The organism is Paenibacillus sp. FSL R5-0810 (genome assembly GCF_038002285.1).
Classification (GTDB): Bacteria; Bacillota; Bacilli; order Paenibacillales; family Paenibacillaceae; genus Paenibacillus_AQ; species Paenibacillus_AQ lactis.
The window spans coordinates 3,116,616-3,231,958 of record NZ_JBBOCF010000001.1 but is presented as its reverse complement, the minus strand read 5'-3'; the positions used below and the strand labels follow the sequence as shown (position 1 = coordinate 3,231,958).

Here is a 115,343-nt window from a genome sequence, read left to right as displayed (position 1 = left end):
AGCGCGATGATGTCGCCAGCCTGGATATGAGCCAGGGCCTTGTCCGCAATCTCGGATTTCTCATCGGCATGCTTGGCAAGGGGCTCCCTCGACGGCAAAATGCCGAATTGATCGCTCTGTGCCAGCACGGCTCCACCGTGCACGCGCACGATCAGACCCTGCTCCTCCAGCTTGGTCAGATCCTCGCGGATCGTTTTTCCGCTGACCTCAAGCTGGCGGCTCAAATCGGCCACGGTAACTTCCTTGTAGGTCAGAAGGTATTCCATGATTTTTTCATATCGCCGCAGCGGGTTCATAAAGCCTCAACTCTTCCGTCATAAAAATGGATATAAATATATCCTCTCTATTTTAAATCCTTCATGGACACAGGGTCCATATCATCGTATCTCTTATTGTCTCCCGCCATTCCCCAAATAAAGGTATAGTTGCTTGTGCCGACACCGCTGTGAATCGACCAGCTTGGCGAGATTACCGCTTGCTCGTTGCGCATGACGATATGTCTTGTTTCGGAAGGCTCTCCCATGAGATGAATGACGACCGCATCCTCCGGCAAATCGAAATACAAGTAAGCCTCCATGCGGCGCGGATGCGTATGGGCAGGCATCGTGTTCCACATATTGCCTTCCTTCAGCAAAGTCATGCCCATGACGAGCTGGGCGCTTTGAATGCCTTTCTGATGAATAAAACGGTAGATGACGCGGTCGTTGGAATTTTTAATATCGCCAAGCGCGCTGGAATCGGCTTCCTCAAGCGTCGCTTTGGCAGTAGGGAATGTCTGGTGAGCCGGAGCCGAATTCAAGTAGAACTTAGCAGGGTTCCCCGGATCGGCGCTGGTAAAAATGACCTCCTCGGCCCCCATGCCGACATACAGGCATTCCTTGTTATTCAAGGAATACTCCGTCCCGTCAACGGCAACGCTTCCGGCTCCTCCGATATTGATAATGCCGAGCTCGCGGCGCTCGAGGAAGAAGGAAACGCCCAGCTCCTTCATGTCTGTATCAAGCTTTACCGGCTTGTGAACCGGGGCGGCGCCGCCGATAATCAAGCGATCCTCATGCGTAAGAACTAGCTCCAATTCATCCTGCTTGAATAATACCGGAATGTGAAACTCCTTCCGCAGCCGTTCGGTATCGAACTGTTTTACTTCATTCGGATGTGAGGCATATCGTCTTTCCATTACTTCATCTCTCCTCGTGATCATAGTTTTTTTAAAAAAAGTATGACGTTCATATATGTTCAACTTACTCCATTTACGTTCATTTTACAAGACATAAAATAGAAAATGCACATGATCTGCGATTCAGCTAGCGGAAAAGCGGCTTGCGAAAATACGATAGGGAAGAGGAGAAGAAGTCTATTTGGAAAATAACCGTGTCGGTCCGATTGAAACGTGAAACGGCAGGGAACTACTAATATCGAGGATATGGCAAGCATCCAAAGAGCAACTCTCAATCCGCAAATTCAAAGAGCCAAAAGGTTTAGTTCGTCCATAGCACCCGGAAGCGGCGGGAATGGAATGTGCAAAATCCTGATTATCAGGAAGACATTCTTAATTAAACATATAAGTACAAGGCCTTCGGACCGATCGGGGCAGAGGTGATTCAATCGATATGAAAAAGAGCATGGTAATTCTGGCCGTTATGCAGACGGTTATGCTGACCGTTAGCAGCTTGCGTCCGGCTGCGGCATCGCTGCAGGAGCCGCCGCCAACTCTGGCATCGGCGGATGTTCGGAGCGAATGGAGAGAAGAGCGAAGCGGCGACTGGGTCAACATTGCGCATCGTGGGGCTTCGGGATATGCTCCGGAGAACACGATGGCATCCTTTCAGAAGGCATTCGATATGGGGGCGGATATGCTGGAGCTGGACGTGCAGCTTAGTCGGGACGGACATGTAGTCGTCATCCATGACAGCGACGTGGAGCGGACCAGCAACAGCCAAGGCGAAGTGGGAGCATTAACCCTGCAGGAGCTGAAGTCGCTGGATGTCGGAGCCTGGTATCATTCGGATTTTTCGGGAGAGACGATTCCGACGCTGGAGGAAGTCATGGAGCGTTTCGGCGGGGAAATCGGATTGTTAATCGAGCTCAAGCTTCCTTCCCGGTATCCAGGAATTGAAGAGAAGGTTGCCGGTGTGTTGAAACGGAAGGCACCGGCAGGAAACCGTGTGCGGGATGCCTCGCGGATGATTATGGTCCAATCGGCAGACACGGATTCCCTCCGCCGCTTTCACGAGCTGATGCCGGATATACCGCTTGGCATCGTCGCCACGAGTTCGAAGGAGTTGTCGAAGGAGCGGCTGCAGGAATTCAGCAGCTATGCCGACTACATTAATGTTTCTGTAAAGCTTGTGTCCGGGTCATTAATTAGGAAAATTCATGAAGCCGGAATGAAGACCTTCGTCTGGACGATTCGGGATGTGCTGCAAATCCCCTTCCTGATGGAGAGCGGGGTGGATGGGATTATAACGGATTACCCGGACAGGGTGCCGGTATCCTATCTGAATCATCGGGCAAGAAGCTAAGGTTTATACTTCGAAAACTAGCAAGAACGCCGCATAATTATTAGGAATAATCGTAGTGCCTTGACTGCTAAAATAGATTAGAGCGAATATCATGAAGGCTGAATCAGGCAATTCGGAGTGAAATCTATGCCTGTTTCAGCCTATTTTTGTATAAATTCTGCTTGCTATTTATGATTAGCACGAGTAGAATGTGAGTAAATCAACTTGTACGTACAATTTTGTGTTAATGAATCATTTGTGATCATAGGTATGTACAAGTTAGCTAGACAGCACTCATAACAGGAGGCGTTAATCATGAAGTTGAAACCGCATACTTTTTGGTTCGTTACCGGCAGCCAGCATTTATACGGACCGGAAACGCTAGAACAGGTTGCAGAGCATTCCCGCATCGTGGCCGCCGATTTTGACAAGGATCCGGTATTCCCGTTCCCTATCGTGTTCAAGCCGATCGTAACGACACCGGATGAGATATACCAATTGATTCTCGAAGCTAACAATGATGAGACCTGTGCAGGGATCATGACCTGGATGCACACGTTCTCCCCTGCGAAAATGTGGATCGCAGGCTTGTCCCAATTGCAGAAGCCGCTGCTTCATTTCCACACCCAATTCAACCGCGATATTCCTTGGGAAACCATCGACATGGATTTCATGAATCTGAACCAGTCCGCGCACGGGGACCGTGAATACGGCCATATCGGAGCACGTCTCGGCATCGCCCGCAAGGTCGTTGTCGGCCACTGGGAGGACGGCGAGGTTCGCGGCGCGATCGCGGGCTGGATGCGAACGGCTGCCGCTTATGCCGAGAGCCGCAGACTGAAGGTTGCTCGCTTTGGCGATAACATGCGCCAAGTTGCCGTGACCGAGGGGGATAAGGTCGAAGCGCAAATTAAGCTTGGATGGTCCGTCAACGGCTATGGCATCGGCGATCTGGTTCATGCGATGAATCAAGTCGGCGACGATGAAGTGAAGTCGCTGCTGAACGAATATGCGGAGCAGTACTCCATCACGAAGGAAGGACTATCTGACGGTCCGGTCCGCGATTCCATCGCTTATCAAGCCCGCATCGAGATCGGTTTGCGGCGCTTCCTCGAGGAGGGCGGATTTGGCGCATTCACGACGACATTCGAGGATCTGCACGGCATGGAGCAGCTTCCCGGCTTAGCCGTACAGAGACTGATGGAAGCAGGCTACGGATTCGGCGGCGAAGGCGACTGGAAGACGGCGGCGTTGACCCGAGTTCTGAAGGTCCTTGCCGGCAACAAGAGCACTTCCTTTATGGAGGACTACACCTATCATTTCGAGCCGGGTAACCATATGATTCTCGGATCGCACATGCTGGAGGTATGTCCAACGATCGCGCTCGATAAGCCATCGGTGGAGGTTCATCCGCTCGGCATCGGCGGAAAAGCCGACCCGGCACGTCTCGTATTCAACGGCCAGGACGGTCCTGCCGTGAATGCATCGCTCGTTGACCTCGGCCATCGCTTCCGTCTTCTGGTCAATGTGGTGGATGGCGTCAAAGTAGAGAAGCCGATGCCGAAGCTGCCTGTAGCCCGCGTATTGTGGAAGCCGCAGCCGTCGCTTCGGGAATCGGCAGAGGCTTGGATTTTGGCCGGCGGTGCGCATCATACGGTCCTTTCTTACGCGATTACGTCCGAGCAGCTGAGCGACTGGGCGGAGATGGCCGGTATTGAAGCGGTTATCATTGACAAAGACACAAGCCTTGCCCGGTTCAAAAATGAGCTGCGCTGGAGCGAAGCTGCCTATCGTTTTCGCTGATCGGGGGTTCGGGTATCTGTCAGTAATGCCCTGGCCTGTGTTACAATAACGAGATAGCTCCGGGATGATCGATGGATAATGGATCGATCCCGGTATCATGAGTGCGTAAGGCTAGAGGTGAACGATGAATAACAGACGGATACCCAAATATATGGTATTGAAGAACGAGCTGCTGTCCTGGTTCGAATCGGGCAGGCTGGAGCCGGGGAAGCAGGTGCCCTCGGAGCATGAAATCGCCGATCAGTTCGGCGTCAGCCGGCAGACGGTCCGCCAAACCTTCGGCGAGCTGGAGAAGGAAGGCTGGCTTGAGCGAATTCAAGGCAAGGGGACGTTCGCGAAAAATCCCAAGCGGCACGGAAGCGAGCAGGTGAAGACGATCGGCATCGTCACAACCTACATCTCCGATTATATCTTCCCGCATATTGTCCGCGGGGCGGAAGCCGAGCTTCGCAGCAAAGGCTACCGGCTCCTGCTGGCAAGCACGGACAACAACAAGGAGAAGGAGATGGAGAGCCTGCAGCTGATGACGAGCCAGCCGCTCAGCGGGCTGATCATTGAGCCGACCAAGAGTGCGGAGGGCAACCCGAACCTCAGTTATTTTTTGTCACTGCAGGAGAAGGGAATTCCGTTTCTGATGATCAACGAGAAGTATCAGGAGCTCGAATGCCCGTGCCTGAAAGTGGATGATGAGGCCGGGGGCTATAAGGCTGCCCGCCACCTGATCGAGAAGGGCCATACCCGGATTGCAGGCTTTTTTAAAAGGGATGACCTCCAGGGCGTAAACCGGCTGAAGGGCTTTCTGCGTGCCCACCGGGAATTCGGCATTCCGGTATCGCCCGATCGGGTGATCACCTATACGACCGAACAGCGGAATGTGTTCCCATATGAACAGGCGGTGCAGCTACTGAGTCTGCCGCATGACCAGCGCCCGACAGGGCTGGTATGCTACAACGACGAGTTAGCCGTTGCCCTGATCGAAGCTGCGGGACGATGCGGCCTGCATATCCCAAGCGATGTATCGGTAATCGGCTTTGACGATTCGGCGCTCGCCTTGGCAGCGGGAGCGAAATTGACGACATTGACGCATCCGAAGACCGAGATGGGCGTGATGGCAGCCAGTCAGCTGATCAGCATGATTGAGGATGCCGCCGTCATTGAGGATACGATCTTTCAGCCTCAGTTGGTGGAGAGAGAGTCCGTAATGAAACCGGCAGGACAGATACTGAATAGTTGAGCATAAAATGAACAAAGGTCCGAGAAATCGGACCGTTGCTCGCCAACTTGTACGTACAACTATATTTTTCAAATATAGAGAGGAGCGGTTTGTTCATGTTAGAGGATTTAAAACAGCAGGTGCTGGAAGCGAATCTGGCGCTGCCCAAGCACGGGCTCGTCACATTTACGTGGGGTAACGTAAGCGGTATTGACCGTGAGCAAGGGCTGGTTGTCATCAAGCCGAGCGGTGTTCCTTATGAGGAGTTAAAGGCGGAGGATATGGTCGTGTTGGACCTGCAAGGCCAAATTGTCGAAGGCCATTTGCGGCCATCCTCCGATACACCGACCCATTTGGTGCTCTATCGGCATTTTACGGAGATCGGAGGGATCGTGCATACCCATTCCCCGTGGGGAACGAGCTGGGCTCAGGCTGGACGCGCATTGCCTGCTTATGGAACGACCCATGCCGATTACTTCTACGGAGAGATTCCCATAACCCGCCCGATGACCCGCAGCGAGATTGAGGGTGATTACGAGCTTGAGACCGGCAACGTGATCGTCGAGCGCTTCGCGGATTTGGACCCGAACCGCATACCGGGTGTGCTGGTTCATTCCCATGCGCCGTTCGTCTGGGGGAAGGATGCGGATAACGCGGTTCACAATGCGGTCGTGCTCGAAGAGTGTGCCAAAATTGCCGCCAGAATGCAGCAGATCAATCCGGATACGCCTCCGATGGATCAGGCTCTGCTGGATCGCCATTATTTGCGAAAGCATGGCGTCAATGCCTATTACGGACAAAAATAGCGTGAAACCGGCCCTTATCTTAACATCTTGAACTTGGGTTAAAGGAAATGTCCAGGGAAGCAAAAGCAGCACATCAATATCATCTTGCTTTGAGGAGGAAATCAAGTGGGGAAAAAGTATACCATCGGTGTCGATTACGGTACCCAATCGGGCCGTGCGGTTCTGGTCGATCTGGCGAACGGGCATGAAATCGCCGATCATGTTACGCCTTACCGGCATCACGTCATAGACGAGGTATTGCCTGGCTCGGGGAAGAAGCTGGAGCATGACTGGGCGCTTCAGCATCCCGGAGATTATCTCGAGGTTCTGCGCGAATCGGTGCCGGCCGTCATTCGTCAGTCGGGAATCGATCCGGCGGACGTGATCGGGATCGGGATTGATTTTACGGCGTGCACGATGCTGCCGGTGGATGAACGGGGCGAGCCGCTTTGCTTCGATCCCGGACTTGCCGACGAGCCGCACAGCTGGGTGAAGCTTTGGAAGCATCATGCGGCTCAGCCGGAAGCCGACAAGATTAATCGGATCGCGGCAGAGCGAGGTGAAGCCTTTCTTCCTCGCTATGGGGGCAAAATCTCATCCGAATGGATGATTGCTAAAATATGGCAAATCCTTGATGAAGCACCAGCCATCTATGAACGCGCGGATATGTTCCTTGAAGCGACGGACTGGGTCATCTCCCAAATGACGGGCAACATCGTCCGCAACAGCTGTACAGCAGGCTATAAAGCGATTTGGCACAAGCAGGACGGGTATCCGAGCAAGGAATATTTTAAAGCGCTTGATCCAAGGCTCGAGCATTTAACGGATACGAAGCTGCGCGGCGACGTTATTCCGCTCGGAAGCAATGCAGGCGGACTGACGGAAGCGATGGCTCAAATGATGGGGCTTAAGCCGGGTATTGCCGTTGCGGTAGGCAACGTGGATGCCCATGCGGCCGTACCGGCTGTCGGCGTGGTCACGCCCGGAAAGCTGGTAATGGCGATGGGAACCTCGATCTGCCATATGCTGCTCGGAACGGAAGAGAAGCAGGTCGAAGGCATGTGCGGAGTTGTGGAGGATGGCATTATTCCGGGACTGTTCGGCTATGAGGCGGGACAATCAGCGGTCGGCGATATTTTCGAATGGTACGTGGAAGAAGCACTGCCTGCTTACGTAAAAGAGGCTGCTGCGCAGGAGGGCATCGGTGTCCACCAATGGCTGGAGCGGGAAGCCGCGGCCTACAAGCCGGGCCAGACCGGGCTCCTGGCACTCGATTGGTGGAACGGCAACCGCTCGGTGCTCGTGGATACGGATCTGACAGGGATGATTCTCGGAATGACCCTGCTGACGAAGCCGCAGGAAATCTACCGGGCTCTGCTTGAAGCAACGGCGTTTGGTACCCGTAAAATCGTAGATGCGTTCCATGATAACGGCGTAAATGTCGATGTACTGTATGCATGCGGAGGTTTGCCGCAGAAAAATCGTCTGCTGATGCAGATTTATGCGGATGTTACCAACCGCGAAATCATCGTGGCAGACTCCAAGCAAACACCGGCCCTCGGAGCCGCGATGTTTGCGGCCGTCGCGGCAGGCAAGGAGCAGGGCGGCTATGACACGATCATCGATGCCGCTAAATATATGGCGCGCGTGAAGGAAGAGACTTTCAAGCCGATCCCCGAGCATGTAGAAGTGTACGACTCTCTGTATCAGGAATACAGCAAGCTGCATGACTATTTCGGACGCGGCGAGAATGACGTGATGAAGAGATTGAAGCGGATCAAGCAATCCGCCGAATATCCAGTCGTAGTGTCTTAATCCATCATAACTTTACAATCCTTATAACATAACGGATGTAGATAAGTTGAATTTGCGAATATGATGCAGGCAAGGGAGTAAAAGATTTTCGAAAAAGTCGAAAGCTTTCTGAAGGCTACATCGGAAGCATACACTTGAGGTCGCACTTGGTTTCAGATTTCTACTGTGATAGGTTCTATACACTCAAGAAATCTGGAACCAACAGTGACTGAAACATCTTACGTACTCGCTCTGACATCCATTCATTTGTTCAACTGATTATAGACAAAAAGAGATATTGCAGATATACCGGAATGGAGAGGGGAGAAGCTGCAATGACGGATCATTTAAGCTATGCCAAGAGCCTGGTCAGCGAGATGAAGAAACGGAATCCCGGCTTTGACGGACTTTCGCATATGGTGCTTGAGGCGGGTGCCGTACTGCAAGTGTCCCGTTACGTTAAGGAAAACGGCCTCGGACCCTCCATCATTGTCGTTGATGCGAATACGTATGAGGCTTGCGGCAAAATTTTGGAGGAGCAGTTTGCGGCAGAGGGACTGGAGGCCAGGCTATGCCTCCTGAAGCCGGATAAACAGGGGGATGTGGTCGCGGACGAGCAGTCGATCATGCAGCTGTTCATTGAAGCGGAGCCGGCGCGCACGGGCAGCCTGATCGCAGCCGGTTCAGGCACGATTCATGACATTACCCGATTCGTGAGCCACCGGACCGGCAAGCCGTTCGTTTCCGTACCTACGGCCCCTTCCGTGGACGGATTCACTTCGCTCGGAGCCCCTGTCATTGTGCGCGGCGTAAAACAAACCTTCCCGGCTGCGGCTCCGATCGCCATCTTCGCGGATCTGGACATCCTTTCGAGCGCGCCGCAGCCGCTCGTTGCGGCGGGCTTTGGCGATATGCTCGGCAAATATACGTCGCTGTTCGATTGGAAATTTTCGGCGCTGGCCGGAGACGAGCCGTATAATGATCAAGTGGCCATGATTACAGAGCGCGCGCTTGAAGCCTGTGTCAGACATGTGGGGGCGATCGGCGAGCGGTCTGAAGAAGGGATCCGGATCTTAATGACGGCGCTGATCGAGTCCGGCATCGCCATGCTGCTGTTCGGACAGTCCCATCCGGCCTCAGGCGCAGAGCATCACTTGTCGCATTACTGGGAAATGGAATACTTGCGCCTCGGCCGTCGTGCGCTGCTGCATGGAGCCAAGGTGGGAGTCGCCTGCGGCGAGATATCCCAGCTGTATCATGATGCGGTCGACAAGGGAATCTTTCCAGGCGCAGAGCCGAAGGAATGGAGCGCGCTGCGGGATCGGGCACGGGAGTGGCTGGATCAGGTGCCGGCCAAAGAGGAAATTGCCCGTCTGTTGAAGCAGGCCGGAGGCCCATCCAGCATCAGCGAGCTCTGCGTTGACCAAGCTCTGCTGGAATCAAGTCTTCGGGAAGCCCACACACTGCGAAATCGCTGCACACTGTTAAGGATATTGAATGAAGCAAGGGCCCAGTAAAGATTCCGCATGAACAAAAATTTCACGCGGTTTCGCCTGAAAGCCGAAAATTTGAAATGTCCATAAAACCAAAAGAACTGTCCCCTATGTAGAAGGTCTACCGGGGACAGTTCTTTTGTTCATTCAATGAGATCCATCAATCGAAAAGTCTTCTCAGCATGGCCGTTCTGATTACATGTAGCATTGACCAGGCTTAGTAAACCCAGTAAATCAGATGCCGGAGAAGAGAAGATGTCACGCTCTTTAGCCCCATACCTGTTAGATCGTGCCGTAACCGATCCTCGAAATTGATCCACGCTTTATTCTTCCTTCACATCGTAGAGCACGCGCGCCAGCAGATCCTGGCTGTAATTGCCGAAGTGCTTGCCGTAAATCGTAAGTCCCCGCTTGTTGACGGAGCGCTCGTTTACCGCAATCCGGAACGTAATGTCGCTTTTGTAATTGAGCTGGATCTGGTCCAGGCTGACGTCCGAAATGCGGCAGCCATCAATGAAGCTGCCATCCTGATTGATCCGGATTAGCTTTAGCATGCCGTATTGATTCAGATGAGGAGGCCACCATTCCGGATTGAAGGTACCGCGGGTGTCTCCGAAATCGCCGGGGCTGGTCCAGCTGCCAAGCTCCACTCCGTTGATGTAGAAAAAAATGTCCGACGGATAATTGTCGCAATATCCCGGCGCTTCGGAGCCAAGCTCCAACGAGAACTGGATTTCGCGAAATGCCTGGTTCGGCTTTAAATAGTTCGGAATGCGGTACTCCAGAAATCCTTCTGTCAGCCAGATGATTTCAGCATCGATCCGCTGCGGATCGGCGAAGTAACGCGGGTCGTCGAAATCCCCGATGATGCTGTCCTTGGTAGCCAGACCGCAGGTAGGAATGGCCTGATAATCGCTGTAATGCCCGACCCGAATCTCGACCTCATACAAATTCTCGACATCCTTGCTGCGCAAATCCACCATCAGCTTATCCTTGTTCAGGTAGCAGATCTTCTGAATGCCGTGCTTGCCTCCGGTGGTGTGGATTTCAATCAGCCCGCTTTCCTCCAGCTTCTTGATGTGCATGGTGATGGCACCGTTGCTTAAGTTCAGCCGGTTCGCCAAATCGTTCAAATTGAGGCTTTGATTCTTGGCGAGCAGCTCAAGAATCTGGATGCGAATATCGGAGCTGAGCGCTTTGAAAATATCCAGCCCGCTCATTAAATCCTTAATATAGATCATGGTATTCAAAACCTTTCCAGTTAGGTGATAGGACCAATACATAGACTTCCCTTCTGTTTATTTCAAATAATTATAAATCAATATGTCGAGGAAATAAAGATGCCAGTTTTTCATGTCAAAACGGCTGCGGTCATTCAATAAAAAAGTCGAAAACAACCCATTTCTTAATATTTATCTAAATCAAAATCGCAGAAATTTCGAAGAAAATCCATGGAAATATGCGAAATAGCCATGAATCCGAATTTAATTCAAATAAATATAAATTATTTTATATTTTATTATTTACATCCAAATTGTCATATGCTATTTTATAACTGAAAACGGATTCATTCAAGATCATTTGAATTGTTTTATAATTTAATTAAATGGAAGGTGAACGATTTGACAGCTGAGAAGATGAAAGCACGCATGATCGTGGATAAATCATTTCGCATCGCCCAAGTCGATAACCGGATTTACGGATCCTTTATCGAGCATCTTGGCCGGGCCGTGTATGGGGGCATTTACGAACCCGGGCATGAGACAGCAGATGCAGGCGGGTTTCGGAACGATGTGAAAGCCTTGATCCAGGAGCTGAATGTTCCGATCATTCGTTATCCGGGCGGAAATTTTGTATCCGGCTATAACTGGGAGGATGGCGTTGGTCCGGTAGCCGAGCGTCCCAAACGGCTTGAGCTTGCCTGGAGAACTCTGGAGCCTAATGAGGTCGGCACGAACGAGTTTATTTCCTGGGCCAAGGAGGCTGGCTCCGATGTGATGATGGCCGTTAACCTGGGCACACGGGGGATCGATGCCGCCAGAAATCTGCTGGAGTACACGAACCACCCGGGAGGCACCTACTGGAGCGATCTGCGCCGCAGTCACGGCTACGAACAGCCGCACAAAATCAAGACCTGGTGTCTCGGCAACGAAATGGATGGTCCGTGGCAGATTGGTCATAAAACTTCCGCTGAATACGGCAGGCTGGCTGTCGAAACCGCGAGGGCCATGCGTCTTGTGGATCCGGATATCGAGCTGGTTGCTTGCGGAAGCTCCAGTTCCTCGATGCCGACGTTCCCTGAGTGGGAAGCCGTTACGCTCGACCATACGTATGAGGCCGTCGACTACATATCGCTGCATCAGTACTATGGCAACCGTGATAACGACACCGCCAACTATCTCGCGCTAACCCTTGATATGGATCATTTTATCCATACCGTGAAGTCCACCTGCGACTATATCAAAGCTAAGAAGCGCAGCAAGAAAACGATGTATCTCAGCTTTGACGAATGGAACGTCTGGTATCATTCCAATGATGCGGATCGAAAAATCGAGCCTTGGACTGTAGCTCCGCCCCAGCTGGAGGACGTCTACAACTTCGAGGACGCCCTGCTGGTCGGAAGCATGCTGATCACATTCCTGCGCCATGCGGACCGGCTCAAGATGGCATGTTTGGCACAGCTCGTGAACGTAATTGCGCCAATCATGACGGAAAACGGAGGACGCGCCTGGAAGCAGACGATCTTCTATCCGTATCTTCATGCTTCGAAATACGGCCGCGGCGTATCGCTGCTTCCGATCGTGGATTCGCCGGTATACGACTCCAAGGATTTCACGGACGTACCGTATTTGGACAGCGCCGTCGTGCATAACGAAGAGGATGAGGAAATCACGATCTTTGCCGTCAACCGCCATCTTGAAGAAGCGCTGGAGCTGTCCTGCGACGTCCGCAGCTTCGAGGGCTACCGTCTTGTTGAGCATATCGTGCTGGAGCACGATGATCTGAAAGCGGTGAATACCGCCGCAGAAGAGAAGGTGAAGCCTCATAGCCGCGGTGAAGCCAAGCTTGATAGCGGAATTGTGACGGCAAGGCTTGCCAAGGCATCCTGGAATGTCATCCGTTTGAAAAAGGCCTAACAACATAAATACCAATAGAGCAGCTGCGCATCCACTGCGCGCTGCTCTCACTCCCAACTTTTATTCCACTGCACAAAGTGTAAGCGCTTCACTTCCGAGGCGAGAGTCTGAAGGATCAGATGTAATTCTGTTTAGAAGTGACGGTTGGTATCGAAGTGAATGAATATTTCGGGGAGGGTCTTGATGATGACAAAGAAATGGGCAATTGTAAGTCTCGTCATATCGATGGCGCTGTTTCTGTGGGGCTGCGGTAAGTCCGGCGGTACCGGCGGCGAAACCTCGGTTCTGGACGGAGGAGCCGGCGAGAACGCGACGGAGCTGTCCTATTGGACGTTCGTGGAGCTCCATGGACAGCATTTCGAGAAGATGCTTGGTAAATGGAATGCGGAGAATCCGGACAGGCAGATCAAGCTGAACGTTACCGTCATGCCGTATGACGATATGCATAACAAATTATCGATTGCCGTTCAGTCCGGCACCGGCGCGCCGGATATTGCCGATATCGAGCTTGGCAAGTTTCCGGACTTTCTGGCAGGCACGCCGCAGCTTGAACCGCTGAACGATGTTATTGATCCATACCGAGACACCCTCGTCCAGTCCCGAATCGACCTTTACAGCAAGGATGGCGTCAACTATGGCGCACCGACGCATGTCGGCGCTTCCGTAGCGTTTTACAACACCGAAATATTGAAGGAAGCCGGCGTGAATTACGAGGATATCGTCACCTGGGAAGATTTCAAGCAGGCGGGAATCCAAGTGTATGAAAAAACCGGAAAATATATGGGAACCGCCGATACGAGCGCTGCTTGGCAGGCTTCGATGTTACTTGCGCAGCAGGGTGCCGACCTGACCGATGAATCGGGCAATCCGATCGTAAATTCGGAGGAAATGGTGAAGGCGATGACGCTGCTGAAGGATTTGCAGGACAACAACGTCATCGCTACGATTGCCGGCGGGCAGCCGGATACGGAGGAGGCCTACGGCGAATTCAATGCCGGCAACTATGCGACAGCCTTTATGCCGCTGTGGCAGATGTCCAGATACACCAACTACATGCCTGACCTGTCGGGAAAAATTGCGATCGCTCCCATCCCTGTTATGGAGGAGGGCATGCCGAGGTCCGTCGGAGGCGGAGGAACCGGTACCGTCGTCACGAAGACCGCCAAGGACGTCAAGCTGGCGAAGGATTTCCTTGCTTTTGCCAAACTGTCGCTGGATGCCAACAAGGAAATTTGGAACACGCTCGGGTTCGATCCGGTCAATATGGATGTCTGGGAGATGAAGGATGTGACCCATAATCCCGAGAACCAGTTCGTGAAGTATTTCGTCAACAATCCGTTTGACGTGCTCAATGAACTCAAGGATGAAATCCGTCTGATTAAGTCAACCTCCGCATCGCCCACGATCAACAACGTCCTTTGCACAACGACCTTCAATGAAATATTCGAGGACGGGAAGGATATCGCCGAAGCTTTGAACGACGCGCAGAAGCAAATCGAGCAGGAATTGAAATAGCCTTGCCTTGATGGATATGCATTCAATCGAAAAAGGGCTGCCCCTATGACAGGGGCGGCTCTCTTCAAAAGGAGTAGGGTCCGATGATTAAAAAATTTCTATACTCCCAGAAGGTGGCTCCTTATGTTTTCGTCCTGCCGTTCATCCTCGTCTTTCTCGTGTTCTGGGTATACCCCCTCGGGAGCTCGCTCGGCATGAGCTTCCAGAAGATTCAGCTGGGCCAAGAGGCGTCATGGATCGGCCTTGACAACTACGAGAAGCTGGCGGGAGACGGCGTGTTTCTGAAGGCGGTGACGAACAGTGCGATCTATATGGTGCTTACGCTGCTTATCCTCATTCCGTTTCCGATGCTTTTTGCGGTGCTGATCAACAGCAAGCTGATGTGGGGAAGGGAGTTTTTCAAGTCGTCCTTCTTTTTCCCTGCGCTGACCTCCGTTGTCGTAGCCGGCACGATCTTCCGGTTGATGTTCGGCGAGATGGAAGGCTCGCTGATCAACAGCATATTAGGCTGGTTCGGCATCGACCCCGTCAAATTTTTGAAAGGTCAGGTGACCGGCTTTATCGCATTGCTGGCCTTGGCTACCTGGCGGTGGACCGGAGTCAATATGCTGTATTTTTTGTCGGGCTTGAAGAACATTCCGGATGAATATTACGAGGCGGCCTCGATCGACGGCGCGTCATCCTTTCAGAAATTCACGAAAATCACCATGCCATTGCTGAAGCCGACAACGATTTACGTGCTGACGATCAGCATTTATGCGGGCCTGGCCATGTTCATCGAGAGCATGATGCTGTGGAACGGCAACAATTCCCCTAAAAATATCGGCCTCACCATCGTCGGCTACTTGTACCGCCAAGGAATCGAGAAGAACAATCTGGGATATGCCGCCGCCGTCGGGATCGTGCTTCTTGCCATTACGATGATCATTAATCTGACGCAGCTCAAGCTGTCGGGCATGTTCAAGAAGGAGGATTGACCATGAGACGGGAAACGGTCATCAAGGTACTGCTCTTTCTTCTCTTCGCGGTTCTTTGCTTCCTGATTCTGGTGCCCTTTTATGCGGTGACGATTGCATCCTTCAAGCCTGGCGAGGATTTGATCCGTTATGGGCTGAATCTGAAATTCGATCTGTCTGTAATGAACTTCGATAATTTTGCCTATCTCTTTACCGGCGGCCATTCCTATTTTATGTGGTTTTTCAACTCGCTGCTGTTGACGGTGGTTCAGGTAGCGTTAACTTTGATTGTCAGCGCGACGGTTGCCTATGGATTTGCCGCATATGATTTCGTTGGGAAAAACCTGCTGTTCGTTTGCGTGCTTCTGATCATGATGGTGCCGTTTGAAATTTTGCTGCTCCCGCTGTACACGCTGACGTATAACATCGGCCTCATGAATTCTTATTCGGCGATCGTGCTGCCCGGCATCGCCAGTGCTGCCACCATTTTCTTCTTCAGGCAGTACTTGCGCGGCGTCCCGAAAGAGATCATTGCCGCAGGCCGAGTCGACGGCGCTTCGGAGTACGGCATCTATATGCGGCTTATTCTCCCCGTCATGAAGCCTTCCTTCGCAGCAATGGCGATCCTGAACGGGATGAACAGCTGGAATAACTTCCTGTGGCCGTTCATGGTGCTCAGCGATGCGAATAAATATACGCTGCCAATCGGCTTGAAGACGCTGCTGACCCCATATGGCAACAATTATGACCTGCTGATTGTAGGCTCCTTTTTTTCCATCATCCCGATTTTTATTCTGTTTATTGCTTTCCAAAAATACTTCATCGACGGCATGACGGCGGGGGCGGTGAAGGGCTAAAGGGAGAGAAAAGACGGGGTTAAGTGCACATGGCCGTTGTCCAATTCGGCATACGTAGAGGGCACCCTTGCATCTGATCCGTCAAATCCTTTATGATACAAGGAAACCGAGGCTTGCGCTTGCAGGTATGATGAATGAGGTGATGGAAGATGCATCCGGTGACCCGGACACTGCTTTGGATTGGCGGCGCCTTGATCGTCATCGGGCTGCTGTGGCCGGTAATCGGCCGCTTTATCGGGCGGCTGCCTGGCGATATCGTCGTGGATAAGCCGAATGTCAAAATTTATTTTCCGATCGTTACATGCCTGGTGATCAGCGTCGTTGGATCCTTGATCTTGTTTCTGATCCAGCAATTTCGCAAATAGGCGGACTTTCGGCACACACATTGAAAATATCCAAGAATAAGGATGGAAATGGATAAAAGATGATCCCTGTATCGTACAGGAATCATCTTTTTTAGTGCCTATTTGTATCGGTGAAGGTTGTAAATAGGTCTGTTCGCGTTCAGCAGCATACCAAAGAGGCTGCCCCGGGGTCTATGGACCTTTCGGACAGCCTCTTTGACTGGAAAGATGGAATCTCATCCATGCCGAATCGTAATTTCCGCACGGGGATCGAGGCCCCATACGATCGATTTAAATCGGGGCATCTCCAGTACGTGAACCCAATAAACAAGCTCTTCGGCTTGACGGGGAACAGGTAAGCGGTTCTCCTCCACATCTTCGCCTAAGACCGAGGTTCTCGGGTCATATCCCATCATGGCTTTGATGCCCTGCGCAATCTCCGCCGAGCTGGTGCATCGGATACGAATTTCCCGCTTCAAGGGAAGAGGGGACGTTGTTAGCCGCCCGGTTTCCAGCGCCAAGAGGCAGGCGACTGCGGAATACATCGCCCGCTCCCAGCCTAGAAGCATCCCCGCCAGCGTTAACACCAGGAGGTTAGCCAGGATCTGAATATAGGGCAGCTTCAGATGGGCAAGCAGATACGACAGCTGCTGGGGCAGTTTGGGCATCTGCAGCGTATCCAGCACGACACCGTATCGAAGGCCGATGCCGATGCCGAGTCCGAGGAAAATGCCGCCGATGCCGGCGCTGCCGATCTTGCTGTCGACCAGCGACGGAATGGGAAAGAACAGTATCGAACAGATGGAAAACGTCAGCAGGCCGGCCGTAGCGATCAGTGCCCGCTCCCGGTCAGGCTGACGGTAAACAAGCAGCAGCAGGGGCAAGTTCAGCGCAAACAGGAACATGCCGGTATGAAGCCCCGTCAGATGCGCCGCAAGCGCAGATATTCCCGATACGCCGCCTGCAATGATGCCGCTTGGCACAAGAAACAGATCCAGGCCGAAGGCGGCGATCAGCCCGCCGATGATTGCCATGGCCAGCCGCCTTCCCGTGCCCTCCTTTTTGATTGCGCCCTGCACTTTGTTCATGGCCCTGTTCGGGACTTGAACCATAGGAAGTAACCCCTCCTTTATCCGCTGGCACTTTCATCCTTTAGCTTCGGTTTAACCGGTTTCTTCTCCTTGTAGTCTTTAAATTTAAAAATCTTATTCAGGAAGTTATACACATGCTTGGATTCTTTCGTCAGCAATGGCCCGAGAATCGCCAGGATCAGCACGTATAATGCGGCGAATGGCTGTATAAAGGCCGCAAGACCGCCGGCTTTTCCCATATTGGCGAGAATAATCGAGAATTCTCCGCGGGATACGATGGTCAGGCCGATATTCGAGGATGCTTTGGTTGATAATCCTGCGCTGCGGCCTGCAAGCATGCCCGCGATGAAGTTGCCGAGCAGGGTGATGACAACGGCGATCAATGACAGCCATACGGCTCCGCCAAGCTCGGAAGGTACAATCGTTAAACCGAAACTAAAGAAGAATAACGCACCGAAGAAATCCCGGAACGGCAGAATTAAATGCTCAATCCGTTCGCGATGCTCAGTTTCCGCCAGGACAAGCCCGACGAGCAGCGCACCGATGGCTTCCGCCACGTGAATGGTCTCGGCAAAGCCTGCAAGCAGAAATAATGCTGCAAATATAACCAGGGCAAACAATTCATTCGACCTGATATTAAGGACCTTATTCAGCAGAGGAACGGCTTTTCTGCCGACAATGATGACGAGCAGCATAAAGCCAAGTGCAATGACGGCTGACAGCAGCACGCCTCCGAGCGAGGAAGAGCCGCTTAGAACAAGACCGGACAGAATCGAAATATAGACGGCGAGGAACACGTCCTCGAACATAATGATGCCAAGAATCATTTCCGTCTCGGGATTTGCGGTTCTTCTCAGGTCCACCAGTACCTTGGCGACGATTGCGCTGGAGGATATCGTGGTAATCCCTGCAACGATGAGCGTCTCGGCGACTGGAAAGCCGGAGAATATCCCGATCATGAGCCCGAGCGTGAAGTTGATGGCAATATAAATGCTGCCGCCGATTACGATCGATTTGCCGGATTTAATGAGACGGCCGACGGAAAATTCCAGGCCGAGGTAGAACAATAGAAACAGCACGCCGATTCGGCCCATGAATTCAATGAGCTCGGCGCTCTCGATAAAGCGAAAATCCAAGTTGCCCCAGTGAAACGCATGCGGTCCTACCGCCATCCCCACCAAAATATAGAAGGGGACGACGGAAAACCGGAGTTTAGCGGATAACAGCCCCGCAAGGGCAATCAGGGCGATCGCCAGTCCGACTTCTAAAACCATATGATCCATTCATCAACCACGTCCGTTCATCAAGATTTGCTTAAATAACCGCTGCTGCTGACGCTCACCCACGACAACAAGGGTTGAATCGGGGGTAATGATCACGTCAGGGCCGGGATTGATTTGTTTGCTGTTTTTATCGACTGCTGCAATGACCGTAGCACCGGAGTGTTGACGGACGCCGAGATCGCCGATCGATTTGCCTGCCCCGTAATAATGGGGCTCGATGCGGTACCACTCGATAATCAGCTCATCGAGCGCCATGTCAATCGTCTCCAGCGCCTTCGGTTTATAGGTAAGACCGCCTACGATGGCAGCAATTTGGCGGGCCTCGTCATCATCCAATGAAATCATGGAGATGCTTTCCTCCGGATCGTCATATTCGTAATGGTACATTTCGCGGCGGCCGTCATCGTGAATAATGATGACCAGCTTATCTCCTCCACGCGTATCAATGACGAATTTTTTACCGATTCCGGGTAAATCTGTTTCACGAACATGCATAGGCTAACATCCTCCTGAAAAAAACATTCCGATAATTTTTATACATTCATTTTGCTGTAGGAAATAAAAAACGACTAGATATGAACAATAGCAAGCTTTTATGCGCAGCATGAAATAAACCTAGGGATTGTTGAATTTTAAACAATAGGCTGATTTTGCTTTATAATTATGGGATTATGGCATGTTTAAAAGGAACGCGGTCCGTGTTAGACAGCGAATCGGGAAGGTTGGCTAACGTAAATCGATGTATACTTAATGGGGAATAGAACCATAAGTCTGAGCCGACGAGGTATAATCGGCCGATAAGGCAGACGGATTTTGGGAATACGCTGCATCAGGGCGGCCGATATCATTAAGAACACCGGCATGGAACTGCCAGCGGCCTTAAGCTTGGAGAGAATTTGCGAATGTTTCAGAGCAGCGGCTTTAGGATGCATGCTGTGCTTGTAGACATACTTCTCATCCACAGTTTCATCGGTGTTATACTCTTGAACGGGAATGTAGAGAGCAAATGCCGTAATCAGCACAAGAATAAGCATCCAAATCATTTTTGCCGACTTCAAGAAACGTTCCACGGGGATTCCCTCCTTTCGACCCAAACTTTCTATAAGTAATCATAACATAAAAATAATCGTTCTCAAAACGAGAACGATTATTTTTATTGCGGCTTTAGCCAGTTGAGCTCGCGAAGCGTGCGAAACAAAAAACCACCCGCTATGCGGGTGGAGGGATCGAGGTTTGACCAACAAGACCATTCCGATAAAATTGAGATGTTCAGGCTCAATAATGAAAGGAATGGTCTTAGATGGCAAACAAGAGCTATAGTTTAGCTCACACGAAGTGGATGTGCAAGTACCACATTGTGTTCACCCCGAAGTATAGACGGAAAGAGATTTATAATCAAGTGAGGAAAGACTTAATCGAAATATTCAAACGATTATGTAAATACAAGGGAGTGGAGATAATCGAAGGTCACATGATGCCCGATCATGTACATATGTTGGTAGCAATTCCCCCAAAAATCTCAGTATCATCATTTATGGGATACCTGAAGGGGAAAAGCTCACTCATGATATTCGAGAAGCATGCTAGCTTGAAGTATAAATATGGTAATCGAAAATTCTGGGCGGAGGGATACTACGTCAGCACAGTGGGCTTGAATGAAGCCACCGTGGCAAAATATATCCGTGAGCAAGAAGCACATGACCAAGCAATTGATAAACTGAGTGTGAAAGAGTATGAAGACCCATTCAGCAAAAACAGTAACAAGAAGAAGCAAACCAGTTTAACTGGTAAGTGAAAGTGACAAATTACACTGAGCCTGAACAATTTTATTGTCAGGCTAGCGTCTTTAGGCGCAGTTTGGCAACAAGGGGTTATACCCCAAGAGCAAACCACCCGTTTGACGGGTGGTTCTGATTTCAACACTTTTACAGATCAATTGAAGTTTTGCCTGTATCTTTAATAATTGGAGGATATAGGCTTGGGACTGGCGGAAAGTAAGGACGCGGCCTTATTTCTCACGGAGTTTATCGTAATGATTCGTTTCAGGCTCCAAGTCCAAATCTTCCTCGTTTTCGTTTTCGAGCACGCCCAGGACGAGATCGTCCAGTTTGTCTGTAGCTGCTTGATCCGGACGGTCCGGTTCCGGAATCGGGTCCACGCCGGGAAATTTTCCGTCGTATTCAGGTTTCTCTTTGCTCATATCGGCCTCATTCCTTTCCGGCAATATTTTGGCACAAAGGGATCGGTTATATGTAACGATAAACCGCAAACCGGAAGGTGAAACGAAACTCATGATTATAATTCTTTTATATGAATCTTCTATATAGAATTATGCTAGAATGTTGAGGAATATTATCCCAGGAGGTCATTAAATTGAAGAAAAAAATTGGGTATGCCACGATAGCATTGATTCTGTTGTCCAGCACGGTTGCTTCCGCACATCCTGGAAGAACGGACGCCAGCGGCGGTCATCATTGCTGGACGAATTGCGAGCGCTGGGGGTTGTCGTATGGCGAATACCACTATCATAACGGAGGAAGCAGCTCCGGCAGCAAGTCTTCTTCCTCGAAGTCGACAACGCGCGCTTCGTCCAAACCGCAACCGCAACCGCAACCGAAACCAAAGGCTCCAACCTATGCAAAGTCGGATATTAAGGTATACGTTAACGGGAGTCTCGTGAAATTCGGAAGCCATCCGCTGATTTATAATAATACCAATTTGGTGCCGCTTCGTGAAATTGCCGAGGGAATGGGAGCCAAGGTTAACTGGAACAAGGAAGCCGGAGCGATTGGCGTCCAACGGGGAACCCATAAAGTGACTTTGACCATCGGAAGCCGGACCGTATTCTATAACGGCAAGTCGGAATCCATAGCGGTCGCTCCCAAAGTTATCGATGGAGTGACTTATGTTCCGCTTCAGGTATTTGCCAGAGGTCTTGGTTCCAATGTATCTTACAGTGCCCGCGACGGGATTGTAAAAATCACATATTAACCGCATCTCCACTTGAGTTCCTGTAATTTGATGCTCATGAAACGGCATAGCGGAGATAAGCTATAATACAATGGATGGAATATTGGTGAAAGGAGGGGATCGTTCGCTTGAGTTTTTTCGATAAATTCAAGGCCGGCGTGTCCGATGCCGGAAACAAAGCGAAGATTTTAGTCGAAGTGAATAAATTAAAGCTGCAAAACAGCGGCAAGAAGAGCGATATCAATGAGCAGCTTCTTGAAATCGGCAAGGTCGTATACGGGGTTGCCGAAGCGGGACAGTGGCCCCCCGACCGGGAGAGCATCCAAAGCTATGTGGCCAAAATCCAAGAGCTGAAATTCGAAATCGAGCAAAATCAGCTGCAGATTGCGAATCTTACGGATGAAAAAGTATGCCGAAGCTGCGGGAACAACTCGCCTATTAACGCCAAGTTCTGCTCTCACTGCGGCAAGACTTTCGAGGTGATTCAAGTCGGCGAGGATCAGTCCGCTGATCATCTCCCGCTGCTGGAGCAGCCCGGGAGCGAGGACGAAAGAAAATAAGGAAGCCCGCTCACTTTCGATGTTCTGTCGGAGAAGGGCCGGTCAGCTTCTAGAACGGCTTGTAAAAATAGCCAGGGTCCAAATATCAAGGCGGTCCTGGCTATTTGGCTTGTTTTCAGGTTCTTTCAGGTTGGACGTTTTTATTTGATACCCTCGATTGCCGTTCCTGACGATACGACTTGCGTATCGAAAGGGACGGCTTTTTCATAGATCAGGCTAACCAATAAGCTTGGGGTTGCCTGTTTTTTGTCCGACGATCATCCTTCTAAAGAAAAAACGAAAAAGACCACTGCAGAAAAAATAACGATCTTACTCACAAAAAAATCGTTATATAGTAGTATTAGTTTACGAGATGAAGGGAGTGACAAGAACCTATGCCGATTAACAAGGCTTGTAAGAATGGGATTCAACGCGGCAAGGATAACGATCCAAGGCTGTTTGCTGGTAATGTTCTGTGGCTTCCTGTACTAGTCGTTCTGATCCTTCTCGTCACCGGCTGCATGGATACGGGCGGAGCTAAAGAGGAGCAGCCTTCGGGAAACCCGAAGGCGAAGACGATCAACATTGTCATTTCCAATCTTGGCATGACGTTTCCGGCCGGGATGGACGAGAACGACAACCGCTATTTGAATTACATCGAGCAGAACACCGGGCTGGATATCCAAGTCAATACCCCGCCAACGGAAGTGTACAACGAAAAGCTCGATGTCATTATGTCCTCCGGCAATCTGCCGGATATGCTCCACACCTATGAGCCGGTATGGTTTGACAACTATGTCAAGCAGGGGGCGTTCATGCCGCTGGATGAGCTGATCGACAAGTACGGTCCCCATCTCAAGGAGAAAATTCCGGCCGAGGTATGGGAACGGGTAAAATACGGCGGCAAAATCTATGCGATTCCGAGCCTGAACGAAGTGACAGGGGTAGAGCTGATGTACGCCAGAAAGGATTGGCTCGACCGTCTCGGCCTGGAGCCGCCCGAGACGCTGGACGAATATTACGAGGTGATCCGTGCCTTCGCCCAGGACGATCCGGACGGCAATGGCATTCAGGATACGATCGGACTCATCTTTACTTCTGATCTCGGCAGGTCCTCTCCCTTCTTCGGCGCGTTCGGGACGCAGCTGAATGATACCTGGTTCGAGCGAGACGGACAGTTGGTGTACGGCAGCACGCTGCCAGAAACAAAGGAAGCGCTTGCATTTTTCGCCAAGCTGTACAGGGAGAACCTTCTGGACCGGGAATTCCCCCTCAATCTGCAAAACAATTTGTTCGAAAAAATCGAAGACGGCCAGGTCGGTCTGTTCTCGGCGACATGGTACGATACCCGGGGACCGATCGCAGCCAATATGAAAAAGGATCCGAACGCGGAATGGATTCCGCTAGAATATCCGATCGGGCCGGGAGGTCAGAAAGGGGTATACGGCAAGGATATTATTCGCGGATATAACGTCATCCCGGCGGAATCAAAGCATGCGGCTGAAGTTATTCAGCTTCTGGATTTCATTGCTGAAAACTACAAAACGCTGAAGCTTGGCTTCGAGAACGAAATCTGGTGGTGGCAGGACGGCAAGATTGTGACCGATTTTGCCCTGCATGACGAGCATTTGTACAGGGGGATTTATCAATCGCTTGTAGATGTGCCTGACGAGCTGCTGTTCAAGGAACGGCTGGATTCGCTCGGCGATTTCAATCTCTATGACAATTTGCAGCGGATCACCCCGAATATTATGCCAAGTGCCTTCTACGGGGTACCTACGCCGGCCATGGGCAAATACAGCAAGAAGCTGGGCACGATGGAAGACGTGTTCACGAAGATCATCATGGGCTTGGAGCCGCTCGACGCATTCGACGAGTACGTGAAGCAGTGGAAAGAGCAAGGAGGAGATGAAATTACGAAGGAAGTGAACGAGTGGTATGCGAAACAAAAGTAACAGGCCCGGTCAAAGGAGGCGAATCGGATGATCGCGATGATTCGCTGGATCCGGGACCGGTTCTCGCAAAATATTCAAGCCCGGCTGACCGGTTATTTTTTGCTGATATTGCTTCCGCTTGTCATCATCAGCCTCTTTGCGATCGAACGGTCAAGGGACATTCTGTATGAGCAGGCGGTGGAACGGACCGAAATGGCGCTGTCCTCCGCGATGAATCATTTCGATTTGGCGCTGCAGAACGTGGAGGAAATTTCGACACTGATTGCCGCCGATCCGACAATGAATGAAATGCTGAACAAGAACAGCATGGACTTTTCGCCCCAGTCCATCGTCGATTTCTCCGACATTCTGAAGCAGCTGTCTTATTTGGTATCCGTGAACCGGTATGTATCCCATATCGCGGTATATCACCAAGCCTCCAACATGTTTATCAGCACGCATTACGGAGGGAAAAAGCTGGCGGGCGAGCGGCAGCAGGAATGGCTCGTGGAGGCGGCGAGACGCAATGGGACCGGGATTTCCTACGTCATGTCCGAGTTCCCGGTGACGGAGGGGGTCACCTTCGGCCAAATGACCAACTCCGACAGCGTCTCCCTCATCCGGGCGATGGATCTGTACAACAGCGAGCGCAAGTCGAATCTACTCGTCGTATCCTTCAATAAAAGCAAGCTGCTCAACATTATCAAAACGCTGCTGCCTTCCGAGAACAGCAGGATTTCTCTGCTGAATGAGCGAGGCGAAGTCGTGGTGGAGACCGGGAGAGCCCGAAGCCGGGATATCGCCGAGAAGGACATGACCGTTACGATCGATTCCGAATATTCCAACTGGCGCCTCGCCTTGGTGCAGCCGAAGAGCGAGCTGTACAAGGAGACGGACCAGCTGCGGTTGTTCACCGTGGCGATCATCGGGCTGAGCATCCTGCTTGCGATCATCATTTCCTGGGTTGTTTACAGCGGCATCGCTTCCCCGGTGCTGAAGCTTTCGCGGGGGATGAAGCGCCTTAGCAGCGGAGAGCTCAATATTCATGTGGATACGAAACGGAAGGATGAGTTCGGATTTCTGATCCAGTCCTTCAACAAAATGGCGCTGGTTCAGAAGCATCTGATCGAGGATCACTACGAGCAGCAGCTGCGGTTAACGACAACCGAGCTCAAGTTTTTGCAGTCCCAGATCAACCCGCACTTTTTGTACAATACGCTCGACTCGATCTATTGGATGGCCAAAAACTATGACGCGGACGAAATCAGCGAGATGGTGATGAATCTGTCGAAGTTCTTCCGCCTAAGCCTCAACAAGGGCCGCGAGGTGTTCACCATGGAGGAAAGCATCGAGCATCTGCATTACTATTTGCGGATTCAGCAGCTTCGCTTCATGGATAATTTTACGGTCGAATACCGGATCTCCGAGGACAGCAAGCAGGTGCCGATCCTGAAGCTGCTGCTGCAGCCCCTGGTGGAGAATGCGATTATTCACGGCATGGAAGGCAAAACATCGGGGGGAAGCGTCGTCGTCTCCAGCTGGATTGAGAAGGGCCAGACCGTGATGATCCGGGTGGATGATAATGGTCCGGGGATCGAACCGGATCGTCTGCGTTACATCCAGCATGAGTTGGAGAAGATGGGCATGCGCAGCGTGCCCGCCTCCTCGCAGGATGAGGAGCATGTGAAGGATTTATTCGGTTTGCGCAACGTGCTGAGCCGGATGAAGCTGTATTACGGGAAGGAGGCGGAATTATCGGTTGCGAGCGTACGAGGCGAGGGTACGAGCGCGACGATCGCCATTCCATTGGACCGCTGCAGGGATGACATGTTGGGGAGAGCAATGCCCGAAAAGGAGAGGACATAAGCAATGAATCTGATCATCGTAGAGGATGAGCCAAGGCTGCGCAACGCGCTGGCGCATAATATCCCTTGGGAGAAGCATGACATTGAAGTCGTTGGATTGGCCGCGAACGGGCTGGAGGCGCTAGAGCTGACCGGCAGGAAGAAGCCGGATATCATGCTGATCGATGTGCAAATGCCCGAGATGGATGGGCTGACGCTGCTCCGGGAGCTGAAGGAGCGGCGGGAGATTGGCAGCTTGACCAAGCTGATTATTTTGAGCGGACACGATAACTTCGAATTTGCTCAGCTTGCGCTGGAGTACGGGGTGTCCAAATATTTGCTGAAGCCTGCCGGCGAGGAGGAGATCTTGGAGGCGGTGCTGGAGGCAAGACGCTCCCTTCGCAGCGACCTGGAGCAGTGGCAGCGCAAGGCGGCCCTCGAACAAAAGTGGAAGGATAACCTCCCGCATCTGCAAAACCTGTTCTTCATTCAATGGGTCGGCGGGAAATACACGAAGGAGGATGTCCTGAAACGGAGCCGGGAGCTCTACATTCCGCTGCGGGAGCAGGACCGGATCGCCGTTGCCGTCGTCGATCTCGATCCCCTTTCCGAAGAAGAGACCCGCTTTAAGCCGGGCGATATGGAGCTGCTGCAGTTCACGATGCTGTGCCTGGCCAAGGAGCTGCTTACGGATCCTTCCTGCTGGATCACCACCGACTCGAGCAATATGCTGCTGCTCGTGTTCGTCGTGGACGCGCAGCAGGACGTGAAGGACGCCATGCTGCGCATCAACGCGGAGGTATCGCGGCTTCTGTCCTCGACGAAGGAGGTGCTTAAGCTGACCGCAAGCGCCGGCATTAGCGCCGCCACCGGCGAGCTTGATGATATGGGGCTGCTATATGCGCAGGCCTGCCGGGCGCTGCAGGAGCGGGTGGTGTACGGCCATGACCTGGCCATCCCGTACCGGGAGCCGCGGCCGGACGACGGTCAGGGGCAGGGGGTCATCGTACAGCCGAACCTGGAGAAGTCGCTTGAAATCGCGCTGGACACGGCGGATGTGGAGAAGGCGATGGAGGCCCTGAAGGAATTGTGGGACGACCTATTTACAAAGCCGGAATCCTCCGACGACTTCCATGAAGCAGTCCTCTATATGAACAGCTTCTTTACCCGGCTCATCCAAAAGCAGGGCTGGACGGTCAAAAAGGTGGTGGGCGACGATATCGTCTTCTTCCAAAACGTCAAGCTGCTCAGTACCAAAATGCAAACCTGGTCGCTCCTGGAGCGAACCGTCAAGCATATCACCGCGTTCATGAGCGAGCAGCGAAAATCGACCAGCCACCAGGTCGTAAAGGACATCTTAAACCTGGTGGAGGCCGAGATGGATCAGGATATCACCCTGCATATGGTGGCTGACCGGCTGTATGTCAACTCTTCGTATTTGAGCCGCCTGTTCAAGCAGGAGATGGGCGTGGCCTTCTCGACCTATGTCCTCGAGCGCAAAATGGAGCGGGCCAAATCCCTGCTGCAGGAAGGGGCGAAGGTGTACGACTGCGCGCGCCTGGTCGGGTACCGGGATGTCAGTTATTTTACCAAGGTGTTTCGTAAGTATTGGGGGGTTAATCCGGGGGAATTCAAGGGGTAGGGCAATGTGGGGAGGATTGCTTTAATGCTTAAAGCGTCTGCTCCGCGTGCGTATCGCAGCTTAAAGTCCGCTCCGCGTACGTATGGCTGCTTAATCGCTGGATGTTGCATAGATGAAAAAGGTCCGCTCCGCGTACGTATCGTTCCTCCAATCGCTGTTGTGGCTGAATTTCTTGGAATTATTAGTGAGTGCGGGAGAAATTCAGCCCCAAAGGCGCCCGCTGCCGCTTTTCCGGAATCGATTCGTCCGCTCCGCTGGGTTAATGCAATGAAGGCAGCGTCCCTCCCCACCTTGGTGGTGGGGGAAGGGGGGAAGGCGTAGCGCAGCAGGGCCTGCTGCTGAACTTGTTAGTTGCTCCGCGTACGTATCGTTCCTCCAATCGCTGTTGTGGCTGAATTTCCTGGAACTATAGTGAGCGCGGGAGAAATTCAGCCCCAAAGGCGCCCGCTGCCGCTTTTCCGGAATCGATTCGTCCGCTCCGCTGGGCTGGTGCAATCGAGGTGGCCCTCCTCCCCACCTTGGTGGTGGGGGAGGGGAGAAGGCGTAGCGCAGCAGGGCCTGCTGCTGAACTTGTTAGTTGCTCCGCGTACGTATCGTTCCTCCAATCGCTGTTGTGGCTGAATTTCCTGGAACTATTAGTGAGCGCGGGAGAAATTCAGCCCCAAAGGCGCCCGCTGCCGCTTTTCCGGAATCGATTCGTTCGCTCCGATGGGCTGTTGCAATCGAGGAGGCCTTCCTCCCCACCTTGGTGGTGGGGGAAGGGGGGAAGGCGTAGCGCAGCAGGGCCTGCTGCTGAACTTGTTAGTTGCTCCGCGTACGTATCGTTCCTCCAATCGCTGTTGTGGCTGAATTTCCTGGAACTATAGTGAGCGCGGGAGAAATTCAGCCCCAAAGGCGCCCGCTGCCGCTTTTCCGGAATCGATTCGTCCGCTCCGATGGGCTGTTGCAATCGAGGAGGCCTTCCTCCCCACCTTGGTGGTGGGGGAAGGGGGGGAGGCGTAGCGCAGCAGGGCCTGCTGCTGAACAATTAAACCGCTCGGGGCGTGATTTACCTGAGCGGTTTTTACGTGTGCATTGTGTTGGCAGGTAAAATAAAAAACCGGCAGGAGAAGTCCTTCACCGGTTCATTACACAATATGTTACGTCCAAGCCCATAAAAAGCCGTCCCGATCCCAAGCGATCCGACCGCCGTGCAGCTTGCGGAACGCTTTTTTCACGTCTTTCGATAAGGACGGGTTTCCGTTTTCATTAACAAAAACGAACTGTTCCCCGAAATGCTCCTTTACGTACGCGATTGCGTCCTCCTGACGCAACGTTCCGGTGAATCGAATTTCTTTTACCATCCACTCGGCGACTTCCTGTGCTGTTGTTTCCAAGTGAAATCACCTCCGTTCAGTTACATTATCATACCAAATAAATCACACCCAATGATAGTTTTTCTCTTTCATTCGCAGTAGTTCGAATAGGTAAGATTAGGGAGCATCCTTTTGTGAAAAACACTGAAGAAAATGTTGTACAAATTGTTAACCGTAATGGTTAAGCGCTCCCCTCCGATTGCTATGAGGGCTTAACCACTCCAACCAAGAGCCGCTCAAGGCGTAAAACCTGAGCGGCTCCCCCCTCCCCCCAACCAGCAGGGGGGAGGGGATTCCACCAGCGAATCAACGACAGACATCCGTACAAGAAGAAAGCTTCAACGGAGCAGGCGGAATGGTGCTGTAGAAACGAAGTGTTCGCCTTTGTGCCCGGATTTCTACATTGGAAATATGAGTTCAAGAAATCCAGGCACAACAGCGATCGGAAGGGCCATCCGCAAGCGTAGTGCTGATTTACTCTCACTATCCGAAGGACCATCCACATGCGTAGTGATGAAGCACTACCCGAATATTCCCCACCTAAGAAGCCGCTCAGGACGTGAAACCTGAGTCGCTTTTCCCCTCCCCCAACCAGCAGGGGGAGGAGGGAATACCAGCGAATCAACCACAGGCATCCCCACAAGGAGAGAGCTTCAACGGAGCAGGCGGAATGGTGCTGTAGAAACGAAGTGTTCGCCTTTGTGCCTGGTTTTCTCCCATTAGAAATATGAGTTCAAGAAATCCAGGCACAACAGCGATCGGAAGGAGCATCCGCAAGCGAAGTGCTGATTTACTCTCACTATCCGAAGGGCCATCCGCAAGCGAAGTGCTGATTTACTCTCACTATCCGAAGGGCCATCCGCAAGCGAAGTGCTGATTTACTCTCACTATCCGAAGGACCATCCACATGCGTAGTGATGAAGCACCACCCGAATATTCCCCACCTAAGAAGCCGCTCAGGACGTGAAACCTGAGTCGCTTTTCCCCTCCCCCCAACCAGCAGGGGGGAGGGGATTCCACCAGCGAATCAACGACAGGCATCCGCGCTAGGAGAAAGCTTCAACGGAGCAGGCGGAATGGTGCTGTAGAAACGAAGTGTTCGCCTTTGTGCCTGGATTTCTACATTGGAAATATGAGTTCAAGAAATCCAGGCACAACAGCGATCGGAAGCAGCATCCGCATGCGAAGTGTTGATTCCCCTCAGTAAGCAGCATCCGCATGCGAAGTGTTGATTCCCCTCAGTAAGCATCATCCGCATGAAAGTGATGCCTTTCCCTCGTCACATCCAATGACCTCACACGATCATTACACTCCCCCCTGCTGAACACAACATCAGATTACCATAAATAGTAATGATCCTCGCCTACTCAGTCCCTCCGCCCGGAATTACAATGTGAAATAACCAAGGAGATTGAAAGACACAGAAAGGGGGAGACGATGACATGAAACCCGCAATCGAACCAACGAAGACGCCGGACGGTTCCGCAGCGCCGCGTATCCAGTCCAAACAGAGAAGAGGGTACTGGGGCAAGCTGGGGACCGATATTTGGAAAGAGTGGGATCTTTATTTGCTGCTTGTGCCGGGCATTTTGTTTCTGCTGCTGTTCAAGTACACGCCGATGTACGGCATTACGATCGCATTTAAAGATTTCAACATATTCACAGGATTTGCCGACAGCCCGTGGGTGGGATGGAAGCACTTCGAGAAGCTGTTTACGTCGCCGGATTTTGCTCAGGTATTCAAAAATACGGTCATTATCAGCTTCCTGAAAATCGTCATCCTGTTCCCCCTCCCCATCATCATCGCCCTGATGCTGAATGAGCTGAGGAATATGATGTTTAAGCGCACGGTGCAGACCGTGATCTACCTTCCGCACTTTTTGTCCTGGGTTATCGTTGGCGGATTGTTCATCGATTTGCTCTCGACGAATGGCGGGATCGTAAATAAATTGCTGGTCAGCATGGGCATGGAGCCGATCGCCTTTTTCTTGGACAACAGTGTATTTCGGAGCGTGCTCATTACGTCGGCGGGCTGGAAGGAAACGGGCTGGAGCACGATCGTCTATCTGGCTGCCTTCACCATGATTGATCCGATGCTGTACGAAGCGGCCAAAATCGATGGAGCCGGAAGATGGAAGCAGCTGTGGCATATCACGCTGCCCGGCATCGCGCCGATCATTATCCTGATGTTCATCCTCCGCCTTGGCAACGTGCTGGAGGCCGGAACCGAGCAGATTCTCGTCATGTACAACCCGGTCGTGTATCAGGTATCCGATGTCATCGGAACCTACGTTTACCGGATGGGCCTAGGCAACCAGGATTACAGCTTCTCCACAGCGGTCGGGCTGTTTGAAGCGGTGATCTCCTTCACGCTCGTGATCGTCGGGAACGCGATGAGCCGAAAATACTTGCAGCGCGGGATTTGGTAAAGAAAGGGTGGCATGAAATGGATCATAAACAAGCACTGGAAGGAACCAACACCACCCGGGGCGTCATTAAGATGTCTCTGTCGGAAAAATGCTTCAACGTCTTCAACTACGTCTTTTTCATCGTGATGGGATTGACGACACTGCTGCCGTTCGTGAACCTGATCGCCAAATCGCTGAGCAGCGAAGGGGCCGTCATTTCAGGCAAGGTGGGCTTGCTGCCGGTCGGCGTTCAGTTTGAAACGTATAAATATGTGCTGCAGGATTCGATGTTCCTGAACTCGCTGAAAAATTCGATCCTGCTGACCATCGTCGGAACGGCCTGCAGCCTGCTGCTGACGACGATTACGGCTTACCCGCTATCCAAATACCGGCTGCGCGGACGGAAATGGCTGCTCTTGATGTTCGTGTTCACGATGCTGTTCAGCGGCGGTCTCATTCCGACGTATCTCTTGATGCAGAACTTGAACCTGGTCAATACGTTCCCGGTCTTGTTCCTGCCAGCGATGGTGAATGTGTACAACATGTTGATTATCAAAAACTATTTCGAAGGGCTGCCGGACTCGCTGGAGGAATCGGCCAAACTGGACGGCGCGGGCAATATCCGGATATTGGTCTCCGTCATCCTGCCGCTGTCCCTGCCGGTTATGGCAACGATTGGATTGTTCTTTGCGGTCGCCTTCTGGAACGATTACTTTGCGGCGATGATTTATATCACCGATCCGGGACTGAAGCCGATGCAGCTGTATTTGAAGGAACTGCTGGTATCCTCCAGCGGGGATTTTCTGAAGGATAACGTGGATGCGGCGATAAATACGACCCCGCAGTCCATTCAAGCCTCTTCGATTCTGCTCGCGACGATTCCGATTTTGCTCGTATATCCTTTCCTGCAAAAGTACTTCGTGAAGGGTGTGCTGGTCGGTTCGGTAAAAGGGTGATTTCAGGGTAAAAGGGTGATTTCAGAAAAGAATGTCATCAAAAAAGAGTTACTCCGGGGAATGGATGATTGCTGCACGATGATCAGCGTCGACGCTCGGACGAAAAGCCATGTCAGGAAAAGAACGCCTTCAGGAAGAGGCCGATTCCTAGGACCGTAAAGGTGGTGATGCTTCAACTTGCTCTGGTGCTGGACCTGTTGAGTACTCAATTACAAGGAGGGTTATCCATGATTAAGAAGAAAAAATCCGCTGTGCTTACCGCGATTCTCGGCTTTACGCTAGCATTGTCCGCCTGCGGTGGGGGAGGCGGTACGGGGACGAACACGCCATCGGCGACACCGTCCGATCCGCCGGCCACGACTCCTGCGGAGAACGGCGGCGATAAAGGAACTCAAGGGGGCGATAAGCCGGGACTGCGCATGATCATGCAGTACGGACTGTTTGACCCGAAGACCGAGTATGTAGCGAAATATATCGAGGAGCGAACCGGCTACAAGGTGGAGTATGAGCTGCTTCCGGCCGAGAACGCGGATGAGAAGCTGAACCTGCTCGTATCGAGCAAAGACAATTACGATCTGGTGAAGCTGAACGCTGCCCAGTTCTATAACCTGGCATCTGCCGGAGCATTGGAGCCGATTGACGAGCTGCTGGAGTCCCACGGCAATTACATTAAGCAATCGATCAAACCAGAGTCTTTTGGAAGCGCAACCATCGATGGGAAGATCTTTGGTATTCCTGAAACAGGCTCAGGGGTAAGCATTGGAGAGGAGCTCGTCGTGCGTCAGGATTGGCTGGATGAGCTGGGACTGTCCGTTCCGACCAACACCGATGAGCTCTATACGGTACTAAAGACGATTAAAGAGAAGAAAAATGTTATTCCGCTCACGATGAGCAAAGACTCGATCTACGGCGATATCGCCACGACCTTCGGGATATTGACCGATTGGAAGGAAGTGGACGGCAAGCTGATGCACCGTGCCGAGCTTCCTGAAATGAAGGAATACATTACCTACATGAACAAATTGTATAAAGAAGGTCTGCTGGATACTGAAACGCCGATTAATACAGCTCAGAAATCGATCGAGAAGTTTTCCGGCGGCAATGCGGCGATGTATAAGCTTGCCTGGTGGAATGCCGGAACGACGATTGCCGCGCTGGAGAAAAACTTCCCAGAGGCGAAAACGACCATCATCCCTTACTTGAAAGGGAAGGACGGTAAAGCGGTTGTCGGCGCGAAAGCCAATACAACCTGGTATATCGCGATTCTGAAATCGTCGAAGAATAAAGAAGCTGCGATGGATTTCCTGAATGCCAAGCTGGAGCCGGAGACGTTCAAGGGCATCGCGATCGGCGAGGAAGGCGTGCACCATGAAGTGAAGGACGACAAATATTTCCCGATCCTGCCTAAATTCAATGACGAGCTGAACAATGCCAGCGCCTTCCTGACCGGGGTGGACGAAGAGAAATACCCAATCTATTGGCAGGCGCGCGTCCGCAAAGATCCGATCCTTCAAGCGCATTTCGAAACCTTCCAGAAAAACGCCGAGGGCTTGATCGTTGTGGATCCGATGTCGACGGCGCCGCCGATCGAGGCGGTATCGAAAAACCTGCTGAAGCTGACGACGCTGCTGGATGACAATGTGCTGCAATTCATTTCGGGAGCGAAGCCGATTGATGCCTACGATCAATTCCTCGCACAGTGGAGAGCGGAAGGCGGAGCCGATATGGTGGCCGCAGCCAATGAATGGTTTCAATCGACGAAGTAAATGATGGAGTGAAAAAGCAGTTGCATGCGCGGCTGCTTTTTCACAACTTTTAGAAAGGAGGTGTTGCTAAAAAAGTGGTGCTTGAACTAGCTGGAAATCCTAATATGCGATGAAAGGTGGTAACTGTTAATGAATCGTATGTTTCGGAGGAGGCTGTCTTTGCTGCTCGGCCTTTCGCTGATCTTCTCCTTGCTGGCTCCTGCGGCGATGCCGTTATACGCCGACACCGTACCGACCGATCAGGGAGGGAGCGGGGCGAATCCTGAGCCCGTCACGTTTGTGGCCGGAGATGGATCCGGAACCGAATTGGAGTTGACCGATATTAATGTCACCGGTGCTTCATTGGAAGGTAAAAGCGATTATTTGGCGCTGTATACCAGCGGCTCCGGGGTCACCAACGCGGTATATGACAAGGAAATCTGGGTGCCGTCGCTGCATGTCGCCGTCGCTGTGGATGCAAACGGAACGGTACAGCAGGTCGTAGGTCCGGATAACGATCCTCCCACTGGATGGGACCCGGATATGCGTCTGCCGGTACCCGAAGGCGGATATGTGGTCTTGACGGGGAAGACGGCAGACTGGGATACGTCCACGTACCAAAAAACGCTGTTCCAGCATTTCCGGAAAGGCGAGCAGGTGAAGCTCATGCGCGGGGAAACTGAGGTCAATGCCGGAGATTTCCTTCCGGATCAGCCAGGACCGGATCCAGATCCTTTGCCTCCGGAGCTGCATCTGATTACGGAGGACGGTAAGCTCGTCGATATCCCTGTCGTGGAGGTTGCGGGCTTTGTGGCTAACCTGGCGGCAGATCAGGATGCCGTCGTAACCGTGGACGGCGAGGAAGCCGAGCTGTCGGCGGAAGGGATGTTCCGGATGAACGTGTATCTGGAGCCTGGGGCCAACCCGATCACCGTAAAGCTGATCATCAATGGGAATGAAATGGCTTCCACGACGATAAACGTGGTTTACGAGCCAGTCGAAAATCAAGATTATATCGAGGTCGAAGCGGCCCCGAAAGATATCACGATCGACATTGAGGGTCCGCGCAAGAAACTGGACTATATCGATAAAGATGTTACCGGCATCCCGAACATCGTAGCTTTGTTTACGAGAGATTTCGGCACGTCCATCACGGTTCCGCAGACGAATGTCGCGGTTCAGGTGGATGCCAACAACCGGGTGCTGCAGGTCATCAACCCTTCCATAAACGGCAAGCCGCCGGTGTGGACGGGGCCGACGGAGCTTGAAATTCCCGAAGGCGGCTACGTGCTGATGGCACAGGACAACAGCTACACCGGCAACAACATCAAGCGTTATTTGGCCGAAAATTTCAAAGCCGGAGACGTTATCAAGCTGCGCAAGAACGGCGAGGTCGTTCAGGTGCGGGATCTGATGAGCGGCAACGGCGCCATTGCCCGGCTTAAGCTCGATAACGCACAGATGTATACCGTGACGGAGGGCAGTACGGTCATATCGGGCAAGATCGAAAACATAGACGACATCAACGCGATCAAGCTGCTCGTGAACGGGACCGAGGTTCCTTTTGGTGCGGACGGCACGTTTACTTACAACTATTCGCTCACCGCCGGCATCAATTATATCGAGGTTATGGTGCAGAAGAACGGGATCGAGCAGGATAAGCAGGAGGTTGCGGTGTTCGCAAGACCGGGCTTTTCGTCTGAGAAAGAAGTCATTCTCTGGGTTGACCAGGCATCGAATGTGCGGAAATTCCAAAGCAGCGAGCAAGTCCGTGAATTCCTGGAGAGAGCCAAGGATACGGGCGTTACTTCCATCGCTTTGGACGTGAAGGGCGTGGAGGGCTTTGTATCGTACAAAAAGAACGACCTGACGGGAAGGCCTTACGTCAGCGAGATCAAGGCGCCGGAGAAGGCCGGAGCAAGCCCGGATCTCGATCTGCTGCAGGAATTCATCGATCACGGCCATGCGCTGGGCTTGAAGATCCATGCGGCGATTAACGTATTTGCTGAGGGCTCGATCGCCCATAACGAATATGCCGTGCTCAACGATCATCTGGACTGGGAGGAGCGCGTCTACTTCGCGGAGAACAACGGGGAGATCAAGCGTCTTCGGGAAAGCAACAAGCAGGGGCTCGTCGCTTTTGTCAATCCGGCCAATGACGAGGTTCGCGATTATCAGCTGAAGACGTTTGAGGAAATCATCAAAAACTATGACGTGGACGGCATCGTTCATGACCGCAGCCGTTACGATAACGAGGGGGCGGATTTCAGCGAGGAAACTCGCGTGAAATTCGAGCAGTTCCTCCAGGCTCAAGACAAGCAGTTGACCAATTGGCCGAACGATATTTTTTACTATGAGAACAATGTGCGGGTATACGGTCCGCTGATTCAAGAATGGTGGGAATTCCGCTCCGGAACGATCCAAAGCTTTTTCCGGGAGGTAAAAGAGCTGGCGGATTCCTATGAGGCTACCAAGGGCAAGACGATCCAGGTGTCCTCTTACGTCGGCTCCTGGTATGAAACCTATTACTTAAACGGCGTGAACTGGGGCAGCAAAAACTTCAGGTACCATCCAGCGCTCGGCATGCCGGACGAATCGGTGTATACGCCGGATTATTATGAGACGGGATACATTGAGTATTTGGATTTCCTCATGATCGGGGCTTATCAAACGACTAGTCAGGAGATTCAGAAGTACATTACGCTCGGTAACATCGTGACGAACGGGGAGATTCCGCTGTATGCAGGGATCGCAATGAACAACGTGCAGGCCCCGGCGGTGCAGCGGGAAGTGTTCCAAGCCGGATTGAAAAATACGAACGGCCTGATGCTGTTCGACGCCTCCCAGGTCAACTGGCCGATCGCCAAGGCAGCGCTTCAGGACCGGGAATGGGTGAAGGACTACCAGCTCGGGATGAGCTTGCCGAATAGCCCGGATACGTTCCTGGAAGGCAACTACTATAATGTCAACCGCATCGAAGGGAACATCAACGTCATGACAGAGGCCTTCGGCTACTCCACGGGCACCAACCGCTTTGGCGTCGAGGTCGTTGTCGATAACACCGGTCAGGTTACAAAAGTCGTGAACCGCAATCAGGCCATCAAATGGAGCTGGGGATCACCGGAGGAGAATAACAGCGTCATCCCTCAGGGCGGCTTCGTCATTTCCACGCTGGACCCGTCCGGCACGAGAACGCTGCGTCAGCTCGTGGCGAACGCCTACAATACGGGCGATCAGGTTCGTTCCGCGGTATTACGCGGACTGATGGATGATGAGGGGAAAGAGACGCGGGACAGCCAGCTTCAGCTCGAGGGGCAGGTTGAAGTTCTTGGACCCGGCAAGGCTACCGTAAACGTAAACGGCGGCGAAGCGTCGGTGGCCACGAACGGAAAATTTACGGCTGCAGTTCCGCTGGCAACCGGCGTCAACTCGGTTACGGTCGACGTGTACGTTGACAACTATAAAACCAATAGCAAAACATTCGAGGTGATTCGGACGTCAACAGGAGACGGGGGCTCGAACCCTGGCAACCCTGGAAATCCGGGAGGCGGATCCGGTGGTGAGCCTCCGATCCCGCCTAAGCCGGAAGAGCCTCGCCTAAACATTAAGAAAGAGACGGGCGCGGATGGACGGACCGTGGTGACAGCCGATGCGAATGAGAAGCGGATGCTGGCGGATATCGAACAGCTGCGCAAGCAGCCAGCACCGTCTCGTGTGCTTGCATATGCATTCGACGAAGCGGCGGATTCCATCGTGCTGAACTTGCCGGCCAAAGGCATAAGCACAGCTGCAGCAGAGCTGCAAGGCGGCTCTATCACAGTGGAATCGGCCTTCGGCAAACTGGAGCTTCCAATTCAGGTGCTGCGAGAGATGCTGCAGCAGCAGGGGAATGCCGATACTCTTCAGATTCGCATCGGCAATGCTGCAAAAGCGGAAGAAGACGCGATCAGCAAAGCCTTGCGGGAGGGCGCTTCCAAGCTTGGTGCATCCCTTGAACTATCCTTTGCCTGGAAACAGGGGGATACGCTGAAGCCGATCACCGCTTGGAAGGGAGCGCCGGCCAAATTCATCAAGCCGCTGCCGGGAAGTGCCAGCGCATCCTCTACATCGATTCTGAGATGGGATGCGGCTGCCGGTAAACTGTATTTCGTACCGGCGATAATCAGAGCGGCCCATGCGGATTTCAGATTCCGGGAAGGCGGCATTTATGCGGCGGCCGCATATGAAAAGACGTTTGCGGATGTGAAGGATCATTGGTCCAATGAGGACGTATCACTGCTTGCCTCCAAGCACGTCATTGAAGGGCTAAGCGAGAACCGGTTCGGTCCGAATGAGCAGGTAACGCGGGCCCAGTTTACGGCAATGCTCGTGCGGGCGCTCGGGCTGAAGGAGCAGGCGGGCGACGCCAGCTTCCGGGACGTCGGGGCGGACGCTTGGTATGCTTCAGCTGTAGCGACGGCCGTAGAGCATGGATTGATTGAAGGCTTCAGCAGCGGCGAGTTCAGACCGAATGACCGAATTACGAGGGAGCAGATGAGCGTGCTGCTCGTCCGCGCAATGAAGCTTGCCGGAACCGAACTGGAGGCCGTTGATCCGGGCTCGGTGCTGGAGGGCTTCAAGGACCGGGACAGCATTGCGGGCTGGTCCGAGGAGGCGGTGTCGGCCATCGTGCATTCGGGCATTATGAAGGGACGCGGGTCCGAACGCTTTGCACCGGATGCCGAGTCTACCCGTGCCGAGGGCGCTGCCGTCTTGGCCAGAATGCTGGAAATGGCAGGTTATATGAACCGCTAATTTTCTTCAGGAGTCTGCGAAGGTGACCTGATAGCAGGTTGCCTTCGCTAGCTTCTCTATAGTACAGGGGACGAGAGGCAAGCTGGAGCAGTACAACAGACCAAGTGGCGCATTTGGCAACCCCACTGCAGATCTAACACGGAGGCGCTGGCTTGGATGTGGGAAATTCTTGAGCATCTCCGCAACTGCATAGAATTAAAGGAAATTCTCCCCCAGGTTAAGACCTGGGGGAGAATTTTTTGTGCCAAGGCAACGAGTCAATGCGAACGAATCAACGCGTAACCAGTCAAGTACATCATATAACCGCTATGTGTTGCCCTGCAGCCTTACATTCACAGCATGACTACAGGTCGTAACGAGCTCGCTGGTACGCACCGTCGCATCATGATTCTCCGCTCCGTATTGGATCGCGTTATGAAACGGATCATCCCAAATGTGCAGCCTGCAGCTCAGCGCTCTAACCCTGTGGACGCTCCTCCTTCGACGGCGTGGGTAATTTCGCCGAGCATGTACTCGGCGAAGCGGACAAGCCCGGCACTTTCGATCACAGAAGCGTCATTTGCACCAGCGTATTCGCGGAGCGCATGCTCCAGGATGGGGCGGTACTCCGGGGGAAGCGTGTGCAAGCCCCATTTACCGCCTTCCTGCTTGGACGAGACGACGCCCTCTTGCAGGTAGTACAGCACCCGGCACAGATTGAGCGTATAGTACATCGGAGATTTGTTAATTTCCTGTACCGCTTCGCTAACATCATGAAGGAGCGCTTGTACAACGTATGTCCGGTCGATCGGCCTGAACATCTCGCGAACCGGCGTGCCGTACAAGGTGCGTCCCCGATGGTATATCACCGTGTAATGAGCGGCCAGATCGGGGTCGCCGAATCCGCCGCAGAAGTAATTCTCGTCGGCGATATATTTCTCGCGGTGAAAGTCCGAGTAATGAAATTCAAATGGCGGCGGATAGACGAAGTTCCGGATGCCCGATGCAAGCACGGCGCTCAGCTCAAGCCCCCGCCCGCTCAGAAGATTGTCTTGAAAAGCGATGATTTGTTTGGCTAGCCGCTTCCATTGCTCCTTTGAACATGTTTGATGCACCACGAGCAGCAGGTCCACATCGCTTTTTGCCGGGTTGAAGCAGCCCATAGCCAAGGATCCATGCAAATAAACCCCGGCCAGATTGTCGCCCAGCTCATGGACAAATAATTCGACGGCTTGCTCTAATACGACTGTCATATCCATACGTGATCCCACCTTCGGGTATATAGTTGTATATTATTTTGTGGGATATCCCCCCGTCAATGGAATGAAAGCTTATAAGAATTCTGTGCGCCTTGAATAACTCGGGGCCCGGCAAGCAAGCTCCTCCGGCCGCCTCCGATCCGGCAAACGCTATTCGGAAATTTTACAAACCATTATGGTGGTCATTAAGCTAACGGGTGGAAAAGTTCAACCAATCCTGAATATGTCGGGAACAATTACCCTTGAGATTTCGTTATAAAGGGTAAGAAGTCGAAGGGGGGAAGATGATGAGAGTCGTCATTGTCCTTTTTGTATTTGTACTAATATTTACAGGGTGTAGTTCAGATAAAACAAGTAAAATCATCACGGATTCCATAACCAAGCCAACGATTAATACAGTAACCAATCATGAGTTGGATTCCGGGCAGATCATCTATAATCATAACTATGACAACATGGATCGTGGGAATCATGATTTAGAAGGACAGGTTGTGATTGATTTGAAGTATTACAATGATCACTCGATTAGCCGTGGTGATATCGTATACTTCAGGAATCCTGAGACTAAAAAGAATCTTGGTGAGTACAGCATTTCCAGAGTTATCGGGCTGCCCGGCGAAAAAGTAAAGATTGAAAAAGGACAGATCTATATTAACGACAAATTGCTGGATGCTTTTTACGGAAGGGCACATCGACTGGGGGATGATCTCGAAAGTTTGAAAAAAGCTTTAGAGCGCGATAACATGGGAACTCATATACGAAAAAACATTGAAAACAATGTGGAATATTTTCAACAAATGAGCATGGAGGAAATCGAGATCCCCGAAGACCATGTTTATCTTGTAGGAGATGATTGGTCCCGCAGTAATGATAGCAGATTGTTCGGGCCATTACCCACAGACAAAATTGAGGGGAAAGTGGCGGGGGTAGTCGGTAGCCCGTAAGCTAAAGAGAAACGTTAATCCAATGAAAAAAGCGGCAGACTAAGACTCTACGTCGTATCTTAGTTTGCCGTTTTTTGTTTACGCTGAAAACTCCACATCAACTCAATTCGCATTCAATGGACTAAACAACCAGTCGCCGGTTCATAACCGGCAACTGGCTATTCAGATCTGTGCAGCTTGGATTCCTGTATTTTCACTACGGAATACCTTATACCGGGCGCAGCGCCGGCCATTTCAGCTCGATTCCTTCACTCGTGAGCCTTTGCTGGAAGTCGGCCAGCGTTTCCTCGTTGTTGCGTACGTTCGTAGGGAGGATGCCGTGATCCAGGCAATAGCTGACGCAGTAGCCGGCAGCTTCCCCGATGTTCCATTCCACAGGATGAAGGCGGTAGCACCCGTTCGTGATGTGGGTGACGCCGATGTTCTTGCTGGCGGCCAGCACATTGGTTACCCGTTTCGGGATCAGGCTGCCGAGCGGAATTTGAAACGGTAAGGACGAGATGTCGATATACGGGCGATTGCCCGTGCTTGGATGAAGGTCAATCCGGTAGCAGCCGATGCCAATGGAATCATAGAACTCTTCCGCCGTTCCGCTTGGCCTGGAATCGGTGGCCACATGCTGCTCCAGGACGGTAAATTCGGCCTGAATGCGTCTGGATTCCCGGATATACGGATACATCGCCATGCCATCCTCCGTGCCGACAACATCCGGACGTAAACGCAGCCCGGGATAGCCTTGACCTCCGTCCGGCCGCGGTGCCTCCGTCTGAAGCCAGTACAGAAGGGACAGACTCAGCTGCTTCGCCTCGTTCAGATGGCGCGCAGCCTCTTCTTCGGGAACATCGATAATGGAACCAAGCCAGTAGTCATTCTGCGGCCAGTTGACGAGCGATACCGAGGTGTCGAAGGTCCCTTCCGCAAAGTGCCTCGGATCCAGGATCTGACGGTATTGATACAGCGGGAACTTGCCGTGGCCAGGAAATATTTCATAATCGACCGGCTCGTTCGTGGAGGGCTTTACTGCCGTCAGGCTGAGCAGGCGGTCCGGCCAGAAATCCGGCTTGTACTGGCGCCAGAAATCATACATTTGCGGTTTATCGATCGTGTGGTCTTCACCCTCCAAGTAATCCACGGCAAAGCAATAGGTGAAGCCTTGCATATCCTGCGGCAGCGGTTCTCCGCTCACCGCATGGGGCTCGCCGGTCTGCTCCACGGATTCGGCTCCGGTCACATACTCGATTCCGGCTAGCGGAAGCAGGTCCCCGAGCTCTGTTGCATCGATGAAATAAGGGGCTTGAAGGATGATGCGATCTCCGGTCTCAAGCAGCTTGACCGTTACGCTCTTCACCTGGTCGCCGTCAACCTCCGCCTGTTCGACCACCGATTTGTACAGAATCTTGATTTTGCCGCTGTGAACGTAAGGCGCCAGCATTTGGTGCAGCACGGCCAGGGCGGTCCGGGGCTCGTGGCACAGCCGGCTGACGATGCCGCTGCCAGGATTGAGATTCACCGTTGCCCTTGCCTTGGGGGTCATAGGGAAATGATCCCGGTAGTACTGCCGGACACCCTCACGAAACTGTCTATAGCTTCGGGTGCATCCGAATGACTCGATCCACGGATGTTCGTCCGGGGGGACGGCCTGGCTAGTCAGCTGCCCGCCGATCCAAGTGGTTTCCTCGGTCATGATGACGGTTTTTCCGGATTTGGCAGCGGCGAGGGCGGCGGCTGTACCGCCTGTTCCGCCCCCGAGAATAACGATATCGGCCTGCATTTCTCGGTTCATGGCATAGATCTCCTTTGGTTGGATGGACATCGTCCAGCTTTTAAAGAATACTATTTTCATTGTAGAAGCACAGGCGGCTGAAAAGTACCGGACGGAGGTGACCTTTTTTGGTAATCTGATGTGTTTTTAGGAATAATCATTAGATTTGGGCTCCGCGGCACAGGGGTTCATTTGAGTGTCAGGACATGGGCTTATCCAGGGATTGTATGCGGAATGCACGAATCTCTACTATGATATGGATATCGAAATAATTAGAATATCGATGATAACGATATCGAGATTTTCCCCCGAGAAACCATACAGGGAAGGGAATAACGGTTTGCGACGGAGGGATACGGTGAGTGAATATGTCAGGGGAGGGCAAGAGCATGAGGATATTGCCGGAACAAGAGAAGCAGCGCTTGATTACGGTAGCGCTCGATGGAAGCGGGGATTATCGCAGCATTAAGGAAGCGGTGGACCATGCGCCGGGCGGAACGGCTGAGCAACGAACCGTCATCCATATCCGCGATGGCGTATATAACGAGAAGCTCCATATTGAGAAGCCCTTTCTTCATCTCGTGGGGGAAAGTGCCGAAGGAACCATCATTACATATGACGACTACGCCAGAAAAACGTTCCCCGACGGCAGTCCGTACCATACTTTTAACTCTTACACCGCTTTGTTTGGTGCGGACGATTTGACGGTCGAGAACCTGACGATAAGAAATGATGCCGGCCGGGGGGAGCTTGTCGGACAGGCGCTGGCCGCCTATGTGGACGGCGACCGCATCTGCTTCCGAAATTGCCGCTTTATCGGGCATCAGGATACGCTGTTCACCGGTCCGCTGCCGGATAAACCGCTGAAGCGGGGCAGCTTTGGAGGACCCCGGGACGGCTTGCATAAGGTAGCCGGACGCCAGTGGTACGACAGCTGTTATATCGAGGGGGATGTCGATTTTATCTTCGGTTCGGCGACAGCCGTGTTTACGGACTGCGAAATCTTCTCCCGCAACCGTCTGACCGCGGAAAACCTTCCTCATGTAGAGCGGCATCCGGAGATTAACGGCTGGATTACGGCCGCGTCCACGCCGGAAAGCAGCCCGTACGGCTATGTGTTTGTCCGCTGCAGGCTGACGGGCGATGCGCCCGAGGGCTCCGTGTATTTAGGCCGGCCATGGCGTAACCACGCAAAGGTGGCATGGATCGATTGCTGGATGGGAGCGCATATTCGAGCCGAAGGCTGGGACAACTGGGACAAGCCGGAGAGCGAAGCAACCGTGACCTATGTGGAATACCGTTGCGCCGGTCCCGGGGCAGATCGGCAGCACCGGGTATCCTGGTCCGGCACGCTGCCGGATGAACAAGCCGATCAATATTCGCTTGGCTGCATCTTCGAAGGGGAGGCTCCTTGGATTCCGTTTTCAGGCTCGTAAGACCGGGATCGAAGGGAAGAAGCTGGAATAAAGAAGCAGGGATGGAGCAGCCCGAAGGCCGTTCCGTTCATCCCTCCAATCCTTTGTATTTGGCCCGGTATTGACCTGGTGTCATCCCTTCCAGCTTGCGGAAGGAGCGGATAAAGTTCTGCGAATTGTTGTAGCTGAGCTTTTCAGCGATATCCTTGATCGGCATGTCGGTCTCCACCAGCCATTTCTTGGACATCTTGAACCGGTACTGCGACAGATATTCGCTAAACGACATATTCGTTTCTTTCTTGAACACGCTGCTTAAGTAAAAATTGTTGTAATGCAAGCGGGAGGCGCATTCCTCCAGCGTAATGTTGCGGTCGAATTCATTGCGGATGATCTCGATGATCTGCTCGGACAGATTTTGATACTGGGAATCTTGGCGGTCCCGGAACACCTTCACCATCGGGCGAATGACGCGGGTTTTGAACCAGCCTTCGATTTCCGGACCGGTATACAGCGACAGCAGCTCCTCAACCAGGGAGCTGTTACCAAAGTCGGGCTGCTCCAGCACGATGCCGTTCTCCTGCATCACGATCATCAGGTCATTCAGCAGGCGGATCAATGAGATTTGGTACTCGTGCGGCGTGCGGTCCTTCTGAAATACCTCGGCGAGCCACTGTTTGAGGAGCTCAAGCGCACGCTCTTCCTCCGCCAGCTTGATCGCGTCGATCAGCTCGTTCTCCACCTGCATCGGATAGAAATAGACCCGGGTATGCTTGCCTGAATTCACGCTGAAATAAGGGATGATGACGCCGGTACCGAGCTTGATCCGGTGCTTTAAGGCTTCCATTCCTTCCTGGTAAGCGCGGGACGTCTTCGTCAACGTCTTATACGGAAGGCTGATGCCGATGCTGACCTCCAGATCGAGGAAGCTGCGGGTCGTCCTCTGAATCTCCTCCGACAGCTTGTAGATATAATCGTTGAATTCCTCCAGCGAGATTCCGCCCCGCCCGATCAGCGTCACCTGGGTCTGGTCAATAATGACAGGCGGAAACCGAAACATCGATGGAATCATCTCTTCCATCATGTTATTGATGGCAAACAGGAGCAGATCCGAATCCTTGCGCTCATACCGGGTATCGTCAAGCGTATCGATCTGGAGCGTGAAGACCGCGAGATGCTCCCACTGCGCCACCTGCTCTTGGAAGCCGAACAACGCGATCTGCTCCTCGGCTTCAGGCGGGCTGATTCTGCCGAGAAACAGCTTGTGCAGAAAGAAGGTTCGCACCTGCCGGCTGTTCTGGCGCAGCTCGTTCCGAAGCTGGGTGTTCGAATTGAACATATCCCGGATATGCTCATCGATAATTTGCAGCTCGTTCTTTTTATTAGCCTGGAGATCCGGGAGGCGCTCGGCGATGCCCTGCAGGATGCGGCGGATCGGCGAGTATACTCTGCGGGTACCGAGCCACACCAGCAGAATGCTGAGCCCGATCATCAGCAGGCAAATATACAGCGTGAACCAGCCGATGGAGCGGGATTCCTTGGTCACCGCCGACATTTCGGTAAAAGAAGCGTACAGCCAGCCGTTGAAATCCGATTTCACATAGGTAACGGAGATCGGCTTGTTATCAATTCGGGTCTCGAATTGCCCGCTTTTGCTGTCGAAGCGATCAAGCTCATCCTTGTTATATCCGGTCTCGGTCAAGGATTGGCCGACCTTTCCCTGATCGGGATGCACGACGATTCGGTAGTTGTGATCAAGCACCATGACCTCTCTGGAAGGAGAGGGGCTGTCCATCATAGCGGCAAGACTGCAACTCGGGATTGTGGCTAGGGCGATTCCCCGGGCGGACGAGGTAGACATGGGCATTTTTTTGACAAGAGCAATCGTGTACGGGCAGGCATAGCTGAGGGTATCGCTTGAGCCGAGCGATTCGGTGTCCAGCATGACCCAGTTGGAGCTGCCCTGCATATCCATGAGAGACAGCAGCGTATCTTTGGAAGCGTATTCATTAAATTCGTACATTCCCCGGTTATTGATCAGCCAGTTCGTGGTCGTATTAGCGAGGATGACATCGGTGACTCTCGTCTCGGGGGATTGGAGGAGGCTGAGCTCTTCCTTTAGCTTGTTATACAGCTGAAAGTCGTAATAGGACAGGGGACGGTAAAGGGCACCCTGCAAAATATTGGAGTTGATGACGTAATTCAGGGTATAGTCCACGGTCCTCAGCACCTGTTCCAGATTGCTGTTCGTCTGATTCATGAGCTGGATATTGCTCGTATTGACATGATTCTGAACCGATCCGGACGATTTCATAAACGAGAAGAACCCAAGGGCCAGGAGCGGAATGATACTGATGATGCAGCCGAACAGGACCATTTTAGAATAAAGACTATTTTTTGGATGCAATAGGTACACTCTCCTGTTTAACAAAGTGTATAATCATTGTATGGGTTCTATGGATTGCGTTCAATAATCATTTCCTAGGGAATAATCCTTGCATTTGATGTTGGAAGCTTCACGTCTGAATACGACTGCATAAAAGAATCGGATTCGGTAATCTGTCTATAAGGAAGTCGGGAAACGGAGGTTGTCGTGCTGTGAGTATCCGTACCAAGCGTTATGTTTTGCTTCCCCTGATCATGCTGGCGCTGATGGCTGCCTGCGTCGGCATATCAAGGGTTTGGACAAGCGGGTCGACCAATGCTTCGGAGAACCAGCGGCCCCATATTTCGATTATGGCCAATCTGCATACGGCTGAAGTTCCATCGGATACGATCGAGAAGATCATCGAGGAGAAGACGGGGACGCAGCTGAGCATTCAATGGGTGCCGGACGGCAGCTATGATGAAAAAGTGTATGCATCGATTGCGACAGGGACATTGCCGAAGGTGCTGTATTTGAAGAATGCGGCCTCTTTGTCCTATTTTAAGGATGAGATCCGCAGCGGTTTGTTTTGGGAGATTGGGCCTTATCTGGACAGCTACCCGAATTTGAGCGCATTGAAGCCGGAGGTGCTCAAGAACACAACGGTTGACGGCAAATTATACAGCCTCTATCAAGAACGCGCACTGTCAAGGCAGGGGATCATTTACCGGAAGGACTGGGCGGACCGACTGGGGCTCTCCGCGCCGGATTCACTGGAAGAGCTGTACGAGGTGTTGAAAAGGTTTACATTTGACGACCCGGACGGCAACGGGCTCGATGATACGATCGGGCTCACGGACCGCAATGACCTGATTTACGGTGCATTCAAGACCATCAGCTCTTATTTTGGAACGCCGAACAATTGGGGCTGGTATCAGGATTCCCTGCAGCCTGAATTCCGTTTCCCGAAATATATGGAGACGATGAAGTTTTTCCGTAAGCTGCATGAAGAGGGGCTGATCAATCGCGATTTTCCGATAACGAGCAAGAAGGACCAACAGGAGCTCTTCATTACCGGTAAGGCGGGCGTGTATGTAGGGGCGATGAGCGACGTGCTGTCTCTGGAAGCGAAGCTGAAGGCCAATGACCCGGACGCGGTGCTGGATGTCCATAACCGGGTGCGGGGGCCGAACGGGTACGGTGTTTGGGCTACGCAGGGATACGGCACGGTTGTCCTGTTTCCCAAGTCCGCGATTCCGACCGAGACGGAATTGAAGGAAGTGCTGGCCTTCTACAATGAATTAATGAGCGCCGAGCTGGCCAATTACATGTATTGGGGAATCGAAGGCGAGCATTATACGGTTCAGGACGGTAAAGCCATGGCCGTGGATTCGTACAATCTAAGGGAAAAGGACGTAAAGCCGTATCAAGCGCTCATGATCGGGGGACCAAGCACCATCGACGGCATGCTTCAACCGGTAACCAGGAACGAGGCTAAAGACAAGGCGGAGCGCCTCATTCTCGACAATGAGAACTTCCTAATCAACGATCCGACCGTTCCGCTCGAATCCGCCCGATATAATGAGATCGGGGTTAGGCTGGAAGAGAACATGCGTGATGCGACCTATCAATTCATTCTTGGGATGATTGATGAGGCGGGGTATGAAGCGCAGGTCGAGAGCTGGCTGGAAGAGGGAGGAGCGCAGATCATCAAGGAGTTTAACGAATCGTACCGGAGCTCGACTCCGCTGTATAACTCGATTCCGCGATATAATCAGGAGAATTAGCGCTAGGGAGAGTAGATTCCCTGGCGTTTTTTTTTGCGTTTTTCTAGTAGGAGCGTCCAGACGTGAGGTGCTGCACATGCGGAAGTAATCACTGCTTGCCCGTGAGCCCCTCGCATAGCCTGGCAGCTTCCGGCATTCGTTCCGGCTCATTCGATGCAGGCGTTGACAGCATAATCATTAGATTTGATGACGATTCTGACGCACCGTCCCAGCCGTTCGAGCCGCACACCCAATCCCGGGATTATATGCGTACCCGCCATCCCTCCGTTAAGCTGTTCATGCCAGCCCAAATTGAAATTTTAAAAACGGAGGTCAAAATGATGAAAAAGAAACAAGCCAGTACCATACTGGCAATTGTAACCGCTTTAGCGGTATTGGCAGGCTGCGGCGGCGGCTCAACAGCAACGGGCAGTCAGAACGGCGAAACGCCTGCAGGCGGCGAACAAGCGAAGGGTCCGGTATCCATCTCCATCATGGCCAACCTCCACACGCCGGAAGTTCCTTCGGACAAGATTGAGAAAATCATTGAGGAAAAAACGAATACGAACCTGGAGATCCAGTGGGTGCCGGACGGAACGTATGACGAAAAAGTAAATGCTTCTCTGGCGACAGGAACGCTGCCTCAGGTTACCTATCTAAAGAATGCGGCTTCCCTCGTCAATATGCGGGATGCAATCCGGAACGGCCAATTCTGGGAAATCGGACCTCTGCTGGACCAATACCCGAATCTCAGCAGGCTGAAACCGGATGTCTTGAAGAATACGGCCGTGGACGGCAAAATATACGCGCTGTACCGCGAGGTTCCGCTCTCCCGGCAGGGCATTATCTACCGCAAGGACTGGGCTGACAAGCTCGGGCTCGGGACACCAACGACGATCGACGAATTTTACAATATGCTGAAGCAGTTCAAGGAGAATGATCCGGACGGCAACGGCAAGGACGATACGATTCCGCTGACGGATCGGAACGACCTCATCTACGGCGCCTTCAAAACGATCAGCTCCTGGTTCGGAACGCCGAACAACTGGGGAGAGAAGGACGGCAAACTCGCACCTGAATTCATGTTTCCGGAGTATATGGAAACGATGAAATTTTTCAAGAAGCTTCATCAGGAAGGATTGATCAATCAGGACTTCCCGGTGACGAGCAAAACGGACCAGCAGAATCTGCTGATTACCGGCAAGGCCGGGGTATACATCGGTGCGATGGGCGATGTATCCAGCCTGCATCCGAAAGTGGTGGAGGTTAACCCGAATGCCGAGCTGGATGTGCAGAACAAGATCGAGGGCGGTCCTAACGGCTTCGGCATCTGGTCCGTTCCGGGATACGGCTCCGTTATCCTCTTCCCGAAAACCGCGATCAAATCCGAAGAGGAGCTGAAAGGCGTGCTTGCCTTCATGGATCAGCTGATGAGCACGGAGCTCGGAAACCTTATCTATTGGGGCATAGAGGGCGAGCATCATAAGATCGAAGACGGCAAGGTCATTCCTTCGGAGGACACGAAGCTGACAGACCGTGAAGTCAAGCCTTACCAGGCGATGCAGGTCGGAGGACCGTTAACGGTTGAAGGCTTCCTGGAAGCGAAGCACATTCTCCCGGTCAAGGCGAAATCGGAGGAATTGATCGTTGAGAATAACGATTACTTGATCGAGGATCCGTCAGCTGCGCTGGATTCCAAAACGTTTAATGAGAAGGGCGTGCAGCTGCAGGAGATGATTAAAGACGGAACTTACCAATTCATGCTGGGTGATATTGATGAAGCGGGCTTCCAGGCCGTTATCGATAATTGGCTAAAGAGCGGCGGACAGCAAATTATCGACGAATATAACGCATCGTATGAAGCATCCAAATAACGAAACATGCCACCATCCCGGAAGCAGGGAGACTGCAGATGATGCAGTCTCCAGTTAAACCGGGGACAGAAAGGAAGTCGAAGTCATGAGCGAAACCGCCGTGCGGGCCGGAATGGGCAAAGGCGCCAAGACGAAGCCGGATTCCGGACGAATGAGAAGGATATGGAAGAACCGGGCGATCTATCTCATGATTGTTCCCGGATTTTTATACTTTTTGATCTTCAAGTATATTCCGATGTCGGGATTGATTATCGCATTTCAGGATTACCAGGCCTATCTCGGCGTGATGGACAGCCCGTGGGTCGGGCTCAAGCATTTCGAGCGGCTGTTTACCGAGCCGATGTTCTTTACGATTTTGCGCAATACGCTGCTGCTGTTTTTTATGAATCTGCTTTTCTATTTTCCGGTGCCGATCATTCTTGCCCTCATGCTGAATGAAGTGCGGCGCGAGGTGTTTAAACGGTTTATCCAAACCTTGGTCTACATTCCCCATTTCATGTCCTGGGTCATTATCGTATCCATATCGTTCGTTATGCTGTCCATGGACCGCGGGATCATTAACGAGCTGCTGGTCATGGCCGGCTTCGACAAAATTAACTTCTTGATGAGCAGCGATTGGTTCAGGCCGATGTATATCGTCCAGGTGATATGGCGGGAGGCCGGATGGGGGACGATCATCTATCTGGCTGCCATGGCCGCGATCGATCCCGGATTGTACGAGGCTTCCCGGATAGACGGTGCCAGCCGTTTCCGGCAAATGTGGCATATTACGCTCCCTTCGATCCGCAGCGTGATCGTCGTCCTGCTGATCCTGAAAATCGGGGACGTACTGGAGCTTGGGTTCGAACATATCTATCTCCTCCTGAACTCGATGAATCGGGATGTGGCGGAGATATTCGATACGTATGTGTATACGGCCGGTCTTAAGCAGGGACAATTCAGCTTCAGCACGGCGGTCGGATTTTTCAAATCGCTGATCGGCCTGATCCTGGTCATGCTGGCGAATTGGCTGGCCAAAAAGGCCGGAGAAGAAGGAATCTACTAATACGAGAAAGGTTGATCGCTATGGTCCAAGATAAAACGATCTCGAGCCGTATCTTCGATTTCGTCAACTATACGCTGCTGCTGATCATCGGGCTGGTTACGATTTTGCCTTTCCTTCACGTCATCGCCGGTTCGTTCACGACGGTGACGGAGCTGGCGCAGAAGCAGTTCGTCCTTTTTCCAACCGTATGGTCGCTTGATGCCTACAAATATATTTTTTCAACCAATACGGTCTTCAAATCGCTTGGCGTATCCGTGGGCGTCACATTCTTCGGCACGCTGTTCAGCATGCTGCTGACCTGCCTCATGGCTTACGGTTTATCCCGCAAGGATCTGGACGGCCGCAACTTCATCATGTTCATGGTGCTGTTCACGATGCTGTTCAGCGGCGGCATGATTCCGACGTTTCTTGTCGTTAAGGAGATGGGGTTGATCGATTCGTATGCCGCGCTGATCGTCCCGTCCGCCATCAATGCCTTTAACCTGATCATTATGCGGAATTTCTTTCAAAATTTGCCGGAGGGGCTGGAGGAATCCGCGAAGATTGACGGGGCGGGCGATTGGGGGATTCTGGTCCGGATCGTCATTCCATTATCGATGCCGGCCATTGCAACCATCTCGTTGTTTTATGCCGTTACGTATTGGAATACGTATATGCAGGCGATTTTGTATTTAAACGATGCGGCCAAATGGCCGGTGCAGGTCATCCTGCGGCAAATCGTCATCCTGGCCAGCGGCTTGGCCGCGGACACCTCCGGCATGGAGGACATCGTTCGTCCGCCGGAGCAAACGGTGAAGATGGCGGTCATCGTTGTGGCAACGCTGCCGATTTTATGCGTATATCCGTTCCTGCAGAAGCATTTTGCCAAAGGGGCGCTGCTTGGTTCCATCAAGGGATAAGAAGAGGTGTAGAAGCATGACGCATGCAGAAGCAGAATCACGCGATGAGGGGTATGGCCTTAACAGGCCGGCCCGTTCGGAGCTGGACGATGCATCCGGTCAGGATGCCGTGTTCCAAGACTCTGTACCCCAAGATCCCGTTCACGAGAATGCCGTGCTCCAGGACTCGGATGCCGGGCTTTATGCTCCGATCATCGCGGGCAACTATGCCGACCCGTCGATCATCCGGGTCGGCGATGATTACTATATGACCCATTCATCATATAAGCTGACGCCGGGGCTCATCATCTGGCACTCGCGGGATCTGCGGAATTGGCGCCGCGTCGGTGCGGCCCTCACCCGGTATGCGGGGGATGTATGGGCGCCGGATTTCGTGATGCATAACGATAGATTCTATATCTATTATCCTGCAGGCGGAACCAATTGGGTCGTTACCGCCTCTAACCCGGCCGGGCCTTGGAGCGAGCCGGTATGTCTCGGGATTCGAGGGATCGATCCCGGACATACGGTGGGACCTGACGGCAAAAGGTATTTGCACATGTCCGGCGGAGCGTTCGCGGCATTGTCGGACGACGGGCTGTCGGTCATCGGCGAGGTCAAGCAAGTGTATGACGGCTGGAGGTATCCGCAGGATTGGGTGGTGGAGGCGTACAGCCTGGAAGGGCCGAAGGTGACCCGCCATAACGGCTATTATTACTTGACGGTGGCGGTTGGCGGAACGGCAGGACCGCCGACCAGCCATATGGCCGTTTCGTCGAGATCGAGAACGCCATGGGGACCATGGGAGCATTCCCCCTATAATCCGATTATCCGCACGTGGTCGAAGGAAGAACCGTGGTGGTCCAAGGGGCACGCCTCTTTGATTGATACGCCGGACGGTGAATGGTGGATGGTCTATCATGCGTACAGGAACGGCTACCATACGCTGGGCCGCCAGACCCTGCTGGAGCGCGTCGAATGGTCCGCTGACGGCTGGTTTCGAGTGGCTGGCAGGGGCAGGGGTGTCAGCTCGCCGCCGCAAAAGGTATTCCTCGATTCGCTGAACGAGGCGGAGCTCGGGCTGCACTGGCAGTGCGAGGGTTGCGCGCCATCGTCCAGATTTCGCACCGGACCTAATGGCCTGACGGCAGAAGGAACGGCTGAGGGAGCGGAACGGTCGCCGCTCTTCTTCATGCCGGGACATGAGCGGTATACGGCTCAGGTGGAAATTGCCGTGGAAGGGGATGCCGAGGGCCGGCTGCTGCTATATTACAACGAATCGGCCTGTCTGGGCATCGGGATCAGCGCCAAGGGGGTTCGGCATTTCCGGTCGTTCAAGAGCTATGCGGTCATCCCGACCGGAGGAGGACGTGCATTTCTGCGCATCGTCAATGACGAGCATATCGTGTCTTTCTACTTTAGCTCTGATGGTGCGGAATGGTTCCGATACGACAAGACGGTAGAAGTGTCGGGCATGCATCATAATACGCTCGGCGGCTTCCAAAGCCTGCGCATCGGGCTGGATGTCGCCGGGGCCGGCAAGGCAATCTTTCGAAACTTTTCGTATGAAGCAGAAGCATGGACAGCCGGACAATGAGGGGAGGAGGTGGCGGCATGCAGCGGTTACAGGACATTTTAGAGAGCGGGGACGGGCTCTTCGAAGGCTTCTTCGAATGGCTTGAGGGACAATATGATCCCGAGTCGGGCGGCTTCTATTATGCTCGGAGCTCCCGGAACTCGCCCCGGCTCACCCCGGATATCGAATCGACGGCTCAAGCGCTGGGCATTATCGAGCGCTGCGGCCTTGCAGCGGGACTGACAGAGGAAGTGAAGGGGCGCATGATCCGCTTCTTTCAGTCGAAGCAGGATCCCGTTACGGGCTATTTCTATGATGCGAATCCGGATATGAGACGAGATGAGGTTATGGTGGGACGTGCACTCGGCTACAGCGCCGGTTCCCTCCGGAAGCTCGGGGCAGCCCCGTTATATCCGCTGCCGGGAGCCGGGGGCTCCGAAGAGGCGGCACCGGATTATTGCCGCAGCCCTGCGGCATATCACGATTGGCTGCGCTCAATCAGTCTGGTGAACAGCTGGCGCGGATGCGACAGGCTGTGCAACTCGGCGCCGTACCTGGTGCAAATGCCTATGGAGAAGAGGGAGACGTATCTCCAAGTGGCGTTATCCTATTTTGCCGAAATTCAGGATCCGGACACAGGCTTATGGGGCGAAGGCGCCCCCTATGTCCGCATATCCGGTACGTTTAAGCTGCTGACGTTTTATAACCGGTTTGGGATCCCGCTGCCGCGCGTCCCGGAAATTTACCGCTCGCTTCTGCAAATCCTGAGAACCGAGAGGGCGGAGGATATGTGCTATATCCGGAATCCGATCAGTCTTCTGTCATCGATGAACATGGATATTGCTGAGGATGAAATGGTCGAAATCGCGGAAATTACGCTGTGGAATATGGCGAGGCTCAAGCGTGCGGACGGCGGCTTCTCTCGAGAGCTGCATCGCTCGCCGCCGGCGCCGAACGTCGCCCAGGTCAAGCCGGGGGAGAGCTATCCGGACATGCCGCCTCCGGTCCCCCTCGGCCGGGGGGAGGTCGAAGGAGACATGAATGCGGGAACCCAGGCCATCCTGATCCGCTACACGCTCCGGGAGCTAAGCGGGCTTCCTGCCTCAGGGCTTCAGGCCGCGAATTTCAGTCCCCGACTCCGTCAAATTGCCGCGGATGAATAGGACTCTGCAGCAGGGGAGCGCTCGGCGAGACAGCGAAAGAAGACGTCTTTCGAGCGAAGCGGGCGTTACTCTATTCAATCACGGCATTTATCAATTCGGCAATGCCCTTGCCGCGATTCTCGTCAACCTGTATTTGTGGCGGCTCACGAATGATCTATGGGTAAACGGCATGTTTAATCTGATTACGCTCGCTGCCGCCCCGGCAGCTTCCGTATTTATTGGCAAGCTGGCCAAGCTTAAAGATCGGCTGCTGGCATACCGGCTCGGAATCGGCTTGACGGCCTTGTTCTATCTTGGCATTCTGATCGCGGGCGAACGGATGGCGAATTATTATGTCGGGTTTGCCCTTCTGAAAGGCATATCGACTGCGTTTTACTGGCTGGGCCATTTTACGCTGATCAATGATGTAACCGATCATGACAACCGCCACCGCTACCTCGGGGTCAACTTGACCATTACCAACCTGTCCATGCTCGCTGGTCCTGCCGCAGCCGGCGCGCTGGTGGAATGGTCCGGGGGAATGCAGGGGTACACCTACGTGTATTTGCTTGCATTCGCTATGTTTGTCTTTGCATCGGTAAACAGCCTTAGAATGAAGAAGCAAGCGACCCATCATAAAGCCTATTACCTCAAATACGCATTCAGGATGATGCGCAAATATCCGGCTTTCGGCCGGTCACTGGCGGGCTGGTTTCTGTTCGGCCTTCCGCAGGGCATTCTTGGCTATATTCCGGCGATTCTGCTGTTTCAAGCCGTTCCCAGAGAATCCTTCGTCAACTATATGAACGTGGCGTTTCTGGGGGTGACGATGCTGTCCGGTCTGGTGCTCGCCAGATGGGGCAGGGCCGAGTGGAACGATTTATACCTGGCCGCAGCTGCGATCGGGTTCATCGCAGGCGTCATCCCCTTGTTCTTGGGCGTGCAGCTGTGGACGGTCATCTTATTCATGGCGGTGTTCTCGCTCGTAAAGCCGCTGCAAAACAACGCCTATACCTCGCATTATTACAAGCTAAGCGGAGAGCTCCCGCTGAAGGAGCATTTTAAGGTGGAGTCGGTGGTGCTGCGTGAAATATTCACCAACGCCGGACGCGGAACCGGAGTCGCCATATACATGCTTATCTCCAGTTCCCTGACGGACAGCCCGATTGCCTGGATGCTGATGGCTATCGCGCTGCTGCAGCTTCTCATCGGCTGGCTTGCGTCGCCGGTATTTCCAGCGATGCGGATCACCGTATCCGGCCAGCGCAATCGAGATCTGTGACGGGCAAGGCGATGGATGTTGAAGTGTTCGGTTTTCAGAAGGGGATTGGGCTTGCAGCGGGTGCGGGGCAGTGGGCGGATTTAGGGGCAGGAGACTGGCAAGAGGCAAGGCCTTAAGGAGCGGACGTTCGAGATGGGATTCGATCCGGAAAAATTGGTTTTCTTCATAGGAATTCAGGCTTTCCCCGCCGAAGTAGGTACGATGCTGCATGCAGTGAAATGAGCGGTCCGAAACGGCGAGCGTTCGATAACAGGAAGACGTGATGGCGGATAAATGTTGTGCAGTCTAGTGTTGTTTATGGTGACAAGGCTGCTCATCTCCTCAGCGCATTGAAATTGTATCCATCACGACCCGAAAGGAGGAATGATCCATGGCAGTCATCGGCAGCTGGGAGCAGGCCGAGCCCGGCGTGAAACGGAAAGTGTTTCAGCCCGGGAAGGAGCTGATGATGATGGAGGTTCATTTTGAGAAGGGAGCCGAAGGAGCCCTGCACAGCCATCCGCATGAACAGATGAGCTATTGTCTGAAAGGACGGATGGAATTTCGCATCGGCGGGGAGTCTTTCATCATCGGTCAGGGAGAGACCATCGTTATTCCAGGCGGCGTCGAGCATGGCGTTATCGCGCTGGAGCCGTCGGCGCTGCTAGACACGTTCACCCCGCTGCGAACCGATCTTCTCGGGAAATCAACAGCTCCTCGGGTGTGAAGTCGGTCCAAGCATTGCATGCATGCAGTTAAACGATTTGCATACCAAACATGGAAGGCTGAAAGGGGACATCCATCATGAAGCTGTGGGAAGAGGAAACACCGGGTTACGAGTCGGCAGAGGAACGGTTTGAACCTTATATGAAGCCATACTTGCTGGAAAGGAATAATCCTGGAGGAGCCGTGATTGTCCTGCCGGGCGGAGGCTATCAGGGACGGGCCGATCATGAAGGGGAGCCTGTCGCTTTGTGGCTGAATTCGATCGGCTTATCCGCTTTTGTCGTTCAATACCGGGTTGCTCCATACCGGCATCCATATCCGCTGCTCGATGCACAGCGGGCGATCCGGCTGGTGAGGCACCATGCCCAGGAGTGGAGCATCGACCCGGAACGGATTGGAATTTTGGGGTTTTCTGCCGGAGGGCATCTGGCGGCTTGGGCGAGCAATGACCACGATTCCGGAGATCCGGAGGCCCTGGATCCCGTTGAGCGGCAGAGCAGCCGTCCAAATGCGTCCATCCTGTGCTACCCGGTTATTTCGTTTAACGAGTTTAGCCATGAGGGCTCCGTACATAACCTGCTGGGCGAGCATCCGTCCGAAGCGATGAGACGAACCCTATCCATGCAGCACGCAGTGAAGCCGGGAACACCCCCTGCATTTCTGTGGCATACGTCGGATGACGGTGCGGTCCCGGTGGAGAATAGCCTGTTGTATGCTGGGGCCCTAAGCAAGCATCAAATTCCGCTTGAGCTGCACGTTTTCCCTCACGGTCGCCATGGCCTCGGATTAGCCGAGGAGGAGCCGGATGCTTCGCGCTGGACGGAGCTGTGCGAGGGTTGGCTGCGCAGCATCGGATTCATGGCGCAAGCGGCTGTTACGGGAAGGTAAGGCGGCTAAAGGCTTATTTGCTAGGCTTGTCTTCTTAGCCAGAGGCCGGACTTTTATCCAACAAAAAGCTCACCCGATTGCTTGGCTCGGGTGAGCTTTTGAATGTATGCCCAGCATGGGCGTCATCTTTTGGGGGAATGTCCCGAGCGGGGGCTGGCGAGCGCCCGCCATTACCGTTAGCCAAGGGCAAGGGTGTCCATCGCGAGGTGGTGCGGCCCCGTATGTACATATGGTGTGAGAGGACGGGGGGGAGCCAACCCTCTTACTCGATTCTTCAATAAGGAAGAGCCATTCATAACTCAGATGCCGGACTGTAATTGAGAATGGTTATCACCCCGACTATAATAGGATAAAACATTGTTACCGTCAGAAGGGGGGCCGTCAGCATGGAAGAAACGCAATATTCGCTGTTTGGAGTACGCTATATTAAGCTTGGTCATACCGAAGAAGCTGCCGGCGGATTCATGGAAGCACATACCATGCTATTGGTAAGTAAAGGTTCCGGTGATTTGTATTTGAATGGAGTCAGGCATCGATTGAAAGCGAAGGCGATCTGTTATTGTCCGCCGGGGACGATTGCCGACATACGCCGGACGCCAAACTCGTCGGTTCCGCTCGAGCTTTATGAATTGCAATACGATGTATGGGAGTCCAAGGAGCAGACAACAAGCCGTATCATATACAGTAAGCGAATCTCTGCACTGATGGACACCGGTAAGCTTCCCGTCGCCGCTACTCACGAGGCTCTTGTCCTTGCTCAAGAACTATACCAATTCAAGCAAAGTCCCGGACTCAGCGGGAGACTAGCTGCCAACCTTCGCAAAGATGCGGTATTTAAACAACTGATGGGCACGCTGCTGCAGTCAACCGACGATGAGGAGCGCGAGCAGGATTGGCTGGAGCGCATGAAACTTGCGGTGGATTATGTGGAGAAACATTTCGCCGAGATGATTACGCGTAACGACATGGCAAAGAGGGTAGGACTAACGCCGGAACACTTCTCCGTATCGTTCAAAAGAGCAACAGGATCCGGTTTCACGGAGTACCTGACACGGCTCCGCCTGGAGAAAGCCAGGGAGGAATTACTTAACGGCGAAGATCGTAATCTCGATCGAATCGCGAGGGAAATCGGCTATCAGGACGGCTTATATTTAAGCCGGAAATTCAAGCAATATTTCGGTTACTCTCCTCGCGATTATATTCAGCGTCCGAAACGTATCGTGGCCCTGCAATATGTGGGCCATTTGCTGGCGCTTGGACTTACGCCCGCAGGAACTTCAACCAATCTGCTGCGTGCCCGCCCCTATGCCGGAAGGCTGGGGGATGTAGCGGACGTAGGAGATGCTCGATCGCTCCAGAGGATATCATCGTTGCAGCCCGATCTGATCGTCACATCCGGACCGAACAGCGAGCCCTTATCACAGCTGGCTCCAACTATTTTACTTCCTTGGGGGCGGGAAGATACCTTGGACGAACTGCTTCGATTAGGCAGAGCACTCAATCGCGAACGCGAAGCGAAGAGCTGGATTGATGGATTTAGAGAGAAGGAAGAACTAGCTGCTGCTCAGGTAGCCAAAATGATCGGTTCACATGTTACGGCAGCCGTGTTTGAGTTTTGGGCGGATCGGATATGGGCGGTTAATATGGCGTACGGCAGAGGCCTGCGCAATTTATACCGGACGTTTTCGTTTCGGCCACCGGGGCCACTCGCAGAACATGTATTAGGTGAGGGGGTCGGCTTGGAGCTAACGCCGGACATGCTGGCAGCGTATGCCGCCGATTATATGTTCGTAACCATCTGGGAGAGTGGAGGCGGTACAGGCTATGCGGAACGAGTCATGAACAGCAAAGAATGGAGAAGATTGCCTGCCGTTCGAAACGGGAGGGTGTTCTTTCTCGATTTGGAGCTGTTTAAATATAATGATCCGCTTGCTTTGGAGCAGCAATTGACTATACTCACGGAACTTCTAACAAATGTCCATAGAACCGCTTACGGAACGCAATAGACTCGTGCAATCCTTGCCTTTATCATGATAATAATGATAATCATTATCAATAAGGTGGAGGGTTTAAAGATGCGGTTGCTTAAAGGATTGATGTTGTCTCTGGTCGGAAGTATGGTCATTGTGCTGGGAGCCTGCGGAGGCACGCAGCAGCAAAGCGAAAATGTCGAAGCCAATGGCGACCCTCAAGCAGCGGAAACACGTAAATATGAAACGGTCATGGGCGAGATCGAGATTCCGAAGGATCCGAAGCGAATTGTCGCGACGCAATATCTCGGCCATCTGCTAACCTTGGGAGTTAAGCCTGTAGGCGCAGGTACGGCCAGCCTGAATCAGTATTTTTTGCAGGATCTGACCGACGGAATCGAGGATATCGGTGACGATAAAGCAGCGCTTGAGAAAATCGTAGCCCTTGATCCCGATCTCATCATTAGACCTTCCGATAAAAACTATGAGGAGTTCGCTAAAATCGCACCAACGATTGTAATTCCCTGGGGAGCTAAAGATATTTATGCCGAGCTGCGTGAATTCGGAGAAATCCTCGGGAAATCGGAGGAAGCGGAGGAAGCCATTCGGCGTTATGAGGAGAAGCTTGAAGAGGCTAGGGCGAAGCTTACCGGCGTCGTGAAGGAAGGAGAAACGGTTGGCGTCTATGAGATTTGGGCGAAAAATTTTTGGGTCGTAGGTGAGAGCTTTGGGCGAGGTACCCGCAACCTCTATTCGGGGCTTGGCTATCAGCCGCCGGAAGCCGTGAAAGAGCATATCGTCAACGGAGGAGCCGGCCGGGACATTTCCCTGGAAGCACTGCCGGAAATGGCCGCGGATTATATGTTCGTGACGGTTTACGATGCGGACGGAGGAGGAGAACGTGCCAAGGAGATTATGGAGAGTGCCATTTGGAAGTCACTTCCGGCTTACAAAAACAATCGCATTTTTACATTGGATATCAATCAGTTCTCGGCAGGCGATCTCATCTCGCTGGAGAAGCAATTGGAGATTCAGACGAATCTGCTGCTTGGCAATGGGAAGTAATGCATAGCGGCAAAGTGTCAATTGGATATTCATGGACTTGGGAAATGCCCCGAAATATGAAGAATGCCCTTCCGACTTCCTACTGGGAAGCGAAAGGGCTGAAAAGCTTGCTTTCTCTTTAGTTGGAGGTTAGTTAACCTTATGCAACCGACGTATGCGGATCCCCATGATAGGCAGTGAGGATGGGGGTGCCGTCCCCTCCTATTTGATCATAAGGAGACGGCGGCCATTTGCCTGCTGCCTGCGGCTACGGCCTCCATGCTCGGTCGGCTTGGACTAGCCGGCCTTCCGATTATGAGCGTCCTCGAATCTCTTGACGGAGGAAGAGGACGTAGGACAGGGCGAAGCAGATCAAGGTAAGCGCCGTGAGCCCCGTAATTTGCGGCCATACGAGCAGCAAGCTTTGCCCGAATGGCAAGGGGCTCGCGATGGCTCCGATCACCTGCTCGTTCGTCAGCGGTCCGAGATTTCGGACCGACGGGACAAGCAGCGTGGTGGTCGCTTCATTGAATAGGGTGTAAGGCGAGATGCGGTTCAGCCACATCATCAGATTTTGGTAGTTGAGCACGTCCTGAACCGTGGTCGTAGGGGCGCTCGGCGCGATTCCCTTTGCGATCAGCTGCAGGATCATATCGTAGAAAAAGCTGAAGAACAGCCATACCGCAATACAGGACAGCGCCGATGTCGCCGGCTGGCGGAAGCGGACCGAGAACATAATGGACAGGTTCAGCCAGAAGCCGACATAGAAGATCGTCACAAGCAAAAAGCTGATGATTCGCAGAAATTCCTCGAAGGTCGGCGGAATGCCGATGATCAGGGTTCCCAGCGCCATGGTCAGGAACCCGAGGGTCAGGAACATGATGCTGATGACGATCAGGGATGCGACGAATTTAGCGTTCAGCAGGTCGTCACGGTGAATCGGCTGAGCCATGATCCGGCTGAGCGTGCCTTTGTTCCGCTCGCTGTTTACCGCATCAAAGCCCATGCCGATTCCGAGCAGCGGCCCAAGAAACCCGACAAAGCCGATGAACGTCGGCAGGGTTCCGTCGGAGATGGTAAACAGCTTCAGCAGGACGAATTCCTGCACGCCGTCCTCCGAACCGAGGGCATCCCGGATGCTGTTCAACGCCGTATATAGAGAGGCTACGCAGGTAAGAGCAATAATGCCCAGAAGCAGAATAAAGCGCCAGCTTCGGATATGGTCGGATACCTCCTTGCGTACAAGGACGCCGAAGGCACCGGGTATGGAGCGGGATCTGCGTCCGCCGTGCGCCGCGCCTTCGCCGGAGGCGCGCACCGGCTTTCTCAGCATGTCTCGGCGGCTATGAAGCCATGCCTTCGCTTTGCTGGCGTAGCCGTTCAGTTTAGCCGCTGCGTTTGGCGTCGTCTCCTTTGCCATGAGGCTCACCTCCTGCAAAATAACGATGGTAAATTTCATCAAGACCGTATTCCTGGCGGTGCAAAGCAAACAGGCGCGCACCGGAACCGACTATGGCGCCCGCAATGTCGGGACTGCAGTCAGAATCGCACCGGATCTGCAGCCTGCAGCGGCCATCCGCGGACAGGGCGCCCTGTTGACCCGCAGCCCCTTGTCCTACAGTCTCGATTTCCAGGCGATGCACGCCATCAATCCCGCGGATGCTCTCCTCCAGGGCAGGCGATAGACCTTCGATGTCCGCTGTAATCAGCAGCGGATCGTCGGCGAACAGCGTCCTCGACAGGCTGGGGACATCGCCTTCGGCGAGCAGCCGTCCCCGGACGAACAGGCCGACTCTGTCGCAAATCTGCTGAACCTGATGGAGCTGATGCGAGGACAGGAGCACCGTCAGATTCTGCTCACGGCTTAGCTTGCGAATCAGGCTGAGCAGCTCCTCCATCCCGGTCGGGTCGATGCCCAAGGTCGGCTCGTCAAGAATGATGATTTCCGGGGACTTGACGAGCACATCGGCAAGCCCCAGGCGCTGGCGCATGCCTCGGGAATAAGCGCCAGTCTTCTTATGGGCGGCGTTATCCAGCCCGACCTGCTCCAGCAGCAGCTTTGCCCTCTCGCGCGCGGCATCCTCCGGGATGCCGTTCAGCCTGGCGGTAAGCATCAAGTTCTCCAGTCCCGTGCGGTCCTCATAGAAACCGACGTCATCAGGGAGGTAGCCGACCCGCTGCTTAACCGGAATCGGCTCTCGGGTCGGATTCATGCCGAGCACGTTAATCGTTCCGGAATCGGGCTCGCTCAGTCCGAGCAGCATCAAGATCGTGGTCGACTTCCCTGCCCCGTTCGGACCGAGCAGGCCGAAGATTTCGCCGCGCGATATTCGCAGGGAGAGGCGGTCGACGGCTTTCGCCTTGCCGTAGCTCTTCGTCAGCTCGTGAATGTCTATGACCGTTTCCGTCACGGTTATCTCCTCCCGTATTTGCGAATCAGATAGTAGATGCCGCCAATAATGGCCAAGATGATCAGGACGCCGATCCAGCCCCACAGCATGGAGCCTTTCACCGAAACGCGGAATTGGGCATCCGAGCTGGCCTCAGCCGCGGAAGCCTTCATGTTGGTTACATAATCGCCGGCGATCGCTTTATCGCTTGCGGTCAGCTTCGCCTCCACGGTCGTGGACTGGCCGGCCGGCAGGTTCTCGATCGTCTTCGGATTGAAGGTCACCTCCCAATCCACCGGCGCTTCGGAGCTCAAATTGATGTCCGACAGATCGGCGGTTCCCGTATTCTTTACCTGCAGCTCGATCGTCTTGCTGCCACCGGCGCTCACGCTCGTGCTCAGGAGGCCGGTCGGCGTCGTCAGCTCAAGCCCATAGGAACCGGTAATGACGGCTTCCAGCGTCAACTCGGACGAGGTGGATTGGTTGGAGGCCCGGATCGGAATCTTGAAGGTTCCTTCCGTAACCTCAGCCGGCGGTTTGACATCAACCGTGATCGATTGGTTCGCGCCCGGTTCGATCTCTACGGAAGACACCTGGTTCCCCCCTGAGGTGAATTTTACGTCCCAGCCTGCCTGGGCATCGGCTTGCAGCGCGTAATTTTGCTTACTGGCCGTACGGTTCTGCAGATTCACTGTGTAGGTGAAGGTGGAATCGGCATGGCCTTCCAAATTCGCCTGGTCGGTGGTCAGTTCCGTCTGATACGTTCCCTGCTCTGTAATATCGACGGTGAGCGGAAGGCTGCCCATGGAGCCGGCCGATAACTGGAAGCTGTAGGAGCCCTTGTTCACCTTGAGCGGAACGGTCACCTCAAGCGTTACGGATTCAGCTTCTCCCGGCTTGACCGATACCTCCTTCAGCTGCCATCCACCCCCGCTCAGCTTGGCTGCCCAGCCGTCGGGAAGGTTGTTTAATTGAAGCGGCGCTGTTACAACGCCGCCGGTATTGTTCTTGACCTCAACCGGATAATTTATCGTCTCTCCCGGCGGAGCGGATATGGAGGTATAGGGTGTATACAGCGTAACTTCCCCGGCTGCAAACACCGGCCTGCCTCCCGTCAGCAAGCTTGCGCCCAGCATAATGAGGAGCAGCAAGCTCAGCGATTTTATTGACTTTCCAGCGATTCTCATGACAAAACCCCTCCTAGTGATTTCATTCATCCTTAGTACGAAGTAAAGGCGGGGATTGGATTTACGCGGAAGCTTAAAAACACATAAAAAATTCATTAAAGGAAGCTTAAAAAGCGAATGCTCCGTTCAAAACCGAAATCCGCTTTGCTACAATAATGAATCGAAAATAGCTGTCATAGCGCGTTTATGGTCAGCTTCGGGTTCCTTCATGGACAATCGCCTGGTTCGGGCGAAGACGATAAAGTCATGTTAGGGGGAGAAGATGGTGGGCGAGCATCCTGCGGAATGGCTTGCAGAGATTGCGGACGGATCGGCTGCGGCATTCGGGCGGTTCTATGACAACTACGCCCAGATGGTATATCGGCTTGCGCTGACGATGACCAAGGATCCGGCCGATGCGGAGGATTTATGCCAGGATATCTTTATGGAAGTGCTGCATAAGGCGGATCAGTACGATCCCGACCGGGGGAGTGTGGAGGCATGGCTTGCCGTACGAACGCGCAGCAGGGCGATGGACCGGCTCCGCCGCAAGCAGCGCATGACGGTGTGTGATTGGAATGAGGAGGAGCTGCCGGAGCCGATTCTGTTCAGCGAACGGGAATCCGTCGAGATGGCCGCTCTGCGCCGCGTGGAGCTGGATCAAGTGAAGGAGGCGTTGCGGGCCATTCCGCCGCTGCAGCGCATGGCCGTATATGGCAGCTACGTCGAACAGCTGTCCCACAGAGAAATGGCAGAAATGATGAAGCGCCCTGTCGGGACGATCAAATCGCTGATCCGCTACGGAATTCACAACGTGAGGCGGCGCCTTGACGCCGCCGATCCGAAGGAAGGGGGAGAGCCGAAGCATGATGCATACAAAGCATAGTCATCACGAAGATGATGCTGTCGTAAGCTGTCCGTTGTACCCGGAGGAGAAGCTGGCCGATTACGCGATGAATAGGCTGTCTGAAGCGGACCGTTCTGCAGTGGAACGCCATTTGCGGCATTGCGAAGCCTGCGCCCGGACGGCCGCCGAGTGGCAGGTGATTTTAGGCGAAGCCGGCGGCTTCGGCAACTGTTCGGTTCAGGAAGTCAGCGAGAGGGAGATCCCCGGCGGTTTCGATGCGGAGCCTGCATTCAGCACCGGGAAGGCATCCGATCGGACCGAGCCCAAGCCCGAGCCTTCCCAGCGGCTGCGAAAGAGACTTATGCGCGCGGCTTATGCGCGATCCCTGCGCAAACGTGCAGCCGCCAATCGCCGTTATGCGCTGCAGGCGATCGCAGGGGCGGCCCTCCTCGCCCTGTTCGTCGGGCTGTTTGCCTCGAAGGGGGCCGCGGGCAAGGAAGAAACCTTTGATCATGCGGTGAATCAGCGGATCGCGCATATGCAGAGCGCCGATACCGAACGGTATGCCATCCAGCCGGTGGAGCCTTTCTATGGCAGCGGATCGGTCTGGTTAAAGCGGGGATCCGGGGAAATGCTGATTGTCGTTAACGGATTGTACTCTTTGAAGGAGAAGGATTACCAGGTATGGCTGCAGGATGAGGATCAGCTGTCGAGCGCAGGCTTTATGCTCGTTCAAGGGACGCAGGGCCGAAGCTATTATTACGGCTTTGGCGCTAAAAAAGCCAAGCGGATCGTCGTCAGCATGGAACCTAAAGGAGGAAGCTTGCGCCCGACCGGCCCCGAGGCTGTGCTTGTCGATTTCGAGCAGGAATAACGCGAGCGCAAATCCGCAGCTGCGGGAGACGGCCGACCGGCGAAACAGCGGATTGCCGTTAGCAATCAACCGTATCGCCCGGTGCCGCAACGGCAAGATCCGCTGTCTTGGTGAGAGCAAGACCAATGACCGTTACACACCGGTTCCCTTAAGGATTCCGTCTGGCCAGGGAAGCCGGTATGGGGAGCGACCATGCTTATGCCGGATGTCTAGCGTCTGTCTACAGAAAATAGAGCAATCGAAACACGGATCATATACGAGTCATGTGATCCAATCTGAAATTTACTAAAAGGGCGGTGTAATAGCGGATGTGGCATGCGGACGAATATTTGGAGAAGCTGTACGACAGCAGCATGAAGCGTATAGAGACGGCGAAGGCGTCCCGTACGGCAGAGGAGAGAAAGCAGTACTTGAAGCATAAGCTGCGTGAGCTGCTCGGCGATTTTGATGCAAGCAAGGGTCAGGAGCCCGTACTGCTTGAACGAACGGTCTGTGACGGTTATATTCGGGAACGGGTTCAGCTGTCGGCGATACCCGGATTGTCGTTTGCAGCGTACGTGCTCGTTCCGGACAGCTACAGCCGCGACCCGCTGCCTGCTGTCGTAGCGCTTCACGGCCACGGATACGGAAGCAGGGAAATTGTCGGATTGAAGCCGGACGGCTCTCCGGACATGGAGCCGCCTGGAGCCCACGGGCATTTTGCCATTCAATTGGCGAAGCGGGGGATGATTGTCATCGCCCCGGACGTTGCCGGCTTCGGAGAGCGGCGGCTTCAGGCGGATGTGGCAGCTAACCCGGACGTGAACCACTCCTGCCTTCGCTTATCCACCCTGCTGATGATGCATGGCAAGACGCTGGCAGGTCTGCGCGTGACGGAAACGTTAAAGACGGTCGATTATGCCGCTGGCCGGGCAGAGGTACGCAGCGACCGAATCGGCATCATGGGTTTCTCCGGCGGGGGGATGATCTCGTTTTTGACCGCGGTGCTGGACCCGCGGATTCGGGCTGCCGTCATTGCCGGGTATCCGAATACGTTTAAGGACAGCATCTTGGCGGTGCAGCACTGCGTATGCAATTACATCCCCGGCATGCTGGCCCATGCCGAGCTTCCGGAGTGGCTGGGGCTGATCTCGCCGAGACCCTTGTTTGTGGAATCGGGCAGCGAGGATCGGATATTTCCCGAGCAGGGCTTTCGTGCCGCTGCTGATCAGCTCCGGGACATCTACCGGCGCGAAGGGGCGGAGGATCGACTGATGGCCGATCTGTTCCCGGGAAGGCACCAAATCAGCGGCAGGTACTCGTACGATTGGCTGTTCGATCAGCTGAGCAAGCCGGGAGCGGCTGGATGAGCGGGGAAGCCTCCGCATTTTGATCGATTTTATTGGACGCATTTCCAAACGTACAGGCACTTCTGGGCCTCAGCCTACATACAATGAGAAGACCGAGAACCGAGCGCGTATAGGGCCGGTTGCATTGTATTTTTCGCAGGAGGTGTCCTACAGTGCCTGGATTGTTTACCGCAATTGCTTTGTTCATTAAAGAGTTGACCCTGCTCGTTTCGTACGTGAAAAACAATGCGTTTCCCCAGCCCCTAACAGAGGATGAGGAAGCAAAGCATCTGCAGCGAATGGCCGAAGGCGACCCTCAATCGCGCAACAAACTGATTGAGCATAACCTCCGGCTGGTCGCGCATATCGTCAAAAAATTCGACAACACCGGCGAGGATTTGGAAGACTTGATTTCCATCGGGACGATTGGACTCATCAAGGCGATTGAAAGCTTCCGGCCGAATAAAGGCACGAAGCTGGCGACATTTGCTGCCCGTTGCATAGAAAATGAAATTCTGATGCATCTTCGTTCCTTGAAGAAGACGCGAAAAGACGTATCATTGCATGACCCGATAGGAACTGACAAAGAGGGAAATGAAATCACATTGATAGATATTCTCGGAAGCGAAGCGGATGATATCGTTGATGCGGTGCAGCTGAAGATTGAGAAGAGCAAGATTTACCGCAATCTTGATATTTTGGATGACCGGGAGAAGGAAGTCGTGATCGGACGGTTTGGGCTCGAAGCGGGGGGAGAGGAGCGTACCCAGCGCGAAATCGCCAAGGAGCTCGGGATTTCCCGGAGCTATGTGTCCCGGATTGAGAAGCGGGCGCTAATGAAGCTGTATCATGAGTTTTATAAGAAAAAGTGATTTGAGGATCGGGCCATGCCCGGTCTTTTTTTGACTTTAAGTTTCATGCGGCGCTTTTTTTCCTGGTAGCAATCCAGCAGAAATCACTTTAAAATGTAAGACACGCAGCCAAGTATAAGCATCCCTTAATGACGGGATTATAACTTTGATCATTGGAACAAAAACAAGAAGAAGTGGTGAAACATATGGGGTAACCGTTAAAGATATACTGCAATTGCCTTCATTCCGGGGCGCCAAGGTGCTGACCGGACTGAACAGCCTTCATCGTACGGTCTCCTCATTATCCGTATTGGAGGTTTCCAACGCTGATTTTTCTTCTAAAATCGTCCGTTCCGTCCAAGAGGAGTGGTATGCGGAGGAAATTGTGATCAGCTCGTTATACTCCATCAAGGACAGTGTGGACAAGCAGTGCGAAGCGATTCAATACTTGATTAATCTCGGTGAAGTGGGACTGATTTTATATTATGTCGGAATTGTCATTCCGAAGGTGCCGGAGGAAGTGCTGCAATTAGCCGAGTCCCAAAATTTTATTATCATCTGCATGCCCGAGAACGATTCCTCCTTGCGTTACAATGAAGTGATTTATGAAGTGATGGAAGCGATCGTGCTGGACAATCAGACGATCAATGATAATTTTGTCAATGAATCGCTGGAGAAGGTGTCGTACCTTCCGGAGCATTCGCGCAGCGTGGAGATAATGCTGAAATTGTTAGCCGACCGGCTGAAAGCCAACATTGTACTGACCAATACGAAGCTTGAGATCGTGAATCAAGTCATGTGGCCGCGCAACTCTACGTTGGATGTGGTGAAAATCATTCAGGAGCACGCGCCTCAAATGGCGAACGGCAGTGCCGGAGCGATCAGCTCCGACATCTCCTGTTTTGTTGATCATAAGGTTCTCCGCCAAAAGAACGGGGAGGCGCTGAATCTTTTTTTAATCAAGGAAAATTCGAAGCTGCCGGGGAAGACCATCGATAAAATCAGCGAGGTCGTGCAGGTGGCTATCAATTTATGGGGAGACAAGCATAACGAGGTCAGCGAATATGCCTTGGTCAAGGCGATTATCAATGATGAAAGCGAAAAGATGCGGAGACTTGCCCATCTGCTGCATATCGATGTCGCGTCGATCCAAATGATGTGGCTCGTCTACATTCAGGATTTATCGGAGGAAAAACGCATCAGGGAGGAACTGTCGGAGCATCTCTCCAAATCCTATAAAACGGCGGTCATTCAAACGATCGATCATTGCATCATCGTCCTTCTGGGCAACTGCTCCTATAAATACAATGAGATTGAGGTGGCTGAAGAATATATCGATACGACAAGCTTCCTGCCATCCATATCGGAAATGGTGTACGCGCCGAGAATGAGGAATACGACGGATGTACGCAGGATGTATCAGCTCGTGAACCAAGTCGGGAAGAAAGTGCATCTTATATATCAAGAACGGAAAATGTTTACGGCTGCAGAAATTCGCTCCATGAAGCGGGCGATCGACTTGAGCGTGCAAGGAGAAGAAGTCATTGAGGAATGGATGGCGGTGATCGCTCCTATTCTGGATGACCCTGAATCGGTTAGAACATTAACGATATTTCTTCTGGATGCGAAGGGGAATTTTGATGTCTGTGCCAAGCTCCTCTTTGTCCACAAAAACACCGTAAAGTACCGCATCAAGAAAATCAGCGAGCTGCTGGGCTACGATATCACGATGAATTCCGAATTTTACGATGTGTATCTGGCCTGCATGATCTACCGGTTAATCCATAACTAAGTCCAAGAATCCGAGGGTTTGTCGAAAATGACAAAAATTCGGATTTTTATTTTTATTTCGGAAAAAGACGCGTTGTCCCTCTTCTTTTACAATAAGAAAAATAGTTTTTGGTCACTCGATCAAGTGGAGGGAGCGGGATAGGATGAGCAATACAGAAAAAACGCAGTCTTGGTTCACGCTGGGGATCGTTTGGGCCGGCGCGATGATCAGCATACCGGGTCTCCTGGTAGGGAATACGCTCATCACCGGTATGAGCTTATCCCAAACCTTAGTGGTTACTTTGGTCGGGTACGCCATTATCGTAGCCATCATGATTTTACAGGGAATTCAAAGCACGGAGCTGGGCAAGTCGACCGTTCAGGTTGCGAGCCAGGTGTTTGGCAGCAAGGGATCCCGCACGATTCTTTCGATTATTTTGACGATTGCCTGCCTCGGTTGGTTTGGGATTCAGGCCAATGTGTGCGGCGCGGCGCTGGCAAATTTGTTGGCCGAGTTTGATATTGCGATTCCGGTCCCAATAGCCTCGCTGATCAGCGGTTTGGTGATGGTCGTTTCTGCAATGTACGGAATCAAAGTACTGCGCGTGCTCAGTTATATTGCGGTACCATTGCTGGTCGTGCTCTGCGTGTATGGTTTGGTCAAGGCGCTGAATGGAGAGACGCTGCAGCTTATTTCGAACTACAGACCTGAGCAGGACATGAGCTTCATGGACGGGCTGGCGGTAACGATGGGCTCCTTTGCGCTCGGAGCGGTTATTGCCGGGGATTATTCGCAATTTTCCGCGAAGCGTTCCGATGTGTGGAAAGCCGCCCTCTTCGGGATTATCCCGGCAGGCGTTCTGATGATTAGCGTAGGGGCCGTCTTGACGCTGGCTTACCAAACGAATGATGTTACGGCCGTCTTTTTGAACATCGCCACTCCGTTGATCGGCGGCATCGTGCTGATCCTGGCGGCTTGGAAGACCAATATGGTGAATGCGATCTCGGGCGGGTTCGCGTTGATCAATGTCTTTAACGTTTCCAAGGAAAAAGAAAAATGGGCGGTAGGCGCCGCCGGACTGATCGGGACGGTGCTTGCCGTCGTGGGCATTCTGGATTACTTTACGCCGGTCATGTCCGTGTTGTCGGCCATGGTGCCTCCCGTAGCGGGCGTCATGATTGCCGCTTATTGGGTGATGAACAAAGGGGATAAAAGCCGCTGGAAGGAAACGGAGGGCGTTAATCGACTGGGCGTTTTATCGTGGCTGATCGGTTCGGTCATTGCCTGCCTACCCGTCGTGGTGTCGTTCTTCCCCAGTTTACCGCAGGTATCTAATCAGCCGTTGATCGGCATTGTCATTTCATTTGTCATTTATGTGGTAGGATATCGCTTTACCGTTACAAAGTCTGTCATATTGGAGGAACACTGATGAGATATTTAGATAAAGCCTCGATTGAAAATATTGCGATTGGCGCTGCTTTCCTGGGAACAGGCGGTGGCGGAGACCCGTATATCGGAAAATTGATGGCGATTTCGGCTGTTGAGAAGAACGGGCCCGTCAAATTGTATTCGGTCGATGAAATCGGCGATGAAGACTTTTTTATTCCGGCAGCCATGATGGGAGCCCCTTCCGTATCATCCGAGAAATTTCCGAACGGAAGCGAGTTTGTGAAGGTCTTTCAGAAGCTGGCCCGGTATTTGGGAGAGGACAAAATCGCAGGCACGTATCCCATGGAAGCGGGCGGCGTCAATTCCATGATCCCGATCGTCGTTGCGGCGCAGCTCGGTCTGCCGCTGATCGATTGCGACGGAATGGGCAGAGCCTTTCCCGAGCTGCAGATGGTGACATTTAACCTGGATGGAATCTCGGCAACGCCCATGGCGATTACGGACGAGAAAGGAAATATCGGCATTTTTGAAACGATCGATAACAAATGGACAGAACGCTTGGCCCGGGCAGCTACGGTCGAAATGGGGGCCAGCGCTTTGGTGAGCCTGTACCCGACGACCGGGGCTCAAATGAAGAGAAGCGGGGTCCATCATGTGGTTACGTTATCTGAGCAAATCGGGCAGATTATTTCCTCGAACCATAGAGATGCGAAAGAAAAGCTGCATGAGCTTTTAACGTTGGTGTCCGGCTTCGAGCTGTTCCAAGGAAAAATCGTCGATGTGATCCGGGAAACCAAGGGAGGCTTTAATCTCGGCAAAATGAATCTGGAAGGCATCGAAGCCCATAAAGGCGGCAATATGAAGGTTCATTTTCAAAATGAGAATCTCGTTGCCGAAAGGGACGGACAGGTTGTCGGCATGACCCCGGACTTGCTCTGTCTGGTGGATTATGAAACGTTAACGCCCGTCACGACCGAGAGTCTGAAGTATGGCAAGCGCGTGCGGGTAATCGGACTTCCGGCGCATGAAAAATGGAGAACGGATAAAGGAATCCAAACGGCCGGACCAAGGTACTTTGGATATGATTACGATTATGTTCCGATTGAAGAACTGGTGAAAAAGGCGGTGGCTGATCATGTATAGAATCGGAATCGATGTGGGCGGAACGAATACGGACGCCATTATTTTGGACGAGCTTCATCAGTTGGTTCACTCCGTAAAATCACCAACCAGTCTGGACATCCAGACAGGGATCGAAGCATCGCTTAGGAAATTGCTGCAGGAATCGAGCATCGATAAAACCCAAATTACGCATGCCATGCTTGGCACGACGCAATGCACCAACGCGATTGTGGAACGTAAAAAGCTGGCCACGGTCGGCGTCATTCGCCTAGGCTATCCTGCAACGGCTTCCGTTCCTCCGTATACGGCTTGGCCGGACGATATGGTTGAGAAGCTGTCGGGAAACTACGCTCTAGTTCATGGGGGATATGAATACGATGGTCAAGTGCTCGGCGAAGTCGATGAGAATGAAATTCGCGAGCTATTGGCAGCATGGCGGGGAAAAGTCGAGTCCATCGCGGTCATCGGCGTATTTTCCTCCATCAAGAATGACCAGGAGCTAAGCGTCCGCGATCTTATTCACGAGGTATATGGAGAAGATTATCCGGTTTCCTGCTCTTCCCTGATCGGCTCCGTCGGACTCATTGAACGTGAGAATGCGACCATCTTAAATGCGGCGCTGTGCAAGGTGATCGAGACGACCACCCAAGGGTTCGTAAACGCCCTGGAGGAGGAAGGAATTACGGATGCGGCTGTGTATTTATGTCAAAATGACGGCACATTAATGTCTATTGATTACGCCAAACAGTTCCCGATCCTCACAATCGCCTGCGGCCCGACGAACAGCATTCGCGGAGCTTCTTATTTGGCGAAGATCAAAGATACGATGGTGCTGGACGTTGGGGGTACGACTTCGGATATCGGCGTTCTGCAGGATGGATTCCCGAGAGAGTCGTCGGTTGCCGTGGAAGTCGGCGATATCCGTACCAATTTCCGAATGCCGGACATTATCTCCGTTGGACTGGGCGGAGGCAGTATTGTCCGCGTGGACGAAAGCGGCAAGATCTCGGTCGGACCCGACAGTGTCGGGTACAGGATCGGCGAAGAAGCGCTTGTCTTTGGCGGCAGCACGCTGACAACCACCGATATCGCCGTCCGGCTGGGACTGGCCGATGTAGGCGACAAGCGATTAGTGTCCCATATAGAGGAGGCGTTTGCGAAAGCGGTGCAGGCCGAAATTTCTGCAATCGTCGAGCAAGCGATCGATAAAATGAAAACCTCCTCGGAGGACGTTCAGCTCGTTCTTGTCGGTGGAGGCAGCATTATTATCCCGGATTCGATTCGGGGAGTAGCCAGCATGATGAAAGTGGAGAACGGAAGTGTAGCCAACGCCATCGGGGCGTCCATTGCTCAAATCAGCGGGCAATATGAACAGATTTATATTTATGCACGGGAACCGCGCGAGGCTTGTCTGAAGGATGCGGAGGCAAAAGCGGTCAAGCAGGCGGTATTGGCCGGAGCGGATGCGGTTACGATCGAATTGGTTGAAGTGGAAGAAACCCCGCTGGCTTATCATCCGGAGAATGCGACAAGATTAAGAGTGAAAGTCGTAGGGAAAATGAAATAGGAACGTGAAACAGCCGGACCCCTTGAGAGTTGCGTCAAGGGGTCCGGCTGTTTGGCTTTTTAGAAGCTGATCAGGATTCTTCCTGATCGAATTCGGTCTGGATGATTTGATCCTCGGACGGATAGTCGCGCTTCAGCTCCTGATGAAGCTCCCGATTTTCATAGTCGAAGCGGTTCGGCGGCCGCTGATCGGCTCTCCACGGGCTGCTCTTGCCAAGCGATTCCGTCATCAGGCTTGAGCCGAAAGGACCTTCGGGAAACTCTTCCGCAGTCAGATCATTGCGCTGGGACTCTACGGTCGACAAATCCGTATACTCATCCCGTTCTTCCTTCTTAAACCGGTTCATAGCGAAGCCTCCTGAATGGTACCTGATATACCGACAGTGTCCCCTGTGATCCCGGAAATCATGCGGAAAAACCGCGGCCAATCTGAAACCAACAGCGATTGCAGGATCATTTTACGTACTTGCCCTGACATCCATTCATTGTTCACTTATATAGTGACGCTCGGGCATCCGGTGCTTTATTGCTGTATCAACCCTGCAGCCTGGAACACCCGATCAAACGCAGCGCGTGATCTGATGACAAGCTCTTCAGGCGAAGCCGTCGGCTGGGCAGCGGTCAATATCTCTTGGCTGACTGGCCCTGCATACCCGATATCGTTCAGCGCGCGAAGGAAGCCTGCCAAATCGATCACTCCCTCACCTGGATACAGCCGATCATTATCGAGGACGTCCTGGACCGGAATATCCTTGGCGTCATTAATATGAACATGAACAATCTGGTCCGCACGCAGCTGGCGGATATCCGACACGCTCATTTCATTGGTGTACCAGTGGTAAGCATCATACAGAAGCCCGACATTCGGTTCGCCGATGGCATCGATCCAATCCAGCGTTTCCTGAACGGTCCAGATGAACGGATGCTTCCACTGCGTGCGCAGATGATGCGGCCCGACGAATTCCAGTCCCAGCCGAATGCCGTAAGCGCCCAGAATATTCGCGCAGCTGCGAAGGCGCTTGGTTGCCACAGCCATGAAATGCGCAGCCGGCGCATCCGTGGAAGGAAGAATGTATGTACAGCAGCGAGTGCAGCCCAAGGCAGCAGCCGCGGCTGCTGCGGACGGAAGCTTCTCCAGCCCTTCCAGGAACTGCTCATCCGTTCCTCTCCACTCTACAGGCAATCCGATGGCGCCGATTTGAATATTGCTCGACTGCAGCAGCGCTGCCGCCTCTTCTGTTCCCAAACGGTTCACCAAGCTCTTCGCATCTAAATCCACGCAATCAAAACCGTAGCGGGAAGCGAGTTCGATAAGCTGTAAATCGCTTTCAAGTTTTCCGAGTCCTGCAGCTGTTAATCCTTGAAGCATTTCTATCGTCTCCAATCTCTTAAAGTTCATTTCTATTATAGTTATGTTTTCGCCCATAAATCTATCAAACCTTCTTATTAGGAGATTTAAAGTTGAGTTAAAGACATCGAATTTTATATCGGGCAGAGAGGGAATGCAAACCAAGGTGCCGAAATACTCTTGTTATAGAGACTCCCGAGGGTACGTATTATTACTGATTTCACTGGGGTGCAAATCAATCGGGACGATCGTACAGTAAACGAAGAATCGTGAAACAAGCGACGGTAAAGGAGACGAACAACCAAACCAATGAATACCATACAGATTCGCAAGAGGGAACTGAACAACTGCCGTCCCGAACCGACGATGAACGAGGACGAGCTGAATCGATTCTGGGATCATTATCTCCATGTATACGCAGGCTCGCCGCTTCAAATCGATAGTGAGCCGGAAGAAACACCGTATCCCCATATGAAGGTGTCCAAGGTGACATACCGCGGCTTTGACCAGACACCGATCCATGCCTGGTACATAACGCCTGCGGATTCCAATGAATCGTCCAAACGGCCTTGCGTCATTACCTTTCCTGGATATTCCGGAGACCGAGGGCTTCCGGAGCGATATGCCCATTGGCTGATGCTCGGCTATTCCGTGCTGGCAGCTGATGTCCGGGGCCAGAGCGGAGAGACGGGAAATCTGCTGCCCCTGGATGGCGGCGTCGTGAAGGGCTGGGTATCCCAGGGCATTACCGACATTCATCGATCCTACTATATGGCGATGGCCATCGATACCGTAAGAGCCGTCGATGCTGCCCTGGCACAGCCTGAGGTAGATCCTGCAAAAATCGCCGTTGTCGGGGGAAGCCAGGGAGGCGGCCTTGCGCTCCTTGCCGGGGCATTGCATCCGAAGGTGGCGGCAATCGTGGCCGACATTCCGAATCTGTGCAGAATGGATTACGGGGTGCTGCACTCGGCCAGCTCATTGACGGAAATCGCCCAGTATATCAAGCGTTATCCGGATCTGCTGGATCCTATTCTGTATCATCTGGCTCATTTCGACATCCTGAATCTTGCACCAAGAATCAAAGCGCCGGTCATGGTTTCTGTCGGCTGGAAGGATACGGTATGCATGCCGGAGACCATCTACGCAGCTTATAACCGGATTGAGGCACCTAAGGAAATACGGGATTATCCGTTCTCCGGGCATGAGGTGAATGAGTATCAAAAGAGGGAAGCGGTACTCTTTCTGGAGCGGGTCTTGGGGAAAGCTTAAGTCCGGGGTAAAGCTTAATCAACCAGCGAAGAAGCCAGGGAGGGATAGCTGGCTGACCGCCGATCTTACCGAATGCCGGATTATAAAAGGATATCAAGACGTCGGGCTACCCCCATTTGAGAAAGGGATCAAAACAGCCTGCAAGTTCTTGTCCTCATTCAATAATGTTTAAAATATTTCCTAAGCTAAAAGGGCTGGTCCTGCTTAAACGTTACCAAAAAGTAATTACATCACTTCAAAGTACGTACTTCTCAAGCCGACCCCTAACGTGCAAAATGACATTAATCAAAACATGACGTTAGGAGATGAGCTTATATGAATACGGATCAACGTTCACAGCATTCGCCAAAAACGGCTTTGGTTGTCGGGGCCAACGGGGTCATCGGCCGCAACCTCATCGAGTACCTTGCGACGCTTCCCGACTGGGATATCATCGGCGTATCGCGCCGAGGCGGGGAGTCCACGAACCGCGTTCGTTATGTATCGGCCGACCTGCTGGACCGGGAGGATACGGCCGCCAAATTAAGCGGCTTGACTGAAGTGACGCATATTTTCTATGCGGCATACCAGGATCGGCCGACGTGGGCCGAGCTCGTCGCGCCGAATTTGGCCATGCTCGTCCATGTCGTGGAAGCGATCGAGCCCGTTGCCGCTAACCTGCAGCATGTAAGCCTAATGCAGGGCTACAAAGTGTACGGCGCTCATCTCGGTCCATTCAAGACGCCGGCCCGGGAGACGGATGCGAACCATATGCCGCCGGAATTCAATATCGATCAGCAGAACTTCCTCGAGGAACGGCAGAAGGGCAAAGCTTGGACCTGGTCAGCGCTGCGTCCCTCCGTTGTCAGCGGTTTCGCTCTTGGAAACCCGATGAATCTGGCCATGGTCATTGCCGTATATGCGTCGATTTCGAAAGAGCTTGGCATTCCCCTGCGTTTTCCCGGTAAGCCGGGAGCCTATCACAGCCTGCTGGAGATGACCGATGCCGGTCTGCTTGCCAAGGCGACCGTTTGGGCGGCAACCGATGAACGCTGCGCCAATCAAGCCTTCAATATTGCGAACGGGGACCTGTTCCGGTGGAACGAGTTATGGCCGAAGATTGCGCAGTATTTCGAGATGGAAACCGCACCGCCTCTGCAGATGAATCTGGAAACGGTCATGGCAGATAAGGAGCCGGTCTGGAATCGCATGGTTGAGAAGCATGGGCTTGCGAAGCACTCTTACCAAGAGGTCTCATCCTGGAAATTCGGCGATTTCGTGTTCTCCTGGGACTATGATTTCTTTGCGGACGGCTCAAAGGCCCGCCGCTTCGGTTTTCATGAGTATGTCGATACGGAAGCCATGTTCCTGAATATCTTTGACGAGCTCCGGCGTCGCAAAGTCATTCCATAAACACCGGGCAGTAACTGAAGCTCCCGAAACAAGGCAGCCGAGAGCGCTTCTTCCGTTCACCTCGTCACAACCAGAACATGAACGGTAATTCCGTTTTCGGATTGCACAAGAGAGCCGGCTATATTAGCCGGCTCTGTTCTGCTTGTTAATGCGATTCCTCAAGCAGCCGCTTTTCCAGAACGGTTGCGGACTCGCCGTATTTTCGCTCGATATGAGCATCTCCCCATCGGCACATCAGATGCAGAATTTCCTTTAAGCTCCAGCCATACTCGCTCAGTTCATACTCCACCTTGGGCGGAACCTGATTATAAATTTTACGTACGATAATGCCCTCCTCTTCCAGCTCACGCAGATGCTGTGTCAGCATTTTCTGGGTGATTTGGGGAATCAGGCTTAACAATTCGCTATTGCGTCTTTTCCCGAAAGTAAGATGAAAAAGAATGACCGGTTTCCACTTTCCGCCGATGACCTCCAGCGTCGCTTCCACCGCGGTGTTGTACACTTTTTCCTTATGCTCCATGATAAGCCTCGCTCCCTTCGACCAAGATATGATATTTACCAGCGATGTCCCGGACTCGCGCTTTACTTCCTCCACTATAACATGAACTCCTTCATCCATCTGATCCGATCTTGCTTTGGAAATGCTGATACATATGAACTTCTCCTGCACTCGGCAATGGACAGGAAGAACGGCTTGCCGACATTGGACTGTCACCGGTTCCATGGACCACTACGCCAACTCTCCAGGTCTTCCGCTTGTCTCCTATTTCGCATGTTCGATTGCCCCATGACTTCTCTTTCTCTCACTGTAATACCAGCCAGCCAGGCACATTTCAATGTTTCTTCCTCAATTTCACCGGACAGCAGATTCTTGCCAACGCAAAAACACCTCCAAGATTGTCCCCATATCTTTCGACACGGATCCTTCTCTTGAAGGTGTTTAATTTGCCTTACGCTATGGGGTCAGTCCCGTCTAGTGGAGGCTGGCTTTATCCCTTTTGATTAAGTTAGTCCGTTTACGGTTAAGCCCGGTCCAGAATCGTTTGGAGGGTTGTCCGGTCGAGCCCTTTTACCAGCTTGATCAGAAGCTCCTTGGCTGCTTCGTAGTCATCCGTGTGGATGATGGACGACGAGGTATGGATATACCGGGAGCAAATGCCGATGATCGTAGATGGAACCCCGATGCCGCTTAAGTGAACTTGCCCGGCATCCGTTCCGCCCGGCGATACGAAGTACTGATATTTGATCTTATTCGTCTCTGCCGTATCCTGCACGTATTCCACCATGCCGCGATGCGTCAGCATCGTCGGATCGAAGATGCGGAGCAAGGCCCCTTGTCCGAGCTGGCCGAATTGGCTCTTGTCGCCCATCATATCGTTTGCCGCGCTTGCATCAAGGCCGAAGAAAATGTCGGGCTGGATCAAGTTGGCTGCAGTCCGCGCGCCGCGAAGTCCGAGCTCTTCTTGAACGGTGGCTCCGGCATAAACCGTATTCGGAAGCTTCTCTCCGTGAAGAGCTTGAACGAGCTCGATGGCCAGGCCGACGCCGTATCGGTTATCCCATGCCTTAGCCATGATTTTTTTTGGATTGGCCAGCGGAGTAAATTCGCAGATCGGCACGATCTGCTGCCCCGGACGGATGCCGAACGATTCCGCCTCCGCTTTGTTGTCCGCGCCGATGTCGATATACATGGATTTGATATCGACCGGCTTGCTGCGCTGTGCTTCGTCCAGCAGGTGGGTCGGGATGGAGCCGACGACCCCGATAATCGGCCCGTTGTCGGTAATAATCTGCAGGCGCTGAGCCAGAACGGCCTGGCTCCACCAGCCGCCCAGCGGCTGAAAGCGCACCATGCCCGCTTCCGTAATGCCGGTTACCATGAAGCCGACCTCATCCATATGCCCGGCGACCATGACTCTCGGACCTTCGTCGCTCCCGCGCAGTACAGCAAACAGGCTGCCGAGCCGATCCTGTACAAATTCTTCGGTATATGGGGAGAGTGCATTTTTTACCCAAGCGCGCAGCTCTCTTTCAAAGCCCGGCGCAGCCGGAAATTCAGTAAGCGTCCGAAACAATTCGCGTGTAGATTCATTCATAGGCTATTCGCTCCTTTGGAAAAAGGTATGTATGAGTTCATCCTATTTAGTATGCCCCTATATACCGCAAAAGTCTACATTACAAGCTATGAAACAATCGCGGCTTGCTCAGGAAAAATAGATCGTCCAAGCACCAAATGATTCCCGAAGAATACGCTGGAATAAAACATGTCAATGAGTCATGGACAGGGGAAGGGCGAAGAAATATGGGCGAATACGGGGTGGGATCGTACGGCCGGCAAGCTGAATTCGGCGAGTTTCTGCTCATTATCATTCTTTTCATACTGCTCGTCATATTGCTGAATTACTTTTTGATTTAATGGGCGAAATGGTTACGGTACATTTATGCTAAATTCAATCAAGCAACTACGATCGGCAGCTTTCCGGTTACGGAAGGCTGTCTTTTTGCATTTATGCTTGCCCATGAGAGCCGTACCACCGTGGCGGCCGTTTGCGCCCTGATGACGGAATCGTTCAAAACAGCATGACACCGCGCGGCTTTTGCATTAAGGATGATTTTCCAAACATAAAGGAAGTTCGTTCAAAGCATAATGATTATCGAGTGATATCCATAATGGCTTTCCGAGGCTGGTTGAAGAATCCATACTTAAATATTCAGCGGAGGTGTAACCAAATGTCCGGTTCCAACAACCAAAAGCCCAAGTCTGATATCAGTACCATGAGCTCGGCCGAATATCAGGCGATTGCGAAGAAGCATGAGCCTCCCCGCGCCGTATTTAAAAACTGTATACGCGCCTTTTTGGTCGGAGGCCTCATCTGTTTGATCGGTCAATGCATTCAGCGCTTTTTCATGACCGTGTTCGATATGAGCACGAAGGAAGCGAGCAACCCGACGGTGGCCGTTCTTATTATCATTTCCGTCATTTTGACCAGCTTTGGCGTATACGACAAAATTGCCCAATGGGCCGGTGCGGGAAGCGCGGTGCCGGTTACGGGTTTTGCCAACTCCATGTGTTCGGCCGCTTTGGAGCACCGGGCAGAGGGACTGGTCCTTGGAGTGGGAGCTAGCATGTTTAAGCTTGCCGGCTCCGTGATCGTGTTCGGTACCGTTGCGGCGTTTATTATCGGCATCATATACGCCGTGCTCGGCATCGGGGGGAGGTAACGCGAGATGAAGATCATCGGTCAAACGTGGCAGTTCGAGAACAAACCGGTCATTATCGGCACCGGTACGATTGTCGGACCTGAAGAGGGAGAGGGGCCGCTGGCGGAAGACTTCGATTATATATACGACAACATCGAGATCAATGAGAAAACATGGGAGAAGGCGGAACGTAAGCTGCTGGAGGACGCTTCACGGAAAGCTGCGGAGAAGGCCGGGATTAAGGAGGATCAGCTTCAGTTCTTTGTAGGCGGAGACCTAATGAACCAAATTATCAGCAGCTCCTTCGCAGCAAGGCAGCTTGGCGTTCCGTATCTCGGCGTTTTCGGCGCCTGCTCCACCTCCATGGAGAGCCTTGCGGTCGCTTCGATGATCGTGGATTCGGGCTCCGCGAAATATGTGATGGCAGGCACGGCGAGCCATAACTGTACGGTGGAGAAGCAGTTCCGTTATCCGACGGAATACGGCTCGCAAAAGCCTCCGTACGCCCAGTACACCATAACGGGAGCAGGCTGCTCCGTCGTCTCCAGCGAGGGGGACGGACCGCGCGTCACATACGCCACGATCGGGAAGGTCGTCGACCTGGGCATCAAGGATCCCTTCAATATGGGAGCCGCCATGGCCCCCGCTGCGGCCGATACGATTACGAAGCATTTTAAAGATACCGGCAGACAAGCCAAAGATTATGATTTGATCGTGACCGGCGACCTGGCATCCGTCGGCCTGCCGATTGCCAAGGATCTTCTGAAGCAGAACGATGTCATCATGGACGGCACGGTTTTTGCCGATTGCGGTCTGATGATTTACGATCTGGAAAAACAGAAGTACGTGAATGCTGGCGGCAGCGGCTGCGGCTGCTCAGCCGTTGTGACTTACGGCCATATCTTGAACCGGATGCGTAAAGGAGAACTGAACAAGGTGCTGGTCGTTGCTACGGGTGCCCTGTTGTCGCCGCTGTCATACCAACAAGGCGAGAGCATCCCGTGCATTGCTCATGCAGTAGCTATAGAGACGGGAGGAAGCAACTGATGCAGTTTTTATGGGCTTTTATCATTGGCGGTTTGATCTGCGTTATCGGACAAATCATGATGGACGTTATAAAGCTGACCCCTGCGCATACGATGAGCACCCTCGTCGTGGCCGGCGCAATTGCCGACGGGTTCGGCCTGTATGAACCGCTTGTCAAATTTGCCGGGGCCGGAGCCTCGGTTCCGATCACCAGCTTCGGCAACTCTCTGGTTCACGGAGCTTTGACAGAGCTGGAGCGGGACGGCTGGATCGGGGTCGTGACGGGGATATTCGAAGTAACGAGTGCAGGGATATCCTCGGCGATCATATTCTCTTTTCTTGCTGCGCTTTTGGTGAGGCCAAAAGGCTAATGTTATAGCTGTTCAGACATCTATGCTGCCCTGGTTAAACAACCAGGGTTTTTTGCTGTTTAAAGCAAGTCTGGCGTTGGTTAAGGAACAAAATATGGCTGCGAATGTACTCTGCGACCTCGATCATGTACAATAGTACTAAATTAAGTATTTATTCCCTTACAGGAGGTTAGTCATACATGCCCGTAAGCCAAGAATCCATGAAAATCATTTCCTCGGTGCGATCCAATCTGGAGTCGTGCCTGCTAGGCAAAGAATTCGAGATCCAATTGCTCCTTACGGCGCTGCTCGCTGGTGGACATGTTCTGATCGAGGACGTACCGGGAACGGGAAAAACGCAATTGATCAAAGCACTGGCTAAATCCATGCAGGGAGATTACCGGCGCATTCAATGCAATCCGGACATTCTTCCGAGTGATATAACAGGGGTATCCGTATTTCACCCCCGAGATGAAATGTTTTATTTCCGGCCGGGACCTGTCATGACCAATATTTTGCTCGCAGATGAGATTAACCGGGCCACGACGAAGACGCAGTCCGCTCTGCTTGAAGTCATGGAAGAGCGCAGCGTGACCGTGGACGGGGAGACGCATGAGCTTCCGCATCCGTTCATGCTGTGCGCCACCCAGAACCCGATTGATTTCGAGGGAACCTATATGCTTCCGGAGGCGCAGCTTGACCGTTTCATGCTGAAGCTAAGCCTGGGATATCCCGATGCGGCAACCGAGAAGCAGCTCATGTATGCCTCGAAGGACGGACAGCTGTCGGATAGGCTGAAGCCTGTGACGCATATGGATACCGTCTCCGCAATTCAGCGCGAGATTCGCGACATATTTATCGGCGAACCGGTTGCTGATTACTTGTTGAACATCACCCGCTCAACGCGGGAGCACCCTTCCGTCATGCTGGGCGCAAGCCCGCGGGCAACGCTGTCCTTCATGAATGCGGCCAAAGCCTTTGCCTTCCTTCAGCAGCGTGACTACGTGCTGCCTGATGATGTGAAGACGCTTGCCCCTTACGTCCTTTCACACCGGATTATGCTGCGTCCGGAAGCACGGCTCGATAATGCAACGCCCGAATCGGTGCTGGACTTTATTTTGCGACAGGTTAAAGTGCCTGTTCAAATGGGGAGATAAGCATGCGGCGCGCCGTTTCCGTATTTCTAAATGGCATGCAGCCGTCCAGACTGGCAGCGGTATTGACGGTTTGGTGCTTATGTCTTTTGTACGTGTTGTTTCAAGGAGGGAAAACCTCTCTCATGCTCTTTTCCATGGTCAGCCTCTTATCCGTATATGTCATCGGAGCGGGCTTTGGCGGGGTGAGGCGCGTAAAGGCGAAGCGCAACATTCTCGGTGACCGGGATCGCCGCGATCAGCTTCATGCCGGGGAGCAGGTGCGCGTTCGGCTCGATGTGAACGTCCCCGGGTTATTGCCGATGCCGTATTTGGTCGTCAAGGAAGTGCTGCAAAGACATAACGGCGATTCATGGTCATTCGAAGACAGCATTATCCCGAACATGCGCGGTGCCGGGGTGCTCGTATTCCAGACTCCGCCTCTCGAGCGGGGGCGGTATGCGTTCGCCGGGACGGAATGTATCAGCGAGGATATCTTCGGCATCATGGAGCATCGGGGACGGATCGAAGTGAACACGGAATTTAGGGTCCTTCCAAGGACGGTTTATATTCCGAAATGGAACCGGAATATCCATAGATCCCGGCTCGGCGGTACGCATACAACAGTATCTGCCTCAAGGCGGGAGACGACTCAAATTAATGGGGTGCGCGATTATGTTTATGGCGATCGGATTTCGCGGATTCACTGGAACGCGACGGCGAAGACCGGTTCGTGGAAATCCAAGGAGTTCGAGCATGAATCCTTTCCCAAGACGCTGATCGTCCTGGATGGCGCCCAGAATGCTTATGTGAGCGATCAGCAATTCGAGGTTGCCGTATCTGCTGCCGCTTCGCTGATTGAATATGGTGCGAAGGAGCATGCGGGAACGGGTTTGTTTACGGCCACAGAGGAAGGCAAGCTGTTTCCTCCGACGGAGCAGGCAGGGGAACGTATGCGCATGATTCAGCATTTGGTCGATGTGGATTACAACCGCAAGGGCAGCCTGATTGCAGAGCTAGAACGCTCCTACCGCCATTTCCCGCAGGGAGCCGTGCTCCTGCTCATCAGTCCGATGAGCGGCAGGGAGGCGTCCGAAGTCCTACGCTGGGTGGAAGCCAGAGGCATGAATCCATGCTTTCTGCAAATCATGAATCCCGGCGGCAAGCCGCTTCGCGATGAATCGATCTCGATCCTGAGGTCGCGGGGGATTTCATGTTACTCCGTCTCATCGCTTGAGGAGCTGCCTGCTGCGTTGGGAGGTGGAGTCGCTTGAAGCTGTGGCTTGATAAGCTGTCAACGACATTTTTTAATACGCTGACGGTGCTGTGGATTTGGATCATCGGCATGCAATGGGTATCCTTCACGGAATCCATCTGGCTGTCGGAGACGACGGCGATTGTAATCGCCGCCATTACCATTACCGCGGTGATTGAAGCGCTGATACCGCTTAAGCAGGTGTTTAGGCTTGTATTGCAATTCCTATTGATTCTGTACAGCGTGTTTAAGCTGCTGGAAGCCGGCGGCAGGCCGGTGCCTTCATTCGGACCGGATACGGTATTATCCGATGAACTGATGTATTTATTCCCGTATTTATGGTTCGCTGTTGCAGCGTGGGCAATTTTCGTCTTTATATTTCTCTGGGCGAAGACCAAACGGCGCATTCTGTTTGTTGTCGGATTGAACGTGATCGGCCTTGCGGTTCTGGATTCGTTCACGAAGGTCACTCTATGGGATGAGACGGCATGGGTAGCCGGAGCAGGCATGGGCTGGCTCGTGACGAACCACTTCAACCGCTTTCGCAGACGGTTCCCGCAGGGATGGGTTAACTTATCCAGATCTCCGTTTAAAATCATTGCCAACATTCTCGTCATCTTCTCGCTCATTATCGTTGCCGGTGTCAATATGCCGCACATCAATCCGACGCTGACCGACCCTTATACGGCATGGAGGGAATGGAGCGGAGTGCCATTGTCCGGCGTCAGCACGAGCGGTACCGGTACCTTGATCGAAGCTCCGGTAGAGAGCTCGTCCGGATATGGAAGAGGCGATAACGATCTGGGCAGCGGCTTCAACTTTGATTACTCCCCGGTGATGTCGGTTAGCTCGGAGGAGCGCAGTTATTGGCGCGGGGAGACAAGGGCCGTTTACTCCGGAACAGGCTGGGCCGACCGGAGCGGAAGACGCTCGGGGGCCGATGTAGGGATCGGGGAGAGCCTTCCCGATGAGGAGGCAAGCTCCATGCCGACCAAGACCGTGAAGCAAACGGTCACGATGCTGAACGATACCGAGTATCCGGTCCTATTCGGAGCTTATAAGATCCATGAGGTTCAAATGCTGGATGAGGTTATCGATCCGGAGCGTCTAAGCTGGGTATCTGAAGGGGCTGAGCTGCATCTGCAGGGGGGACGAAACGGCGATTACCCGAAAAGCTATACGCTGGTATCGGAGGTTCCCGTCATTCCACTTGAAGAGCTTAGGGGCAAAACCTACAGTCAACTGTACAACGGTTCCGTGGATGATGCCTATCTCCAGATCCCAAGAAACTTTCCCGACCGCGTAACCGATTTGGCCAAGCAAATCACGGAATCGGCAGAAACGCCGTATGATAAGGTCATTTTGCTGCAACAATACTTACAGAGCAACTACTCATATACCAATACACCTGATCTGTCGCGCAAGCAAAGCGAGGATTTTGTGGACAGCTTCCTGTTTGAAGTCCGGGAGGGCTATTGCGATTACTTCTCCACCGCAATGGTGATGATGACCCGATCGCTGGATATCCCTGCACGCTGGGTAAAAGGCTATGCGCCCGGAAGCAGCTCAGTCAGCGAATACATCCCGATGGACGGGCAGAGTCCGGTCAGCAGCGGGACCTATACGGTAACGAATGCCGACGCGCACTCATGGGTCGAGGTCTACTTCGGCGAGTACGGCTGGATTCCGATTGAGGCGACACCTGGCTTTAGTATGCCGCTCCTTACAGGTCAGCCTGAAGCTGAGCCAGTGGTTCAAGAAGAGGTTGAAGAAGAGGAACAGGAAGAGGCGGAGACGACACCTGCCGCTGCATCGGATGATCAATCTTCCGGATGGTGGAAAGGCATCGGCATTGCGGCAGCTGTTGTGATTGCGCTGTGGATCTTTTACATTCTGTGGAGAATGCGCATTAATCTGCGCTTTGCCGGGGCGCGGCTCCGTGCAGGGAAGCCGCTGTCCGCTGCGGACAAGGTCATTGCGGAGACCGAGCGATGGCTGCGGTCGGTGCAGCGGAAAGGATTGGTCCGTCAGGACAGCGAGACGCTGCGCGAGTCGGTTCGCCGCTGGAGCGAGGCCAATCCATTGCTGGAGCCGCAGCTGAAGCCGCTGCTGCAGCAGTTCGAAACAGCCCGCTATAGTCCGGCAGAGGTATCGGAGGAGCAGTGGCGTCTTGTCCAAGCCGATGCGGAAGTCCTCAAGAAAATGATTCGGAAGGTTCGTCTGGCTTAAAGAGGAGCTCGGCAGTTCTTATCCATGTGAAGAGGGATGCCTGCCTTCAACGGGCTTGATCCCGGAAGACGGTATTATTCTGATCTTAACCGGCATCGGTAAATGCATAGGCCGCCCGAGTCCTTTTTAGTGGGATGACGGTGGTCTTTTGCTGAACATTTCGGCATCAGCGATTCAAGTGCTTTTGTTCGTGATTATTTTTACTACGGAACCGGATTATGGTATAGTTTTTCGTATGAAATTGAGGTGACGAAATTGTTTGAAATGCTAATTCCGAAGCTCCGTGTCAATACGGTTTTCGATATTGATCTGGAAGAGCTGTACGAGCAAGGATATCGCGGAATCATTACGGATCTCGACAATACGCTCGTCGGTGCGAAAGCGCCGCTCGCCACGCCGGAGCTCGTGGACTGGTTTAAGAAAGTGAAGGAGATCGGCTTCCAGCTGATCATCGTTTCAAACAACCAGCTCGAACGGGTGTCGAAATTCGCAACACCGCTCGATATCCAATATGTGCATGAAGCCCGGAAGCCGAGCAATGCCCCGTTCCGCAAGGCGATGAAGATGATGGAGCTGACCGCGGACAAAACGATTGTCGTCGGCGATCAAATGCTGACCGACGTATACGGCGGAAACCGGCTCGGTCTATATACGGTTCTGGTGATGCCCATCGCCATTAACGACGAGGGCTGGTTTACGCGTATGGTGAACCGCCGGGTGGAGCGGATCGCGTTAACCCGGCTGCGCAAAAAAGGACTATGGCTTGAGGAGGAACCGAAATCATGACCTTGCCAACAGGCGAAGACATCAAGAAATGCAGCGGCTGCGGAATCCGGCTTCAAAGCGAGGCCCAGGATCAGCCGGGGTATTTGCCGGAGAAGGCATGGGAGCGCGATCCGGTCATCTGCCAGCGCTGCTTCCGAATCAAAAATTATAATGAAGCGTCCTCGGTTGCCGTCGATCAGGACGAATTTTTACGTTTGCTGGGGCAGATCGGCGGAAAGAATGCCCTTGTCATTCATATTGTGGACCTTTTTGATTTCGAAGGGAGCCTGATTTCGGGACTGCAGCGTTTTGTCGGAAATAATCCGGTTATACTGGCTGTCAATAAAACCGATCTTTTACCGAAGGTGACCAACTGGAATAAGGTTCTGAATTGGGTCCAGAAGCAATGTAAGGAACATGGGTTAAAGACGGAGGACATCGTTCTGTGCAGCGCAAAGAAAAATCAGGGCTTTGAACGGCTGCTTGAAACGGTTGCCTATCACAGAGGAGACCGGGACGTATATGTCGTCGGTGCCACCAATGTAGGAAAGTCCAGTCTGATCAACCGCTTAATACGCGACTACAGCGACTTGGAGCAGGAGCTGACAACCTCCCGCTACCCGGGGACCACGCTGGATATGGTCCATATTCCGCTGGATGACGGACGAGATATTATCGATACTCCGGGCATCGTGTACCCTTGGCGTTACAGTGAAATCGTGAGCCGGGAGGATCTGCGCGAGGTCATGCCGGAAAATCCGCTGAAGCCGGCCGTTTACCAGCTGAATGAAGGCCAAACCCTGTTCTTCGGCGGCTTTGCCCGCTTTGATTTCGTGCAGGGAGTCCATCAATCGTTCACGTGTTTTATCAGCGGAAGGCTCAACATTCACCGGACGAAGCTTGAACGGGCGGACACGTTGTTCGAAGAGCATGCGGGCGAGCTGCTCTCTCCGCCGACCCGCGATAGGCTGGCCGAGCTGCCGGAATGGACAAGGCATGAAATCCGGATCCCGAAAGGCTCCCGGACCGATGTGTTCATTTCCGGCCTTGGCTGGATCAAGGTCAATGGCGACCAGGGAGCGCTAGTGGCCGTTCATGCGCCGAAGGGAGTCAAGGTGCTGGCTCGTCCTTCGCTGATTTAATTGCGTCGTCAACGCGTCTTCATGACTGAAGACGGTTTACTCACGGGAGAGACGGGGGAAATACAATGAAGGAAACTCAAGCCGGCACCGATTATTTGAAGCTCGGCGTCATGGGGGATCCCATCGGCCATTCCAAATCGCCGGCCATGCATAACGCGGCGCTTGCCGCATTAAACCTCCAAGGGGCGTACATTCCGCTCCATATTCGGCCTGAAAGATTGGGGGATGCGATCGAGTCGGTCAAGACGCTCGGATTTCGCGGAGTGAACGTAACGATTCCCCATAAGGTGGAAGTCATGCGGTATTTGGATGCCATCGACGAGGGCGCTGCCCGGATCGGCGCCGTAAACACGATCGTGAACGATAACGGCAGGCTGACGGGTTACAATACAGACGGAATCGGGTATGTGCGCTCCCTGAAGGAGGAGGCTTGCCCGGATCTTAAGGGCAAGCGCATCGCGGTGCTCGGCGCCGGCGGCGCTGCCCGAGGCATCATTTATGCCTTGATCGGCGAACAGCCGGAATCGATCTCCATCATTAACCGGACCGAAGACAAGGCCAAGGCGCTTGCGCAGGAATGGGGAACGATGGCCGAGCTTCACGGCTGCGGCGAAGAGCATGCGAAGGAAGTGCTTTCGCGAGCGGAGGTTATTATTAATACGACCTCAGTCGGCATGCACCCCCGAATTTCAGAAATGCCGGTTCATCCGGAATGGATTCCTGAGGGGGCGGTCGTCAGCGACCTGATCTATAATCCGCTGAAGACCGAGCTGCTGCTGCAGAGCGAGCAGAGGAATTGCACCGTGCACGGGGGACTGGGCATGTTCATTAATCAGGGGGCTTATGCCCTGGAATATTGGACCGGCCTCAGGGCGCCGGTGGAGGCGATGAAGGAAGCGGTACTCGCAAGCTTGCTATAAGGATTCATTCTTTTGTTTATTGATTAATGGGTAAGCTAAAGCTACAATATAGTTTTTAAACAAGCGATAGGCTTGTATAGATGATGATTAAGGGGTAATGACCAAGCATGTTAACAGGAAAGCAAAAACGACACTTACGTTCGCTTGCCCATCATTTGGACCCGCTGTTCCAGGTAGGCAAAGGCGGCAGCAATGAGCATTTGATCCGCCACATCGAAGAAGCGATTGAGAAGCGGGAGCTGCTGAAAATCTCGGTGCTCAACAATTGCCTGGAGGATCCTCGCGACATCGCTGAGGAGCTGGCCGAAGGTGCCGGGGCCGAATTGGTCCAAGTCATCGGAAAGACGATTGTTCTCTATAAGGAATCGAAGGATCATAAGACGATCGAACTGCCTTAAAGCAAGATCGGTGTTCAGAGTATCATAGTCCTCTGACTAGGGGAGGTGAGCCGAATGAAAGTGGGGATCATGGGGGGAACCTTCGACCCTGTTCATATCGGACATATGCTGGCGGCTGAGGCGGCGCGCGTCGCTTATGGCCTGGAGGAAGTGTGGTTCATGCCGAGCCATATTCCTCCGCATAAGGAGGATGCGGGCGTCACCGGGATGATGCGGCTGGAGATGACAGCCGAGGCGGTTGCCGGCCACCCGTCCTTCCGCACGCTGGACCTTGAAATCAAGCGCGGCGGCATTTCCTATACGGTCGATACGATCAAGGCCCTTCGCGAGATGTATCCCGAGCACGATTTTTCGTTTATCATCGGAGCGGATATGGTGGAGTATCTCCCGAAGTGGAACCGGATCGAGGAGCTAGCGGGAATGCTGACGTTCATCGGGGTCAACCGTCCGGGGACGAAGCTGAACGTAGAGTCGCTGCCGGATTTTCTTAGACGGGTGGTAAGGATCGCGGAAATGCCGCTGATCGAGATTTCATCCACGATGATCCGGGAGCGGGCGGCCGCCGGCGGATCCATCCGCTACATGGTGCCGGATCGCGTGTACGATTATATTGTTAGGAGCGGTATATATGGTGTACAGCCGTGAAGATTTGATCGAAGCCGTCTCCTCCCAGATGCCGGCCAAGCGCTGGGAGCATACGAAGGGCGTTATGGAGACGGCCGTTATTTTGGCGAACCGGTTCGGGGCCGATCCCCAGAAAGCGGATTTGGCCGCGATTTTACATGATGTAGCCAAGTACTGGCCGGTTGAGAAGCTTCGGGAGGTGCTCGAGGAGCAGGGAGAGTCCTCGGAGCTGCTCCAATATGACAAGCAGCTGTGGCATGCCGAAGTGGGCGCGATCGTCGCAGAGCGGGATTATGGGGTAACGGACACCGAGGTGCTGGATGCTATCCGCTATCACACGTCGGGCCGAGTCGGGATGAGCTTGCTGGACAAGGTGGTGTGCCTGGCCGATTATATGGAGCCGGGGAGGGATTTCCCCGGTGTGAATAATATTCGGGAACTGGCCAACCATAGCCTTGAAGAGGCGCTCGCAGCCGGGTTTGATTCGACGATTGGACATCTGCTGTCACGCAGACAGATTATTTTTCCGTTGACGGTGCTAGCCCGCAACGATCTCATTAAGCAATTGGAGGCGAATTCATGACGATAAAACCGGAAGAATTGTTAAATATAGCTGTAGAGGCCGCAGAGGATAAGAAAGCGAACGATTTGGTCGTTCTGGACCTGAGAGGCATCTCGCTTGTGGCGGATTATTTTGTTATTTGCCACGGGAATTCGGATACGCAGGTTCAGGCAATTGCAACGGAAATCCGCAAACGGATCCATGATAAAGGCGTAGCTCTTCGGGGACTGGAAGGCATGGATGCTGCCCGCTGGGTGCTGATGGATATCGGGGATGTTGTCGTCCATATCTTCCACCGGGACGAGCGCGAGTATTACAACATTGAGCGCTTGTGGTCGGATGCCAAAGTGGTGGAGAACGTATGAGCTTGATCGCGGGCACGATCGTCCAGCTTACGGTTTCCAGGGAGGTTTCGCCTTACGGCTACTTTCTTGATGGCGGCGACCGGGATGTCCTGCTGCACTATTCGGAAGTGACCGGGAGCATTGCTCCGGGGGATACCGTCGAGGTATTCATCTTCTTCGATACCGAAGACCGTTTGGCAGCAACGATGAAAAAGCCGCTGCTAACCCTTGGTGAAACGGCAAAGCTGGAGGTGGCGGACGTTCATCCCCGGCTCGGCTGTTTTCTGGAAATGGGACTCGGAAGGCAGCTGCTGCTACCGATCCGGGAGCTGCCCGAAATGAAAGAGCTGCATCCTCAGGTGGGTGATCATGTATTCGTAACGATGGAGCATGATAAACAAGGCAGGCTGCGCGCCAAGCTGGCGGGTGAGCAGGAGCTCGCTCCGCTCGCCTTCCACGCGCCGAAATCGTGGATGGGCGAATGGTTTACGGCGCTGGTATACAAGCCGCTGCAGATGGGAACCTTCGTGATCGTCGACGGAGGCGTGGTCGGCTTTGGAGCGATCGGCATGATCCACTCCTCGGAGCGGACGCGGCTTCTTCGCCTGGGTGAAGAGGTGCGCGTACGGGTGAGCCATATTCGCGAGGACGGCCGGGTGAATCTGTCGATGGTTCCGCGCAAAGAGATCGGACGAAACGATGATGCAGACCGGCTGCTGGCGTTCCTGAAGGAACGGCCGGGCGGCGCAATGCCCTATTCCGATGAAACACCGCCCGACATTATCAAGCAGCGCTTTGGCATCAGCAAATCTGCATTTAAGCGTGCGCTCGGGAAATTGATGAAGGATGGCCTTGTCACACAGAAGGAAAGCTGGACGTATTTGGTGAAAAAAGAGGAGAATTCCGGTTCGGCTGAATAGCGACCGAAGAAGAAGCTTCTGGGAAAGTGGTGTCAGCATGTTGTCTTACCGAAAGTTTGCTTACGTATATGATCAGCTTATGGAAGATATGCCATACCCCGACTGGATCCGCTTTGCGAGAACGGCTTGGGACAAGCATGGCATGCCGAGAAGCATCGCGGAGCTCGGCTGCGGAACCGGAAGCATTACGATACCGCTGGTCAACTCCGGTTTTGAGGTGACGGGCATTGATTTGTCGGCCGATATGCTGTCTGTTGCCAGGCGGAAGCTGGAAGGATCGCCGCAGGGCAGCCGGCTGTTCCGCGAAGGGAGCGTCCGCTGGGTTCAGCAGGACATGCGTTCCTGGGAGCTGCCGGAGCCCGTTGATTCCGTGATCTCGTTTTGCGATTGCTTCAACTATTTGCTGGAGGAGAAGGATATTCGTTCCGCCTTCGTCCGCACGTACCAAGGGCTCAAGGAAGGCGGAACGTTTTTGTTTGACGTGCACCATCCGAACACGTTGATCCGGTATGATGCGGAGCAGCCATTCGTGTTGGATGAACGGGAGGTCTCCTACATATGGACCTGCGATCTGGATGAGCCCCGATGTGAAATCGAGCATCATTTGACCATTTTTGCACGGGATCATCAGGACCCTGCCGTCTACCGCCGCTTTGAAGAAACGCATATCCAGCGAGGATATGATCCGGAATGGATGAAGGTAGAGCTTATCAAAGCAGGCTTCCGTGATGTCAAATGCTACGCCGATTTCGAATGGGTTGAAGCCGGCGACGACGCTGCCCGTCTGTTCTTTGTAGCCATAAAATAAGATTACGGGAAAACCTTATATCATGTTGAGACTGCCTCAAGGTCATTTGACTTTGGGGCAGTCTCTTTATGCATGAAGGACTTTTTTGCGTTTGCAAAGGCATCCGACTTGCCTCTCCCAGCACGCGGTGTAATGATGGCTGCTGCACGATGATCAGCGACGCTCGGACGACAAGCCAAATTGCTGCAGGGACCACTGACAGGCGGTCGGCGCACCCATTATAATCTGAAACGCTTTTTAGGCTAATTATTTGATTGTGGTTAAGGTACACAGACGGAGCTATAGGTTTGCAGATCGGACTATGCTACGATGGGTCATATCCGGCCATTGCAATAATGACAGCGCTGTCTACATAGATGTATCTAAGATTGTAACCTCTGGAAGGCGGGATTTCGAGAGTCCAATGATAGTTAAATTCCCCCGGTGATGATAGGGGACATGAGAGGATGAGCGTACCATGAAAATGTCTGTATTTACGGTTGCAACCCCCGACTTGCAGCCTGAACAGCTGGCCAAGGCCGCAGCCGATGCCGGTATCGAAGGGATTGAATGGCGATTTAAGGAAATCCCGCCCGGCGCCGAGGAGGAGCAGCCTTCCTTTTGGAGGCATAATCAATGCTCCATGGATCCCGGCGGGACGGAGCAGGATTGGCTGCGATTCAAGCAGGCGGCGGAGCTGCACGGCAGACAGAGCATTGCGGTCGTTCCGTATCTAACCTGCGGCGATCTGGCGGAAACGGAGAAAGTGATGAGGGCAGCCAAGCTGGTAGGAGCCTCTTTCATCCGCGCCGGCATTCCGGCTTACAATCGCAGCGTCAACTACAATGAGCTGTACGAGCAAGCTGTAAAATACCTGCTGGAAGTGGAGGATTTGGCAGCCGCTTATGATGTGAAGGCATTGGTCGAGACGCACCATAACACCATTGCGCCGAGCGCCGGGCTTACATACCGGCTCGTATCCCATTGCTCTCCTCAGCATGTCGGCGTATTGTACGATCCGGGAAATATGGTTCATGAAGGCTACGAAAATTATCGCATGGGACTGGAGCTGCTCGGTCCTTACTTGGCCCATGTTCATGTGAAAAATGGCGGTTATCGCAAGCATCCGTCGGAGGACGGGAGCGAGGCAACGTGGACCGGGGAATGGACGCCGCTTGCTCAAGGCGCCGTTCCGTGGCGTCAGGTTATCCAGGATTTGAAGTCTGTTGGTTATGACGGCTATTTCGGCATCGAGGATTTTAGCGGCACGTACGATTCGACCGAGATGCTGCTTCGCTTTGCCGAGCAGATGAAGCAGTGGAGCGAAGATAAACAATTCGCGTAACGAATAATTGGATTTATTTTTATAGATGCGTAACGGAAGATATGAAATGTATGAGGGAGGATTGCAGTATGGAACAAGTTCGTATAGGTGTAATCGGTCTCGGAATGGGCTTCTCGCATGCCAAGTCGCTCGCGGCTGGACGGATCGCGGGAGCACGTCTTAGCGCCGTATGCGATTTTAATCCGGCCAAGCAGGAGATGGCCAAAGAGACGCTGCCTTCGGATGTGCGGATCTTTAGCGACGTGGATGCGATGATGGCTTCAGGAGAGGTGGACGCGGTCATTATTGCAACTCCGCATTACGGGCATCCGCAGGAAGCGATTCAAGCGCTGAACCGGGGGCTGCATGTGCTGATCGAGAAACCGGCCGGCGTCTATACCAAGCAGGTCCGCGAGATGAATAACGCAGCGGCTGCAAGCGGCAAAGTGTTCTCCATCATGTACAATCAGCGCTGCAATCCGCTTTATAAGAAGCTGCGGGAGCTGATTGCGGATGGAGAGCTCGGCGAAATCCGGCGCATGAACTGGATCGTGACGAACTGGTACCGTTCCCAGAGCTATTACGATTCGGGAGGCTGGCGTGCGACCTGGTCCGGCGAAGGCGGCGGCGTGTTGATCAATCAATCTCCGCACCAGCTCGATTTATGGCAATGGACGACAGGCATGATGCCGAAGAGAATTCGGGCATTCTGCGCGTTCGGCAAGTATCGCAACATCGAGGTCGAGGACGACGTGACCGCTTACGCGGAATACGAAAACGGCGCAACCGCCGTATTCATCACGACCACCGGCGAAGCGCCGGGCACGAACCGGTTTGAAGTGACGGGAGACCGCGGGAAAATCGTCATCGAAAACGGCAATCTTACTTTTTGGAGACTTCGGGTGCCGGAGCCGGAATTCAACCGTCAGTATACCGGCGGCTTCGGCGAACCGGAATGCTGGAAGTGCGACGTTCCGATCGTGGGAGACAATCCGCAGCATAACGGCATTATTCAAAATTTTACGGATGCCATTCTGCACGGCACCCCGTTAATCGCTCCGGGCGAAGAGGGAATCCATGGACTTACCTTGTCGAATGCAATGCATCTGTCCACGTGGACGGATAACTGGGTGGATCTGCCGCTGGATGAGGATCTGTACTATAACCTTCTGCAGGAGCGGATCGCCGCCTCGACCGGAGAGAAGACGGTGCGGGAGATCGGCCCTTTCGATATGAGCAAAACATTCGGAACCTACTAAATACAAGAAATAGGGGAGGCAGCAATATGAACCGGAGTGATGGAATGCGATATGCGCCGGTAGGCAAAGCCCAGCCGGTCTGCAAGCCCGGGGAATTCACGATCGCGGCCATGTCATTGGAGCATGGACATATTTACGGCATGTGCAACGGTCTTATCGAAGCGGGGGCCACGCTGAAATGGGTGTACGACCCGGACCCTGGGAAGGTAAAAGCATTCTGCGAGGCATACCCCGGCGTACGGCCGGCTTCCTCCGAAGCGCAAATATTGGAGGCTCCGGAGGTAAAGCTGGTCGCGGCTGCGGCGATCCCTTCGGAACGCTGCGGGCTCGGGCTCAAGGTGATGTCGCATGGCAAGGATTATTTTACCGACAAAACGCCGTTTACGACGCTGGAGCAGGTAGAGGCCGCCAGGGCGAAAGCGGCGGAAACCGGCAGAAAATACATGGTTTACTACAGCGAACGACTTCATGTGGAGAGCGCGGTTCATGCCGGCCGCTTGATTCAGGATGGAGCGATCGGCAGGGTGGTTCAGGTGCTCGGCACAGGCCCGCATCGGTTGAATGCGGCATCGCGTCCCGATTGGTTTTTCCGCCATGAGCAGTACGGGGGCATTTTATGCGATATCGGCTCCCACCAGATCGAGCAGTTTTTATTTTATGCAGGCTGCAGGGATGCCCAGGTGCTGAGCAGCAAGGTCGGCAATTATGCGAATCCGATGTATCCGGAGCTCGAGGATTTCGGGGATGCCACGCTGCTTGGCGACAACGGGGCGACGAATTATTTCAGGGTCGACTGGCTGACGCCGGAGGGACTCGGGACATGGGGCGACGGCAGAACCTTCATCCTGGGAACGGACGGATATATTGAGCTTCGCAAGTATATCGACATTGCCAGACACCCGCATGGCGATCATCTGTACTTGGTGAACAAGGACGGGGAGTTCCATATGGAGCTGAAGGGGAAGGTCGGCTATCCGTTCTTCGGTGAGCTGATTCTCGATTGCCTGGAGCGGACGGAGCGCGCCATGACCCAGGAGCATGCCTTCAAAGCGGGAGAGCTGTGCGTCAAGGCCCAAAACTTAGCCGTGCGGATCGGATAAATCCATTATAATAAAGGGAGACCCCGCCAAAATTCCCGGGGAATTGATTCATAACCTCGATAAGGGGGATTCCCACATGTCTTCGCGGTTGACGACTCCACCATCCTGGATGCCGGGCTTTGACCGGATGCTGCTGAGGGAACCGATTGAACTCGGCTGCTATAATGACCGGCCTTTATCCGGCGGGACTTTCCACTCCCACGCTTTTTACGAAATTTATTATTTTCATGAAGGACGCTGCACGTATCTGATCGGAGACTCCGTTTTTGCGCTGAAGCCCGGGGACCTGCTCCTGATGAACGGGTTGACGCTGCATTGCCCGAATGTGGAGCCGGGTTCGCGCTATGTCCGGAGCATTATCCATTTCGATCCCGCCTGGGTGTGCAGGGAGCTGCCCGAATCGGCAAGATCGGTCCTGCTGGATCCCTTCGAAACGCTGCGCAATCACCGGATGACGCTGACTGGGCAGAGGAGGGAAGAGTTTGAGCGGCTGCTGGAGGATATGAACCGGCTGCGGGGGGCGGAAGCTGCTTTCAAGCAGGAGCGATTGAAGCTTCGGCTTCAGGAAATGCTGTACGTCATTGCGGGCTGGTGTCAAAGCGAAGTGCAGCAGCAGGATTCGATCTCCGATAAGGAGCGTCATGTACAGCACGTCGTCTCGTTTGTGGAAGAGCATTACATGGAGGATTTGACGCTGGACCGAATTGCCAGGGACATGCATCTTACGAAGCATTACTTGTCCTCTTTGTTCAAGGAGGTCACCGGAACGACCGTATTCAAATATGTGTACCACCGAAGAATTAACCAGGCCAAAATCCTGCTGAGACTGCACCCCCATATGAGCATTACGGATGTCAGCCGGGCGGCCGGCTTCAAGCATTTGGCCCATTTCAGCCGGATGTTCAAGACGATGGTCGGAACGGCGCCGGAGCATTACCGCAAGTCCCAGGGCGAACTCCGTTGACTTGGCGCGGTTTTTTGGGTATAATAGCCACATTAAAATGGAAATCATAGTAATGCAATGATGGGGACTAGTAGTTCCGCATGCGATCATGCAGAGAGCCGGTGCATTTGGTGGAAGCCGGTTGACGCAAGGGATGAACTCGCCTCTGAGCAGCGGCGCGAACCCGGCTTTCGGATCTTAAGAATGCTTATTTATCCGTCGGTCGATGAAACGTCGCCGTCTCATCCGCGATAAGGATGCAAAGGGAGTGAAAGGCAAAGCATGCCTTGCACTAACTAGGGTGGTACCACGGGAATCAAACCTCTCGTCCCTAGCGTCAGCGCTATGGATGATGAGGTTTTTTTGTTTTCAGGACAGCGGCATTAACTGCCTTGTCCGTTCGACAGTGAAGGAGGAGCTATGTAGTATGACGGATCAACAATCAGCCGGCCACGGCTATAAGCCGCAGGTCATTGAACCGAAATGGCAGAAGTATTGGGAAGAGAACAAAACCTTTAAAACCGAGGACAACTCGTCCAAACCGAAATTTTATGCACTCGACATGTTCCCGTATCCTTCCGGAGCGGGTCTTCACGTCGGGCACCCGGAGGGCTACACGGCCACCGACATCATTTCTCGCTATAAGCGGATGCGCGGGTACAACGTGCTTCATCCGATGGGCTGGGACGCGTTTGGCCTTCCGGCAGAGCAATATGCGATGGATACAGGCAAGCATCCACGCGAATTCACCATCCAGAACATCAATAACTTCCGCCGCCAGATCAAGTCGCTCGGATTTTCTTACGATTGGGACCGGGAGATCAGTACGACGGATCCGGACTATTATAAATGGACGCAATGGATCTTCATCCAGCTGTACAAACGGGGCCTTGCTTATGTAGCCGAGGTGCCGGTGAACTGGTGCGAAGCGCTGGGTACGGTTCTTGCGAACGAGGAAGTCATTGACGGCAAGAGCGAGCGCGGCGGCCACCCGGTCGTCCGCAAGCCGATGCGGCAGTGGATTCTGAAAATTACCGAGTATGCGGACCGGCTGCTTGAGGATCTGGATGAGCTGGATTGGAGCGAAAGCCTGAAGGACATGCAGCGCAACTGGATCGGCAAATCGGTCGGCGCCGAGGTGCGGTTTGATATCGATGGGCATGACGCCAAGCTGGAAGTGTTCACGACCCGTCCGGACACCCTCTTCGGCGCAAGCTACTGCGTGCTGGCACCGGAGCATGAGCTGGTGGACAAAATTACGACCCCAGAGCAGCGGGAAGCGGTGAAGGCTTATCAGGATCAGGCAGCCCGCAAGAGCGACCTGGAGCGTACGGATCTGGCAAAAGACAAGACCGGGGTATTTACCGGGGCTTATGCCATCAACCCTGCCAGCGGCGCCAAGCTGCCGATCTGGATCGCCGATTACGTCCTCGCCGGCTACGGAACCGGCGCGATCATGGCCGTTCCGGGCCACGATACCCGCGACTGGGAGTTTGCGAAGCAATTCGGGCTTCCGATCATTGAAGTGGTGAAGGGCGGCAACGTGGAGGAAGAAGCTTACACCGGAAGCGGCGAGCACGTCAATTCCGGCTTCCTCAACGGAATGGACAATGAGGCTGCTATTCAGGCCATGAACGAGTGGCTTGAGAAAGAAGGCAAGGGTAAGAAGAAGGTCACGTACCGGCTGCGCGACTGGCTGTTCAGCCGTCAGCGCTACTGGGGCGAGCCGATCCCGATTCTCCACCTGGAGGACGGAACGATGAAGACCGTTCCGGAAGACCAGCTGCCGCTGCTGCTGCCGGACGTGGATCAGATCAGACCGTCCGGCACCGGCGAATCTCCGCTGGCGAATGTGACGGAATGGGTGGAGACGGTTGATCCCGAGACGGGCATGAAAGCCCGCCGCGAGACCAACACGATGCCGCAATGGGCAGGCAGCTGCTGGTACTATCTCCGTTACATCGATCCGCATAACCCGGATGAGCTGTGCTCGAAGGAGAAGCAGAAGGAATGGCTCCCGGTAGACCTGTATATCGGCGGCGTCGAGCATGCGGTGCTACACCTGCTGTACGCAAGATTCTGGCATAAGGTGCTCTATGATCTCGGAGTCGTCGATACGAAGGAGCCGTTCCAGAAGCTCGTGAACCAAGGCATGATTCTCGGCAACAATAATGAGAAAATGAGCAAATCCCGCGGCAATGTCATCAACCCTGATGATATCGTGAACGAATACGGAGCCGATACGCTTCGGGTATACGAGATGTTCATGGGGCCGCTGGAAGCGACCAAGCCATGGAACACGAACGGTGTTGAAGGCACGCATCGTTTCCTCTCCCGCGTATGGCGTCTGTTCATCGGCGATGACGGCCAGCTGAATCCAAAAATCGTGGACGGGGAAGGTTCCGACGAATGGAAACGTATCCTGCACAAAACGATTAAGAAGGTTACCGAGGATATCGAGCATATGCGCTTCAACACCGCAATCAGCCAGTTGATGATCTTCATCAACGAGGGCTACAAGGCGGATGAGCTCCCGCGGAAGGCGATGGAGAATTTCGTTCAAATGCTGTCCCCGCTCGCGCCTCATCTGGCTGAAGAGCTGTGGAGCCGTCTGGGACACACCGAGAGCATCACGTATGTTCCTTGGCCGGAATACGATGAGGCTTGGACCGTAGAAGCCGAGGTGGAAATCGTCGTCCAGGTGAACGGAAAAATCGTGGACCGCACCAAAATTGCTAAAGACTTCGATCAAGAAGCCATGCAGCAGCATAGCCTCTCCCTTCCAAATGTCAAGCAGGCGCTGGAAGGCAAGAGCATTCGCAAAGTCATTGCCGTTCCGGGAAAACTGGTCAATATCGTGGCCGGTTAACCGAGAAGCCGAATGCGGCGTCCAGTTTTGCCAGATCCTCCTCATACTTGTCGTGTGTGGTTTCGATCAATTGGTAGAACAAGCCGTTCAGGTGCGAGTTCAGTAAAATGAGCGCCTGAGCGGTGATGCCGCCGGGTACCGCGACCCTTTCCTGAAGCTGTTCGGGGGAGAAGCCCTCCTCCGTTAGCAGCTTCCCTGTGCCGACCAGCATTTCGCCGGCCAGGGCATTGAGCGTGCCGCGGTCGATCCCGGTCATTTCGACGGCAGCGTCAATCCATTTTTCCAAGAATAAACTTAAAAAAGCAGGCCCGCAGCTGGAGAAATCGGAAGTGATTCGCGTGTGCGATTCCAGAATCTCAACGGGCCTGCTGATATAAGACAGGAGGCTTTCTATAAGCTGCCTGTCTTCTTCTTTTATTCGGGAACCATACATACATAACGAAGCTCCGCCTCCGGTGATATTGGTAATGCTGGGTATGATTTTTGCCACCTTGCACGGCAGCGCCGATTCCAGGTGAATCAGCTGGACAGGGCTTGTAATCGATACCGCAATTTGATGCTCCGAAAGCCGGTCCCTGATTTCACTGCTGACGGATTTGAATTCGAGCGGCTTGACACAGATGAAGAACAGATCGCTTTCCGAAGCCGTTTCCTTATTGCAGCTGCACACGGTAAGACCGGGATGTCTCTTGGACAGCTGCTGGGCTTTCTCGGGGGTACGGTTGCTGACCCGAATTTGCTCGGGCAGGAGTGCGCCCGATCGAATGAAGGCATCGATCAATAGACTGCCCATACTGCCCGTACCGATAAAACCAACCTTCATGTGTACGTCCCCTCCTTTCGCGCTTTACGGCAGAAATGTACCGTTACTACGTTTAATGTATGCGGCAAGGATGGCGATTCATGACGGGTTCGGATACGAATTTGCGGTTTGAGATCGAAAAATCTTCAAAGTCTGGATGAGCAAATCATGTTTATCATGAAAAGGAGGATTTAAGAGATGAGGCGTATTCCAGTGGGATGGAGTGTATCGGCCGCGGCCTTGGGCTGCGTACTGATCCTATTTGCCGGCGGCCCGGAGAAAGGAATTCAGGGCTGGCAGCCTCTAAATGATCAGCTTGAGCAGGCGATTGCCGCGAATCATCCGGAAGGGGAAGCCCCGCCGGCCGGAGGTGCTGGAACCCGTACTGAGGCGAGCCGAGGTGAAGCAGGGTCCGGCGGGCAAGCCCTTGAGACGAAGGCGGCAACGGAGGGTGCGCCTGTCGCCGCCCAGTCCAGCAAGAATGAAGCTCATTCCGAAGGAGAAGCTCCTGCGCAAGCAGATGCGGACGCGGCGACGCCCCCCGCTGCAGCTTCCTCCGGTGCGCCTCCGGCAGGCTTGGGCACCGAGGCGGCAACTCCTACAGAAAGCTCATCTTCGCTGCCTGCGGCCGGCGCGAGGTCCGGCCTCATTAACGTGAATACGGCGGATGCCGCCGGGCTGATGGAGCTGCCCGGCATCGGGCAGGCTAAAGCAAAGGCCATTATCGATTACCGGAACCAGCACGGGGCGTTTCGCAGCGTGGCCGATTTAATGAACGTGAAGGGCATCGGTCCCAAAATGCTGGAGAAGATGAAGCCTTACGTTGAACTTTAGCTGTGTGCTACAATAAAGGAGACATTGATAAGGAACAGGTGAATGACGGATGAATACGGATCGACGGAAAGATTGGGACACATACTTCATGGATATTGCTTATATGGTATCCACCCGATCCCAATGCTCGCGGCGCCATGTCGGGGCCGTGCTCGTGCAGGGCAAGAAGCTTCTCGGAACCGCTTATAACGGAGCTCCGATGGGGGTTCCGGATTGCTCGGAGGCGGGCTGCATGATCGCCGAGGACTATGAGCTTGTTGTTCAGGACGGGAAGGAAACGGTAGTGAAGAAGCAGCGGTGCATTCGAACCATTCATGCAGAACAAAATTTGCTGCTGTTTACCGACCGGATCGACAGGGAAGGAAGCACGGTATACGTAACCGACGAGCCTTGCTGGACCTGTGCCAACATGCTGGCCAACAGCGGAATCGTCGAGGTGGTATTCCACCGCCCGTATCCGAAGGATACGGAGAAAGTATCGAACATGATGAAGCAGAAGGGGATCCTGTTCCGGCAGCTATCGGGGTATGAGCCGCCGCGGGAGACGATGATGGCGGTGAAGGAATAGAGACGTTCTTGAACAAACGAATAATCGCGATGCGGGGAAGAACCTTTGTTTGCAGTGGATTGCAGGCAGGGGTTCTTTTTCTATTGTAATTAACGGGATGATGCATTCGGGAAAGGAAGGTCGGAATGATGAGGCGTAGGCCGCTGCTAGTCTTTACGGTGCTATGGGTGATCGGAAGCAGTATCGCCTGCCTGACCTCCGGATGGAGGATGGCGCTGGCTGCGGCCGGTATTCTGCTTCTGCTGCTTGTGGTTTGTCAATGGGAGCGGGTCGGAAAAATCTATACGATATGCATGATATTCTCCTTGTGTTGTTCCGCTGCTTACTGGGAGTGGCATGACGCGATGAACGTGTCCGATTTGCATGTCCCGGCCCTAGAACGCGGGGAAGCCGAGTCGATTCCGATTTCAGGAGTCGGTGTTATCTCTTCGGAGGTGGCGATTGACGGGGATCGCGCGGATTTTACGGTATCGCTGCGCCATGCGGAGATCGAAGGAATACTGCCGCCGGATGCAGTGAATCGGGATCCAGCTAAGCTGCCGGGCAATTCGATGGAGACGGCAGACACCGTCATGGTTCAGGTCCGGCTGCTGGAGCAGGCGGAACAGAATATCGCGGCAGGCTGGAAGCGCGGAGATTCCGTTCATGTGTCAGGCGAGCTGCAGCAGCCGGGGATCGCGCGTAATTTTGACGGCTTCGATTATCGCCGCTATTTGCGCACGCAGAAGATTCATTGGATCGTGAAGGTAAAAGGGGCTGACCAGGTAAAGGCTTCGGCACCGGACGGATGGCGCGCCTCCCATATCCTGCGATGGAATGATTCCTTGCGCGGAGCGCTCGGGGATCGGCTGGAACAATTGTACGGCGGTGTTCATGCAGGGTATATGAAGGGACTTGTCATCGGCAATCGGGATGATTTGGATCCTGATACATTCTCGGAATTTTCAAGGCTCGGTCTGACGCATATCCTCGCGATCTCCGGCATGCATGTAGCCGTTATTGTAGGATGCCTGCTGTTTATTTGCTCTACGCTCCGGCTGACGCGCGAAGCCTCGCTTACGGTGGTGATGTGCCTACTGCCTGCGTACGTCCTCTTGACAGGGGCCAGTCCATCGATTGTCCGGGCGGGCATTATGGGAATGATCGGACTGTATGCGGCAAGGCGGGGGCTCCTTAAGGACGGCTTGCATATATTAAGCGCTGCCGCCTTGGCGATGCTGATGTACAATCCATATTTTCTGGTCGACGTCAGCTTTCAGTTATCCTTTATCGTCACGGCCGGGCTCATGATCTTTGTGCCAAAGATAATGCCGCTGTTGTCCTTTATGCCCCGCTGGCTGGCGGGGACGGCCGGCGTTACCCTCGTTGCCCAGTGGGTATCCTTTCCGCTGACCATCTATTACTTCAATCAATTCTCGCTCGTATCCGTCGCCGCGAACTTGTTGTTGGTGCCAGTTATCAGCTTGATCGTGCTCCCTTTGGGGATGACGTCTCTGCTGTTAAGCTGGGGCTGGATGCGGGGAGCAGGCTGGATCGCCGGTCTGACCGAATGGTTGAACGATTTGACGTTCCGGCTGGTCGGCTGGATGAACGGCTCGGCATTGATGACGATCTGGCCTTCGCCGGACTTGCTGTGGATCGTTGTATATTTTGCGCTCTTGTACGGCCTGCTGCATATATTAAGCAAGAGAGCCGAGGCGATCCGCCAGTTCAGGGAACAGCCAACCGATGATACGGTGCCCCTGGATGGCGCACGGAAGGAAGCCTTGATAAGAGACCGCTTGAATCATGTTGAGGCGGCGGGGATATTTCCCCTGCTGGACCGGTTGTCCGGCGCGCTTCGGTGGAGAGGTTATTGGCGGATGAGCGATTATATCGTTCGATTCGGGGGAAGGACAGCTGCTGCAGTATTAGCGTTTGCGCTGTGCCTGCTTCTGTTCGATGGCTATCGCCCCTCGTCCCTGCACGGGGCGGGCTTGGTGCAGTTTTTGGATGTGGGACAGGGCGATTCGATCCTGGTCACAACGCCGGAAGGCAAGCATATCCTTATTGACGGCGGCGGGACACTCAGCTTCCGAAAGCCTTCGGATGCATGGAAGGAGCGAAAGTCTCCATACGAAGTCGGGGAGAAGGTCGTCGTTCCCTTGTTGAAAAAAAGGGGCGTGCACCGGCTGGACGCTGTAATCATGTCCCATGGAGACCAGGATCATATCGGCGGACTCCAAGCCGTGCTCCGTGAAATTCCTGTGGATTCCATCGTCTTTAATGGCAGCTTGACCGATTCGGACGCCTTTCGCCAAAGCATGGCGATCGCCCTTCGGAAGAATATTCCCGTATATCGCGCCGGAGCGGATCTTATGGAATGGAAGCTTGGCAAGGACACGGAAATCCGGTTTTTGTCCCCGGTCACGTCACCGTCCGGCGAGAGCGGCCAGGCATTATCCCTGGTCAAGGAGCAAAATCATGCCTCGCTCGTATTCGTGCTTCACATGAACGGATGCCGGTTTTTATTCACCGGCGATACGGACGAAGCGGCAGAGCAAAAAATATTGCTTCATATGGAAGAGCGTACAGATGGAGGCAGCCTGCCGCTATTAAATGAACCGATCGATGTGATGAAGGTTGCCCACCACGGGAGCAAAACCTCCACGTCAGTCCGGTGGATGGACGCCTGGCAGCCGAGGGCTGCAGTCATCTCCGCCGGCGTTAACAATAGGTACGGGCATCCCCACCCGGATGTGGTCGCCCGATTGGAGCAGTACCGATCGGTGATATACCAGACAAATCGGCATGGCGAAATTCAAATGATCGTAAAGGACGGAGCCATAAAAGTGCGATCCAGACTAAATCCTTAGAGGGTCTGTCCTGAATAGCCTGAATCGTAGTATGATCGATGTGGTATGAAATAACAGGCGGATGACGTTGCTCTATATATTTGGTATAGTTAGATGAAGTTTCTTAAAAATTCATAGATTACATACTGCAACATTTTTGTCATCATTTCCGTCTGTATGTATGCAGGGAGAGGGGGATCCACTGTGGTGGAGCAGGGACTCATCAGAGCCGCTCAATCGGGCGATCGCGACGCTCTAATCACCCTATTGCGAGAAATCGAGCAACATGTTTACCGAACGGCCTATTATATTCTGAACAATGAACAGGATGCGATGGATGCTGCTCAGGAGGCATTGATCCGCGTGTACACCAAGATCAATTCCTATGAAGAGAAAGCGCAGTTCAAGACCTGGGTTCAGCGGATCGTAACCAACATTTGCATCGATAAATTCCGCAGGAACAAGCCGACGGTGTCCATTGACGAGCATGATCTGGTGTTTCAGGACAGCCAGGATGTCGAAAGAGAAGTCATGTCGGGCTACATTGCCCAGGATATTCAGCAGGCCATCAATCAGCTGCCGGATCATCACCGTACGGTCATCGTCCTTAGGTATTTGCAGGACTTATCCTACAACGAAATCGCAGACTGCCTGAATTTGCCGCTGAACACGGTCAAATCGTATTTGTTCAGGGCCAGGCAGCAGCTGCAGAACATGCTGCATGAGCATCAGAAAGGTGGTGTATCAGGATGAATTGCCAAGAGGTGGTGGAACGCATGCACCGGTATTTGGACCGGGATCTGACTCCGGAGGAGACGGCTGAGATGTTTCAGCATGTGGCTGTTTGCAAGGAGTGTGCGGAAACCTTTCAAATATTGAAAGCATTGAATCGTGAGCTTGAGGATCTGCCGGCCGTGTCTCCGCCTGTCAGTTTGGTAGATGCGATTATGCCCAAACTGGTTGCCATCGACCTTGAACGCGGCAGCCTCATGGATGAGCAGGCAGCGAAAAATGAGAAGTCTTCCGAGATGACGCCGGAGCTTGGCCGGACGAAGCGAGCCGGCAGCTGGTGGGGCACCATCGCAGGCAGAACCGCAATCGGCGCTGCCGCCGCGGCCGTTATCTTGGGAGTGGCGATATTCAACTATCAGCCGAAAATGCTGTCGGATGCCGAGCTTCCTTATAACGAGGAAGCAAGCACGACAAGTGCAGGGCTGCCGGATGCCGCACCTGAAGCGGAGCATCCATCCGAGGAGCCGAGAATCATGAACAAGGATGCCGGTTCGGGCTCGGCCGAAGGCTACACTCCGATGAACGAGGCAACTCCTTCCGAAGACGAGCCTTCAAAGGAAACCGGAAGCGATGAGACGGCCAAGGATCAATCGGATCCGCCAAACGCGGCGGGTGAAGGAAACGGACAGCCGAAGGACTCCGGTGACCCGAACGCGAGCGAATCGAATCCGGCGGCTGGCATGAGAGCCCCGGTCGAATCGAATGATAAAACCTCAACCCATTCGGCCAACGCCAATTCGTATAATCCCGGATCGGCAGAACCGCCATCCGATCAAAGCGAGCCAGCCAACGGCGGCAGCTCGGACGCCGTGTCTCCGCCGCAGGAACCTGCCACTCCGAATGCGGATACGCAGCCGCCGGCCCAGGATCCGGCAGCGGATGAGGGCGGCAGCGCGGCAGCGCTGGAATCGACAGAGCCGGCGGATCAGATGATGGGCATCATGAGAGCTCCGGAACAATGGACATCGCCGAATGCGCGATACATGGCTTCCTCGGAGGGAGATCAGCTTGTGATCTATCGGGTTCCGGCTGCAAACAGCGAAGCTGAACAGCAGCAGTCGATGGAAGAGATCGGAAGGCTTCCACTGGGTGGAAGCTTGGTGTCCGGACAATGGTCCCCAGACAGCTTGACCTTCAAGTACAAAGTCAAAGTCAACGCTGAACTGATCGAATCGGTTTACACCGTGGAAGAAACGGCCCCGCCGCAGTCCGGGCAGCCGTCTTCCAAGGAACCGCCGGCTAAGCCATAAGCCGGGGCACCCGCATATTTTCCGATGTGAACTTATAGAAAAGAGCGTATTGCTCGCACAATTACCAGGAGATATGAATAAGATAAATTAGAGAGAGCATTATACCAACCACCGTCGTATGACCGGCGGCGGGATGTTTCTAGAGCATCCTGTCCGGCGTTTATATAGATGTGTTGGGACGAAGGGACCTTGCCGCTGTCATAGCCGAGGTCTCTTTGTTTTGGCAGCGGCTCTTCATTCGCTATCGCTTTCGGGTCGTCTTTTTTGGTATAGTGTACAGAGAGAAAGGGGGGACGCCGATGGATGCCAAAGCGGCGGCCAAGGCGGTCAAGCAGGGGGATGTGTCTTCCGTATATTTGCTGTACGGCAGCGAAAAGTTTCAGATGAGGGAGTTTGCCGAATTTCTGGAGACCCAGCTGATTCCCAAGGAAGATCGCGACTTTGCCATCGTCCATATGGATTTGGGGGAGACTCCGATTCAGGCCGTGGTCGAAGAAGCCGAGACCGTTCCTTTTATGGTTCAGAAAAAGCTTGTTTTCGTACGAGATACATCGTTTTTTACTGCGGCCAAGGACAATGGGAAGGTAGAGCACAAACCGGAGGCCTTGCTTGAATATTTGAACAATCCAGCCGATTACAGCGTCATTGTGTTTATGGTGGGAGCGGAGAAGCTCGATGAACGCAAAAAGGTGGTCAAAGCGGTTAAAAAAGCAGGAGTCTCGCTTTCCTTTGCACCGCTCGGCGGCGAGGATCTGCTGCGCTGGGTGGACAAGCAGGTACGTAATCGAGGGTGCTCCCTGCGCGAGGGAGCGGCTGAGACCATCGTCCGCAATGCCGGGACGAGCCTTCAGACATTGGCCGGCGAGATCGAGAAGCTGTGCCTGTATGCAGGCGAAGGGGGAACGATCGATACCTCCACGGTCGATATGCTGGTAGCCCGCAGTACGGAGCAGAATGTATTTGCCTTGGTGGAGGATATTGCCAACCTGAGGCTGGATAAGGCGCTCGGCATCTACTATGAGCTGCTGAAGCAGCGGGAGGAGCCGATCAAAATCGCGGCCCTGATCACCAGGCAGTTCCGGATTATTTTGCAGGTGAAGACGTTGTCGGCGCAGAGCTATTCGCAGCAGCAAATCGCTTCCCAGCTTGGGCTGCATCCCTATGCGGTGAAAATCGCGGGAGAGCAGGCGCGTAAATTCGAATCGGCCCGGCTTGAAGGCATTTTGAACCATCTGGCGAATCTGGATTATCAGATGAAGACCGGAGCGGTGGACAAGGTGCTGGGGATCGAGCTGTTTTTGCTGAGACTGGGCGCTTGATCACATAGCTGTGGCGACCAGGCAACAATTCAAAAAGCCCTGACCCGGTATAAACCGAAGGTCAGGGCTTTTTCCAATGTCTTATTCAACAAACGATTACGCTTGGGACGTAAGAGCGTTCAGTCTTTTCGCCAGACGGGATTTCTTGCGGGCAGCTGCATTCTTATGGATCAGGCCCTTTGTAACAGCTTTATCGAGCTTCTTGGAAGCGGCTTGGAAAGCAGCTTTAGCAGCCTCGATTTCTGTACCGTTCAACGCGACGTCAGCATTTTTAACTGCTGTGCGAAGCGCGGATTTTTGAGAAATGTTAAGCGCATGGCGTTTGTCGTTAGTCTTAACACGTTTAATCGCGGATTTGATGTTTGGCATTACATTCACCTCCTGTAAGGCATTTCAATAGAGCGAAATGGTTCACAACTTAAAATATTTTAGCATGGAGGTAGACAAAAAGCAATACTAAACAAGACTTCTGCATAATCTCTTCCCTCCTCTCACACACTAGTAGCAATATGAGGAGGAGTGTGAACTTAGATGGATCTGGATCTTCAGAAATATTCCGTCCGAACCGACCTTGCCGTGGAATCAAGGGAGCTTGCCGGAGGGGCCGGCAGCCCGCCCATTCCGGGCTTGATGGAGGATGTCGTTCAGGAGGACGGTATTAAAATTACAAGGCTCGATGTGGAGAACGACGCGGCCTCCCAGCAAATCGGAAGAGTGAAGGGGCACTACGTCACGCTCGAAGTTCCCGATCTTCGGAAGGGGGATACCGGGCTTCAGGAACAGGTATCCGTCGTATTCGCGCGCGAGTTCGAAGCGTTCATGGAGCGGATCGGCATAGGTCCGAAAGCGAGCGCGCTCATCGTCGGGCTCGGCAACTGGAATGTGACTCCGGATTCCCTGGGGCCGCTGGTGGTGGAAAATGTCATGGTTACGCGTCAATACTTTGAACTGATGCCGGACCGTGTAGCCCCCGGCTACCGCCAAGTGAGCGCCATAGCGCCGGGCGTCCTCGGCCTTACGGGAATAGAATCCAGCGAGACGGTTCAAGGGATCGTGGAGCGAACCCGTCCGGATTTCATCATCGCGATCGATGCGCTGGCATCCCGATCGCTGGAGCGGGTGAATACGACGATCCAAATTGCGGATATCGGCATTCATCCCGGCTCGGGCATCGGCAATAAACGGAAAGGCTTGACCAAGGAAGTGCTCGGGGTGCCCTGCATTGCGATTGGAGTGCCAACCGTTTGCTATGCGTCGACGATCGTCAACAATGCCATTGAGCTCATGAAATCCCATTTCGGCGAGAAGGCGCCGGAGACGGGCAAGATCATGGGGATGCTGCAAAATTTGTCCGAAGGCGAGCGGCTTGCCCTCGTTAAGGAAGTGCTCGAGCCTTTGGGGCATGATTTGATTGTCACCCCGAAAGAGATCGATGAATTTATCGAAGACATCGCTAATATCGTAGCGTCAGGCTTGAACGCAGCGCTGCACGAGGCGGTGGATCCCGGCAATACGGGCGCGTACACCCACTAGCAAGCGGGTTATACCGAATAAAGCTCCTAAGCTCCGAATCTATCGGAGCTTTTATATTTCTCCCCTATTCTTTTATTTGTATAAGTTGAATTAAGTATACGATGCTGGCAAGGAAGTGAAAGATTCGAAAAAATCGAAAGCTTTCTGAAGGAAAAAGCTGCATCGAAAGCATACGCTTGAGGCCGCCTTTGGCTTCGGATTTCTACTGTGCCAGGTTCTATAAATCATGAAGTCTGAAACCAACAGCGATTATAGGAACATTTTACATACTTGCCCTACCATCTTTTCAATGATTCAACTTTTCTAGTTCTATCGATTCCATCCGGTTCATAGATTGGGAGTATAAGAGATCACAGAGAGCGGGGACATGAGCTTCGAATGTGCCGCTTCCCCGCTGAAGCCGAGGAGGACTCCGATATGAACAACCGTAAGTTTCGCATCTGGAATATTGCCAGACTGAGACGAAATGTGATGGAAGGTTTGAGCATGGGCAAAACGCTGATCGTTCTGATGCTGGGCTCCCTCATCTTTTTTATTTTGCTGGGGCTTGGGGGGATGGCCGAGCAGCGGCTGAACAGCTCGCCTGTGTCTTCGATGAAGGGGCTGGCCGCTTCCCTATCAAGTCACTTTTTTATTGATATGATCGGGATGGAGATGCCGCATATGGCCGCTTCCAAGGAAGATTCCAGCTTCTCCGGGGAGAAGATGTCGACCTTCGTGTTTCAGCTGTTGACGAGCGTGAATCCGAGAGATCCGAAGAGTCTGCTCGCCGGAGAGCTGCCGGGGATGAGAGCCAATCAGCCGGTTCAGCTGCATAGCGGCTCCGGCAATGAAGACGGGGAAGCGCCCGCGGATTATCGGCCGGACACCGCCGAGGGGGCGGCGGACCCGGGAGAGAACCCCGTAGGAAATCCGGGCGAGAATCCGGATAACGGCGAGCAACCGCCAGAGGCGGGCGAGGATAACGGGCAGGAGCAGCAGAACGGCGAAGACGGACCGGGCGAAGGCGAGGGCCAAGGAACGGACAGCAAGAACGAGCCCGGAGGCACATCCAAGAACGGACAAACGACCGACGGCAAGAAGGCGGTGCTGATCTATCATTCCCATCCGCAGGAAGCCTACAATCCGCTCCTCACCCATCCTTCGGACAATCCCGGCGCCGTGTCGCCGAGCAAAAATGTCATGCTGGTCGGCAGCTTCATGGCAAAACGCCTCGAGGCCAACGGGATCGGGACTCTGCACGACAAAAGCGACTATCAATCGACCGTAGAAGGCTATAACTATAATTATTCCTATAAATATTCCAGGCAGACGGTGCTCGAAGCGATGGGCCGTCACGATGATTTGACCTATCTGATCGATATCCACCGGGATTCCCAGCGCTACAGCAAAACGACCGCTACCGTAAACGGGGTCAATTACGCCAAGGTGTACTTCATTATTGGACATGCCAACGAGAACTGGAGAAAAAACGAGGCGTTCGCCAGCAAAATCAATGCGAAGCTGGAAGCGTCGTACCCGGGCATTTCACGCGGCGTGTGGGGCAAATCGGCCGACCAGGGGAACGGGGAATATAATCAGTCCCTGTCGCCAAACAGCATCCTGATCGAGATCGGCGGAATCGACAATACGAAGGAAGAGCTGCAGCGAACGGCCGAGGTGCTGGCCGATATTATTGCCGAAGTGTACTGGCAAGAGCAGGAAGCGAAGAAAGCCAGCGTGAAGAAGGACGCCAAGGCCGATAAGCTGTCGGCCTCGGCAGGCCGGAAGGGCGGTACGGAAGCTTCCCGGAACGACGAACGGAAAGCCGGGTAAAAACTGAAGGAGGGGACTCTGATGTCAAGAACGGGGAAACGATTCGTGGCTCTGCTCATATGGACAGGCATCGGCATATTGATCGGCATGCAGCTCGGCGGGGAAAAAGCATCGCCCCCGACTGGCGGCATTCAAACGGTGCAGCAAGTGCAGCAGGAGCCTGCTGCCGGGCAGTCCGAAGCAGGAACGGCGGCTGAAGGCAGCGGTTGGGGCGGCGTACGGAAGTCGCCTCCGGCTTCCGGCCCGAACGAGGAGGCGGAGATCCGGCCCGAGTTCGAACCGCTGCCGCGGGACATCCTCCTTCCTGAACGCTCAAGCCCGCCGGCCGATGTGCTGGCGGACAAAACGGCAGGTCTGCTCCAAGAGCTGTCGGACCAGAGCATCCGCTGGGTCGTATCGATGTTCGGATCCATCGTGGAATGATGCGCCGTTTCGGCAGCCGAATCTCGGGTAGCCGCGCCTTAGCCATTGCTGTGCATCCCCTCAACTGGTATAATAAATTGATTCAAACATCTGGTGGTTGTTGGGGGTTAGCATGACGGACGTACAAGTAAGACAACAAAAAATTCGTAACTTTTGTATTATTGCACATATAGACCATGGTAAATCGACGCTTGCGGACCGCATTCTGGAGTTTACGGGCGCGCTGACCTCGCGCGAAATGCAGGAGCAGGTCCTTGATCAGATGGATCTGGAGAGAGAGCGCGGCATCACCATCAAGCTGCAGGCTGTACGCCTTACTTATAAGGCCGACGACGGCGAGGAGTACATCTTGAACCTGATTGATACTCCAGGACACGTCGACTTCACGTATGAGGTCTCCCGAAGCCTGGCTGCCTGCGAAGGCGCGCTGCTCGTCGTCGACGCTGCTCAAGGAATTGAAGCGCAGACACTGGCCAACGTATATTTGGCGCTGGATAACGATCTTGAAATTTTGCCGGTTATCAACAAAATCGATCTGCCTAGCGCCGACCCGGACCGGGTCAAGCAGGAGATCGAGGACGTGATCGGTCTGGACGCGAGCGAAGCGGTGCATGCTTCCGCCAAGGCCGGCATCGGAATCAAAGAGATTTTGGAGCAGGTCGTGCAGAAGGTTCCTGCACCTACGGGCAGTCCCGAGGAGCCGCTGAAGGCGTTGATCTTTGACTCGCATTACGACCCTTACCGGGGCGTCATCGTGTATGTCCGCGTCATCGACGGCAGCATCAAGGCCGGTTCGATGATCAAAATGATGGCGACAGGCAAGACCTTCGAGGTCATCGAGGTCGGCGCGTTCAAGCCGCGCATGAGCATCGTGGACGAGCTCAACGTCGGCGACGTAGGCTTCATCGTGGCCGGCATCAAGAGCGTGGGAGACACCCGCGTCGGCGATACGGTAACCGATGCAAAGCGTCCGACGGCCGAGCCTCTTCCGGGCTACCGGAAGATCAACCCGATGGTATTCTGCGGCCTGTATCCGATCGAAACGTCGGATTACAACGATTTGCGCGAAGCGCTGGAGAAGCTGCAGCTTAACGATGCGTCCTTGAGCTTCGAGCCTGAAACCTCGAGCGCGCTCGGCTTCGGCTTCCGATGCGGATTTTTAGGCCTGCTTCATATGGATGTCATCCAGGAGCGGATCGAGCGGGAATTCAACATTCCGCTGATTACGACGGCGCCGAGCGTTATCTACCGCGTGACGCTGACCAACGGCGATCAGATGCAGATCGATAACCCGTCCCACTATCCGGAGATCGGCAAGATCGATTATGTGGAAGAGCCGTATGTCAAGGCGGGCATTATCGTCCCGAATGATTATGTCGGAGCGATTATGGAGCTGTGCCAGGCGAAACGCGGGGAATTCATCAACATGGAGTATCTGGATACGACGCGCGTCACGATTACGTATGAAATTCCGCTGTCCGAGATCGTGTATGATTTCTTCGATCAACTGAAGTCCAGTACGAAGGGCTATGCTTCGTTTGACTACGAAATCTCCGGATACCGCAGATCCAATCTTGTTAAGATGGATATTCTGCTGAACGGCGAGCAGGTTGACGCCTTGTCCTTTATCGTGCATAAGGACCGCGCTTACCACCGGGGCCGTGCGATCTGCGAGAAGCTGCGCGAGCTCATTCCGCGCCAGATGTTCGAGGTGCCGATCCAGGCATCGGTCGGAACGAAGGTTGTTGCCCGCGAAACCGTCAAGGCGATGCGCAAGAACGTCCTGGCGAAATGCTACGGCGGCGATATTTCCCGTAAACGGAAGCTTCTGGAGAAGCAGAAGGAAGGGAAGAAGC

General features: G+C 53.4%; 95 protein-coding genes, 1 pseudogene and 1 other annotated feature (2 of these 97 cut by a window edge). Of the genes and pseudogenes, 75 read left to right on the top strand and 21 right to left on the bottom strand.

Annotated features, from left to right (window positions below):
* Both MKX76_RS14645 and kduI read right to left on the bottom strand, forming a co-directional pair.
* Positions 1-296: the beginning of a DeoR/GlpR family DNA-binding transcription regulator gene (locus tag MKX76_RS14645; RefSeq protein ID WP_007129287.1), read on the bottom strand. It extends 454 nt beyond the left edge of the window; the window shows 296 of its 750 coding nt (coding positions 1-296); it begins with the start codon at positions 294-296; its stop codon lies off the left edge, out of view.
* Positions 297-343: 47 nt separating this feature from the next.
* On the bottom strand, positions 344-1,177 hold the full coding sequence (gene kduI, locus MKX76_RS14640; RefSeq protein ID WP_210095602.1) for a 5-dehydro-4-deoxy-D-glucuronate isomerase: 834 nt from the start codon (positions 1,175-1,177) through the stop codon (positions 344-346).
* 433 nt (positions 1,178-1,610) lie between these two features.
* Here kduI and MKX76_RS14635 point away from each other — a divergent pair, with 433 nt between their 5' ends.
* The 6 genes from MKX76_RS14635 (at position 1,611) to MKX76_RS14610 (ending at position 9,613) form a co-directional block, all read left to right on the top strand.
* Positions 1,611-2,522, top strand: coding sequence for a glycerophosphodiester phosphodiesterase (locus MKX76_RS14635; protein WP_007129289.1), 912 nt, complete (start codon positions 1,611-1,613; stop codon positions 2,520-2,522).
* Between the two features lie 294 nt (positions 2,523-2,816).
* Positions 2,817-4,304 (top strand): L-arabinose isomerase, encoded by a 1,488-nt coding sequence (gene araA, locus MKX76_RS14630; protein ID WP_007129290.1) that lies wholly within the window; start codon positions 2,817-2,819, stop codon positions 4,302-4,304.
* Positions 4,305-4,428: 124 nt separating this feature from the next.
* The gene (locus MKX76_RS14625) at positions 4,429-5,538 is read left to right on the top strand and encodes a GntR family transcriptional regulator (RefSeq protein ID WP_007129291.1); all 1,110 of its coding nucleotides are present in this window, start codon (positions 4,429-4,431) and stop codon (positions 5,536-5,538) included.
* 95 nt (positions 5,539-5,633) lie between these two features.
* Positions 5,634-6,323 (top strand): L-ribulose-5-phosphate 4-epimerase, encoded by a 690-nt coding sequence (gene araD / locus MKX76_RS14620; protein ID WP_007129292.1) that lies wholly within the window; start codon positions 5,634-5,636, stop codon positions 6,321-6,323.
* 105 nt (positions 6,324-6,428) lie between these two features.
* The gene (locus MKX76_RS14615; protein ID WP_007129293.1) at positions 6,429-8,117 is read left to right on the top strand and encodes a ribulokinase; all 1,689 of its coding nucleotides are present in this window, start codon (positions 6,429-6,431) and stop codon (positions 8,115-8,117) included.
* Between the two features lie 314 nt (positions 8,118-8,431).
* Positions 8,432-9,613, top strand: a complete 1,182-nt coding sequence (locus MKX76_RS14610; RefSeq protein WP_341034047.1) for a sn-glycerol-1-phosphate dehydrogenase — start codon at positions 8,432-8,434, stop codon at positions 9,611-9,613.
* Between the two features lie 299 nt (positions 9,614-9,912).
* On the opposite strand, the gene MKX76_RS14605 is transcribed toward MKX76_RS14610, so the two are convergent.
* Entirely contained in the window at positions 9,913-10,830 is a 918-nt protein-coding gene (locus tag MKX76_RS14605) for an ArsR/SmtB family transcription factor (RefSeq protein WP_028405031.1), read from the bottom strand.
* Between the two features lie 396 nt (positions 10,831-11,226).
* On the opposite strand from MKX76_RS14605, the gene arfA reads away from it, so the two are divergent.
* The 5 genes from arfA to MKX76_RS14580 all read left to right on the top strand — a co-directional run bounded on the left by arfA (position 11,227) and on the right by MKX76_RS14580 (position 16,419).
* On the top strand, positions 11,227-12,726 hold the full coding sequence (gene arfA, locus MKX76_RS14600; protein ID WP_186332939.1) for an arabinosylfuranosidase ArfA: 1,500 nt from the start codon (positions 11,227-11,229) through the stop codon (positions 12,724-12,726).
* Between the two features lie 186 nt (positions 12,727-12,912).
* Entirely contained in the window at positions 12,913-14,241 is a 1,329-nt protein-coding gene (locus MKX76_RS14595; protein WP_341035044.1) for an ABC transporter substrate-binding protein, read from the top strand.
* A gap of 83 nt (positions 14,242-14,324) precedes the next feature.
* On the top strand, positions 14,325-15,218 hold the full coding sequence (locus tag MKX76_RS14590; RefSeq protein WP_007129298.1) for a carbohydrate ABC transporter permease: 894 nt from the start codon (positions 14,325-14,327) through the stop codon (positions 15,216-15,218).
* 2 nt (positions 15,219-15,220) lie between these two features.
* Positions 15,221-16,054 carry a carbohydrate ABC transporter permease gene (locus MKX76_RS14585; RefSeq protein WP_340901152.1) on the top strand — a complete coding sequence of 278 codons (834 nt, stop codon included), beginning with the start codon at positions 15,221-15,223 and terminating at the stop codon, positions 16,052-16,054.
* Positions 16,055-16,203: 149 nt separating this feature from the next.
* The gene (locus MKX76_RS14580; RefSeq protein WP_028405035.1) at positions 16,204-16,419 is read left to right on the top strand and encodes a DUF2905 domain-containing protein; all 216 of its coding nucleotides are present in this window, start codon (positions 16,204-16,206) and stop codon (positions 16,417-16,419) included.
* Positions 16,420-16,634: 215 nt separating this feature from the next.
* Here MKX76_RS14580 and MKX76_RS14575 read toward each other — a convergent pair whose 3' ends face one another.
* The 4 genes from MKX76_RS14575 to MKX76_RS14560 form a co-directional block, all read right to left on the bottom strand.
* Positions 16,635-17,510 (bottom strand): YitT family protein, encoded by an 876-nt coding sequence (locus MKX76_RS14575; RefSeq protein WP_341034045.1) that lies wholly within the window; start codon positions 17,508-17,510, stop codon positions 16,635-16,637.
* Positions 17,511-17,527: 17 nt separating this feature from the next.
* Positions 17,528-18,772 carry a cation:proton antiporter gene (locus tag MKX76_RS14570; RefSeq protein WP_007129302.1) on the bottom strand — a complete coding sequence of 415 codons (1,245 nt, stop codon included), beginning with the start codon at positions 18,770-18,772 and terminating at the stop codon, positions 17,528-17,530.
* A 3-nt stretch (positions 18,773-18,775) separates the two neighbouring features.
* Positions 18,776-19,267 carry a cation:proton antiporter regulatory subunit gene (locus MKX76_RS14565; protein WP_007129303.1) on the bottom strand — a complete coding sequence of 164 codons (492 nt, stop codon included), beginning with the start codon at positions 19,265-19,267 and terminating at the stop codon, positions 18,776-18,778.
* A gap of 206 nt (positions 19,268-19,473) precedes the next feature.
* Positions 19,474-19,842, bottom strand: a complete 369-nt coding sequence (locus tag MKX76_RS14560; protein WP_341034044.1) for a hypothetical protein — start codon at positions 19,840-19,842, stop codon at positions 19,474-19,476.
* Between the two features lie 230 nt (positions 19,843-20,072).
* Here MKX76_RS14560 and tnpA point away from each other — a divergent pair, with 230 nt between their 5' ends.
* Complete coding sequence (tnpA, locus tag MKX76_RS14555; protein WP_341034042.1) at positions 20,073-20,567, top strand: IS200/IS605 family transposase; 495 nt, start codon at positions 20,073-20,075, stop codon at positions 20,565-20,567.
* Positions 20,568-20,780: 213 nt separating this feature from the next.
* Here tnpA and MKX76_RS14550 read toward each other — a convergent pair whose 3' ends face one another.
* Positions 20,781-20,972, bottom strand: a complete 192-nt coding sequence (locus tag MKX76_RS14550) for a hypothetical protein (protein WP_210095609.1) — start codon at positions 20,970-20,972, stop codon at positions 20,781-20,783.
* Positions 20,973-21,145: 173 nt separating this feature from the next.
* Between MKX76_RS14550 and MKX76_RS14545 the strand changes: the two genes are divergently transcribed.
* The 5 genes from MKX76_RS14545 (at position 21,146) to MKX76_RS14525 (ending at position 27,701) form a co-directional block, all read left to right on the top strand.
* The gene (locus MKX76_RS14545; RefSeq protein WP_341034041.1) at positions 21,146-21,763 is read left to right on the top strand and encodes a copper amine oxidase N-terminal domain-containing protein; all 618 of its coding nucleotides are present in this window, start codon (positions 21,146-21,148) and stop codon (positions 21,761-21,763) included.
* Positions 21,764-21,870: 107 nt separating this feature from the next.
* On the top strand, positions 21,871-22,302 hold the full coding sequence (locus MKX76_RS14540; RefSeq protein WP_007129307.1) for a zinc ribbon domain-containing protein: 432 nt from the start codon (positions 21,871-21,873) through the stop codon (positions 22,300-22,302).
* A gap of 374 nt (positions 22,303-22,676) precedes the next feature.
* Positions 22,677-24,236, top strand: a complete 1,560-nt coding sequence (locus MKX76_RS14535; RefSeq protein ID WP_341034040.1) for an extracellular solute-binding protein — start codon at positions 22,677-22,679, stop codon at positions 24,234-24,236.
* A 27-nt stretch (positions 24,237-24,263) separates the two neighbouring features.
* Positions 24,264-26,081 carry a sensor histidine kinase gene (locus tag MKX76_RS14530; RefSeq protein ID WP_341034039.1) on the top strand — a complete coding sequence of 606 codons (1,818 nt, stop codon included), beginning with the start codon at positions 24,264-24,266 and terminating at the stop codon, positions 26,079-26,081.
* Between the two features lie 3 nt (positions 26,082-26,084).
* Positions 26,085-27,701 (top strand): response regulator transcription factor, encoded by a 1,617-nt coding sequence (locus MKX76_RS14525; protein WP_210095611.1) that lies wholly within the window; start codon positions 26,085-26,087, stop codon positions 27,699-27,701.
* Positions 27,702-28,840: 1,139 nt separating this feature from the next.
* On the opposite strand, the gene MKX76_RS14520 is transcribed toward MKX76_RS14525, so the two are convergent.
* Positions 28,841-29,077 (bottom strand): DUF6953 family protein, encoded by a 237-nt coding sequence (locus MKX76_RS14520; protein WP_007129311.1) that lies wholly within the window; start codon positions 29,075-29,077, stop codon positions 28,841-28,843.
* Positions 29,078-30,498: 1,421 nt separating this feature from the next.
* Here MKX76_RS14520 and MKX76_RS14515 point away from each other — a divergent pair.
* From MKX76_RS14515 to MKX76_RS14500, 4 genes are all read left to right on the top strand, one after another.
* A complete protein-coding gene (locus tag MKX76_RS14515) occupies positions 30,499-31,485 on the top strand; it encodes an ABC transporter permease (protein ID WP_077564828.1) in 987 nt (328 codons plus the stop codon).
* Between the two features lie 17 nt (positions 31,486-31,502).
* Positions 31,503-32,420, top strand: a complete 918-nt coding sequence (locus tag MKX76_RS14510; protein ID WP_144873019.1) for a carbohydrate ABC transporter permease — start codon at positions 31,503-31,505, stop codon at positions 32,418-32,420.
* 227 nt (positions 32,421-32,647) lie between these two features.
* Positions 32,648-34,186, top strand: a complete 1,539-nt coding sequence (locus tag MKX76_RS14505; protein ID WP_007129314.1) for an extracellular solute-binding protein — start codon at positions 32,648-32,650, stop codon at positions 34,184-34,186.
* A 129-nt stretch (positions 34,187-34,315) separates the two neighbouring features.
* Positions 34,316-38,959 carry an S-layer homology domain-containing protein gene (locus MKX76_RS14500; RefSeq protein ID WP_210095223.1) on the top strand — a complete coding sequence of 1,548 codons (4,644 nt, stop codon included), beginning with the start codon at positions 34,316-34,318 and terminating at the stop codon, positions 38,957-38,959.
* Between the two features lie 449 nt (positions 38,960-39,408).
* Here MKX76_RS14500 and MKX76_RS14495 read toward each other — a convergent pair whose 3' ends face one another.
* Positions 39,409-40,197, bottom strand: coding sequence for an aminoglycoside adenylyltransferase domain-containing protein (locus MKX76_RS14495; RefSeq protein WP_210095224.1), 789 nt, complete (start codon positions 40,195-40,197; stop codon positions 39,409-39,411).
* Between the two features lie 287 nt (positions 40,198-40,484).
* Here MKX76_RS14495 and lepB point away from each other — a divergent pair, with 287 nt between their 5' ends.
* Entirely contained in the window at positions 40,485-41,141 is a 657-nt protein-coding gene (gene lepB / locus MKX76_RS14490) for a signal peptidase I (RefSeq protein ID WP_341034037.1), read from the top strand.
* A gap of 208 nt (positions 41,142-41,349) precedes the next feature.
* On the opposite strand, the gene MKX76_RS14485 is transcribed toward lepB, so the two are convergent.
* Positions 41,350-42,924: an FAD-dependent oxidoreductase gene (locus tag MKX76_RS14485; RefSeq protein WP_210095226.1), complete on the bottom strand. Its 1,575-nt coding sequence runs from the start codon at positions 42,922-42,924 to the stop codon at positions 41,350-41,352.
* Positions 42,925-43,292: 368 nt separating this feature from the next.
* On the opposite strand from MKX76_RS14485, the gene MKX76_RS14480 reads away from it, so the two are divergent.
* Complete coding sequence (locus MKX76_RS14480; protein ID WP_245256100.1) at positions 43,293-44,339, top strand: pectinesterase family protein; 1,047 nt, start codon at positions 43,293-43,295, stop codon at positions 44,337-44,339.
* A 67-nt stretch (positions 44,340-44,406) separates the two neighbouring features.
* On the opposite strand, the gene MKX76_RS14475 is transcribed toward MKX76_RS14480, so the two are convergent.
* On the bottom strand, positions 44,407-46,722 hold the full coding sequence (locus MKX76_RS14475; RefSeq protein ID WP_210095228.1) for a helix-turn-helix domain-containing protein: 2,316 nt from the start codon (positions 46,720-46,722) through the stop codon (positions 44,407-44,409).
* A 233-nt stretch (positions 46,723-46,955) separates the two neighbouring features.
* Between MKX76_RS14475 and MKX76_RS14470 the strand changes: the two genes are divergently transcribed.
* The 12 genes and pseudogenes from MKX76_RS14470 to MKX76_RS14415 all read left to right on the top strand — a co-directional run.
* Positions 46,956-48,467 (top strand): extracellular solute-binding protein, encoded by a 1,512-nt coding sequence (locus MKX76_RS14470; RefSeq protein ID WP_210095275.1) that lies wholly within the window; start codon positions 46,956-46,958, stop codon positions 48,465-48,467.
* Between the two features lie 320 nt (positions 48,468-48,787).
* Positions 48,788-50,320: an extracellular solute-binding protein gene (locus MKX76_RS14465; protein WP_210095276.1), complete on the top strand. Its 1,533-nt coding sequence runs from the start codon at positions 48,788-48,790 to the stop codon at positions 50,318-50,320.
* 85 nt (positions 50,321-50,405) lie between these two features.
* Entirely contained in the window at positions 50,406-51,365 is a 960-nt protein-coding gene (locus MKX76_RS14460) for an ABC transporter permease (RefSeq protein WP_210095229.1), read from the top strand.
* A gap of 20 nt (positions 51,366-51,385) precedes the next feature.
* Entirely contained in the window at positions 51,386-52,264 is an 879-nt protein-coding gene (locus tag MKX76_RS14455) for a carbohydrate ABC transporter permease (RefSeq protein ID WP_341034035.1), read from the top strand.
* 16 nt (positions 52,265-52,280) lie between these two features.
* Entirely contained in the window at positions 52,281-53,840 is a 1,560-nt protein-coding gene (locus tag MKX76_RS14450; RefSeq protein WP_341034034.1) for a family 43 glycosylhydrolase, read from the top strand.
* A gap of 17 nt (positions 53,841-53,857) precedes the next feature.
* A complete protein-coding gene (locus MKX76_RS14445) occupies positions 53,858-54,982 on the top strand; it encodes a hypothetical protein (protein WP_341034032.1) in 1,125 nt (374 codons plus the stop codon).
* Positions 54,975-56,243 carry an MFS transporter gene (locus MKX76_RS14440; RefSeq protein ID WP_341034031.1) on the top strand — a complete coding sequence of 423 codons (1,269 nt, stop codon included), beginning with the start codon at positions 54,975-54,977 and terminating at the stop codon, positions 56,241-56,243. The genes MKX76_RS14445 and MKX76_RS14440 overlap by 8 nt, the downstream gene beginning before the upstream one ends.
* A 370-nt stretch (positions 56,244-56,613) precedes the next feature.
* Entirely contained in the window at positions 56,614-56,949 is a 336-nt protein-coding gene (locus MKX76_RS14435; protein ID WP_341034029.1) for a cupin domain-containing protein, read from the top strand.
* A 77-nt stretch (positions 56,950-57,026) separates the two neighbouring features.
* A complete protein-coding gene (locus MKX76_RS14430; protein WP_341034028.1) occupies positions 57,027-57,836 on the top strand; it encodes an alpha/beta hydrolase in 810 nt (269 codons plus the stop codon).
* Between the two features lie 386 nt (positions 57,837-58,222).
* Positions 58,223-59,842 carry a helix-turn-helix domain-containing protein gene (locus tag MKX76_RS14425; protein WP_210095234.1) on the top strand — a complete coding sequence of 540 codons (1,620 nt, stop codon included), beginning with the start codon at positions 58,223-58,225 and terminating at the stop codon, positions 59,840-59,842.
* Between the two features lie 69 nt (positions 59,843-59,911).
* A complete protein-coding gene (locus MKX76_RS14420) occupies positions 59,912-60,871 on the top strand; it encodes an ABC transporter substrate-binding protein (protein ID WP_341034026.1) in 960 nt (319 codons plus the stop codon).
* Between the two features lie 38 nt (positions 60,872-60,909).
* A pseudogene (locus tag MKX76_RS14415) lies at positions 60,910-60,993 on the top strand (group II intron maturase-specific domain-containing protein); the annotation flags it as partial.
* Between the two features lie 170 nt (positions 60,994-61,163).
* Here the strand turns inward: MKX76_RS14415 and MKX76_RS14410 are convergent.
* The 3 genes from MKX76_RS14410 to MKX76_RS14400 are packed head-to-tail and all read right to left on the bottom strand — an operon-like array spanning position 61,164 to position 64,427.
* Positions 61,164-62,270 carry an ABC transporter permease gene (locus MKX76_RS14410; protein ID WP_007129332.1) on the bottom strand — a complete coding sequence of 369 codons (1,107 nt, stop codon included), beginning with the start codon at positions 62,268-62,270 and terminating at the stop codon, positions 61,164-61,166.
* Positions 62,236-63,261, bottom strand: a complete 1,026-nt coding sequence (locus tag MKX76_RS14405; protein WP_007129333.1) for an ABC transporter ATP-binding protein — start codon at positions 63,259-63,261, stop codon at positions 62,236-62,238. The genes MKX76_RS14410 and MKX76_RS14405 overlap by 35 nt, the downstream gene beginning before the upstream one ends.
* A gap of 2 nt (positions 63,262-63,263) precedes the next feature.
* Positions 63,264-64,427 carry a COG1470 family protein gene (locus MKX76_RS14400; RefSeq protein ID WP_251536986.1) on the bottom strand — a complete coding sequence of 388 codons (1,164 nt, stop codon included), beginning with the start codon at positions 64,425-64,427 and terminating at the stop codon, positions 63,264-63,266.
* Between the two features lie 262 nt (positions 64,428-64,689).
* On the opposite strand from MKX76_RS14400, the gene MKX76_RS14395 reads away from it, so the two are divergent.
* The 8 genes from MKX76_RS14395 to MKX76_RS14360 all read left to right on the top strand — a co-directional run bounded on the left by MKX76_RS14395 (position 64,690) and on the right by MKX76_RS14360 (position 74,155).
* Positions 64,690-65,292, top strand: a complete 603-nt coding sequence (locus tag MKX76_RS14395) for a sigma-70 family RNA polymerase sigma factor (protein WP_007129335.1) — start codon at positions 64,690-64,692, stop codon at positions 65,290-65,292.
* Positions 65,273-66,127, top strand: a complete 855-nt coding sequence (locus MKX76_RS14390) for an anti-sigma factor (protein WP_251536984.1) — start codon at positions 65,273-65,275, stop codon at positions 66,125-66,127. Before MKX76_RS14395 ends, MKX76_RS14390 begins: the two co-directional genes overlap by 20 nt.
* A gap of 308 nt (positions 66,128-66,435) precedes the next feature.
* The gene (locus MKX76_RS14385) at positions 66,436-67,476 is read left to right on the top strand and encodes a dienelactone hydrolase family protein (RefSeq protein ID WP_341034024.1); all 1,041 of its coding nucleotides are present in this window, start codon (positions 66,436-66,438) and stop codon (positions 67,474-67,476) included.
* Positions 67,477-67,628: 152 nt separating this feature from the next.
* Positions 67,629-68,327, top strand: coding sequence for an RNA polymerase sporulation sigma factor SigK (gene sigK, locus MKX76_RS14380; RefSeq protein ID WP_007129338.1), 699 nt, complete (start codon positions 67,629-67,631; stop codon positions 68,325-68,327).
* A gap of 214 nt (positions 68,328-68,541) precedes the next feature.
* Entirely contained in the window at positions 68,542-70,098 is a 1,557-nt protein-coding gene (locus MKX76_RS14375) for a PucR family transcriptional regulator (protein ID WP_341034023.1), read from the top strand.
* A gap of 142 nt (positions 70,099-70,240) precedes the next feature.
* Entirely contained in the window at positions 70,241-71,506 is a 1,266-nt protein-coding gene (locus tag MKX76_RS14370; protein ID WP_341034021.1) for a cytosine permease, read from the top strand.
* Positions 71,506-72,609, top strand: a complete 1,104-nt coding sequence (locus MKX76_RS14365; RefSeq protein WP_028404362.1) for a DUF917 domain-containing protein — start codon at positions 71,506-71,508, stop codon at positions 72,607-72,609. Before MKX76_RS14370 ends, MKX76_RS14365 begins: the two co-directional genes overlap by 1 nt.
* Positions 72,602-74,155 carry a hydantoinase/oxoprolinase family protein gene (locus tag MKX76_RS14360; protein WP_341034020.1) on the top strand — a complete coding sequence of 518 codons (1,554 nt, stop codon included), beginning with the start codon at positions 72,602-72,604 and terminating at the stop codon, positions 74,153-74,155. The genes MKX76_RS14365 and MKX76_RS14360 overlap by 8 nt, the downstream gene beginning before the upstream one ends.
* Before the next feature lie 70 nt (positions 74,156-74,225).
* Here MKX76_RS14360 and MKX76_RS14355 read toward each other — a convergent pair whose 3' ends face one another.
* Positions 74,226-74,501, bottom strand: a complete 276-nt coding sequence (locus tag MKX76_RS14355; RefSeq protein WP_077564858.1) for a hypothetical protein — start codon at positions 74,499-74,501, stop codon at positions 74,226-74,228.
* A gap of 176 nt (positions 74,502-74,677) precedes the next feature.
* Positions 74,678-75,523, bottom strand: a complete 846-nt coding sequence (locus MKX76_RS14350; RefSeq protein WP_341034019.1) for a sugar phosphate isomerase/epimerase family protein — start codon at positions 75,521-75,523, stop codon at positions 74,678-74,680.
* A 288-nt stretch (positions 75,524-75,811) separates the two neighbouring features.
* Here MKX76_RS14350 and MKX76_RS14345 point away from each other — a divergent pair, with 288 nt between their 5' ends.
* Both MKX76_RS14345 and MKX76_RS14340 read left to right on the top strand, forming a co-directional pair.
* Entirely contained in the window at positions 75,812-76,774 is a 963-nt protein-coding gene (locus tag MKX76_RS14345) for an acetylxylan esterase (protein ID WP_213614252.1), read from the top strand.
* A gap of 315 nt (positions 76,775-77,089) precedes the next feature.
* Positions 77,090-78,166 carry an SDR family oxidoreductase gene (locus MKX76_RS14340; protein ID WP_341034018.1) on the top strand — a complete coding sequence of 359 codons (1,077 nt, stop codon included), beginning with the start codon at positions 77,090-77,092 and terminating at the stop codon, positions 78,164-78,166.
* Between the two features lie 145 nt (positions 78,167-78,311).
* On the opposite strand, the gene MKX76_RS14335 is transcribed toward MKX76_RS14340, so the two are convergent.
* Together MKX76_RS14335 and MKX76_RS14330 are read right to left on the bottom strand one after the other, a co-directional pair.
* The gene (locus MKX76_RS14335) at positions 78,312-78,686 is read right to left on the bottom strand and encodes a winged helix-turn-helix transcriptional regulator (RefSeq protein WP_213614405.1); all 375 of its coding nucleotides are present in this window, start codon (positions 78,684-78,686) and stop codon (positions 78,312-78,314) included.
* Between the two features lie 502 nt (positions 78,687-79,188).
* Complete coding sequence (locus tag MKX76_RS14330) at positions 79,189-80,262, bottom strand: M42 family metallopeptidase (RefSeq protein WP_341034017.1); 1,074 nt, start codon at positions 80,260-80,262, stop codon at positions 79,189-79,191.
* Between the two features lie 634 nt (positions 80,263-80,896).
* Here MKX76_RS14330 and spoVAC point away from each other — a divergent pair.
* The 20 genes from spoVAC to leuS all read left to right on the top strand — a co-directional run bounded on the left by spoVAC (position 80,897) and on the right by leuS (position 101,317).
* A complete protein-coding gene (gene spoVAC, locus MKX76_RS14325; RefSeq protein ID WP_007129352.1) occupies positions 80,897-81,388 on the top strand; it encodes a stage V sporulation protein AC in 492 nt (163 codons plus the stop codon).
* A 6-nt stretch (positions 81,389-81,394) separates the two neighbouring features.
* Positions 81,395-82,414 carry a stage V sporulation protein AD gene (spoVAD, locus tag MKX76_RS14320; RefSeq protein WP_007129353.1) on the top strand — a complete coding sequence of 340 codons (1,020 nt, stop codon included), beginning with the start codon at positions 81,395-81,397 and terminating at the stop codon, positions 82,412-82,414.
* The gene (gene spoVAE / locus MKX76_RS14315) at positions 82,414-82,764 is read left to right on the top strand and encodes a stage V sporulation protein AE (RefSeq protein ID WP_007129354.1); all 351 of its coding nucleotides are present in this window, start codon (positions 82,414-82,416) and stop codon (positions 82,762-82,764) included. Before spoVAD ends, spoVAE begins: the two co-directional genes overlap by 1 nt.
* 179 nt (positions 82,765-82,943) lie before the next feature.
* Complete coding sequence (locus MKX76_RS14310; RefSeq protein ID WP_007129355.1) at positions 82,944-83,900, top strand: AAA family ATPase; 957 nt, start codon at positions 82,944-82,946, stop codon at positions 83,898-83,900.
* Between the two features lie 2 nt (positions 83,901-83,902).
* Positions 83,903-85,150, top strand: a complete 1,248-nt coding sequence (locus MKX76_RS14305; protein WP_007129356.1) for a DUF58 domain-containing protein — start codon at positions 83,903-83,905, stop codon at positions 85,148-85,150.
* Positions 85,147-87,360, top strand: coding sequence for a DUF4129 domain-containing transglutaminase family protein (locus MKX76_RS14300; protein ID WP_007129357.1), 2,214 nt, complete (start codon positions 85,147-85,149; stop codon positions 87,358-87,360). The genes MKX76_RS14305 and MKX76_RS14300 overlap by 4 nt, the downstream gene beginning before the upstream one ends.
* Positions 87,361-87,615: 255 nt before the next feature.
* Positions 87,616-88,146: a YqeG family HAD IIIA-type phosphatase gene (locus MKX76_RS14295; RefSeq protein ID WP_007129358.1), complete on the top strand. Its 531-nt coding sequence runs from the start codon at positions 87,616-87,618 to the stop codon at positions 88,144-88,146.
* A complete protein-coding gene (gene yqeH / locus MKX76_RS14290; protein ID WP_007129359.1) occupies positions 88,143-89,267 on the top strand; it encodes a ribosome biogenesis GTPase YqeH in 1,125 nt (374 codons plus the stop codon). The genes MKX76_RS14295 and yqeH overlap by 4 nt, the downstream gene beginning before the upstream one ends.
* 65 nt (positions 89,268-89,332) lie before the next feature.
* A complete protein-coding gene (gene aroE, locus MKX76_RS14285) occupies positions 89,333-90,187 on the top strand; it encodes a shikimate dehydrogenase (RefSeq protein ID WP_007129360.1) in 855 nt (284 codons plus the stop codon).
* 107 nt (positions 90,188-90,294) lie between these two features.
* Complete coding sequence (gene yhbY / locus MKX76_RS14280) at positions 90,295-90,585, top strand: ribosome assembly RNA-binding protein YhbY (RefSeq protein WP_007129361.1); 291 nt, start codon at positions 90,295-90,297, stop codon at positions 90,583-90,585.
* Positions 90,586-90,639: 54 nt separating this feature from the next.
* Complete coding sequence (locus tag MKX76_RS14275; RefSeq protein WP_007129362.1) at positions 90,640-91,230, top strand: nicotinate-nucleotide adenylyltransferase; 591 nt, start codon at positions 90,640-90,642, stop codon at positions 91,228-91,230.
* Complete coding sequence (gene yqeK / locus MKX76_RS14270) at positions 91,214-91,792, top strand: bis(5'-nucleosyl)-tetraphosphatase (symmetrical) YqeK (RefSeq protein ID WP_007129363.1); 579 nt, start codon at positions 91,214-91,216, stop codon at positions 91,790-91,792. The genes MKX76_RS14275 and yqeK overlap by 17 nt, the downstream gene beginning before the upstream one ends.
* Positions 91,789-92,136 (top strand): ribosome silencing factor, encoded by a 348-nt coding sequence (gene rsfS / locus MKX76_RS14265; protein ID WP_007129364.1) that lies wholly within the window; start codon positions 91,789-91,791, stop codon positions 92,134-92,136. The genes yqeK and rsfS overlap by 4 nt, the downstream gene beginning before the upstream one ends.
* Positions 92,133-93,035, top strand: coding sequence for a CvfB family protein (locus MKX76_RS14260; RefSeq protein ID WP_007129365.1), 903 nt, complete (start codon positions 92,133-92,135; stop codon positions 93,033-93,035). Before rsfS ends, MKX76_RS14260 begins: the two co-directional genes overlap by 4 nt.
* 37 nt (positions 93,036-93,072) lie before the next feature.
* Positions 93,073-93,843 carry a class I SAM-dependent DNA methyltransferase gene (locus MKX76_RS14255; RefSeq protein WP_007129366.1) on the top strand — a complete coding sequence of 257 codons (771 nt, stop codon included), beginning with the start codon at positions 93,073-93,075 and terminating at the stop codon, positions 93,841-93,843.
* A 457-nt stretch (positions 93,844-94,300) separates the two neighbouring features.
* On the top strand, positions 94,301-95,167 hold the full coding sequence (locus MKX76_RS14250; RefSeq protein WP_007129367.1) for a sugar phosphate isomerase/epimerase family protein: 867 nt from the start codon (positions 94,301-94,303) through the stop codon (positions 95,165-95,167).
* A 68-nt stretch (positions 95,168-95,235) separates the two neighbouring features.
* Positions 95,236-96,405, top strand: coding sequence for a Gfo/Idh/MocA family protein (locus MKX76_RS14245; RefSeq protein WP_341034015.1), 1,170 nt, complete (start codon positions 95,236-95,238; stop codon positions 96,403-96,405).
* 26 nt (positions 96,406-96,431) lie between these two features.
* Complete coding sequence (locus tag MKX76_RS14240) at positions 96,432-97,505, top strand: Gfo/Idh/MocA family protein (protein ID WP_341034013.1); 1,074 nt, start codon at positions 96,432-96,434, stop codon at positions 97,503-97,505.
* Positions 97,506-97,581: 76 nt separating this feature from the next.
* Positions 97,582-98,469 carry an AraC family transcriptional regulator gene (locus MKX76_RS14235; RefSeq protein WP_007129370.1) on the top strand — a complete coding sequence of 296 codons (888 nt, stop codon included), beginning with the start codon at positions 97,582-97,584 and terminating at the stop codon, positions 98,467-98,469.
* 48 nt (positions 98,470-98,517) lie between these two features.
* Positions 98,518-98,784, top strand: a binding site (T-box leader).
* A gap of 91 nt (positions 98,785-98,875) precedes the next feature.
* Entirely contained in the window at positions 98,876-101,317 is a 2,442-nt protein-coding gene (gene leuS, locus MKX76_RS14230; protein ID WP_007129371.1) for a leucine--tRNA ligase, read from the top strand.
* Here leuS and comER read toward each other — a convergent pair.
* Positions 101,298-102,140, bottom strand: coding sequence for a late competence protein ComER (comER, locus tag MKX76_RS14225; RefSeq protein ID WP_341034010.1), 843 nt, complete (start codon positions 102,138-102,140; stop codon positions 101,298-101,300). The two genes, leuS and comER, sit on opposite strands and share 20 nt — an antisense overlap.
* Positions 102,141-102,317: 177 nt before the next feature.
* On the opposite strand from comER, the gene MKX76_RS14220 reads away from it, so the two are divergent.
* From MKX76_RS14220 to holA, 6 genes are all read left to right on the top strand, one after another.
* Complete coding sequence (locus MKX76_RS14220) at positions 102,318-102,953, top strand: ComEA family DNA-binding protein (RefSeq protein ID WP_341034009.1); 636 nt, start codon at positions 102,318-102,320, stop codon at positions 102,951-102,953.
* Positions 102,954-103,002: 49 nt separating this feature from the next.
* A complete protein-coding gene (locus tag MKX76_RS14215) occupies positions 103,003-103,521 on the top strand; it encodes a deoxycytidylate deaminase (RefSeq protein WP_210095250.1) in 519 nt (172 codons plus the stop codon).
* A gap of 125 nt (positions 103,522-103,646) precedes the next feature.
* Positions 103,647-106,376, top strand: coding sequence for a ComEC/Rec2 family competence protein (locus MKX76_RS14210; protein ID WP_341034008.1), 2,730 nt, complete (start codon positions 103,647-103,649; stop codon positions 106,374-106,376).
* A gap of 183 nt (positions 106,377-106,559) precedes the next feature.
* Complete coding sequence (locus MKX76_RS14205; protein WP_007129376.1) at positions 106,560-107,108, top strand: RNA polymerase sigma factor; 549 nt, start codon at positions 106,560-106,562, stop codon at positions 107,106-107,108.
* Positions 107,105-108,397: an anti-sigma factor family protein gene (locus tag MKX76_RS14200; protein ID WP_341034006.1), complete on the top strand. Its 1,293-nt coding sequence runs from the start codon at positions 107,105-107,107 to the stop codon at positions 108,395-108,397. Before MKX76_RS14205 ends, MKX76_RS14200 begins: the two co-directional genes overlap by 4 nt.
* A gap of 299 nt (positions 108,398-108,696) precedes the next feature.
* The gene (gene holA, locus MKX76_RS14195; RefSeq protein ID WP_341034005.1) at positions 108,697-109,716 is read left to right on the top strand and encodes a DNA polymerase III subunit delta; all 1,020 of its coding nucleotides are present in this window, start codon (positions 108,697-108,699) and stop codon (positions 109,714-109,716) included.
* 96 nt (positions 109,717-109,812) lie between these two features.
* Here holA and rpsT read toward each other — a convergent pair whose 3' ends face one another.
* Entirely contained in the window at positions 109,813-110,085 is a 273-nt protein-coding gene (gene rpsT / locus MKX76_RS14190; RefSeq protein ID WP_007129379.1) for a 30S ribosomal protein S20, read from the bottom strand.
* Between the two features lie 162 nt (positions 110,086-110,247).
* Here rpsT and gpr point away from each other — a divergent pair, with 162 nt between their 5' ends.
* From gpr to lepA, 4 genes are all read left to right on the top strand, one after another.
* On the top strand, positions 110,248-111,249 hold the full coding sequence (gpr, locus tag MKX76_RS14185) for a GPR endopeptidase (protein WP_007129380.1): 1,002 nt from the start codon (positions 110,248-110,250) through the stop codon (positions 111,247-111,249).
* A 417-nt stretch (positions 111,250-111,666) separates the two neighbouring features.
* Positions 111,667-113,064, top strand: a complete 1,398-nt coding sequence (locus MKX76_RS14180) for a stage II sporulation protein P (RefSeq protein WP_341034002.1) — start codon at positions 111,667-111,669, stop codon at positions 113,062-113,064.
* 21 nt (positions 113,065-113,085) lie between these two features.
* The gene (locus tag MKX76_RS14175; RefSeq protein ID WP_341034001.1) at positions 113,086-113,487 is read left to right on the top strand and encodes a hypothetical protein; all 402 of its coding nucleotides are present in this window, start codon (positions 113,086-113,088) and stop codon (positions 113,485-113,487) included.
* 112 nt (positions 113,488-113,599) lie between these two features.
* Positions 113,600-115,343: the 5' portion of a translation elongation factor 4 gene (gene lepA, locus MKX76_RS14170; protein ID WP_007129383.1), read on the top strand. 74 nt of this gene lie beyond the right edge of the window; the window shows 1,744 of its 1,818 coding nt (coding positions 1-1,744); the start codon lies at positions 113,600-113,602; the stop codon falls past the right edge of the window.

Bases quoted from the DNA above. Each gene is read 5' to 3' on its own strand.
- MKX76_RS14430 (WP_341034028.1), top strand. From the start codon at position 57,027: ATGAAGCTGTGGGAAGAGGAAACACCGGGTTACGAGTCGGCAGAGGAA.
- MKX76_RS14175 (WP_341034001.1), top strand. From the start codon at position 113,086: ATGTCAAGAACGGGGAAACGATTCGTGGCTCTGCTCATATGGACAGGC.
- spoVAD (WP_007129353.1), top strand. From the start codon at position 81,395: ATGAAGATCATCGGTCAAACGTGGCAGTTCGAGAACAAACCGGTCATT.
- MKX76_RS14565 (WP_007129303.1), bottom strand. From the start codon at position 19,267: ATGCATGTTCGTGAAACAGATTTACCCGGAATCGGTAAAAAATTCGTC.
- MKX76_RS14200 (WP_341034006.1), top strand. From the start codon at position 107,105: ATGAATTGCCAAGAGGTGGTGGAACGCATGCACCGGTATTTGGACCGG.
- MKX76_RS14450 (WP_341034034.1), top strand. From the start codon at position 52,281: ATGACGCATGCAGAAGCAGAATCACGCGATGAGGGGTATGGCCTTAAC.
- MKX76_RS14550 (WP_210095609.1), bottom strand. From the start codon at position 20,972: ATGAGCAAAGAGAAACCTGAATACGACGGAAAATTTCCCGGCGTGGAC.
- MKX76_RS14535 (WP_341034040.1), top strand. From the start codon at position 22,677: ATGCCGATTAACAAGGCTTGTAAGAATGGGATTCAACGCGGCAAGGAT.
- MKX76_RS14385 (WP_341034024.1), top strand. From the start codon at position 66,436: ATGTGGCATGCGGACGAATATTTGGAGAAGCTGTACGACAGCAGCATG.
- MKX76_RS14245 (WP_341034015.1), top strand. From the start codon at position 95,236: ATGGAACAAGTTCGTATAGGTGTAATCGGTCTCGGAATGGGCTTCTCG.
- yqeK (WP_007129363.1), top strand. From the start codon at position 91,214: ATGGTGTACAGCCGTGAAGATTTGATCGAAGCCGTCTCCTCCCAGATG.
- MKX76_RS14255 (WP_007129366.1), top strand. From the start codon at position 93,073: ATGTTGTCTTACCGAAAGTTTGCTTACGTATATGATCAGCTTATGGAA.
- MKX76_RS14400 (WP_251536986.1), bottom strand. From the start codon at position 64,427: ATGAGAATCGCTGGAAAGTCAATAAAATCGCTGAGCTTGCTGCTCCTC.
- MKX76_RS14485 (WP_210095226.1), bottom strand. From the start codon at position 42,924: ATGAACCGAGAAATGCAGGCCGATATCGTTATTCTCGGGGGCGGAACA.
- MKX76_RS14500 (WP_210095223.1), top strand. From the start codon at position 34,316: ATGAATCGTATGTTTCGGAGGAGGCTGTCTTTGCTGCTCGGCCTTTCG.
- MKX76_RS14350 (WP_341034019.1), bottom strand. From the start codon at position 75,523: ATGCTTCAAGGATTAACAGCTGCAGGACTCGGAAAACTTGAAAGCGAT.
- MKX76_RS14505 (WP_007129314.1), top strand. From the start codon at position 32,648: ATGATTAAGAAGAAAAAATCCGCTGTGCTTACCGCGATTCTCGGCTTT.
- MKX76_RS14370 (WP_341034021.1), top strand. From the start codon at position 70,241: ATGAGCAATACAGAAAAAACGCAGTCTTGGTTCACGCTGGGGATCGTT.
- MKX76_RS14180 (WP_341034002.1), top strand. From the start codon at position 111,667: ATGAACAACCGTAAGTTTCGCATCTGGAATATTGCCAGACTGAGACGA.
- MKX76_RS14305 (WP_007129356.1), top strand. From the start codon at position 83,903: ATGCGGCGCGCCGTTTCCGTATTTCTAAATGGCATGCAGCCGTCCAGA.
- tnpA (WP_341034042.1), top strand. From the start codon at position 20,073: ATGGCAAACAAGAGCTATAGTTTAGCTCACACGAAGTGGATGTGCAAG.
- MKX76_RS14260 (WP_007129365.1), top strand. From the start codon at position 92,133: ATGAGCTTGATCGCGGGCACGATCGTCCAGCTTACGGTTTCCAGGGAG.
- spoVAE (WP_007129354.1), top strand. From the start codon at position 82,414: ATGCAGTTTTTATGGGCTTTTATCATTGGCGGTTTGATCTGCGTTATC.
- MKX76_RS14610 (WP_341034047.1), top strand. From the start codon at position 8,432: ATGACGGATCATTTAAGCTATGCCAAGAGCCTGGTCAGCGAGATGAAG.
- MKX76_RS14390 (WP_251536984.1), top strand. From the start codon at position 65,273: ATGATGCATACAAAGCATAGTCATCACGAAGATGATGCTGTCGTAAGC.
- MKX76_RS14580 (WP_028405035.1), top strand. From the start codon at position 16,204: ATGCATCCGGTGACCCGGACACTGCTTTGGATTGGCGGCGCCTTGATC.
- kduI (WP_210095602.1), bottom strand. From the start codon at position 1,177: ATGGAAAGACGATATGCCTCACATCCGAATGAAGTAAAACAGTTCGAT.
- MKX76_RS14250 (WP_007129367.1), top strand. From the start codon at position 94,301: ATGAAAATGTCTGTATTTACGGTTGCAACCCCCGACTTGCAGCCTGAA.
- MKX76_RS14335 (WP_213614405.1), bottom strand. From the start codon at position 78,686: ATGGAGCATAAGGAAAAAGTGTACAACACCGCGGTGGAAGCGACGCTG.
- MKX76_RS14460 (WP_210095229.1), top strand. From the start codon at position 50,406: ATGAGCGAAACCGCCGTGCGGGCCGGAATGGGCAAAGGCGCCAAGACG.
- MKX76_RS14440 (WP_341034031.1), top strand. From the start codon at position 54,975: ATGAATAGGACTCTGCAGCAGGGGAGCGCTCGGCGAGACAGCGAAAGA.
- MKX76_RS14495 (WP_210095224.1), bottom strand. From the start codon at position 40,197: ATGGATATGACAGTCGTATTAGAGCAAGCCGTCGAATTATTTGTCCAT.
- holA (WP_341034005.1), top strand. From the start codon at position 108,697: ATGGATGCCAAAGCGGCGGCCAAGGCGGTCAAGCAGGGGGATGTGTCT.
- MKX76_RS14525 (WP_210095611.1), top strand. From the start codon at position 26,085: ATGAATCTGATCATCGTAGAGGATGAGCCAAGGCTGCGCAACGCGCTG.
- yqeH (WP_007129359.1), top strand. From the start codon at position 88,143: ATGACCTTGCCAACAGGCGAAGACATCAAGAAATGCAGCGGCTGCGGA.
- MKX76_RS14445 (WP_341034032.1), top strand. From the start codon at position 53,858: ATGCAGCGGTTACAGGACATTTTAGAGAGCGGGGACGGGCTCTTCGAA.
- MKX76_RS14395 (WP_007129335.1), top strand. From the start codon at position 64,690: ATGGTGGGCGAGCATCCTGCGGAATGGCTTGCAGAGATTGCGGACGGA.
- MKX76_RS14480 (WP_245256100.1), top strand. From the start codon at position 43,293: ATGAGGATATTGCCGGAACAAGAGAAGCAGCGCTTGATTACGGTAGCG.
- MKX76_RS14585 (WP_340901152.1), top strand. From the start codon at position 15,221: ATGAGACGGGAAACGGTCATCAAGGTACTGCTCTTTCTTCTCTTCGCG.
- MKX76_RS14470 (WP_210095275.1), top strand. From the start codon at position 46,956: ATGCTGGCGCTGATGGCTGCCTGCGTCGGCATATCAAGGGTTTGGACA.
- comER (WP_341034010.1), bottom strand. From the start codon at position 102,140: ATGAAGGTTGGTTTTATCGGTACGGGCAGTATGGGCAGTCTATTGATC.
- MKX76_RS14420 (WP_341034026.1), top strand. From the start codon at position 59,912: ATGCGGTTGCTTAAAGGATTGATGTTGTCTCTGGTCGGAAGTATGGTC.
- gpr (WP_007129380.1), top strand. From the start codon at position 110,248: ATGGATCTGGATCTTCAGAAATATTCCGTCCGAACCGACCTTGCCGTG.
- spoVAC (WP_007129352.1), top strand. From the start codon at position 80,897: ATGTCCGGTTCCAACAACCAAAAGCCCAAGTCTGATATCAGTACCATG.
- MKX76_RS14465 (WP_210095276.1), top strand. From the start codon at position 48,788: ATGAAAAAGAAACAAGCCAGTACCATACTGGCAATTGTAACCGCTTTA.
- rpsT (WP_007129379.1), bottom strand. From the start codon at position 110,085: ATGCCAAACATCAAATCCGCGATTAAACGTGTTAAGACTAACGACAAA.
- MKX76_RS14345 (WP_213614252.1), top strand. From the start codon at position 75,812: ATGAATACCATACAGATTCGCAAGAGGGAACTGAACAACTGCCGTCCC.
- MKX76_RS14570 (WP_007129302.1), bottom strand. From the start codon at position 18,772: ATGGATCATATGGTTTTAGAAGTCGGACTGGCGATCGCCCTGATTGCC.
- MKX76_RS14365 (WP_028404362.1), top strand. From the start codon at position 71,506: ATGAGATATTTAGATAAAGCCTCGATTGAAAATATTGCGATTGGCGCT.
- yhbY (WP_007129361.1), top strand. From the start codon at position 90,295: ATGTTAACAGGAAAGCAAAAACGACACTTACGTTCGCTTGCCCATCAT.
- MKX76_RS14355 (WP_077564858.1), bottom strand. From the start codon at position 74,501: ATGAACCGGTTTAAGAAGGAAGAACGGGATGAGTATACGGATTTGTCG.
- MKX76_RS14240 (WP_341034013.1), top strand. From the start codon at position 96,432: ATGAACCGGAGTGATGGAATGCGATATGCGCCGGTAGGCAAAGCCCAG.
- MKX76_RS14330 (WP_341034017.1), bottom strand. From the start codon at position 80,262: ATGAATGAATCTACACGCGAATTGTTTCGGACGCTTACTGAATTTCCG.
- aroE (WP_007129360.1), top strand. From the start codon at position 89,333: ATGAAGGAAACTCAAGCCGGCACCGATTATTTGAAGCTCGGCGTCATG.
- MKX76_RS14210 (WP_341034008.1), top strand. From the start codon at position 103,647: ATGATGAGGCGTAGGCCGCTGCTAGTCTTTACGGTGCTATGGGTGATC.
- MKX76_RS14605 (WP_028405031.1), bottom strand. From the start codon at position 10,830: ATGATCTATATTAAGGATTTAATGAGCGGGCTGGATATTTTCAAAGCG.
- MKX76_RS14435 (WP_341034029.1), top strand. From the start codon at position 56,614: ATGGCAGTCATCGGCAGCTGGGAGCAGGCCGAGCCCGGCGTGAAACGG.
- MKX76_RS14215 (WP_210095250.1), top strand. From the start codon at position 103,003: ATGAATACGGATCGACGGAAAGATTGGGACACATACTTCATGGATATT.
- MKX76_RS14590 (WP_007129298.1), top strand. From the start codon at position 14,325: ATGATTAAAAAATTTCTATACTCCCAGAAGGTGGCTCCTTATGTTTTC.
- MKX76_RS14220 (WP_341034009.1), top strand. From the start codon at position 102,318: ATGAGGCGTATTCCAGTGGGATGGAGTGTATCGGCCGCGGCCTTGGGC.
- MKX76_RS14455 (WP_341034035.1), top strand. From the start codon at position 51,386: ATGGTCCAAGATAAAACGATCTCGAGCCGTATCTTCGATTTCGTCAAC.
- araA (WP_007129290.1), top strand. From the start codon at position 2,817: ATGAAGTTGAAACCGCATACTTTTTGGTTCGTTACCGGCAGCCAGCAT.
- MKX76_RS14360 (WP_341034020.1), top strand. From the start codon at position 72,602: ATGTATAGAATCGGAATCGATGTGGGCGGAACGAATACGGACGCCATT.
- leuS (WP_007129371.1), top strand. From the start codon at position 98,876: ATGACGGATCAACAATCAGCCGGCCACGGCTATAAGCCGCAGGTCATT.
- rsfS (WP_007129364.1), top strand. From the start codon at position 91,789: ATGACGATAAAACCGGAAGAATTGTTAAATATAGCTGTAGAGGCCGCA.
- lepB (WP_341034037.1), top strand. From the start codon at position 40,485: ATGAGAGTCGTCATTGTCCTTTTTGTATTTGTACTAATATTTACAGGG.
- MKX76_RS14310 (WP_007129355.1), top strand. From the start codon at position 82,944: ATGCCCGTAAGCCAAGAATCCATGAAAATCATTTCCTCGGTGCGATCC.
- araD (WP_007129292.1), top strand. From the start codon at position 5,634: ATGTTAGAGGATTTAAAACAGCAGGTGCTGGAAGCGAATCTGGCGCTG.
- MKX76_RS14515 (WP_077564828.1), top strand. From the start codon at position 30,499: ATGAAACCCGCAATCGAACCAACGAAGACGCCGGACGGTTCCGCAGCG.
- MKX76_RS14510 (WP_144873019.1), top strand. From the start codon at position 31,503: ATGGATCATAAACAAGCACTGGAAGGAACCAACACCACCCGGGGCGTC.
- MKX76_RS14235 (WP_007129370.1), top strand. From the start codon at position 97,582: ATGTCTTCGCGGTTGACGACTCCACCATCCTGGATGCCGGGCTTTGAC.
- arfA (WP_186332939.1), top strand. From the start codon at position 11,227: ATGAAAGCACGCATGATCGTGGATAAATCATTTCGCATCGCCCAAGTC.
- MKX76_RS14595 (WP_341035044.1), top strand. From the start codon at position 12,913: ATGACAAAGAAATGGGCAATTGTAAGTCTCGTCATATCGATGGCGCTG.
- MKX76_RS14625 (WP_007129291.1), top strand. From the start codon at position 4,429: ATGAATAACAGACGGATACCCAAATATATGGTATTGAAGAACGAGCTG.
- MKX76_RS14575 (WP_341034045.1), bottom strand. From the start codon at position 17,510: ATGGTTCAAGTCCCGAACAGGGCCATGAACAAAGTGCAGGGCGCAATC.
- MKX76_RS14275 (WP_007129362.1), top strand. From the start codon at position 90,640: ATGAAAGTGGGGATCATGGGGGGAACCTTCGACCCTGTTCATATCGGA.
- MKX76_RS14425 (WP_210095234.1), top strand. From the start codon at position 58,223: ATGGAAGAAACGCAATATTCGCTGTTTGGAGTACGCTATATTAAGCTT.
- MKX76_RS14410 (WP_007129332.1), bottom strand. From the start codon at position 62,270: ATGGCAAAGGAGACGACGCCAAACGCAGCGGCTAAACTGAACGGCTAC.
- MKX76_RS14340 (WP_341034018.1), top strand. From the start codon at position 77,090: ATGAATACGGATCAACGTTCACAGCATTCGCCAAAAACGGCTTTGGTT.
- MKX76_RS14530 (WP_341034039.1), top strand. From the start codon at position 24,264: ATGATCGCGATGATTCGCTGGATCCGGGACCGGTTCTCGCAAAATATT.
- MKX76_RS14635 (WP_007129289.1), top strand. From the start codon at position 1,611: ATGAAAAAGAGCATGGTAATTCTGGCCGTTATGCAGACGGTTATGCTG.